This window comes from Metabacillus sp. 84 (genome assembly GCF_050107715.1).
Taxonomy (GTDB): Bacteria; Bacillota; Bacilli; order Bacillales; family Bacillaceae; genus Metabacillus_B.
On sequence record NZ_JBNILN010000003.1, the window covers coordinates 113,843 to 229,185 of the forward strand.

Annotated in this window: 119 protein-coding genes and 2 riboswitches (2 of these 121 running past the window's edge); of the genes, 111 read left to right on the forward strand and 8 right to left on the reverse strand. The window is 45.4% G+C overall.

Features of this window, described 5'->3' with window-relative positions:
- The 18 genes from ACQCV8_RS07315 to lysA form a co-directional block, all read left to right on the forward strand.
- Positions 1–371, forward strand: partial view of a Fur family transcriptional regulator gene (locus tag ACQCV8_RS07315; protein WP_426843919.1) — the 3' portion only. It extends 94 nt beyond the left edge of the window; 371 of the gene's 465 nt are visible here — the last part of the coding sequence; its start codon lies off the left edge, out of view; it ends in the stop codon at positions 369–371.
- A gap of 121 nt (positions 372–492) precedes the next feature.
- A complete protein-coding gene (locus ACQCV8_RS07320; RefSeq protein WP_426843920.1) occupies positions 493–720 on the forward strand; it encodes a YqzK family protein in 228 nt (75 codons plus the stop codon).
- Positions 721–726: 6 nt separating this feature from the next.
- Complete coding sequence (xerD, locus tag ACQCV8_RS07325) at positions 727–1,617, forward strand: site-specific tyrosine recombinase XerD (protein WP_426843921.1); 891 nt, start codon at positions 727–729, stop codon at positions 1,615–1,617.
- 470 nt (positions 1,618–2,087) lie between these two features.
- Positions 2,088–3,263 carry a phosphopentomutase gene (gene deoB / locus ACQCV8_RS07330; protein ID WP_426844246.1) on the forward strand — a complete coding sequence of 392 codons (1,176 nt, stop codon included), beginning with the start codon at positions 2,088–2,090 and terminating at the stop codon, positions 3,261–3,263.
- Positions 3,260–4,096 carry a purine-nucleoside phosphorylase gene (locus ACQCV8_RS07335; protein ID WP_426843922.1) on the forward strand — a complete coding sequence of 279 codons (837 nt, stop codon included), beginning with the start codon at positions 3,260–3,262 and terminating at the stop codon, positions 4,094–4,096. Before deoB ends, ACQCV8_RS07335 begins: the two co-directional genes overlap by 4 nt.
- Complete coding sequence (locus ACQCV8_RS07340) at positions 4,093–5,397, forward strand: pyrimidine-nucleoside phosphorylase (RefSeq protein ID WP_426843923.1); 1,305 nt, start codon at positions 4,093–4,095, stop codon at positions 5,395–5,397. Before ACQCV8_RS07335 ends, ACQCV8_RS07340 begins: the two co-directional genes overlap by 4 nt.
- Before the next feature lie 346 nt (positions 5,398–5,743).
- On the forward strand, positions 5,744–6,904 hold the full coding sequence (locus tag ACQCV8_RS07345; protein WP_426843924.1) for a D-alanyl-D-alanine carboxypeptidase family protein: 1,161 nt from the start codon (positions 5,744–5,746) through the stop codon (positions 6,902–6,904).
- A gap of 95 nt (positions 6,905–6,999) precedes the next feature.
- Positions 7,000–7,353, forward strand: a complete 354-nt coding sequence (gene spoIIAA, locus ACQCV8_RS07350) for an anti-sigma F factor antagonist (RefSeq protein ID WP_426843925.1) — start codon at positions 7,000–7,002, stop codon at positions 7,351–7,353.
- The gene (gene spoIIAB / locus ACQCV8_RS07355; RefSeq protein WP_426843926.1) at positions 7,353–7,793 is read left to right on the forward strand and encodes an anti-sigma F factor; all 441 of its coding nucleotides are present in this window, start codon (positions 7,353–7,355) and stop codon (positions 7,791–7,793) included. Before spoIIAA ends, spoIIAB begins: the two co-directional genes overlap by 1 nt.
- 11 nt (positions 7,794–7,804) lie before the next feature.
- A complete protein-coding gene (sigF, locus tag ACQCV8_RS07360; RefSeq protein WP_426843927.1) occupies positions 7,805–8,563 on the forward strand; it encodes an RNA polymerase sporulation sigma factor SigF in 759 nt (252 codons plus the stop codon).
- Between the two features lie 205 nt (positions 8,564–8,768).
- Positions 8,769–9,386, forward strand: a complete 618-nt coding sequence (locus ACQCV8_RS07365; protein ID WP_426843929.1) for a stage V sporulation protein AA — start codon at positions 8,769–8,771, stop codon at positions 9,384–9,386.
- The gene (locus tag ACQCV8_RS07370) at positions 9,376–9,798 is read left to right on the forward strand and encodes a stage V sporulation protein AB (RefSeq protein ID WP_426843930.1); all 423 of its coding nucleotides are present in this window, start codon (positions 9,376–9,378) and stop codon (positions 9,796–9,798) included. Before ACQCV8_RS07365 ends, ACQCV8_RS07370 begins: the two co-directional genes overlap by 11 nt.
- A gap of 15 nt (positions 9,799–9,813) precedes the next feature.
- Entirely contained in the window at positions 9,814–10,269 is a 456-nt protein-coding gene (gene spoVAC / locus ACQCV8_RS07375) for a stage V sporulation protein AC (RefSeq protein ID WP_426843931.1), read from the forward strand.
- Between the two features lie 12 nt (positions 10,270–10,281).
- Positions 10,282–11,298 (forward strand): stage V sporulation protein AD, encoded by a 1,017-nt coding sequence (gene spoVAD / locus ACQCV8_RS07380; protein ID WP_426843932.1) that lies wholly within the window; start codon positions 10,282–10,284, stop codon positions 11,296–11,298.
- Positions 11,298–11,648: a stage V sporulation protein AE gene (spoVAE, locus tag ACQCV8_RS07385; RefSeq protein WP_426843933.1), complete on the forward strand. Its 351-nt coding sequence runs from the start codon at positions 11,298–11,300 to the stop codon at positions 11,646–11,648. The genes spoVAD and spoVAE overlap by 1 nt, the downstream gene beginning before the upstream one ends.
- Positions 11,649–11,658: 10 nt before the next feature.
- Entirely contained in the window at positions 11,659–12,237 is a 579-nt protein-coding gene (locus ACQCV8_RS07390) for a stage V sporulation protein AE (RefSeq protein WP_426843934.1), read from the forward strand.
- Complete coding sequence (locus ACQCV8_RS07395; RefSeq protein WP_426843935.1) at positions 12,215–13,693, forward strand: spore germination protein; 1,479 nt, start codon at positions 12,215–12,217, stop codon at positions 13,691–13,693. Before ACQCV8_RS07390 ends, ACQCV8_RS07395 begins: the two co-directional genes overlap by 23 nt.
- 289 nt (positions 13,694–13,982) lie before the next feature.
- Positions 13,983–15,305 carry a diaminopimelate decarboxylase gene (gene lysA, locus ACQCV8_RS07400; protein ID WP_426843936.1) on the forward strand — a complete coding sequence of 441 codons (1,323 nt, stop codon included), beginning with the start codon at positions 13,983–13,985 and terminating at the stop codon, positions 15,303–15,305.
- Between the two features lie 55 nt (positions 15,306–15,360).
- On the opposite strand, the gene ACQCV8_RS07405 is transcribed toward lysA, so the two are convergent.
- A complete protein-coding gene (locus tag ACQCV8_RS07405; protein ID WP_426843937.1) occupies positions 15,361–16,266 on the reverse strand; it encodes a DUF1002 domain-containing protein in 906 nt (301 codons plus the stop codon).
- A gap of 242 nt (positions 16,267–16,508) precedes the next feature.
- On the opposite strand from ACQCV8_RS07405, the gene ACQCV8_RS07410 reads away from it, so the two are divergent.
- A complete protein-coding gene (locus tag ACQCV8_RS07410) occupies positions 16,509–16,946 on the forward strand; it encodes a peptidylprolyl isomerase (protein ID WP_426843938.1) in 438 nt (145 codons plus the stop codon).
- Positions 16,947–16,989: 43 nt separating this feature from the next.
- On the opposite strand, the gene ACQCV8_RS07415 is transcribed toward ACQCV8_RS07410, so the two are convergent.
- Positions 16,990–17,562 (reverse strand): DUF6434 domain-containing protein, encoded by a 573-nt coding sequence (locus tag ACQCV8_RS07415; RefSeq protein ID WP_426843939.1) that lies wholly within the window; start codon positions 17,560–17,562, stop codon positions 16,990–16,992.
- Positions 17,563–17,962: 400 nt separating this feature from the next.
- Between ACQCV8_RS07415 and ACQCV8_RS07420 the strand changes: the two genes are divergently transcribed.
- The 6 genes from ACQCV8_RS07420 to ACQCV8_RS07445 all read left to right on the forward strand — a co-directional run bounded on the left by ACQCV8_RS07420 (position 17,963) and on the right by ACQCV8_RS07445 (position 23,335).
- Positions 17,963–18,514 (forward strand): CAP domain-containing protein, encoded by a 552-nt coding sequence (locus ACQCV8_RS07420; protein ID WP_426844247.1) that lies wholly within the window; start codon positions 17,963–17,965, stop codon positions 18,512–18,514.
- A 293-nt stretch (positions 18,515–18,807) separates the two neighbouring features.
- A riboswitch (FMN riboswitch) is annotated at positions 18,808–18,953 on the forward strand.
- A gap of 158 nt (positions 18,954–19,111) precedes the next feature.
- Positions 19,112–20,188 (forward strand): bifunctional diaminohydroxyphosphoribosylaminopyrimidine deaminase/5-amino-6-(5-phosphoribosylamino)uracil reductase RibD, encoded by a 1,077-nt coding sequence (ribD, locus tag ACQCV8_RS07425; RefSeq protein ID WP_426843940.1) that lies wholly within the window; start codon positions 19,112–19,114, stop codon positions 20,186–20,188.
- Positions 20,189–20,839, forward strand: coding sequence for a riboflavin synthase (gene ribE, locus ACQCV8_RS07430; RefSeq protein ID WP_426843941.1), 651 nt, complete (start codon positions 20,189–20,191; stop codon positions 20,837–20,839). It begins immediately after the preceding gene.
- A 25-nt stretch (positions 20,840–20,864) separates the two neighbouring features.
- Positions 20,865–22,058: a bifunctional 3,4-dihydroxy-2-butanone-4-phosphate synthase/GTP cyclohydrolase II gene (locus tag ACQCV8_RS07435; RefSeq protein ID WP_426843942.1), complete on the forward strand. Its 1,194-nt coding sequence runs from the start codon at positions 20,865–20,867 to the stop codon at positions 22,056–22,058.
- Positions 22,059–22,078: 20 nt separating this feature from the next.
- Positions 22,079–22,546 carry a 6,7-dimethyl-8-ribityllumazine synthase gene (ribH, locus tag ACQCV8_RS07440; RefSeq protein WP_426843943.1) on the forward strand — a complete coding sequence of 156 codons (468 nt, stop codon included), beginning with the start codon at positions 22,079–22,081 and terminating at the stop codon, positions 22,544–22,546.
- 423 nt (positions 22,547–22,969) lie between these two features.
- A complete protein-coding gene (locus ACQCV8_RS07445) occupies positions 22,970–23,335 on the forward strand; it encodes a GNAT family N-acetyltransferase (protein WP_426843944.1) in 366 nt (121 codons plus the stop codon).
- A 1,017-nt stretch (positions 23,336–24,352) separates the two neighbouring features.
- On the opposite strand, the gene ACQCV8_RS07450 is transcribed toward ACQCV8_RS07445, so the two are convergent.
- Together ACQCV8_RS07450 and ACQCV8_RS07455 are read right to left on the reverse strand one after the other, a co-directional pair.
- Positions 24,353–24,916 carry a DUF309 domain-containing protein gene (locus ACQCV8_RS07450; protein ID WP_426843945.1) on the reverse strand — a complete coding sequence of 188 codons (564 nt, stop codon included), beginning with the start codon at positions 24,914–24,916 and terminating at the stop codon, positions 24,353–24,355.
- Positions 24,917–24,995: 79 nt separating this feature from the next.
- Complete coding sequence (locus ACQCV8_RS07455) at positions 24,996–25,091, reverse strand: YjcZ family sporulation protein (RefSeq protein WP_211558873.1); 96 nt, start codon at positions 25,089–25,091, stop codon at positions 24,996–24,998.
- Between the two features lie 189 nt (positions 25,092–25,280).
- On the opposite strand from ACQCV8_RS07455, the gene ACQCV8_RS07460 reads away from it, so the two are divergent.
- The 17 genes from ACQCV8_RS07460 (at position 25,281) to ACQCV8_RS07540 (ending at position 41,390) form a co-directional block, all read left to right on the forward strand.
- Positions 25,281–26,036, forward strand: a complete 756-nt coding sequence (locus ACQCV8_RS07460; protein ID WP_426844248.1) for a segregation/condensation protein A — start codon at positions 25,281–25,283, stop codon at positions 26,034–26,036.
- Positions 26,033–26,623 (forward strand): SMC-Scp complex subunit ScpB, encoded by a 591-nt coding sequence (scpB, locus tag ACQCV8_RS07465; RefSeq protein ID WP_426843946.1) that lies wholly within the window; start codon positions 26,033–26,035, stop codon positions 26,621–26,623. The genes ACQCV8_RS07460 and scpB overlap by 4 nt, the downstream gene beginning before the upstream one ends.
- Before the next feature lie 289 nt (positions 26,624–26,912).
- Positions 26,913–27,401 carry a YpuI family protein gene (locus ACQCV8_RS07470; RefSeq protein WP_426843948.1) on the forward strand — a complete coding sequence of 163 codons (489 nt, stop codon included), beginning with the start codon at positions 26,913–26,915 and terminating at the stop codon, positions 27,399–27,401.
- Positions 27,402–27,610: 209 nt separating this feature from the next.
- Positions 27,611–28,768, forward strand: coding sequence for a serine hydrolase (locus tag ACQCV8_RS07475; protein ID WP_426843949.1), 1,158 nt, complete (start codon positions 27,611–27,613; stop codon positions 28,766–28,768).
- Complete coding sequence (locus ACQCV8_RS07480) at positions 28,761–29,354, forward strand: nucleoside recognition domain-containing protein (protein WP_426843950.1); 594 nt, start codon at positions 28,761–28,763, stop codon at positions 29,352–29,354. The genes ACQCV8_RS07475 and ACQCV8_RS07480 overlap by 8 nt, the downstream gene beginning before the upstream one ends.
- The gene (locus ACQCV8_RS07485) at positions 29,354–29,881 is read left to right on the forward strand and encodes a spore maturation protein (protein ID WP_426843951.1); all 528 of its coding nucleotides are present in this window, start codon (positions 29,354–29,356) and stop codon (positions 29,879–29,881) included. Before ACQCV8_RS07480 ends, ACQCV8_RS07485 begins: the two co-directional genes overlap by 1 nt.
- A gap of 161 nt (positions 29,882–30,042) precedes the next feature.
- On the forward strand, positions 30,043–30,777 hold the full coding sequence (gene rluB, locus ACQCV8_RS07490; RefSeq protein WP_426843952.1) for a 23S rRNA pseudouridine(2605) synthase RluB: 735 nt from the start codon (positions 30,043–30,045) through the stop codon (positions 30,775–30,777).
- Between the two features lie 441 nt (positions 30,778–31,218).
- Entirely contained in the window at positions 31,219–31,740 is a 522-nt protein-coding gene (resA, locus tag ACQCV8_RS07495; RefSeq protein WP_426843953.1) for a thiol-disulfide oxidoreductase ResA, read from the forward strand.
- Between the two features lie 18 nt (positions 31,741–31,758).
- A complete protein-coding gene (gene resB / locus ACQCV8_RS07500) occupies positions 31,759–33,423 on the forward strand; it encodes a cytochrome c biogenesis protein ResB (RefSeq protein ID WP_426843954.1) in 1,665 nt (554 codons plus the stop codon).
- Positions 33,410–34,585, forward strand: coding sequence for a c-type cytochrome biogenesis protein CcsB (ccsB, locus tag ACQCV8_RS07505; protein WP_426843955.1), 1,176 nt, complete (start codon positions 33,410–33,412; stop codon positions 34,583–34,585). The genes resB and ccsB overlap by 14 nt, the downstream gene beginning before the upstream one ends.
- A gap of 153 nt (positions 34,586–34,738) precedes the next feature.
- The gene (locus tag ACQCV8_RS07510) at positions 34,739–35,452 is read left to right on the forward strand and encodes a response regulator transcription factor (protein WP_426844249.1); all 714 of its coding nucleotides are present in this window, start codon (positions 34,739–34,741) and stop codon (positions 35,450–35,452) included.
- Positions 35,449–37,269, forward strand: a complete 1,821-nt coding sequence (locus tag ACQCV8_RS07515; RefSeq protein ID WP_426843956.1) for an ATP-binding protein — start codon at positions 35,449–35,451, stop codon at positions 37,267–37,269. The genes ACQCV8_RS07510 and ACQCV8_RS07515 overlap by 4 nt, the downstream gene beginning before the upstream one ends.
- The gene (locus ACQCV8_RS07520; protein WP_426844250.1) at positions 37,269–37,850 is read left to right on the forward strand and encodes a cob(I)yrinic acid a,c-diamide adenosyltransferase; all 582 of its coding nucleotides are present in this window, start codon (positions 37,269–37,271) and stop codon (positions 37,848–37,850) included. The genes ACQCV8_RS07515 and ACQCV8_RS07520 overlap by 1 nt, the downstream gene beginning before the upstream one ends.
- 162 nt (positions 37,851–38,012) lie before the next feature.
- Complete coding sequence (gene sigX, locus ACQCV8_RS07525) at positions 38,013–38,558, forward strand: RNA polymerase sigma factor SigX (protein ID WP_426843957.1); 546 nt, start codon at positions 38,013–38,015, stop codon at positions 38,556–38,558.
- Complete coding sequence (locus tag ACQCV8_RS07530; RefSeq protein WP_426843958.1) at positions 38,539–39,804, forward strand: hypothetical protein; 1,266 nt, start codon at positions 38,539–38,541, stop codon at positions 39,802–39,804. The genes sigX and ACQCV8_RS07530 overlap by 20 nt, the downstream gene beginning before the upstream one ends.
- A gap of 105 nt (positions 39,805–39,909) precedes the next feature.
- On the forward strand, positions 39,910–40,722 hold the full coding sequence (locus ACQCV8_RS07535; protein WP_426843960.1) for a histidinol-phosphatase: 813 nt from the start codon (positions 39,910–39,912) through the stop codon (positions 40,720–40,722).
- Between the two features lie 404 nt (positions 40,723–41,126).
- Entirely contained in the window at positions 41,127–41,390 is a 264-nt protein-coding gene (locus ACQCV8_RS07540; RefSeq protein ID WP_426843961.1) for a DUF3986 family protein, read from the forward strand.
- An 82-nt stretch (positions 41,391–41,472) separates the two neighbouring features.
- Here ACQCV8_RS07540 and serA read toward each other — a convergent pair whose 3' ends face one another.
- A complete protein-coding gene (gene serA, locus ACQCV8_RS07545; RefSeq protein ID WP_426843962.1) occupies positions 41,473–43,044 on the reverse strand; it encodes a phosphoglycerate dehydrogenase in 1,572 nt (523 codons plus the stop codon).
- 197 nt (positions 43,045–43,241) lie between these two features.
- Positions 43,242–43,375, forward strand: a riboswitch (FMN riboswitch).
- Between the two features lie 140 nt (positions 43,376–43,515).
- Between serA and ACQCV8_RS07550 the strand changes: the two genes are divergently transcribed.
- Positions 43,516–44,100 (forward strand): ECF transporter S component, encoded by a 585-nt coding sequence (locus ACQCV8_RS07550; RefSeq protein WP_426843963.1) that lies wholly within the window; start codon positions 43,516–43,518, stop codon positions 44,098–44,100.
- 103 nt (positions 44,101–44,203) lie between these two features.
- Here the strand turns inward: ACQCV8_RS07550 and ACQCV8_RS07555 are convergent, their stop codons facing one another.
- On the reverse strand, positions 44,204–44,452 hold the full coding sequence (locus ACQCV8_RS07555; RefSeq protein ID WP_123917349.1) for a ferredoxin: 249 nt from the start codon (positions 44,450–44,452) through the stop codon (positions 44,204–44,206).
- A 270-nt stretch (positions 44,453–44,722) separates the two neighbouring features.
- Between ACQCV8_RS07555 and ACQCV8_RS07560 the strand changes: the two genes are divergently transcribed.
- The 20 genes from ACQCV8_RS07560 (at position 44,723) to fni (ending at position 63,333) form a co-directional block, all read left to right on the forward strand.
- Positions 44,723–45,760 carry a helix-turn-helix domain-containing protein gene (locus ACQCV8_RS07560; protein ID WP_426843964.1) on the forward strand — a complete coding sequence of 346 codons (1,038 nt, stop codon included), beginning with the start codon at positions 44,723–44,725 and terminating at the stop codon, positions 45,758–45,760.
- A gap of 6 nt (positions 45,761–45,766) precedes the next feature.
- A complete protein-coding gene (locus ACQCV8_RS07565) occupies positions 45,767–47,251 on the forward strand; it encodes a RecQ family ATP-dependent DNA helicase (protein ID WP_426843965.1) in 1,485 nt (494 codons plus the stop codon).
- A complete protein-coding gene (locus ACQCV8_RS07570; RefSeq protein ID WP_426843966.1) occupies positions 47,232–47,819 on the forward strand; it encodes a CPBP family intramembrane glutamic endopeptidase in 588 nt (195 codons plus the stop codon). The genes ACQCV8_RS07565 and ACQCV8_RS07570 overlap by 20 nt, the downstream gene beginning before the upstream one ends.
- A 4-nt stretch (positions 47,820–47,823) precedes the next feature.
- On the forward strand, positions 47,824–48,552 hold the full coding sequence (locus ACQCV8_RS07575) for a LysM peptidoglycan-binding domain-containing protein (RefSeq protein WP_426843967.1): 729 nt from the start codon (positions 47,824–47,826) through the stop codon (positions 48,550–48,552).
- Positions 48,553–48,652: 100 nt separating this feature from the next.
- A complete protein-coding gene (locus ACQCV8_RS07580) occupies positions 48,653–49,111 on the forward strand; it encodes a YpbF family protein (protein ID WP_426843968.1) in 459 nt (152 codons plus the stop codon).
- A 19-nt stretch (positions 49,112–49,130) separates the two neighbouring features.
- Entirely contained in the window at positions 49,131–49,904 is a 774-nt protein-coding gene (locus ACQCV8_RS07585) for a metallophosphoesterase (protein WP_426843969.1), read from the forward strand.
- Between the two features lie 106 nt (positions 49,905–50,010).
- Positions 50,011–50,928 carry a MerR family transcriptional regulator gene (locus tag ACQCV8_RS07590; protein ID WP_426843970.1) on the forward strand — a complete coding sequence of 306 codons (918 nt, stop codon included), beginning with the start codon at positions 50,011–50,013 and terminating at the stop codon, positions 50,926–50,928.
- A gap of 122 nt (positions 50,929–51,050) precedes the next feature.
- The gene (locus ACQCV8_RS07595; protein WP_426843971.1) at positions 51,051–51,638 is read left to right on the forward strand and encodes a genetic competence negative regulator; all 588 of its coding nucleotides are present in this window, start codon (positions 51,051–51,053) and stop codon (positions 51,636–51,638) included.
- 436 nt (positions 51,639–52,074) lie between these two features.
- Complete coding sequence (locus tag ACQCV8_RS07600; protein WP_426843972.1) at positions 52,075–53,346, forward strand: Glu/Leu/Phe/Val family dehydrogenase; 1,272 nt, start codon at positions 52,075–52,077, stop codon at positions 53,344–53,346.
- A gap of 208 nt (positions 53,347–53,554) precedes the next feature.
- Positions 53,555–54,526, forward strand: coding sequence for a YpdA family putative bacillithiol disulfide reductase (locus tag ACQCV8_RS07605; protein WP_426843973.1), 972 nt, complete (start codon positions 53,555–53,557; stop codon positions 54,524–54,526).
- Entirely contained in the window at positions 54,523–55,494 is a 972-nt protein-coding gene (locus ACQCV8_RS07610; RefSeq protein WP_426843974.1) for an asparaginase, read from the forward strand. Before ACQCV8_RS07605 ends, ACQCV8_RS07610 begins: the two co-directional genes overlap by 4 nt.
- Before the next feature lie 84 nt (positions 55,495–55,578).
- The gene (gene prsW, locus ACQCV8_RS07615; RefSeq protein ID WP_426843975.1) at positions 55,579–56,238 is read left to right on the forward strand and encodes a glutamic-type intramembrane protease PrsW; all 660 of its coding nucleotides are present in this window, start codon (positions 55,579–55,581) and stop codon (positions 56,236–56,238) included.
- Positions 56,239–56,353: 115 nt separating this feature from the next.
- Positions 56,354–57,277 (forward strand): spore cortex-lytic enzyme, encoded by a 924-nt coding sequence (gene sleB / locus ACQCV8_RS07620; RefSeq protein WP_426843976.1) that lies wholly within the window; start codon positions 56,354–56,356, stop codon positions 57,275–57,277.
- A 15-nt stretch (positions 57,278–57,292) separates the two neighbouring features.
- Positions 57,293–58,642, forward strand: a complete 1,350-nt coding sequence (gene ypeB, locus ACQCV8_RS07625; protein WP_426843977.1) for a germination protein YpeB — start codon at positions 57,293–57,295, stop codon at positions 58,640–58,642.
- A 104-nt stretch (positions 58,643–58,746) separates the two neighbouring features.
- Complete coding sequence (locus ACQCV8_RS07630) at positions 58,747–59,403, forward strand: flagellar brake protein (RefSeq protein WP_426843978.1); 657 nt, start codon at positions 58,747–58,749, stop codon at positions 59,401–59,403.
- Positions 59,404–59,457: 54 nt separating this feature from the next.
- Complete coding sequence (locus ACQCV8_RS07635; RefSeq protein WP_426843979.1) at positions 59,458–59,631, forward strand: DUF5359 family protein; 174 nt, start codon at positions 59,458–59,460, stop codon at positions 59,629–59,631.
- Positions 59,632–59,711: 80 nt separating this feature from the next.
- Entirely contained in the window at positions 59,712–60,383 is a 672-nt protein-coding gene (gene cmk, locus ACQCV8_RS07640; protein WP_426843980.1) for a (d)CMP kinase, read from the forward strand.
- A 5-nt stretch (positions 60,384–60,388) separates the two neighbouring features.
- Entirely contained in the window at positions 60,389–60,970 is a 582-nt protein-coding gene (locus ACQCV8_RS07645) for a lysophospholipid acyltransferase family protein (RefSeq protein ID WP_426843981.1), read from the forward strand.
- A 164-nt stretch (positions 60,971–61,134) separates the two neighbouring features.
- Positions 61,135–62,268, forward strand: coding sequence for a 30S ribosomal protein S1 (gene rpsA, locus ACQCV8_RS07650; protein WP_426844251.1), 1,134 nt, complete (start codon positions 61,135–61,137; stop codon positions 62,266–62,268).
- Between the two features lie 12 nt (positions 62,269–62,280).
- A complete protein-coding gene (gene fni, locus ACQCV8_RS07655) occupies positions 62,281–63,333 on the forward strand; it encodes a type 2 isopentenyl-diphosphate Delta-isomerase (RefSeq protein WP_426843982.1) in 1,053 nt (350 codons plus the stop codon).
- A 44-nt stretch (positions 63,334–63,377) separates the two neighbouring features.
- On the opposite strand, the gene ACQCV8_RS07660 is transcribed toward fni, so the two are convergent.
- Positions 63,378–63,509, reverse strand: a complete 132-nt coding sequence (locus tag ACQCV8_RS07660) for a YpzI family protein (RefSeq protein WP_426843983.1) — start codon at positions 63,507–63,509, stop codon at positions 63,378–63,380.
- A gap of 427 nt (positions 63,510–63,936) precedes the next feature.
- Here ACQCV8_RS07660 and ACQCV8_RS07665 point away from each other — a divergent pair, with 427 nt between their 5' ends.
- From ACQCV8_RS07665 to cydC, 41 genes are all read left to right on the forward strand, one after another.
- Entirely contained in the window at positions 63,937–64,542 is a 606-nt protein-coding gene (locus tag ACQCV8_RS07665; RefSeq protein WP_426843984.1) for a YphA family membrane protein, read from the forward strand.
- Positions 64,543–64,768: 226 nt separating this feature from the next.
- A complete protein-coding gene (der, locus tag ACQCV8_RS07670; RefSeq protein WP_426843985.1) occupies positions 64,769–66,079 on the forward strand; it encodes a ribosome biogenesis GTPase Der in 1,311 nt (436 codons plus the stop codon).
- Between the two features lie 30 nt (positions 66,080–66,109).
- The gene (locus ACQCV8_RS07675) at positions 66,110–67,147 is read left to right on the forward strand and encodes an NAD(P)H-dependent glycerol-3-phosphate dehydrogenase (protein WP_426843986.1); all 1,038 of its coding nucleotides are present in this window, start codon (positions 66,110–66,112) and stop codon (positions 67,145–67,147) included.
- Positions 67,148–67,463: 316 nt separating this feature from the next.
- Complete coding sequence (locus ACQCV8_RS07680) at positions 67,464–67,667, forward strand: DUF2768 domain-containing protein (RefSeq protein ID WP_426843987.1); 204 nt, start codon at positions 67,464–67,466, stop codon at positions 67,665–67,667.
- Positions 67,668–67,682: 15 nt separating this feature from the next.
- Complete coding sequence (locus ACQCV8_RS07685; protein WP_426843988.1) at positions 67,683–68,399, forward strand: hypothetical protein; 717 nt, start codon at positions 67,683–67,685, stop codon at positions 68,397–68,399.
- A gap of 185 nt (positions 68,400–68,584) precedes the next feature.
- Complete coding sequence (gene spoIVA, locus ACQCV8_RS07690) at positions 68,585–70,063, forward strand: stage IV sporulation protein A (RefSeq protein WP_426843989.1); 1,479 nt, start codon at positions 68,585–68,587, stop codon at positions 70,061–70,063.
- Between the two features lie 459 nt (positions 70,064–70,522).
- Complete coding sequence (gene hbs / locus ACQCV8_RS07695; RefSeq protein ID WP_426843990.1) at positions 70,523–70,801, forward strand: non-specific DNA-binding protein Hbs; 279 nt, start codon at positions 70,523–70,525, stop codon at positions 70,799–70,801.
- A gap of 227 nt (positions 70,802–71,028) precedes the next feature.
- On the forward strand, positions 71,029–71,595 hold the full coding sequence (gene folE / locus ACQCV8_RS07700; RefSeq protein WP_426843991.1) for a GTP cyclohydrolase I FolE: 567 nt from the start codon (positions 71,029–71,031) through the stop codon (positions 71,593–71,595).
- A 33-nt stretch (positions 71,596–71,628) separates the two neighbouring features.
- The gene (mtrB, locus tag ACQCV8_RS07705; RefSeq protein WP_426843992.1) at positions 71,629–71,856 is read left to right on the forward strand and encodes a trp RNA-binding attenuation protein MtrB; all 228 of its coding nucleotides are present in this window, start codon (positions 71,629–71,631) and stop codon (positions 71,854–71,856) included.
- Positions 71,857–72,033: 177 nt separating this feature from the next.
- Entirely contained in the window at positions 72,034–72,840 is an 807-nt protein-coding gene (locus ACQCV8_RS07710; protein ID WP_426843993.1) for a heptaprenyl diphosphate synthase component 1, read from the forward strand.
- Between the two features lie 2 nt (positions 72,841–72,842).
- Positions 72,843–73,553 carry a demethylmenaquinone methyltransferase gene (locus tag ACQCV8_RS07715; RefSeq protein WP_426843994.1) on the forward strand — a complete coding sequence of 237 codons (711 nt, stop codon included), beginning with the start codon at positions 72,843–72,845 and terminating at the stop codon, positions 73,551–73,553.
- A gap of 24 nt (positions 73,554–73,577) precedes the next feature.
- On the forward strand, positions 73,578–74,540 hold the full coding sequence (gene hepT, locus ACQCV8_RS07720) for a heptaprenyl diphosphate synthase component II (RefSeq protein WP_426843995.1): 963 nt from the start codon (positions 73,578–73,580) through the stop codon (positions 74,538–74,540).
- A gap of 101 nt (positions 74,541–74,641) precedes the next feature.
- A complete protein-coding gene (gene ndk, locus ACQCV8_RS07725) occupies positions 74,642–75,088 on the forward strand; it encodes a nucleoside-diphosphate kinase (RefSeq protein WP_426843996.1) in 447 nt (148 codons plus the stop codon).
- Positions 75,089–75,484: 396 nt separating this feature from the next.
- Positions 75,485–76,252: a CheR family methyltransferase gene (locus ACQCV8_RS07730; RefSeq protein ID WP_426843997.1), complete on the forward strand. Its 768-nt coding sequence runs from the start codon at positions 75,485–75,487 to the stop codon at positions 76,250–76,252.
- Positions 76,253–76,348: 96 nt separating this feature from the next.
- On the forward strand, positions 76,349–77,521 hold the full coding sequence (gene aroC, locus ACQCV8_RS07735) for a chorismate synthase (protein WP_426843998.1): 1,173 nt from the start codon (positions 76,349–76,351) through the stop codon (positions 77,519–77,521).
- Positions 77,522–78,613: a 3-dehydroquinate synthase gene (gene aroB, locus ACQCV8_RS07740; RefSeq protein WP_426843999.1), complete on the forward strand. Its 1,092-nt coding sequence runs from the start codon at positions 77,522–77,524 to the stop codon at positions 78,611–78,613.
- Positions 78,610–78,975 carry a chorismate mutase gene (gene aroH / locus ACQCV8_RS07745; protein ID WP_426844000.1) on the forward strand — a complete coding sequence of 122 codons (366 nt, stop codon included), beginning with the start codon at positions 78,610–78,612 and terminating at the stop codon, positions 78,973–78,975. Before aroB ends, aroH begins: the two co-directional genes overlap by 4 nt.
- A 301-nt stretch (positions 78,976–79,276) precedes the next feature.
- Positions 79,277–80,815 carry an anthranilate synthase component I gene (trpE, locus tag ACQCV8_RS07750; protein WP_426844001.1) on the forward strand — a complete coding sequence of 513 codons (1,539 nt, stop codon included), beginning with the start codon at positions 79,277–79,279 and terminating at the stop codon, positions 80,813–80,815.
- Positions 80,784–81,803: an anthranilate phosphoribosyltransferase gene (gene trpD / locus ACQCV8_RS07755; protein ID WP_426844252.1), complete on the forward strand. Its 1,020-nt coding sequence runs from the start codon at positions 80,784–80,786 to the stop codon at positions 81,801–81,803. Before trpE ends, trpD begins: the two co-directional genes overlap by 32 nt.
- Positions 81,796–82,554: an indole-3-glycerol phosphate synthase TrpC gene (trpC, locus tag ACQCV8_RS07760; RefSeq protein WP_426844002.1), complete on the forward strand. Its 759-nt coding sequence runs from the start codon at positions 81,796–81,798 to the stop codon at positions 82,552–82,554. Before trpD ends, trpC begins: the two co-directional genes overlap by 8 nt.
- Positions 82,551–83,204 (forward strand): phosphoribosylanthranilate isomerase, encoded by a 654-nt coding sequence (locus ACQCV8_RS07765; protein WP_426844003.1) that lies wholly within the window; start codon positions 82,551–82,553, stop codon positions 83,202–83,204. Before trpC ends, ACQCV8_RS07765 begins: the two co-directional genes overlap by 4 nt.
- A complete protein-coding gene (gene trpB / locus ACQCV8_RS07770) occupies positions 83,182–84,411 on the forward strand; it encodes a tryptophan synthase subunit beta (RefSeq protein WP_426844004.1) in 1,230 nt (409 codons plus the stop codon). Before ACQCV8_RS07765 ends, trpB begins: the two co-directional genes overlap by 23 nt.
- The gene (gene trpA, locus ACQCV8_RS07775) at positions 84,377–85,177 is read left to right on the forward strand and encodes a tryptophan synthase subunit alpha (RefSeq protein ID WP_426844005.1); all 801 of its coding nucleotides are present in this window, start codon (positions 84,377–84,379) and stop codon (positions 85,175–85,177) included. Before trpB ends, trpA begins: the two co-directional genes overlap by 35 nt.
- A gap of 15 nt (positions 85,178–85,192) precedes the next feature.
- A complete protein-coding gene (gene hisC / locus ACQCV8_RS07780) occupies positions 85,193–86,275 on the forward strand; it encodes a histidinol-phosphate transaminase (RefSeq protein WP_426844006.1) in 1,083 nt (360 codons plus the stop codon).
- Positions 86,276–86,339: 64 nt separating this feature from the next.
- Positions 86,340–87,443: a prephenate dehydrogenase gene (locus ACQCV8_RS07785; RefSeq protein WP_426844007.1), complete on the forward strand. Its 1,104-nt coding sequence runs from the start codon at positions 86,340–86,342 to the stop codon at positions 87,441–87,443.
- Between the two features lie 11 nt (positions 87,444–87,454).
- A complete protein-coding gene (aroA, locus tag ACQCV8_RS07790; RefSeq protein ID WP_426844008.1) occupies positions 87,455–88,738 on the forward strand; it encodes a 3-phosphoshikimate 1-carboxyvinyltransferase in 1,284 nt (427 codons plus the stop codon).
- Between the two features lie 307 nt (positions 88,739–89,045).
- On the forward strand, positions 89,046–89,954 hold the full coding sequence (locus tag ACQCV8_RS07795; RefSeq protein WP_426844009.1) for a hypothetical protein: 909 nt from the start codon (positions 89,046–89,048) through the stop codon (positions 89,952–89,954).
- Between the two features lie 15 nt (positions 89,955–89,969).
- Positions 89,970–91,241 (forward strand): tetratricopeptide repeat protein, encoded by a 1,272-nt coding sequence (locus ACQCV8_RS07800; protein ID WP_426844010.1) that lies wholly within the window; start codon positions 89,970–89,972, stop codon positions 91,239–91,241.
- A 72-nt stretch (positions 91,242–91,313) separates the two neighbouring features.
- Positions 91,314–91,853: a ReoY family proteolytic degradation factor gene (locus ACQCV8_RS07805; protein ID WP_426844011.1), complete on the forward strand. Its 540-nt coding sequence runs from the start codon at positions 91,314–91,316 to the stop codon at positions 91,851–91,853.
- A 169-nt stretch (positions 91,854–92,022) separates the two neighbouring features.
- On the forward strand, positions 92,023–97,662 hold the full coding sequence (pulA, locus tag ACQCV8_RS07810) for a type I pullulanase (protein WP_426844013.1): 5,640 nt from the start codon (positions 92,023–92,025) through the stop codon (positions 97,660–97,662).
- A gap of 105 nt (positions 97,663–97,767) precedes the next feature.
- Positions 97,768–98,217, forward strand: coding sequence for a DUF2487 family protein (locus tag ACQCV8_RS07815; RefSeq protein WP_426844014.1), 450 nt, complete (start codon positions 97,768–97,770; stop codon positions 98,215–98,217).
- A 145-nt stretch (positions 98,218–98,362) separates the two neighbouring features.
- A complete protein-coding gene (locus ACQCV8_RS07820; protein ID WP_426844015.1) occupies positions 98,363–98,869 on the forward strand; it encodes a ubiquinol-cytochrome c reductase iron-sulfur subunit in 507 nt (168 codons plus the stop codon).
- Positions 98,870–98,872: 3 nt separating this feature from the next.
- Entirely contained in the window at positions 98,873–99,547 is a 675-nt protein-coding gene (qcrB, locus tag ACQCV8_RS07825) for a menaquinol-cytochrome c reductase cytochrome b subunit (RefSeq protein WP_426844016.1), read from the forward strand.
- Between the two features lie 44 nt (positions 99,548–99,591).
- Complete coding sequence (locus ACQCV8_RS07830; RefSeq protein ID WP_426844017.1) at positions 99,592–100,359, forward strand: c-type cytochrome; 768 nt, start codon at positions 99,592–99,594, stop codon at positions 100,357–100,359.
- A 117-nt stretch (positions 100,360–100,476) separates the two neighbouring features.
- Positions 100,477–101,070: a DUF1405 domain-containing protein gene (locus ACQCV8_RS07835; RefSeq protein WP_426844018.1), complete on the forward strand. Its 594-nt coding sequence runs from the start codon at positions 100,477–100,479 to the stop codon at positions 101,068–101,070.
- A 71-nt stretch (positions 101,071–101,141) separates the two neighbouring features.
- Entirely contained in the window at positions 101,142–101,930 is a 789-nt protein-coding gene (ypjB, locus tag ACQCV8_RS07840) for a sporulation protein YpjB (protein ID WP_426844019.1), read from the forward strand.
- Positions 101,931–102,268: 338 nt separating this feature from the next.
- Positions 102,269–103,600: a cytochrome ubiquinol oxidase subunit I gene (locus tag ACQCV8_RS07845; protein WP_426844020.1), complete on the forward strand. Its 1,332-nt coding sequence runs from the start codon at positions 102,269–102,271 to the stop codon at positions 103,598–103,600.
- Between the two features lie 10 nt (positions 103,601–103,610).
- Entirely contained in the window at positions 103,611–104,624 is a 1,014-nt protein-coding gene (locus ACQCV8_RS07850) for a cytochrome d ubiquinol oxidase subunit II (RefSeq protein WP_426844021.1), read from the forward strand.
- A gap of 14 nt (positions 104,625–104,638) precedes the next feature.
- Positions 104,639–104,737 (forward strand): cytochrome bd oxidase small subunit CydS, encoded by a 99-nt coding sequence (cydS, locus tag ACQCV8_RS07855; protein ID WP_426844022.1) that lies wholly within the window; start codon positions 104,639–104,641, stop codon positions 104,735–104,737.
- A gap of 131 nt (positions 104,738–104,868) precedes the next feature.
- Positions 104,869–106,599, forward strand: a complete 1,731-nt coding sequence (cydD, locus tag ACQCV8_RS07860) for a thiol reductant ABC exporter subunit CydD (RefSeq protein WP_426844023.1) — start codon at positions 104,869–104,871, stop codon at positions 106,597–106,599.
- Positions 106,596–108,317: a thiol reductant ABC exporter subunit CydC gene (cydC, locus tag ACQCV8_RS07865; RefSeq protein WP_426844024.1), complete on the forward strand. Its 1,722-nt coding sequence runs from the start codon at positions 106,596–106,598 to the stop codon at positions 108,315–108,317. Before cydD ends, cydC begins: the two co-directional genes overlap by 4 nt.
- 168 nt (positions 108,318–108,485) lie before the next feature.
- Here the strand turns inward: cydC and ACQCV8_RS07870 are convergent, their stop codons facing one another.
- Positions 108,486–109,355 (reverse strand): YitT family protein, encoded by an 870-nt coding sequence (locus ACQCV8_RS07870; protein ID WP_426844025.1) that lies wholly within the window; start codon positions 109,353–109,355, stop codon positions 108,486–108,488.
- Positions 109,356–109,493: 138 nt separating this feature from the next.
- On the opposite strand from ACQCV8_RS07870, the gene ACQCV8_RS07875 reads away from it, so the two are divergent.
- From ACQCV8_RS07875 to panB, 7 genes are all read left to right on the forward strand, one after another.
- Positions 109,494–109,826 carry a nucleotide pyrophosphohydrolase gene (locus tag ACQCV8_RS07875; protein WP_426844026.1) on the forward strand — a complete coding sequence of 111 codons (333 nt, stop codon included), beginning with the start codon at positions 109,494–109,496 and terminating at the stop codon, positions 109,824–109,826.
- Positions 109,823–110,629 (forward strand): 4-hydroxy-tetrahydrodipicolinate reductase, encoded by an 807-nt coding sequence (gene dapB / locus ACQCV8_RS07880; protein WP_426844027.1) that lies wholly within the window; start codon positions 109,823–109,825, stop codon positions 110,627–110,629. Before ACQCV8_RS07875 ends, dapB begins: the two co-directional genes overlap by 4 nt.
- Positions 110,630–110,641: 12 nt before the next feature.
- On the forward strand, positions 110,642–111,064 hold the full coding sequence (gene mgsA, locus ACQCV8_RS07885; RefSeq protein ID WP_426844028.1) for a methylglyoxal synthase: 423 nt from the start codon (positions 110,642–110,644) through the stop codon (positions 111,062–111,064).
- Between the two features lie 222 nt (positions 111,065–111,286).
- The gene (bshA, locus tag ACQCV8_RS07890) at positions 111,287–112,426 is read left to right on the forward strand and encodes an N-acetyl-alpha-D-glucosaminyl L-malate synthase BshA (RefSeq protein ID WP_426844029.1); all 1,140 of its coding nucleotides are present in this window, start codon (positions 111,287–111,289) and stop codon (positions 112,424–112,426) included.
- Positions 112,427–112,430: 4 nt separating this feature from the next.
- On the forward strand, positions 112,431–113,636 hold the full coding sequence (locus ACQCV8_RS07895; RefSeq protein ID WP_426844030.1) for a CCA tRNA nucleotidyltransferase: 1,206 nt from the start codon (positions 112,431–112,433) through the stop codon (positions 113,634–113,636).
- Positions 113,612–114,601, forward strand: coding sequence for a biotin--[acetyl-CoA-carboxylase] ligase (locus ACQCV8_RS07900; protein WP_426844031.1), 990 nt, complete (start codon positions 113,612–113,614; stop codon positions 114,599–114,601). Before ACQCV8_RS07895 ends, ACQCV8_RS07900 begins: the two co-directional genes overlap by 25 nt.
- A 249-nt stretch (positions 114,602–114,850) precedes the next feature.
- Positions 114,851–115,343, forward strand: partial view of a 3-methyl-2-oxobutanoate hydroxymethyltransferase gene (gene panB / locus ACQCV8_RS07905; RefSeq protein WP_426844032.1) — the 5' portion only. It continues 347 nt past the right edge of the window; 493 of the gene's 840 nt are visible here — the first part of the coding sequence; it begins with the start codon at positions 114,851–114,853; its stop codon lies off the right edge, out of view.

The following is a 115,343-nucleotide window of genomic DNA, read 5'->3' on the forward strand; positions in this document are numbered from 1 at the left end:
AAAATGAAGCAGACCATCTGAGTGCCGAAGATGTTTACCTCCTCGTTAAGGAAAAATCTCCGGAAATTGGCTTGGCAACGGTCTATCGAACGCTTGAATTACTTACTGAACTTAAAATTATTGATAAAATAAACTTTGGGGACGGCGTGTCCCGCTATGACCTGCGCAAAGAGGGAGCGGCTCATTTTCATCATCACCTTGTATGCATAGAATGCGGGGCCGTGGCTGAAATTGAAGAAGATTTGCTTGAAGACGTTGAAGAGATCGTAGAGAGAGACTGGAAGTTTAAGATAAAAGACCACAGGCTGACGTTTCACGGCATCTGTACAAAATGCCAGAAGAAAAATGCTGAAGCGGAAAACGGCGAATAGAATGAATGCATAAGGCTTTTCTGCTCCGCAGAGGGTCTTTTTTTCTTGTCCTTTTTTTCGTATAAAGGTTCATCCTTTGGGCATATAATGAAGTATTCAAAACAGGACACCGGAGGATGCCATGAAACGATATTTTCGAGCGGGATTCGATATGATGAAAGTATTCATTGTGTTTACTGGATTTACGATTCTCTTCTACTATGCTATTATTTGGATTAACTTAGAGTACCAGGACTATCATCGGTATGACCAGCCGGAGGGATCGGCACTGAGGGTTACAAAGATGGCAGAAAATGAGCCGGATGAATGGCTGAACCGTCTTATCTTCTTTTATACGGATGGGGAGTAGAAGAATGTGAATGATCAATTAAAGGACTTCATTCATTACATGGTAGTAGAACGGGCACTTTCTCAAAACACAGTGGTTTCCTATGAAAGAGATTTGAAAAATTACCTTCTTTTCCTTAAGGGGCAGGATCTGGATAACGTGAATAAAATTGCACGGATCCACATCATTCAATTCCTGAAGTCGTTGAAGGAAAGCGGAAAATCAAGCAAAACAATTGCCCGGCATGTCGCTTCGCTCAGGGCTTTTCACCAATTTCTCCTTCGGGAACGGGCAGCTGATCAAGATCCGTCCGTTCACATTGAATCACCTCAGATTGAACGGACTTTGCCCAAAGTGCTTTCCTTGCCTGAAGTGGAAAAATTAATGGACACTCCTTTAATGAATTCACCTTACGGATACCGGGACCGGGCGATGCTTGAACTGCTCTACGCGACGGGAATCCGGGTCAGTGAAATGACTGAATTGAACTTAGCGGATGTCCATTTAGAAATGGGTTTTATCCGATGCTTTGGAAAAGGAAGCAAAGAACGGATTGTGCCGATCGGACGGACTGCTTCAAGTGCTATACGGGAATACCTGGAGAAGGGCCGCGTCAAACTCGCCGGCAGGAAAGAGACAAGCGATGCCCTGTTTTTAAATCATCACGGCAAACGCATCACAAGGCAGGGTTTTTGGAAAAACCTGAAAAAGATTGCGCTTGAAGCAGGAATCCAGAAAGAACTAACGCCCCACACATTAAGGCATTCCTTTGCTACACATCTTCTTGAAAATGGAGCGGATTTACGTGCGGTTCAGGAAATGCTTGGCCACGCAGATATTTCAACTACTCAAATCTACACACATGTAACGAAAACACGGCTAAAAGATGTCTACCAGCAATTTCATCCGCGGGCGTAGGAGTGCTTTTCCTGCAGCTCTGCTATAAGAACGCTAAGACTTGCAGAGCAAAAATTAATAGCGGAATGCTCATTAAGGATTTAAGTTTCTGAATATACCTATATTAAAGGATAGCCCTCCGGACATGTTGAAGATTCGCATTTTCCTGGAGCTGCTGTCTTTTTTTGATTTCACATGGAGGCGGCAGAGTTCGGTTTTAAAAAGCGGTGCCATAGCTATAGCTCTTTATCAGGCTTGGAGCCGGATCATACCGCCAGTATGGGAATTCTTTGCACGAGATTAGCGGAGCTTCTATAACAAAAGCACTCATTGAAATCCGATTCGGAGGAATACTTGAATCATCTGCGTCAATTAGATTGTCAGTTTGTTTGTAACCGGTTTATAATGAGGTTGTCAGACTTCTGACAGGCTGGCTCCTTACAGCAAATCCCATCTTAGGAGGGTTTACATTGGATTATACATATAAAAGAATGTTCATCATCGTCCTTGATTCAGTAGGCATCGGAGAAGCTCCGGATGCGAAGGAATTCAATGACGAAGGGGCAGACACCCTTGGACACATCGCCGAGAAGATGAATGGGCTCACCATGCCGAATATGGCTAAGCTCGGGCTTAGCAGCATTCGGGAAATCAAAGGCATTCCTGTTCAAGAACGGCCAATGGCTTATTATACGAAAATGCAGGAGGCTTCGAGCGGAAAAGATACGATGACAGGTCATTGGGAATTAATGGGACTAAACATTCGTGAGCCGTTTCAAGTTTTCCCTGAAGGCTTTCCCCGGGAGCTGATGAATCTGCTCGAAAAAGAGACTGGAAGAAAAGTGATTGGGAACAAGCCGGCATCGGGCACTGAAATACTGGAAGAGTTAGCGGAAGAGCACATCCGAACAGGAAGCCTGATCGTTTACACCTCAGCAGATTCTGTCCTGCAGATTGCAGCGCATGAGGAGATTGTGCCAATCGATGAGCTCTATGATATTTGCAAAAAGGCAAGGGAAATGACGATGACAGAGCCGTTTAAACTCGGCCGGGTGATTGCAAGACCGTTCATCGGGGAACCGGGCAGCTGGAAGAGAACCGCGAACCGCCATGATTATGCATTAAAGCCATTTGGCAGAACGGTCATGGACGAATTGAAGGATGATGGTCTCGACGTCATAGCCATTGGGAAAATAGCTGATATCTTTGATGGGGAAGGCATTACTGATTCCATCAGGACCAAATCAAACATGGATGGAATGGATCAGTTTATCCAAGTAATGGACCGCCCATTTCAAGGCATCAGCTTCCTGAATTTGGTTGATTTTGATGCGCTTTTTGGCCATAGAAGGGATCCTGAAGGCTATGGGAAAGCGCTGGAGGAGTTTGATGCACGGCTTCCGGAGGTTTTTGAAAAGCTCACAGAAGAGGATCTGCTCCTGATTACGGCTGATCACGGGAACGATCCAATTCACCATGGAACCGATCATACGAGAGAATTTGTTCCACTGCTTGCATACAGTCCTCGTTTCAAAGCTGGAAAAGAGCTTCCGGTACGGGAAACATTTGCTGACGTAGGGGCAACAGTTGCGGAAAATTACCGGGTCAGCATGCCTGAATTTGGAACCAGCTTCTTAAATGAACTGGGAGAGGAGAACGGAAAATGAATAGGAACGATATTAACCAGGCTGCTGAGTATATTCAGTCAAAAATCGGCGAAGCTCCCGTAATCGGATTAATATTAGGATCAGGACTCGGGGTTCTGGCAGATGAAATTGAAGATGCGGTTAAGATGCCTTACGAAACCATTCCGGGCTTCCCTGTTTCTACCGTGGAAGGGCATGCCGGACAGCTCGTGTATGGAAAACTGAATGGAGCCACTGTCATCGCGATGCAGGGGCGTTTTCATTTTTATGAAGGATACAGTATGCAGAAAGTCGTCATGCCTGTCCGGGTTCTAAGGAAAATCGGAATCAAAACCCTGATTGTGACGAATGCAGCCGGAGGCATCAATGAAGAATTCGAGCCAGGCGACCTGATGCTGATCCGTGACCATATTAACAACATGGGGACCAATCCTCTAATCGGTCCGAATGATAAAGAATTTGGAGTGCGTTTTCCGGATCTCTCCGAAGCATACAGCAAAAGGCTCCTGTCGATTGCGAAGGAAACAGCAGCGAGCTTGGGTTTAAGAGTGAGAGAAGGGGTTTATGTCGCCAATACCGGTCCTGTCTACGAGACACCTGCAGAGGTGAAAATGCTTCGTATTCTAGGCGGGGACGCAGTCGGCATGTCGACTGTTCCTGAAGTTATCGCAGCGAGACATGCTGGTCTGGAAGTGCTCGGGATCTCCTGCATTTCGAATATGGCAGCGGGGATTTTGAATCAGCCATTATCCCATGATGAAGTGATTGAAACGACAGAAAAGGTGAAATCCAGCTTCCTCGGCCTTGTAAAAGGTGCAGTGGAGCAAATCGGGAAAGCAGGTGCAGCAGAATGAGAATGGTCGACATTATTCAAAAAAAGCGCGATGGCAAGCCGCTGACAAAGGAAGAAATTGAATTTGCCGTAAATGGCTATAAAAATGACCGCATTCCTGACTATCAAATGAGCTCTTTCCTCATGTCTGTTTATTTTAAGGGGATGACGAAGGAAGAAGTGTCCTGGCTTACAGATGCGATGGTCCATTCTGGAGAAACCGTTGATTTATCCGGAATTAACGGCATAAAAGTGGATAAGCATTCTACAGGTGGAGTCGGAGATAAAATCAGCCTGATTGTTGCTCCGCTTGTCGCTTCCGTAGGGGTGCCGGTAGCAAAAATGTCCGGAAGAGGACTTGGCCATACAGGCGGAACCATTGACAAACTGGAGGCTGTCGAAGGCTTCAGTGTCGAACTTACCGGCAATCAGTTTATTGAAAATGTCAACAAACACGGCATTTCCATTATCGGCCAATCAGGAGATTTAGTTCCGGCGGATAAAAAAATATATGCACTCAGGGATGTTACAGCAACTGTTGATTCCATTCCGCTTATCGCAAGCAGCATCATGAGCAAGAAAATTGCGATGGGGGCAGATGCTATTGTTTTAGATGTTAAGACGGGATCCGGAGCGTTCATGAAAACGCTGGAAACCGCTAAGGATCTGGCGGGCACGATGGTCGACATCGGCAGCCATCTGAACAGAAATACAGTTGCTGTCATCACCGACATGAACCAGCCTCTTGGCTATGAAGTCGGGAACGCAAATGAAATAAGGGAAGTCATTGAAGTCCTGAATGGCAGCGGTTCTGATGACCTTATTGAAATTTCAATGGCCATCGCTGTTCAAATGTCGATGCTCGGAGGTATTTACCAAACAGAAGAAAAAGCCAGAAAAGGATTGCAGGAAGCCATCCAATCCGGCAAGGCGCTTGAGAAATTTAAAGAGTTTATCACCACTCAAAATGGAAGCGCACAGCAGATTGAATCCCCTGATCTCCTGCCGCAGGCAAAAAACCATTTTGAAGCGAAGGCGAAGCAGTCTGGCTACATAAGTGATATCGAGGCCGAAGCAATCGGTGTAGCGGCTCTTCTTCTTGGTGCCGGAAGACAGACAAAGGAAGACCAAATCGATTACGCAGCAGGCGTTTCATTGAAAAAGAAAGCCGGCGACGAGGTGAAGGAAGGCGATGTCATCGCTGTTCTTCATACTAACAAAGACGATTGCGAACAGGCAATGGACACGCTTCATGCTGCATATTCATACTCAGGCGATAAACCTGAGAAACGTCCATATGTTTACGAAATTATTTCAAAATAAAACAGGCCCGGGTTTAAGGACCGCCACCAGAAGGAAAGCAAGAATCCTTCAGGTGGCGGCTCTTTTTTTATGCCTTGAAATGATGACCAGCCGCGTGGAGGTGGTGTTGCGCAAGGCTTGGCAAGAATTCCAGGCATTGCTCGGATAGAGGGGATAGCCGGGCTGGAATGCCGGCAGCGCTGGATACGGATGCCGGGAAAAAATGTTTTGCCAGAGGCGGCAAACCGGTGCCTGGAAACAGCGAGGCACCGGTTTAACGTGCAGATCCCTGGCTGGCGATTGTCATATGTATATTTCCGCCCTAATTGGAGAAAATGGAGTGTATCTTAATTGGGAGGGTTTGGAAATGAAAAAAGGTTTTTCCATGCTATTCATGGTTTGCTTCCTTTGCTCGATTGCACAGGGGGCTTTTGCAAAAGAAAACAGTCCGGATCTCGCACCGCAAGCCAAATCGGCAGTATTAATAGAACGGGATACAGGCAAAATCCTCTATGAAAAAAACAGTGATGAACAGCTTCCGCCTGCAAGCATGACGAAAATCATGACGATGATCCTCATTATGGAAGCATTGGACGAAGGGAAATTGAAGCTCTCCGATAAAGTCCGTACGAGCGAATATGCTGCATCGATGGGCGGTTCTCAGATTTTCCTTGAACCGGGTGAGGAAATGACAGCGGATGAAATGCTGAGAGGAATTGCCATCGGATCAGGGAATGACGCATCTGTTGCAATGGCAGAGCACCTTGGCGGATCAGAGGAAGGCTTTGTTGATTTAATGAATAAAAAAGCCGGGGAACTGGGCCTTAAAAACACCCATTTTGAAAATACAACCGGACTTCCTGAGAAAGGTCATTACAGTACGGCTCATGACATGGCGATTATGGGGAAAGAGCTGCTGAAATATGAAAGTATTACAAGCTATACGGGCAAATACGAGGATTATTTAAGGACGGACACGGATAAAAAATTCTGGCTTGTGAATACGAACCGGCTGGTGAAATTTTATCCCGGAGTCGATGGGGTAAAAACCGGGTTTACAAATGAAGCGAAATACTGCCTGACGGCTACGGCGAAAAAAGGAAACATGAGAGTCATTGCAGTCGTCATGGGAGCGGAAACACCTAAAGACCGGAACAGTCAAGTCACGAAGATGCTCGATTACGCGTTCAGCCAGTATCAGACCCATCCTCTTTATGAAAGAAATGAAGTGATCGGGGTTGAAAAGGTAAGCAAGGGAAGTGATCAATCCGTCAATCTTGTAACATCCGAGCCGATCTCTTTGCTTACTAAGAAGGGAGAGTCTACAAAGAACGTTACCAAGGAAGTCATTCCTAAAAAGAACCTGGCTGCTCCGCTTAAAAAAGGAGATGTACTGGGTATGCTTGTTCTAAAAAAGGATGGCGATATCGTCGCAAAAAGTCCGCTTACCGCTGAAAAGGATATCGAACCTGCAGGCTGGTGGTCTTTATTTAAACGGGTGATGTCGGACTTTACAAAGGCTGGCTGAATGTGGCGAATCTCCACTAGTTTTGTCACGCGGCAGGAAAACGCATAAGGAAAAACGAAAGACTCATACAAGCACAGATCGAGGAGGAATGACAGATGAGTCTAGCGGTTGAACTTAGCGTTCGGGAGTCCGTGCTGTGCATCCGGCTTTCAGGTGAACTGGATCACCACAGTACAGACGAACTGCGGTCAAAAGTAAATGAAATATTGGAAGAGGGCCAGGTTAAACATATTATATTAAACCTCGGCAATCTGATGTTTATGGACAGCTCAGGACTTGGGGTCATTTTGGGCCGCTACAAGCAAATCAAACAGCTGGGCGGAGAAATGGTTGTATGTTCGATATCACCTTCTATTCAGCGGCTCTTTGATATGTCAGGTTTATTTAAAATCGTCCGCTTAGAAGAGAACGAAGAGGCAGCCTTGCAAACATTGGGGGTGGCTTCCTGATGAAAAACGCAATGGAACTGCAGTTTTCTGCGCTAAGCCAGAATGAATCCTTTGCGAGGGTTACAGTAGCGGCCTTTATTGCGCAGCTGGATCCGACGATGGATGAATTAACAGAAATAAAAACCGTTGTATCCGAAGCCGTTACGAACGCGATCATCCATGGATATGACAATGATCCGAATGGAATTGTGTATATTACAGCGTCACTTGAAGATGAGGTGGTTCATTTGACAATCCGGGATGAAGGGAAAGGAATTCATGATCTTGATGAGGCGAGAACCCCTTTATTCACGACTAAGCCTGAGCTTGAGCGTTCCGGCATGGGCTTTACGATCATGGAAAACTTTATGGATGATATTCATGTAGAATCAGCCCCTTCCCTAGGGACATCGATAAAATTGACAAAGCATTTATCGAAAAGTAAAGCTTTGGTTAATTAAGGAGACGAGCTATGGATGTGGAGGTTAAGAACGGCCAGAAGAGCGTTCAGTTAAAAGACCATGAGGTGAAAGAGCTGATTTTAAGAAGTCAGCAGGGAGATCAGCAGGCGAGGGATATCATCGTTCAGCGTAACATGAGGCTTGTCTGGTCTGTTGTTCAAAGATTTTTAAACCGGGGCTACGAGCCGGATGACCTTTTTCAGATTGGATGCATCGGTCTGCTGAAATCAGTGGATAAATTCGATTTATCCTACGATGTTCGCTTTTCGACCTATGCTGTTCCGATGATCATTGGAGAAATCCAGCGGTTTATCAGAGACGATGGCACCGTAAAGGTCAGCAGGTCTTTAAAAGAACTTGGCAATAAAATCAGACGTGCAAAAGATGAACTGTCCAAGACGTTAGGCAAGGTGCCGACCGTTGCTGAGATTGCCGCTCACCTTGAGATTTCACCCGAAGAGGTTGTTTTAGCACAGGAGGCTGTCAGGGCTCCTTCCTCCATCCACGAAACCGTCTATGAGAATGATGGAGACCCCATCACCCTGCTTGATCAAATAGCGGACAGCTCAGAATCGAAGTGGTTTGATAAAATTGTGCTCAAAGAGGCGCTTGAGGGCCTTGATGAGAGAGAAAAACTAATTGTTTATCTGCGGTACTATAAAGACCAGACCCAATCTGAAGTAGCGGAGAGGCTTGGAATTTCTCAAGTACAGGTTTCAAGGCTTGAGAAAAAAATATTGAGTCAGATGAAAAATCTGATGGGCGGTTAGCCCGGATAAAGCGAATCCAATATGGGTTTGCTTTTTTTTGTGCGCCTGGAATGGGTGCAACCTACAGCCAAGTGGAACAGAGCGTTTTGGTAAAGTGTATTGGCATTAAATTGGTAATTAGTGTATATCCTTATGTTTTGCATGATTATAAGCTATCCTTTGCATACTACTTATACACTGCACTGCGTTATGGGATGTGAAGGAAATGGCAAAAACGATTTACATTAGGCTCAGGCACAGAATCCAATCGGCTCCCGAAGGATGGATCAGGCTTGGGGATCTTGCTCAAATCATTGACTCTGAAGAAGAATCGTCTCTTTCGCGGCTTAATGTTTATCATGTAACACCAAATGACCGGAGTATGGCGGTAGTGGATGTGATGCACATCATTAAATTGCTGAGAGCTGCAGAACCAGATGCGGAGATTCAGACAATTGGCCCTTCCCAAACAGTAGTAGAAATCGTAAGCAGGAAAAAGAAACGAAAATTGGTGTATTTTATAGCCGTCTGGCTGCTGCTTTTTGTAGGAGCGGCTATGGCCATAATAAACTTTCATGAGGATGTCAGTATGCAGGCAGTTCATCAAAAGCTTTATTTTATGCTGACCGGCAAGGAAGCTGAAAAGCCGCTTCTGCTGCAGATTCCTTATTCAATCGGGCTGGGCCTTGGAATGATTCTTTTTTTCAATCACGTGTTCAAGAAGAGGATCAATGAAGAGCCAAGCCCGCTGGAGGTAGAGATGTTTAAATACCAAATGGATCTTGACCAATATGTAGCCATGAATGAGAACAAGGAGAGTGTGAAAAAGCTGCATGAACATTAGCGTTCTGCTTATTATCTTTCTCGGTCTTTCATGGGGATTTGCGGTTGGGGCCGGTTTTGTAGCCTTTCTTGCCGTACTCGGAATTATCCCCCGCCTGAGCCAGCTGACGAAAACAATGTCAAACATTCAGGCATATGAATGGAGCGTCGTGAGCGGGGCGGCTGCGGGAGGATGGATGAGCTTAAGGACGACTGTATTGCATGCTCCGATCTTTTTTGCCGTACCGATTGGCTTGATGGATGGAATGTTTATTGGGCTTTTAGCGGCGGCCCTGACCGAGGTTTTGAATGTCCTGCCAATCCTTGCTAAGCGGATTGGAATCGCTGAACAAATTTTAATTATTTTAATGGCAATCGTATTGGGAAAAGTTAGCGGATCGCTCTTTCATTGGATCGTCTTTGTGGATTTATAAAAAGGAGGAAGCGGGATGTCAAAAATAAAAGACCATTATTCAGATAACATTAAAGCCTATCAGCCGAAACCAAATTATTTCCTTAATTGTTTAAAGGCATTTGCGGTAGGAGGACTGATTTGTGTAATTGGACAGGCAATCAGTAATTTTTATATGGCTTTCTTTAACTTTAATGAGGATACGGTCGGGAATCCCACGGTAGCGACATTAATCTTGATTTCTGCGATCCTTACAGGCATTGGAGTCTATGATCGTATCGGTCAATTTGCAGGAGCGGGATCGGCTGTCCCCGTAACCGGATTTGCAAACTCGATGACGAGTGCTGCCCTGGAACATAAAAGCGAGGGGCTCGTTCTTGGCGTTGCGACAAATATGTTTAAGCTTGCGGGAAGTGTCATCGTGTTTGGGACCGTGGCGGCATATATCGTCGGAATCATCCGGTTCTTTTTCAATATGATGACAGGATCCTGAGGAGGGTATGAAATGAAATTGACTGGAAAACAAACGTGGGTATTCCAAAATAGCGTATATGTTACCTCTGCAGGGACGGCAGTCGGCCCGAAAGAAGCGAAAGGGCCACTTGGAAGCTTATTCGATACAACCTACGATGACCTCCATTGCGGAGCGGATAATTGGGAGCTTGCCGAGCGGAAATTAATGGAGGATGCGATTGGCTACACTTTAAGCAAAGCAGGTTTGCAGGAGGATGACATCGATTTCCTGCTTGCAGGGGACCTGCTGAACCAGAACGTTACATCTAATTATACCGCACGTCATCTCGGAATCCCTTTCATATGTATGTTTGGAGCATGCTCAACCTCAATGGAAACCGCAGCCCTTGGATCCCTGCTGGTAGACGGCGGGTATGCAAGCAAGGTGATTGCTGCCACAAGCAGCCATAACGCTACGGCAGAGCGGCAATTCAGGAACCCTACCGAATATGGCGGACAAAAGCCGGACACTTCTACGGCTACGGTTACAGGCTCAGGAGCAATGCTGATTACGAATGAACCTTCGGACATTCGTATAACCGCTGCCACCATAGGAAAGGTACAGGATTATGGAATAAAGGATGCAAATGATATGGGCTCAGCCATGGCTCCGGCTGCTGCAGATACGATTCAGCGTCATCTCGAGGATATGAACCGGACTCCTGAGGACTATGATCTGATCATTACCGGTGACTTATCCGGGGTAGGCAGTCCGATATTAATTGACCTTTTAAAAGAGGAAGGCATTCAGATTTCTTCGAAACACCAGGATTGCGGGCTTTTAATTTACCGTCCTGATCAAGGGGTGTTTGCGGGGGGGAGCGGCTGCGGCTGTTCAGCGGTCGTAACATATGGTCACATTTTCAATGAAATGAAGGCCGGGAATCTTAACCGTGTCCTTGTCGTCGCTACCGGGGCTCTTTTAAGTCCGACGATGATCCAGCAAAAGGAATCCATCCCAACCATTGCTCACGGAGTGGTGTTTGAGAGGGCAGGAGGGACGCCTTAATGGAATATTTACTCGCCTTTGTATGCGGAGGCCTTATCTGTGTAGTCGGCCAAATTCTTTTAGATAAATTTAAGCTTACTCCGGCTCATGTTATGAGTTCGTTTGTTGTTATAGGTGCCATTCTCGACGGCTTTGGGATTTATGATAATTTTATTGACTTTGCCGGTGCAGGAGCGACAGTGCCAATTACATCCTTCGGCCATTCCCTGCTGCATGGAGCGATGGAGCAGTCCCGGGAGCATGGATTTATCGGAATTGCAATGGGGATTTTTGAGCTGACATCTGCAGGTATCTCCTCTGCAATTTTATTCGCCTTTATCGTTGCCGTCATTTTTAAGCCGAGAGGGTAGGGGGGGATAAATGAAGCGGAAGGTCATAATGGTTACAGATGGAGATGTGTATGCAGCAAAAGCCATTGCGTATACTGCTGCTCACTTAGGGGGCCGCTGGATTTCCCAGTCTCAGGGCAATCCCTCTGCTTTGACAGGTCAGGAGCTTGTTGCTCTCATTTTGCAAACACCGTATGACCCTGTTTTTGTCCTATTCGATGATTGCGGCATGCCGGGCGAGGGTCCGGGCGAAAAAGCGATGGTGTACGTAGCAGGGCACCCCTCTATAGAGGTTCTGGGTGTAATAGCGGTTGCAGCGAAAACCAGGCAGTCAGATTGGTCAAGAGTCGACGTCTGCATTGACCGGGATGGAGAACTTACCGGTCATGGAGTGGATAAAAGCGGAGTTCAGGAGTTTGAGGACGGGCGAATCAACGGGGATACCGTTTACAGTCTGGATCAGCTCAATATCCCGATTATCGTCGGGATTGGGGATATTGGGAAAATGGCAAGAAGAGATGACGTTGAAAAAGGTGCACCAATTACAATGAAAGCTGCGGAATTAATTTTAGAAAGGAATGGAATCAATGCCCGTAAACACAAAGAGTGAGTCCCCGGTTTCACCTAAGCTTTATGAAAACGAAAATTATTTCAAAGATTACGTTGGGATGGGTACGAGCTTTGACCTGGGGGTAAGGAAGTTTACCATCATGGGAAAAGGGGTCAACCTCTACTATGTGACGGGCCTTTGTGATTCCCAATACCTGATTTTAATTTTAACCGCATTAGCGGACATCAACAATACAGAGCAGAAGGATCCCGATAAATTTAAGGAAATTGTTGAAAACCGTCTGGCCCACCAGCAGGTGTTTAAAGTGGAAACGATCCAGCGCGCGGTAACGGAAGTTTTATCCGGACTGGTTGCCATTATGCTTGAAGGGGCCGATTATGCTCTGGTCGTGGATGTAAGAAGTTATCCCGGACGAACCCCTGAAGAGCCGGATACGGAAAAAGTAGTACGAGGCGCCAGAGACGGATTTGTTGAAAACATTATCGTCAACACTGCCTTAATTAGAAGAAGAGTCCGGGACGAACGGCTGCGTTATGAAATCATGAGAATTGGCGAGCGTTCTAAAACCGACGTATGTGTCGCTTATATTGAAGACATTGCGAGCAAGGATTTAGTCGATCTGCTAAAAAAAGAGTTAAAGGAAATTCAGGTGGACGGCATCACAATGGGAGATAAAACGGTAGAAGAATTCCTTGTGAAACAAGGCTTCAATCCATTTCCGATGGTTAGATACACTGAGCGTGCGGACGTGGCGGCCAACCATCTCGTAGAAGGGCATGTCATCATCATCGTTGATACTTCTCCAAGTGTCATTATTACACCGACAACCTTTTTCCATCATGTTCAGCATGCAGAAGAATACCGCCAGGCTCCTGCCATTGGAACCTTTCTCCGCTGGGTTCGTTTTCTTGGAATTCTTTCCTCCACATTTTTATTGCCGCTTTGGTTCCTGTTTATTTTAGAGCCTTCTCTGCTCCCGAAAAGTCTCTCGTTTATCGGACCAAACGAGCAGACAAACATCCCGCTTGTCGCGCAAATTTTTCTGGCGGACTTTGGAATTGAATTCTTAAGGATGGCTGCCATTCATACCCCAACAGCTCTTTCAACCGCTATGGGGCTTATCGCTGCCGTTTTGATTGGCCAGATTGCCATTGATGTCGGGCTTTTCGTGCCGGAAGTCATCCTGTATGTGTCTGTTGCCGCTATTGGCAGCTTTACAACTCCGAGCTACGAGCTTAGCGTAGCGAACAAAATCGTCAGACTTCTGCTTCTTGCCGTCACTGCGATCTTCCACGTGAAGGGACTGGTCATTGGGGTTACCGTATTCATCATTTATCTAGCCTCAACCAGAACGCTGAATACCCCCTACTTATGGCCGTTTCTTCCATTCAACGCTGCGGCCTTTAAGCAAATTGCTGTGCGGACCTCGGTGCCCGGCGCGAAGCTGCGGCCGAGCATTGTTCACCCTCAGGATATCTACCGGCAGCGAAAGTAATATGAGGATTGAAACATGCCAATAATTGTGATAATGTATGTTTAATCTTTTGGCAATGGAACCCACTGCTGAGGCAGCAGTCTCAGGATTAGGCGAGAGCGGGAAAGGGATACATTCAGCCTGAACCAGCCTCATAAAAGTCACTGAAAAAAAGCAGTTAATAACCGTATGTTGTTAGCTGCTTTTTCTTTACCCCGTGTGAACGAAAATTCTGAAGAATCGCCGGGAGGCTTGGCCTGATCAAGACGAACATTGTCACTTTAATGCAGACAGAAAGAGGGAATGAACGGTGTATTTACATGGTACGAGCAAAATCAATCATCAAGGCCATCTTGAAATAGGCGGGGTAGACACAACAGATATCGTAAAGCAATACGGTACTCCTGTATATGTATATGATGTCGAACTGATCCGTAAAAGAGCAAGGCAGTTTAAACAGGCCTTTGAGAACGAAAATGTAAAAGCTCAGGTAGCCTATGCGAGTAAAGCATTCTCATCGGTAGCGATGTTTCAGCTTGTACAGGAGGAAGGGCTCTCTCTAGATGTTGTTTCGGCAGGTGAGTTATATACAGCTCTAAAAGCAGGATTTGCACCGGAAAAAATTCATTTTCACGGCAACAATAAAAGTGAAGAAGAACTGCTTATGGCGATGGAAGCTGGAATCGGCTGCATTGTCGTCGACAACTTTTTTGAAATCCATCTCATCTCAAGGCTTGCGAAAGAGCAGAAGCAAACCGTTTCTGTCCTGCTTCGTGTGACACCTGGAGTAGAAGCTCATACCCACGATTACATAACAACCGGTCAGGAGGATTCCAAATTCGGTTTTGACCTTCAAAATGGCCAAATAGAACGGGCTATGGAGCTGGTTCTTGCAGATAGCTCGTTCAATGTCCTTGGTGTGCACTGCCATATTGGTTCGCAAATATTTGATGGAACGGGGTTTGTGCTTGCTGCCGAGAAAATTTTCAAAAAAATTAAAGAGTGGAGGGACACCTTCAGCTATACTCCGGCGGTTGTTAACCTTGGGGGAGGTTTCGGAATCCGCTACACAGCAGAAGACCAGCCGCTTCATCCGGCATCCTACGTAGAGCAAATGATTCAAGCAGTCAAAGCGCAATCAGAGCTGCTCGGCATGGAGATTCCTGAAATTTGGATCGAACCGGGCCGATCTCTTGCCGGCGATGCAGGCACAACCCTTTATACCATCGGCTCACATAAAGAGGTTCCGAACATTCGGGATTATATCGCTGTGGATGGCGGGATGAGCGATAACATCCGGCCGGCTCTCTACCAGGCCAAGTATGAAGCGGCACTCGCCAACCGCATGAACGATGCCTGCAGCAAAGAGGTCTCCATTGCAGGAAAATGCTGTGAAAGCGGAGATATGCTGCTATGGGACATCGAGCTTCCGGAAACATCTGCAGGTGACATACTAGCAGTATTCTGCACAGGCGCTTACGGCTACTCAATGGCCAACAACTACAACCGGATTGCGCGGCCCCCTGTTGTTTTTGCAGAAAAAGGGGAAGCCCAGCTTGTTATTAAAAGAGAAACCTACGAAGACTTACTGAAACTGGATCTTCCACTGTCCGCCAAGGTGAAAAGCTTTTAAGGCGGGGTGAACAATCTAAAAAAAGCTGCCGATTCAGATCGGCAGCTTTTTTTGATTAATAGAAACGCCCTGCGGCATTTTGCCCGCTGCCTCCGCCATTAAATAGCGAAACAATGGCATTCCAGATTGCCACAAAGAACTGAATGACCTGATCTAAAAAGTTCTGTCCTTCCTCAGATTCAAGGAACTTCGTAATCTTTTCTTTCGCCTGATCGAGCTGCTGCCCCACCTGGTTCCAGTCAATGTTGGCATCCTTCATTCTATTGAAGAGAGCAATTAAATTGTTAATCTCCTCATCTGTTAACGTTATCCCCAAGTCTTTTGCCGCATTTTCAATCATCGTTCGAAGCTCTTCGTCATTGGCAGGAACACCGTTTTTGGCAACTTCCTCTTTAATTTTAGCCATCAGAGCGGAAGCATTTTCCTCCCCGTGCTTTTGGCCGAGCTCAGAAGTTGTGACCAGCTCTTCGTTTGCTACTTGCTTAACATCCTCTGGAATCGCCTCATCAGAGCTTACTTCATATGCTTTAATCAGTCCTGTGAGTGCAGCCGTTCCGGAAACCTCAATCGGTGCTGTAACCTGAACTGTCGCGTCTTTAACCCCTGCAGTCATAAGGGCATTTAAATACATTTCATCTGTAATGACATTGATGTTTTTCGTATTCACTTCGAGGCCTGAGCCTTCTTTTTCAATGGTTATGGAAGAAGAGGAAAGCGCCTTTGTGCCAATCTGGCTTTTCGGGATATACTTTCCGAGATACTTATGTTCTTCTTCATTCGAAACAGTAACCGTCTGTGCATTTTCAGGTGCGTTCAAATCCCCCAAAACGGTTTGTTTCTGCTGCGGAGTTAAATTTTCTCCGAGTGTTACAATGACATCCCCGACGGCTGCATCAGCCAGGCCGATCTGGGGAACGGCGATCATGCACGCGGCAAGCATCGCTGCAAATACTTTCTTCAAGTAAATACCCTCCTTTAAAGGTGAAAAGATCTTGCGGGTCACCACCCCATTATAGCCGCAATTAATGGACTGTCATAGCATAATTTTTGCCAGAGGCAGCTCCAGGGCTCATTGGGGCGCTTCAGATAGGTTAGACGAAAGGCAGGGGAAGAAAGTTTCACTGTCCGCCAATCCGCCGCTTTTATGTCTAGGGCGCTTTTATGCTATAATTATGGCTGATTAACTCTAAAGGAGAGATTACAATGGCAAAAAAAGGATACATATTGATGGAAAACGGAGAGAAGATCGAGTTTGATCTATTCCCGGCAGAAGCTCCGAATACAGTAGCTAATTTTGAAAAATTGGCTAAAGAAGGCTTTTACAATGGAGTGACCTTCCACCGTGTAATTCCCGGGTTCGTATCACAGGGCGGGGATCCTACAGGAACTGGAGCAGGCGGACCAGGCTACAGCATCGATTGCGAAACAGAAGGCAATCCGCATAAGCATGAAGAAGGAAGTCTTTCCATGGCACATGCTGGAAAAAACACAGGCGGAAGCCAATTCTTTATCGTCCATGAGCCGCAGCCTCATCTAAATGGCGTTCATACCGTTTTCGGTAAAGTAACCTCTAACGTTGCTGCTGCAAAAGCAATGAAAAACGGCGATAAAATGGAAAAAGTAGAAGTGTTCGAAGCGTAAGGAAAAAGGGAGGCCTTGAAGCCTCCCTTTTTAATATGGCAAGTCACAGTCTAACACCGGGTTTATACTTGTTGCTTCCTGACTGGGTTTTGACAGAATTCCATGCTTCAATCGCTTCTGAACGGCTTTTGCCCGCATTATCCGGATCTGCGAAAAAGTCACGGGTGAATTGATTGTACTCAAATTGAGGCGGGATTTCTTTTCTGTAACCCGGGTCCTTCTTGCGTGTTTCTTCTTCAAGCCAGGCATCTGCTGCCTCCCGATAAGTCTTTCCGATATTTTCTTTAAAGTAGCTTTGAATAAACGTTGAAAAATGAAAAGATGGGATGACAGTTTTGAAAAATGCTCTCACATGTTGACTGCAGCGGTGATTTTCCAGTATGACTGTTTCTAAAGACAGCTCCTGCTGCTTTGCATTGGTGCTCCATCTTGCTTTTTTTGCGGGTTTTATTATTTCTCCATTTACAAGAAAACGTTTAATCCTTTCGGTAAGTTCAGCCTTGGGGCCTGAAGCACTTAACCCGTTTTCTCTGCAAAAACATTGCAATTCTGCTTTTAACCAGTAAAAATCCTCTAAATCCTGTACTCTCGTATTTTTCGTCAGGTCAGGCCTCACGTGAAGCACCTCCTCTATTTCGTTTCTCGCCGCTTGTAATTAACACTAGAATCTCAACTTTCAATTGGTATTATATTACAATAACCTCTTGTAAACAAGATCGCATTAGAAGAGGGGAGCCAATTGCAGGAAAGGGACCTTCTCGCTGCTTCCCATCGTGAATGGGTATTAGCCTTGCTTTTGCGGAATTTTTTTAAGGCTGAACGGATGTTAACCCTTTTGGAGAGCCCACTGCTGGCCCGTGATCATTACCACATTTTTGTTATTGCCGCTCGAGTCCAAAAGTATATAAAATAATAGAGCATCCAATAGATTGATTGCGCAAAATTTATCTTACATATCGGAGGAGATTAAACTGTACAAGAAAGTGATTTCTTCAGCACTGGCCTTATCCTTACTTATGCCTGCAGCGGCATCCGCAGCTGGAACCTACACGGTTGCAAAAGGAGATACAATGTGGAAAATTGCTGTTAAAACCAAGACAGGTGTCTCCGAGCTCATAAACGCTAACCCTCAGGTGAAAAATCCCGACCGAATATTAATCGGACAAAAGTTAAACGTTCCTGCCAATGCAGAGGCTTCTGCTGAAGCCCAGGTTGTTTCTCTTGTCAATCAAGAGAGGGCAAAAGCAGGCCTAAAGCCGCTTATTGCTGATTGGGAGTTAGCGAGAGTTGCAAAATACAAATCTCAGGATATGTATCAAAACAGGTACTTTTCCCATACAAGCCCTGTTTACGGATCCCCCTTTCAAATGATGAAGGACTTCGGGATCTCATATAGAGCAGCCGGTGAAAACATCGCCAAAGGACAAACTTCCCCACAGGCAGTTATGAAAGCATGGATGAACAGTTCAGGCCACCGTGCCAATATACTGAATAAATCCTTCACTCATATTGGCGTCGGATACGTTAAAGAAGGAAATCATTGGACGCAGCAGTTTATCAGTAAATAAATAGAAAGAAAAATAGACTCCTTGCTTACGGGCTAAGGAGTTTTTATTTTCTAATAAATTTCCGCGGCAGCCATTCCTTTCGCGAACGTTATCACTCTGTCATGCTTGCGTCTTACATATCGTTTCTCCGTTGAGTCAAGCAGTGTGCCATCCATGTTAAAGCAACCCGGCTTTGATGAAAATTTCACTCTCTCACTTTCTTATTTTTTGTCAAATCACCTCAACCCTTTTTCATTTGAATTGCAAAAATCCTTTCAAACGGCTAAAATAGCTTCAAGACAATTAAATAGTTGTATATCCTTCGGGGCAGGGTGAAATTCCCTACCGGCGGTGATGAAGTCATGTGCTTCAAAGTCCGTGACCCGGCGGCCGCAGGCCGGCGGTGGATCCAGTGAAATTCTGGAGCCGACAGTTAGAGTCTGGATGGGAGAAGGATCGCACGTGCTTATTGCAAACACGGGTATGAAAAATTCTGAAAAGATGAATATAGCATACTCTTATTTGATATGCCTTCGTGATCACTCCAGCTCCGGATTCCATTCCGGGGCTTTTTGTCTTTTTAGAAAGGGGGATTAGGTGTTGCGTGAGGAATCGTTTATGAAAACTGCGATTGAGCTCGCCCGGCAAGGGATCGGGCAAACCTCCCCAAATCCAGCTGTAGGGGCTGTCGTCGTTAAAGACGGGAAGGTTGCAGGAGTCGGTGCCCACCTTAGGGCTGGAGAACACCATGCGGAAGTGCATGCGATTCGTATGGCCGGTGAAAAAGCGAAGGGTGCGGATATCTATGTCACTCTTGAGCCTTGCAGCCATCACGGGAAGACCCCGCCCTGTGCAGAGCTGATAATAGAATCCGGAATAAAACGGGTGATTATCGCAAGCCTCGATCCGAATCCTCTCGTTGGAGGCGGGGGCTTGGCAAGACTTAGAGACGCAGGCATAGCTGTAGAGACCGGGGTTCTGGAAAAGGAAGCGGCAGAGCTGAACCGCTTTTTCTTCCACTATATCAAAACCGGATTGCCTTTTATTACACTTAAGGCTGCTTCGACATTAGATGGAAAAACAGCTGCTGAAAACGGCGACAGTAAATGGATTACAGGAGAAGCTGCAAGAGAAGATGTTCACAAATACCGGGAAGTCCATGATGCTATTTTAGTGGGTGTGAACACAGTCATCCACGATAATCCCAGTTTGACATGCCGGCTGAAAAATCCAAAAAAGCAGCCAATCCGCATCGTACTTGACAGGAACCTGCGAACACCGCTCCATGCAAAGGTAGCTGCAGACAAAGAAGCTGAGACCTGGATCGTTGCATCCCAGACAGCAGATAAAGTACGGGCTGCTGCATTTGTCGAAAGAGGGGTAAAGATTATTTTTACAGACCCTGAAGCCTCGTTAAAGGATACGCTTATAGAGCTTGGGAAAAGAGGCATTACCTCTGTTTTTGCAGAGGGCGGATCAGAGGTTCATGGTTCATTCATTAAGGAGGGGCTGCTTAATGAAATGATTTTGTATTTGGCTCCTAAGCTGCTGGGCGGCCTTAAAAGTTTGCCGATATCCGGAGGACCGGGCTTTAACTGGATGCGGGAAGCAAAGGAGCTTGAATTTAAAGAAACGTCTGTGATTGGAAACGATTTGAAAATCACGGCAGTTTTAAGGGGAAAGGAGGGAACTTAAATGTTTACAGGTATAGTGGAAGAACTGGGAACAGTAGAACGGGTAACATCAGGCGGCAGAATGATGTCCTACACCATAAAAGCTTCCAAAGTGCTGACAGATGTCAGCCTTGGTGACAGCATTTCCGTTAACGGAGTCTGCTTGACGGTAACAAATTTCACTGCCAGTGAGTTTACGGTAGATGTGATGCCGGAAACCGTTAAAGCCTCGACGATCCGCGGCTGGAAAAGAGGCACAAAAGTGAACCTTGAGCGAGCTATGGCAGCGGACGGCCGTTTTGGCGGACATATGGTGAGCGGTCATATAGACGGAACCGGCTTAATCCAATCCAAGAAAAAGGATCAAAATGCTGTTTACTATGACATTAGTACTTCTAAAGAAATTACTGATACCCTTGTGATGAAAGGCTCGATTGCAATAGATGGCATCAGTTTAACCCTTTTCGGACTGCAGGATGGTCTCGTTCAGGTATCCATCATTCCCCATACGATAAGTGAAACGGTACTGGGCATGAAGGAAGCGGGGGACCTGGTAAATGTAGAATGTGACATCATCGGCAAATATGTCCGCAAATTTATGTCCCCCCCTGCACCCGATGCTAAAAAAGATCCTATCTCTGCAGATTTTCTTGCTATGCATGGATTTAAATAACGATACACGACTGGAGGCGCAATGGATGTTCCATACAATTGAAGAGGCGATTAAAGATTTGAAGAACGGAAAGCCAGTCATTGTCGTAGATGATGAGGACCGGGAGAATGAAGGGGATTTTGTTGCTTTGGGTGAAATGGCAAGTCCTGATGTCATCAACTTTATGGCTACCTATGGAAGGGGATTGATCTGCACGCCCATGACTGAGGATCGCGCTGCGGAACTTAATTTAAAGCCGATGGTTGATGAAAACACAGACCCGCACGGTACAGCGTTCACCGTCAGTGTTGACTACAAAACCGCGTCAACGGGAATCAGCGCTTTCGAACGTTCAGAAACCATTCAGGCGCTGATCAGCCGTGAATCGAGGGCGCAGGACTTTAAACGGCCCGGCCATGTTTTCCCGCTCGTTGCGAAACCGGGCGGAGTGTTAAGAAGAGCCGGCCATACAGAAGCGTCGGTGGATTTGGCTAAGCTCTGCGGAGCCGAACCGGTAGCGGTCATATGCGAAATTATGAGTGAAGATGGCACCATGGCCCGCCTTCCTGAACTGCTGGAGCTGGCAGAAAAAATGGACCTGAAAATTATTTCCATCGAAGATCTTATTCTCTATCGAAATCTGACAGATAATCTTGTCAAAAAAGAAGTGGATATTCAGCTTCCAACTGAATACGGAAACTTCAGGGCTATCGGGTACTCAAATATACTGGATGGAAAAGAGCATGTCGCTCTTGTGAAAGGGACGCTGGATCCTGATAAGCCCACACTTGTCAGAGTTCACTCAGAGTGCCTGACCGGGGATGTATTTGGATCTTACCGATGCGACTGCGGACCACAGCTCCACGCGGCTCTCGCCCAAATTGAAGCGGAAGGCAGCGGGGTCCTCCTCTATATGAGACAGGAAGGCAGAGGGATAGGCCTTTTAAACAAAATGAGGGCCTATAAGCTTCAAGAAGAGGGATATGACACAGTTGAGGCCAATGAAAAGCTCGGGTTTGGAGCCGACCTTCGGGACTATGGCATCGGAGCCCAGATATTAAAGGATCTTGGACTCGCTGAACTCCGCCTATTGACGAATAATCCAAAAAAGATCAAAGGTCTGGAAGGCTACGGACTGAAAATTGCCGGGCGGGTTCCCATCCAAATGCCGCACCGGAAAGAAAATGAAAGCTATTTAAAAACAAAACACCAAAAATTGGGGCACTTACTTAACTTTTAATAAAACCAGGAGGAGAAACCATGACTAAAATTTATGAAGGCCATTTAGTAGCAGCAGGATTAAAAGTTGGAATAGTAGTCGGAAGGTTTAATGAATTTATAACAAGCAAATTGCTGGGTGGAGCTCAGGATGCCCTGAAACGCCATGGAGCGGAAGAAGAAAATGTCGAAATTGCCTGGGTTCCGGGAGCATTTGAACTTCCGCTTGTGGCGAAGAAAATGGCTGAATCCGGAAAATATGATGCCGTTATCACGCTCGGAACTGTCATCCGCGGTTCCACCACCCATTACGATTATGTGTGCAGCGAGGCAGCTAAAGGTGTAGCGAACGCCTCAGCTTCCAGCGGAATTCCGGTAATTTTTGGCGTCCTCACGACAGAAACCATTGAGCAGGCGATTGAACGGGCAGGCACAAAAGCTGGAAATAAAGGCTGGGAAGCTGCTGTTTCAGCAATCGAAATGGCGAATCTTTTAAAATCATTCGAATAAATTTACAATGAAGGGGGTATTCCCAAGTAGAATCCCCTTACCGAGAAGGACATTTTTCCTTTGAAAGCACAGAACCCATTTAGGTGATGCAGCAATTTGGCGCATCCTTAACAAGCTAATGCTCCATTCAAAAAAGCAGGAAATCCTTAGAGGGATTAAGGAAAGGGGCTGGGCTAAAGGATAAATTGTTCAAAAAGTGTTTAAAATAGCTGGAAGTCTGTTTATAATATTAATTGGAGTAGTTTTATCATTAATATTTCATTATAAGATTTCTTAAATTGCTATCGCTCTTTTGTTTAGGCAATGTTAAAACTTTATGCTGCTTTGGCGCATGCCGGAATCGAAACCGGGATTCAGAAATCAGCGAGCCAGGCTTAACAAAGCTTTTACGAATGGGGCCATTTCGCTAATCGAGGGGTACTTATGCTAATTCGCTTTAAGAAAAGCTTTGAAAAGATTGCAATGGGACTTTTATCTTTCATGCCTGCAGAAAAAGAATTAAAAACCTTGCAGCAAACCATTAAAACATATGAAACTGAAAAAGACTGGCAGCTGTTTTTATGGAAGGAAGAAGAGGATATCATCGGTGCACTGGGTGTCCTTCTAAAAGAAAATGATGTAGTTCAAATTCAGCATGTAAGTGTAAATCCTTCTCATCGTCAGCAGGGAATCGGCAAGAAAATGGTCTTTGCACTAAAAGACATTTATAAGAATAAAACGTTGGTCCCGAATGAACAAACGGTTTCTTTTTTTGAAAAATGCCGTGAATCGGGACAGGAAGAACAGTAAAAGGCAGGCTGAAAAGTCTTGCTAAGAGTCAACCATGCAATGGAAAACCCCCGGTAACGGGGGTTTTCTTTATGCCGTTGAAGTGAAGCGAAACGAGGCCCATCCCCTGATTCGCAATTGCTGGGACTCCTGGAGCGCAACCGGTTTTTTGGGTTTTATGAGCGAAGGGTTGGGGCGCCAAATCTTATTGATGTCAGACAAGGATGGCAGACAATGTACCGAATCTCCTCCATGTCAGACAAGGATGTCAGTCAATGCATCAAATCTCCTCCATGTCAGACAAGGATGTCAGACAAACATCCGAATTTTCTCGATGTCAGACAAGGATGTCAGACAATGCACCAAATCACCTCGATGTCAGACAAGAATGTCAGACAAAGCAGCAAATCTCCACCATGTCAGACAAGGATGTCAGACAAAGCAGCAAATCTCCTCGATGTCAGACAAGGATGTCAGACAAAGCACCGAATCTCCTCGATGTCAGACAAGGATGTCAGACAAACATCCGAATTTTCTCGATGTCAGACAAGGATGTCAGACAATGCACCAAATCACCTCGATGTCAGACAAGAATGTCAGACAAAGCAGCAAATCTCCTCGATGTCAGACAAGGATGTCAGACAAAGCAGCAAATCTCCTCGATGTCAGACAAGGATGTCAGACAAGGATGTCAGACAATGCATCAATGTCAGACAAGGATGTCAGACAATGCATCAAATCTCCTCGATGTCAGACAAGGATGTCAGACAAAGCACCAAATTCCCTACATGTCAGACAAAACGTCAGACAAACCCCGAACCCCCACTTACCCAACAGCTATCGCATCCCGGGCTATCAGCATAAAAAAACCAGCCAGTCAGCTTCCTAAAATGGAAAGCTGACTGGCTGGATGTTCGTGCATCCAATTATCTCACTCTTTGTCTCTTCGCCTATTTCTTCTGGTATTGTATCCTTTTAACCCCTCTCGCAAAGGCGGGTTTCCATTAACCTTCCAGTCTGGGGTCCTGGCTATCGCTCTCACTCGTTTTTGTCAAAGAGTCTTCGGGACTCGACGTTTTTTTGGCCGGCTTCTTTTTTTAGCATCAGCTGATTCAGCCGTTCCTCAATTACTTCACTCCGGTCCCTTGTCCTATGCCGGTGAATAATGTCATCATTGTTCAAATCACTCAGAGATTGCCATTTCATTCCTTTGGAGGCGGCGCGGTGCCTGCATGCCTTTTCGAGCTCTGTGTCACCAATAGGCAGATGAAGGCTGCCGTATGGGTGTCTGCTTTGAATATCCAAAAGCCGGGTTTCAAGCAGGCTTTTTACTTCATTTTCAATCAGACCAAGCTTTAATAGCTTTCCAGGGCTGTCATTAAGGAAACGCAGTGAATTCTTTATCAGCCGCTCCGCCCCCTTAAAATTCCCGCGCCGATGATGGTACAATGCTACGGCAATCTGAATGAGGCTCACCCAGACGGGATCTCTTTCTGCTGGCGGTTTTTCCTTCCAGTATTCTTCTAAAATTTCATGGCACTCAAAATAGTCCCTGTCCCCGTGAAAATGAACAAGATAATCTATGTAGGCTTCAGGATACATTCCGATCACTCCAATTTTCTGTTAGGGAGATTGTATCATAAATGAAAAGAAAGCGCCTTTTCCAGGCGCTTTCCAGCAATTAGTACAACCAAGCTGCTCCTACAATAATCAATAAAATGAAAAGCACAACGATTAGTGCAAAGCCGCCGCCGTATCCGAATCCTTTATCACCCATTTTATATTTCCTCCTTCAAAATCATGCTGTTTTCATTCGTATCATATGTAAGGGCCCTGTAATTGTATGGGCATTCGCCCGGTTTAAAAGGAAAAATTGAAAATACTCTTCTGATTTTTATTGGACTATAAGGATGATTGTTCTATACTAAGGGATAGCGCAGTTTATAGAAGGATGTTGGTGAGTTTCATTTTGGAATATCAAGTAAAGACAGATGCGTTTGAAGGACCTTTGGACCTTCTTTTGCACTTAATTAACCGGCTGGAAATCGACATATACGATATTCCGGTTTCACAAATAACAGAGCAGTACTTGCTTTATGTTCATGCAATGAAAGAGCTGGAGCTGGATGTCGCGTCTGAATATCTCGTCATGGCAGCAACCCTTCTTTCCATAAAAAGCAAAATGCTTCTCCCGAAACAGGAGGAGGAGCTTTTCGACGAGGAGTTTGGGCTGGAGCCTGAAGAAGACCCGAGGGACGAGCTTATGAGAAGACTCATAGATTACCGGAAATATAAAGAAGCTGCGTCTGAGCTGAAAAGCCTTGAAGAGGAGAGAGCGCTCGTCTACACTAAAGCGCCAAGCGATTTAAGCGCATTTGCCCAGGAAGCTTCCCCCGAGAAGGCGCCTTTAGATATCTCGGTGTATGATATGCTGAGTGCTTTTCAGAAAGTACTGAGAAGAAAAAAACTTCAAAAACCGCTCCAGACCAGAATATCCAGGCAGGATATACCCATTGAAAAACGAATGAGCGAAATTTTGGAAGATCTCCGCATGAGGCCGGGAAGGCGCCATTTTATGGATTTGTTTCCTCTGGAGTCGAAGGAATACCTTGTCGTTACTTTTTTGGCTGTCTTGGAGTTAATGAAAACAAAATCCATTCAAATTGAGCAAGAAGGAAATTTTTCAGATTTGTATATAACAGGGAGTGGAAAAAGCCAGTGACAGGCATCATCGAGTGGAAATCAATTGCAGAAGCACTGCTTTTCGCAGCCGGAGACGAAGGACTGTCATTAAAGCAGCTTATGAATGTCCTGGAGATAGACGAGCCAGCAGTAAAAGACATTATGAGTGATCTTGCAGCCGATTATAAAAAGGCTGAACGAGGGATTGAAATGGCAGAGGTAGCGAATGTTTATCAGCTGACAACCAAGAAAGAACATGCTCCATACCTTAAGAAGCTTGTAGAAGCGCCGGGCAGCCAGTCCCTTTCGCAGGCAGCCTTGGAAACACTGGCTATCGTGGCTTATAAACAGCCGCTGACGCGCATTGAAATAGAAGAGGTGCGGGGCGTGAAAACGGAGCGCCCGCTTCAAACTCTGGTAGCTAAAGCCTTAATAAAAGAAGTAGGCAGAGCCGAAGGAACCGGGAGAGCCATCCTCTATGGCACAACAAGCGAGTTTCTGGAGTATTTTGGCATGAAGTCTCTTCAGGATCTCCCCCCACTGCCGGAGGGAGGAGAAGAACCTCTTCAGGAAGAAGCGGATTTGTTTTTTGAAAAGTTCAGTCAAACAATGGATGAAATAAAATAACCGGTAAACAATTCAGAAAATATGATACTATAAAATAGACATCAGCAGCACCTGACAAGCGTATCTCCTCTCAAACCGGGTATACATAATGAGAGGCTTGGTCCTGGAATAAGCCTGCCGGTTAGAAAACCATCATAAGGGTGACGGGAGAATGCCTTTCTCTTACCCGCTATAGTTCAAGTTAACGGTCCAGTAAAAAAGTTTAAAAGCATGAATGGATAAAGTGAAGGATAAGCCGGGAACACCAGTAGTCTGCCGAAACGAATGCTTTGAGAGGACGTGGGAAAACTTGGGTAACTCAATGGTAAAAGCGCAAACCGATGAAACGGCCGAATTTCTTAAATCAGTGGCAGGAAAATTATCTGCTCATTTAAATTCGGTAACCATTCAATCTATGCTTGAAGAAGAGCCTGGAAACCGTCAATTTTACGAAGAGCTGCTGAGTAACTTCCGAAGGCTGACCGTTTTTTGTGAGGAAGGTCTCGAAGCGTGCAGCATCATTACGCAGACCGAGCCGTTCAGAAAAGCAGCAGCTGAAAAAATCCTATACCGCGTGTATCACCAGTGCATCGAAGAATTTTTTCAGCCAAAGCATGACATTTGGTTCGAAGACAGCCGCTCCGCCTATACAGGCAAAAATTCGATCAAATTCAGACAGGAGGCTCCGCTGTCTGTCAAGCAGCTTGTTGCAGAGCTGGAAAGTCAGTTTCAGCAAATGCGTGAAGAGCTTGAGTATTACGAGACCGATTACCGCACAAAGATCATACAGTCCAGATAATGCTAAAGCAGCCTTTCACAAGGCTGCTTTTTTTCATGCCGGAGAACAAAACTCAATCGAACGAGCTGACCGGTTCCATTAAAGGCAACGTTAGGGGAATAGACCATTTCCTTAGCATAAACCAGAGCCGGCCTCCTTCGTTTCATCTGTCATAACTAATCCTCCACTGCATAAACTTGTACAAATATGGACAAGGGACGTGGAGGCGGATGAAAAGGATAAAAAAAATCGTGGCGGCTGTACTTATTTCAGCACTCATCATACCTGGATTTGCACGAGCTGAAGTGTCTAAAGAAGCGAATGTAAGCGCCAAAAGCGCGATACTGATAGAGCAGGAAACGGGCAGAATCCTGCTTTCAAAAAATGAACATGAAAAATTAAGGATAGCGAGCATTACCAAAATCATGACGGCCATCCTGGCGATAGAGTCCGGGCAATTGGATGATGAGGTGACGGTCAGTTCAAGAGCGGTTTATACGGAAGGTTCTTCCGTTTATTTACAGCCCGGCGAAAAGATTAAGCTGCGCGAACTTGTATACGGACTCATGCTGCGATCGGGAAATGATGCGGCTGTTGCGATTGCCGAGCATGTAGGGGGAAGTCTGGAAGGCTTTGTTTATAAAATGAATCAAAAGGCAGAGGAAATCGGAATGATCCATTCTGAATTTGCAAACCCCCATGGACTAGATGATCATGAAAATCATTATTCGACAGCGTATGATATGGCTTTGCTTATGAAGTATGCGATGAAAAGGCCTGAGTTTGCGGAGATTTCAGGAACGGAAGTCCATAAATCACCTAATCCTTCCGAAAAGTGGGACCGGGTTTGGAAAAACAAGAATAAACTTCTGACAAGTCTGTACGAATATTGTACGGGCGGGAAAACCGGATACACGAAACGCGCCAAAAGAACGCTTGTCACGACCGCTTCCAAAGACGGACTCAATCTCATCGCTGTTACAATTAACGCTGGAGATGACTGGAACGACCACATCAGCATGTACGAGCACGGCTTTAATGAATATGATCTTTATAAAATAAAAGGGAAGGGAGTGATCAAATCTCTTGATCATCCCTATTACCAGAACAAAGCATTTATCCAGAGGGATGTTTTTTATCCGCTAACAGAGGAAGAAAAGAAGTCGCTTCGCACAGAGGTCAATTTGCTGAAGCCGGAAAAAAGCTGGAAAGATCCCGAAAAAGCTCCCTCTCTGGTAGGGCGGATGAAAGTCATGGTTGGGGAGGAGCCAGTTTTGAATATTCCTATTTATTATGAAAACGGCCAAATGGAAAAACCCGAAGTATCCCTTTGGGAATCAGTGAAACGCCTCTTCTTCGCTTTGGCAGGGGCTGGAACGGATGGTTAACTATATATGGGTGGGCATGATTATCATTGGCATTGTGTTTGCCCTGTTTAACGGCACGATGGAACAGGTCAATGCCGCAATATTCAAGGGAGCAAGAGATGCGGTTACCATTTCGTTTGGGCTGATCAGTGTCTTAGTGTTTTGGCTCGGTCTCATGAAAATAGCAGAAAAAGCGGGGCTTCTGGAGGCTTTGGGAAGAATCTGCCGGCCTGCAGCTAAAAGGGTCTTTCCAGAAGTGCCTCCGGACCATCCGGCTATGGGTTATATCCTTTCCAACACAATGGCTAACATGTTTGGGCTTGGCAATGCCGCTACTCCGCTGGGAATCAAAGCAATGGAAGAACTGAAAAAATTAAATGGAGGAAAGGATTCTGCCAGCCGCTCGATGATCACATTCCTTGCGGTGAACACATCGAGTATTACATTAATTCCGACAACCGTTATAGCCGTAAGAATTTCCTATGGATCCGCTAATCCGGCGGATATCGTCATGCCGACTTTGCTGGCAACGATTATCTCAGCTGTTGGTGCATTGCTGATTGACCGCTATTTTTACCATAGGAGAAAGCGGAAGGGGGAAGATTGATGGAGTGGATCAGCCTTTTGTCTTTATGGCTCATCCCGCTGATCATCGCCTTTATTCTTTTATACGGAACCTTTAAAAAGGTTCAGACATACGAAGCGTTCGTCGAAGGCGGTAAAGAGGGGATTGAAATTTCTTTTTCTATTATTCCTTATTTGGTCGGCATGCTGGCTGCGATTACAATTTTCCGGGCTTCAGGAGCGATGGGGTATTTGCTTGATCTGATTAAACCTGCATTGGCGATGATTGGCGTTCCTCCGGATATTGTTCCTCTTGCTTTTATTCGTCCTATCTCCGGCACTGCAGCTCTTGGACTGACGACTGATCTGATCGCTACTAACGGGCCCGATTCCTTTATTGGCAGGCTTGCAGCTGTTATGCAGGGAAGCACCGATACAACCCTCTATATTTTAACGGTGTATTTTGGGGCTGTAGGGATAAAAAAAATGGGAGACGCGCTAAAGGTCGGACTTTTTGCAGATTTAATCGGTGTGATTGCATCCATCGTTATTGTCTCTCTGTTATTTTAGGCCTATTGCCTGCTGCAGCCGTTCATTGCTATGGAAAGAAGACCGGGATGCGGGCAGGCCGCATAAAAGCTTTAGTTAAGAAAACCCGTACATCAGGGTTTTTTTTAATGTGCTTGTTTAATGGAAAGGAAACAAGTAAGATGTACAAAGAGGTGAAAAGCATGGAACGATTGCAGAAGTTAATTGCTCACGCTGGTATTGCATCAAGACGTAATGCGGAGCAGCTGATAGTAGAAGGAAAAGTAACGGTTAATGGAAAAACCGTAAAGGAACTGGGTGTTAAAGTTTCAGGTAACGACCGGGTTGAAGTTAATGGAGTTCCTCTGGAGAAAGAGGTTCCCGTCTATCTTCTTTTATATAAGCCAAGAGGTGTCATTTCAGCAGCGCAGGATGATAAGGGAAGAAAAATTGTGACGGACTTTTTCCCTGAAATTAAAGAACGGATCTATCCGGTAGGCCGGCTGGATTACGATACTTCAGGGTTGATTTTGCTCACAAACGATGGAGAATTTGCGAACGTGCTTATGCACCCTCGCTATGAAATCGATAAAACCTATGTAGCAAAAGTAAAGGGGATCCCTCCAAAGGGGATTTTGAGAACGATGGAAAAAGGCATTAAACTCGAGGATGGCATGACTGCACCGGCAAAGGCGAAATTGCTTTCGCTTGATAAAAAGAAAAACACGAGCATCGTGGAACTGACGATTCATGAAGGCAAAAACCATCAAGTCCGGCGCATGTTCGAAGCAATGGGTCACCCTGTGTTAAAGCTAAAACGGGAAACGTATGCTTTTCTTGATTTGCGGGGGTTAAGCACCGGGGATTCAAGAGAACTTTCCCCGCATGAAGTAAAGCAGCTGCGTGCGCTGGCAGAAACAGGAAAAATAGGGTTTTAATACGACACAAACTGAAGGCTTATTGAAACGGGCAGCCTTCAAAACGGGGGAAGCGAGCGGGCAGTTCTCTTTCCTGTCCAGTACTCTTCCGGGAATTGGAGCAAAGAGGATTGGTGAAGAGTGTTCAGGGCTATTGCTCTGGGCATTTTTTTCAATATAGAGGGACAAAAGAGATGGAGTCTTCCTGTATCTGCTAGACCATGCCATCATCTTGGACTTGCTATTGCTATTGCAGCAGAAAATAACCTGAAGAGCTGGGTTCATGCAGCCAAAAGCATACAGGGTTCCATGTTTAACCTTCTGGCTTCTGTTTAGCGTATTCATACCCCAGTCACCCCCTTAAGGAATAGGATTTTTCACATAACCTTCAAACAAAAGATTTTGAGAGCGTTTTCGTAATGATATAATAATAGGAAATGGTTACATATTAGGGGAGTTAGGATGAAAAGAAGGCGTCTTTTTATGAGGGGGGCAATACTATTTCTGCTTCTTACGGCTTTGGCTTATACCCTTTATTCGAATTTTTTTGCGGATAAAGAGAGGGTGAAGGTTGGGAGCGAGGCTCCGGATTTTGTCGTGACGGACTTGAGCGGAGATCGGCGCCAGCTTTCTGATTACCGGGGCAAAGGAGTTTTGCTGAATTTTTGGGGAACGTGGTGTGAGCCATGCAAAAAAGAAATGCCGTATATGGACAATCAGTACCGTCATTACAAGGACCTCGGGGTAGAAATTCTGGCCGTCAATATTGCAGAATCTGATCTGGCCGTCAACAGCTTCGCAAAGCAGCATGGATTAAGCTTTCCGATTGGAATTGATAAGGACCGGCAAATACTCGATCAATATGGGGTTAAGCCGCTCCCTACTACGTTTTTAATTAACCAGGATGGAAAAGTGACCAGGATTGTCAAAGGGGAGCTGACGGAACGGAATATCAGAGACATGATGGAATCAATTAAACCATAGAGACAGGGAGTCATGCACATGAAAGAATTAAAGTGCGAGTGCGGACACGTCAATCCCCCCGGAACGCTGCTTTGTGAATCGTGCGGGAAGCAGCAGGCAGATTACAAGAATCCGGTTACGGACTCAGGGCCTCTCCTGGATATGCGGTATGACGGAAGTGCACGCCGTTCTCAAACTTACAGGAAAACAGTCATTGATAAAGTGTGGAACTTCTTTTCCTCAGTTAAGGTCGGGATATGGCTGATTGTTCTGGTATTGGCTGCCTCAGCGGTTGGAACGATTTTCACGCAGCTGGAGTATATCCCTTCGAATATTCTCCCAGAAGATTATTATAGGGAAGAGTTCGGGTTGCCTGGAGAAATCTATTATAATCTCGGACTTCACGACCTTTATGGTTCATGGTGGTATATTACGCTTGTGGCATGCCTCGGCATCTCACTTGTAATAGCCAGTCTGGACAGGGTCATCCCCCTTTACAGAACTCTAAACGTACAGGGTGTGACAAAAAATACGGCGTTTATGAAGAGACAGCGTTTGTATGGGGACCGGGTGCTTGATAAAGACAGTGATTTTGAAGCGTTTAAATCAAGACTTGAGAAAAAAAGGTATAAAGTGCGGACCGAGAACGGGAACTTGATGGCTGAGAAGGGGCGCTTCTCAAGATGGGGGCCTTACGTAAATCACGTCGGCCTTATCATCGTTTTAATCGGTGCCATGCTGAGGTTTGTTCCGGGGATGTATGTGGATGAAAACCTTTGGCTGAGAGAGGGACAGGTTGCGGCCATCCCGGGTACAGATGGCAGGTATTTTCTGAAAAACGAGAGGTTCATCATAGAAACCTATGAATCAAGTAAAGAAAAAGAGGTATTTAAAGAAGCCATTTCTGAAGCGGGAGAGGGAAGTGTGGCTAAAAATTTTCAAACTGACATCATTCTTTACGAACGAAGCGGAAATTCACTGCCTGGTGAAAAACCTGAGCTAAAAGAAGTAAAACAGGATTCAATCAGGGTAAATCAGCCACTGCAGTTTGATTCATTCGGGCTGTATCAAAACAGCTATTCCACAGGAGCGCTTAAAGAATTAACGTTTAACCTGGTTAATAAAGAAACAGAAAAATCCTTTGGCCCCATTACAGTGAACCTGGATGAACCAAAGCCGGAATATAATCTCGGGGAAGGCCATAGAGTGGAAATTCTAAGCTATCTGCCGGATTTTTTCATGAATGATGAAGGACGGCCGGATACAAAATCAAGGGCCCCGAATAACCCTGCCTTTGTATTTAATATGATTTCACCGGATAAGCCGGATGGGGAGGTAAGCTTTGTCGGCATTCAGATGAATTTGGAGCCGAACGGGGAAAACCTGATGTCCATGAAGTTTGCAGGTGTTGAGACCGTTAACCAATCGCTCCTGACTGTACGCAAAGATTTGACATTGTGGGTCATCGCATTGGGAGGTCTTATATTCATGATCGGGGTCTGTCAAGGCATGTACTGGAATCACCGGCGAATTTGGCTGAAGCGGGAAGGCGGTATGATCCTTATCGCAGCCCATACGAATAAAAACTGGTTTTCTCTCAAAAAGGAAATTGAGGATGCAGCTGAAGGAACTTCCATCCCGGCAGCATGGGATCAAAAAAACATTGAGGGTCGAAGTGGAGGGGTAGAGGTTGGCGGAAATTAGCAGCGGGCTGCTGTTTGCAGCATTCATATTATATCTTGTCGCAACGTTCCTGTTCGGAGGCTCAATCAGGGACAAAAGCAAGAACTCATCAGCACCTGACCGTTGGGCAAAAGCAGCGGTAATTGTAACAATTACTGGATTTTTGGCACAGCTTGGCTATTTTATAACGAGGTGGATCGCTTCAGGTCATGCACCTGTGAGCAATATGTACGAGTTCACGACCTTCTTTGGGATGATGCTCGTTCTCGCCTATATTATTATCTATTTTTTGTACAAAGTATCGATTTTGGGACTGTTCACACTTCCGATTGCCTTGCTGATTATCGCTTACGGAAGCATGTTTCCGGATAATGTCACTCCACTGATCCCCGCTTTGCAAAGTGAATGGCTTCACATTCATGTTACGACAGCCGCACTCGGACAGGCGATTCTTGCCTTAAGTTTTGTTGCAGGTCTCATTTATCTTTTAAAACACGTGGACCAATCGAAGCCTTCCAAAAAAACATTCTGGCTTGAAGCAATTATGTTTATCCTGATCTTAACTGTTGGCTATATTCTTGTGACGAGCGGATTCAGGGCTGCAAACTATGAAACAGAGTTTTCCTGGGTTGATAAAAGGGGAAAAGCGGATACAATGGTCTACAATCTTCCGGCTGTAGCCGGCCCGAATGAGTGGGAGCTCAAGACGGATGGTGCGATGGAGCCATTTTTCTCATTGCCTGCTATCATACACGGGAGCAAGTTTAATACGGTTATCTGGTCTTTGATGGCGGGAATCGTACTATATGGATCGTTCAGGCTGATTGCCAGAAAAAGAGTCTCAGCCGTCCTGCATCCTTTGACGAAAAGAGTCAGCCTGGATCTAACCGATGAAATCGGCTACCGGGCCGTTACGATCGGCTTTCCTGTTTTTACACTGGGAGCCTTGATTTTCGCCATGATTTGGGCACAGCTTGCCTGGAACAGATGGTGGGGATGGGACCCAAAAGAGGTTTGGGCTTTGATCACCTGGCTTTTCTATGCCGCTTATTTGCATTTAAGGCTCTCCAGAGGCTGGCACGGAGAGAGATCTGCCTGGCTTGCGGTTATCGGATTTGCCATCATTATGTTTAATCTCATTTTTGTTAACATGGTCATTGCCGGGCTTCATTCATACGCGTGATCAAACAAGGGGCCGGTTTGCTGGAAAACCAGTCCCCTTTATCTTTATCGGGTCAAAACAGCCTTTGCATTGCAGTTGCTGCCCTTTTATTTGTATGATAAGTGCATACATAAACGAACAGACCTATTAAGGAGGAAACGGATCATGGAAGAAATGGATAACGGAAAAATACTAATTGTGGATGATGAAGACCGAATCAGAAGGCTGTTGAAGATGTACCTTGAGAGAGAGGGCTATACGACCGAAGAGGCGGAAAACGGGGACGAAGCACTTGAGCTTGCACTTGCAAATGATTATGATCTGATTTTGCTCGATCTGATGATGCCCGGAATCGACGGGGTAGAAGTGTGCCGCCAGCTAAGGGAAAAGAAGGCGACACCTGTCATTATGCTGACAGCAAAAGGAGAAGAAGCCAACAGGGTACAGGGATTTGAAGTTGGCACAGACGATTACATCATTAAACCATTCAGTCCAAGGGAAGTTGTCCTGCGGGTAAAAGCCCTGCTTCGAAGGTCCTCATCCACAAGCTTCCTGAAAACTGAAACGAAAGCAAAAAACGTCATAGTTTTCCCGCATCTGACCATCGATCATGACGCACACCGGGTAACAGCCGATGGAAAAGAAGTAAGCTTGACCCCGAAAGAGTACGAGCTGCTCTATTTCCTGGCAAAAACTCCTGATAAAGTGTACGACCGGGAGCAGCTGCTTAAGGAAGTATGGCAATATGAGTTTTTCGGAGATCTCCGTACTGTCGATACTCATGTGAAGCGGCTGAGGGAAAAACTGAATAAAGTTTCGCAGGATGCAGCAAAAATGATTGTCACCGTATGGGGAGTAGGCTACAAGTTTGAGGTTGGCAATGAATGAGGCTTTGGCGGAGTGTAGTAGGCAAGCTTTGGGGCACCATTCTCCTGCTGGTAGCATTCGTTCTTCTTGTTCTCACCATTCTATGGTTTGAATTTATTGAGAACTACCAGACGAATCAGGCAGAGAGTGAGCTTTCTCAGCTTGCAGGAAAAATCTCAAGCATCCTTGAAAACCACGATGATATTCACGACTCTCCTGCACTAGCCCGTTCAATTGCATTAGAGCTTTCAGATGAGAAAACCGGAATTATGATTGTTGATGAAAACGGAAAGCCCTGGTATTCTTCCGAAGGAGCCAGCAGCAGCCAGCCGTATATCAGCCTTCAGACCATTAAGAATGACAGAGAACTGGCAGCTGTTTTAAATGGCAAGCAAGAGAGCATGAAAACCATAACAGCTGATGATAAGAACGGTCCGAAAAAAGAGAAGGTTCTCCTTCAGGGAGTGCCCTATCAATTATCGAATGGTAAACATGGAGCTGTGTTTGTTTCTCAGTCCCTGGCTGCAATCAGAGAAGCGGCAAGCAGTACGACCCGGTATACGTTTATCGGCGCTGCGGTCGGGCTGATCCTTACAACAATCTTTGCTTTTTTTCTCTCTACAAGGATCACGTATCCGCTCAGAAAAATGAGAGAAGCTGCCCTCGAATTGACAAAAGGCAAGTTTGATAAAAAAGTTCCGATTCTAACCGGAGATGAAATAGGGGAGCTTGCCGCTGCGTTCAATCAGATGGGAAGACAGCTCAAATATCATATCAATGCTTTAAATCAGGAAAAGGAACATTTGACCAGTATTTTGAGCAGTATGGCTGACGGTGTAATTACGCTTAATATTGATGGAACCATTCTCGTAACCAATCCTCCTGCTGAGCGATTTCTGCAAGCCTGGTATTATGAGCAGGAAATGAATATTAAGAGCGGGGAAGAACTTCCGCCGGCAGCGAAGGAGCTTTTTCAGAGGGTGGTTCACACTGAGAAAGAACAGGTAATTGAGATGACGCTGCAGGGCCGTTTCTGGGTTATGGTAATGGGCCCGCTTTATGATCAGGATTATGTTCGGGGAGCGGTAGCCGTTTTAAGAGATATGACAGAAGAACGGCGGCTTGATAAACTCAGAAAGGATTTTATCGCCAATGTAAGCCATGAACTGAGGACGCCGATTGCCCTGCTGCAGGGCTACAGTGAAGCGATTGTCGATGATATTGCAAGCTCGGATGAGGAGAAAAAGGAAATTTCCAAAGTCATATACGAAGAATCTCTCCGAATGGGGAGACTCGTCAATGAATTGCTAGACCTTGCAAGAATGGAAGCGGGCCATGTGACTCTCCGTTATGAGAGAGTTCAGGTTTCTGAACTGATTGCCAAGATATCACGTAAGTTCCAGGGAATGGCAAGGGAGAAATCCATCATTCTATCCTCTGCCGTCCATGTGGAGAACGACTGGTTCATTATGGACTCGGACAAGATCGAGCAAGTCCTGACCAACCTTGTCGACAATGCCATACGCCATACCGATGAAGGCGGAACGGTCACTTTTACGGTCCGTACAGCAGATAATGGGCTGAAAGTCGATGTGACAGACACTGGAACAGGCATTCCGGAGGAAGACCTTCCATTTGTATTTGAGCGGTTTTATAAAGCAGATAAAGCAAGGACAAGAGGCAGATCCGGCACCGGACTCGGTCTTGCTATAGCAAAGAATATTATAGAAGCTCATCACGGGACGATCACTGTCCACAGCAAAATTCATGAGGGAACCACGTTTACGTTTTATTTATCTAAGATTGACGAAAAGCTTATGGAAGGGAGTAAAGAATGATGAATTTATATACAAGAACCGGTGACAAAGGACAGACCAGTCTTATCGGAGGCCGGGTAGATAAGGATGACATCAGGGTGGAGGCATATGGAACGCTTGATGAATTGAATGCAATCACAGGTCAGGCGATGTCGCTGCTGGAAGATGATAAATACAGGGACATTTATCAGGAACTCGAAAAGATTCAGCATGAGCTGTTCGATTGTGGGGGAGACCTCGCCTCTGTGCTGAGTCCGGAAAAACGCAAAGATAAAGCATCTCCGGAAATGACCGGTTTTTTAGAAAAAAGAATTGATGAATATGTGAAGGAAGCTCCGGAGCTCGAGCGGTTTATCCTTCCGGGAGGGACTCAGGCAGCAGCCGTTATCCATCTCGCAAGAACGGTGGCCAGAAGAGCTGAACGGAGGATCGTCACGCTTCAGAAGCATTCTGAAGTGAATGAAAATATCCTTCAATATGTAAACAGGCTGTCCGACTACTTTTTTGCCGTAGCCAGAGTCATTAATTACCGCTCTGGAACGAAAGATGTAGAATATGAGAGAAGTGCCATCGTGTTTGGAAGAAAAAATAAAGAATCGTAAATTTTTGTGAAAAAGGAAGGAATCACCTTCCTTTTTTTTTGTGTTCGAAGGTATAATTTCTATTAAGCCTGCAGTTTGCTTAAGGCAGGTCAGAAAAAAAGGACTGTATCTGTAACCTTTGAAAAGTCTGATACGACTAAGCAGATGAACGGAGGGGTTTCCATGGAAGAAGCCTTCCAGACTTTATATGAAAACTATCATCAGGATCTATTTCAATTCCTGTTTTATATGGTGAAAGACCGCGAACAGGCAGAAGACCTTGTTCAAGAGGTTTATATACGCGTACTGAAATCCTATGAAAAATTCGAAGGCAGAAGCTCTGAAAAGACGTGGCTGTTTTCAATCGCCAGGCACGTGGCCATCGACTGGTTTCGAAAGCAGAAAACGATTAAGCAGCGCCTGATTGAGAAATTTGACTGGGATCAGAATCAAGTGAGGGACGAGTCTCCGCTGCCGGATGAGATTGCTCTCCAAAACGAGCAAGTTCAGTGGATTTATCAGTCTCTGGATGCATGTACAATCGATCAGAAAAGTGTAGTGATTATGAGATACATACAAGGCTATTCCATTCAGGAAACAGCCCGGGCACTGAAATGGTCGGAAAGCAAAGTGAAAACAACTCAGCACAGAGCGATAAAAGCTTTGAAGAAAAGCATGGCTCATCTCAGCGGGAAGGAGGGAGCAGAGCATGAAAAGGTCCGAGTATAATGATGAACAGCTGCAGGAACTGCTGTCACAGCTTCCCACTCTAAAAGATAAGCGGTCCCGTGAGGAAATTTACAGAGGATTAGCCAGAAGCCGTTCGGCAAGACATAAAAAAATATGGATCGGGCCTCTATTGGCGAGCTTCGCCGCACTATTGATCCTTACACTGATTTCCCCGTTCTGGCTGGAAGAATTGGGCACCACGCCAGAGGGGAACAGTGTGAAAGAAAACATAGCACTGGATCTGCCTGAACCGGATCAGGCACCTGCGGAATCTGCAGAAGAACGGCCGGCTGCACAGCCGGAGGAGGAGTCACAGGCACCTGCTCCAAGAGAAAAGATGACCGATCAAACAGAATCCCCGGACACACCTCCCGAGGAAAAAAACCAGACAGAAGCAGCAAAGGAAGAAGCAGTGCCTGAAGACGATGCTCCCGAAAATGACGGGGAGACGGTGACCTATTTAGCGGAAGAAAGCAAGCAGGAGCAATCATTGGTAATGGCTTACTCGGATCCTAATGTAAGGTATACGATTCCTGTAACCCTTGTCTCTGAAAATGGACCGGTTTCAGCCGGTCAGTACGGCGGGATGGTGACCGCCTTTCAAGAGGATAAACTTGGATTAACCAACTACTTTGAAAATATTGAAATCAGAGAATCAGAAAGTCCCGAAATAATTGAAATTCATATGGATGAATCACGAGAGCTCGAAAGCTCATCAGAAGCGCATTTTGCTGAAATGATTAAAGAATCCTTCAGCGGCAAGGGATTTGAAAAAGCCAGGCTTTTTACCGGAAAAAAACCGGGAATCGAGATGGGGCCGCTTGGCCTTGTTGAAGAACTGGATCTCAAGAAGAGGGAAAAAAAAGCTTTTTATAAATATGTATCAAAAAACAGCCAGCCTCTTTTTGTTTATTCAGAAGAATCCTATTCCACGGTTAGTGAAGCTTTCCAAAATATGTACCGTGACCAGGACGAAACCCTTCTTTCTATTATTCCCGAGGGGGTATCTATTGAATCCGTTAAAGAAAAAGGAAAAGAACTTATTCTTACATTTAAACCTGCTGATATGAAAAATGATGAAGAATTTATTTTTATGCTGGAAGGCCTGCTTCTCACAGCGAAAGAATTTGGTTTTGAAACCGTAACATTCCGGGATGCGAAAGCAGAAAAAATTGGGAAAATTGAGATGAATAAACCGGTAAAGGTCCCTTTTGGACCTAACCCGGTCCCTGTTGAAAATAAATAAGGGCAGAAAATGCCCTTCCTTGTAAATTGTCGAAAAATTTCATCGTTTCCCTTAACTCTCTTGCTTTAATATGATAAAGTTTAACTAGATAAGGGAGGGATATTTATGCTTACCGACTACCATAATCATCTAGAACGCGGGACGCTTTCGCTGGAATATTTGAAGGAATTTACAGATGAAGCGAAGCGTAAAAACATTGACCATTTTGGAATTTCCGAGCATGCCTATCACTTTTATCAGACAGCAGATATCCTGAGCAATTCATGGGTGGAAGAGAGACGGTATTATGATATGAAGGATTACACGGCTCTTTTCAGTCAGGCTGAAAAAGCAGGCATCGATGTTAAAATGTCGATTGAAATGGATTACACCCCCGGTAAGCACAAAGAAATGGAGCGGTTTATCCGGCAGTATGACTTTGATTATGTGATTGGTTCAATTCACTGGATCGGCGGCTTTGGCATTGACCTGAAGGAATTTATCCATGAATGGGATAAAAGAGACGTCTATGATACATATAAAAAGTATTTTGATCAGGTAGTGACGCTGGCGGAATCCAATCTGTTCGATATTGTCGGGCACCTGGACCTGGTAAAGATCTTTAACTACATTCCTGAAAACGAAGAATTCCTGCTGGAGCAATATGAAAGAGCAGCGGAGGCTCTGTCCAAAAGCAAGACTTGCGTGGAAATTAGTACGGCCGGTTTAAGAAAACCAACCGGGGAGCTGTATCCAGATGAGAGGCTGCTGAAAATGTGCTATCAGAAAGGGGTTCCGATCGTCCTGTCTTCAGATGCCCATATTCCAGGGGATGTGGGTGCAGACTATGGTCAAGCTGTTTCTTTGGCCAGAAAAACAGGGTATGAAACCATTATGACTTTTTCGAAGGGAGAAAGAAAAGCAGTTCCCCTTGGATAATAGAGAGGTTTCCTTAAAAAGGCTATGTAAAAACCGGCCTTAGATCAACCCACAAGATAAACTTATTGATAGAAGTATGGAAAATCATGCTGAGAGAAAATATTGGAATGGAAACCCTCGGGATGCTCAAGGCATTCCGGGGATTTTCGTTGTGAATGTCGTTTATGCTGCTTCACCCCAAGCTTTTGAGCCGAAAGAAGACTCCCAGCCCCGCCGGCTGCTGAACAGCCCGGAAAGAAAATCAGCCAGAACAAACCAAAAAAAAAAAGCATTAAAACGGACTTTCTTATGGTTTAATAATGCAAGGTGCTGAAGGGGCAAAGCCTGCAGCGGTAGTAGCGCTTGAAAATAGCAGCGAGCCCTTCAAACGCACACTGCAGTAACAATGAGATGAGGGGTTAGATGTGTTATATGATGACCGGTACCATCTGCACGTAGGTTATTATGAAAACGGGGAGGATTTTGAGGCAATTGCTTATAAACGTCAATCACAAGAAACGTGGGACATTTTCTTTGATTTCGAGCAGTACGGTTTGAGTAAGCCGATTCTAAGGACCCGGCTTAAAGACGGTGCCATGTGGATCTTCTCCATTGATAAGGACGAGCTTAATAGTCACTATGGAGCTGAAAAATTTAAACAGTGGCTCTCGGCTCAAAGATTGATTTAAAAAACAGGGAAGCCTCTCATGAACAGGCTTCCCTAAAAGAATTATAGGTTAATTGTGGAACAAATCCATCCGCACGATTGATTCAGAGCTCAATGGCATGGATAAACACAATTTCCTCAAGCTCAGAAAGCGCACCTAAAATGGCTTGGTCGAGCGGCCTGTCAAACGAAAGCATCATGATCGCTTCGCCGCCTTTTTCTTTTCGCCCCACCTGCATGGTTGCAATGTTTACAGCGTGATTCCCTAATATTCTTCCAACATTTCCAATTACTCCGGGAACATCGGTATGCTGAATGTAGAGCAGGTGGCCTGATGGGTTAAAGTCGATGGAAAATCCGTTAACAGCTACGATCCGTTCTCCAAAATGCGGAATCACGGTTCCCTTTATTTCAGAAGTCCGCTGCTCCCCTTGAATGGAAACGGTGATGCTGTTGGAATATCCGGAGTTACGGCCGGATACTTTTTCAATAAACTGTATGCCTCTCTCCCTGGCAAGCACTCCGGCGTTCACCGTATTTATGTTGATATCCATTCGCTGTTTCAGAAAGGAAGCAATCATGCTTTTGGTTACATATGAAGATTCAATTTCAGCTGCTTTTCCTTCATATTCAATAGTGATGCTCTGAACCGGCTCTTTCATATACTGGGACATAAAAGACCCAATCTTTTGAGCAAGAGAATCAAAAGGCGCTACTTCCTGGTACTCTTCATCAGACATAGCGGGAAGATTGATGGAAGTCGTAACCTGTTTGCCCTGGATAAAAAGAAGAACCTCTTTAGATACTTGATAGGCGACATTCAGCTGCGCTTCTTTCGTTGATGCTCCAAGATGGGGAGTTGCGATCACCTGGTCAAATTCAAGAAGACGGGTGTGTTCAGGGGGCTCTACCTCAAAAACGTCGAGTGCTACTCCCCGGACATGCCCATTTTCAAGATGTGCACATAGCGCGCTCTCATCAATGATACCGCCGCGAGCGCAATTGATCAGATAGACCCCTTTCTTCGTCTTCGCAATCATTTCATCATTCAGCAGTCCTTTTGTCTCTTTCGTCAGCGGGGTATGTACCGTTATGATATCCGCGTTTGACAGGAGCTCTTCAAAATCATGCTTTTCTACTCCGATTTTCTCGGAACGCTCCTTTGTCAAAAACGGGTCGAATACAGCTACTCTCATTCCAAAAGCTTTCGCTCGTTTTGCAAGCTCAGTCCCGATCCTTCCAAGACCTACAATTCCAAGCATTTTGCCGTGCAGCTCACTTCCGACGAATGAAGAACGTTTCCATTCCCTGTTTTTCACTGACATATTGGCCTGGGGGATATGCCTGACAAGGGAGGCGATCATGGCAAAGGTGTGTTCTGCAGTAGAAATGGTATTCCCATCAGGTGCATTGATTACAATAATGCCTCTTCGGGTGGCCTGCTCGACATCAATATTATCTACCCCGACTCCGGCTCTGGCCACAATTTTCAAATTAGGCATAGTGTTCATCAATTCTTCCGTAACCTTCGTGGCGCTCCGGACAAAGAGAGCGTCATAGCTTGATAAGTCAGTCTCCTCTTGAACATTCTTCTGAACGATCTCAATATTTTCCGCTTCTAGCAGCGGTTCAAGCCCGTCTTTGCTGATTGGATCTGAAACAAGAACTCTGAACATCAAACATCCCTCCAGTCAATTTTGTTAGATAATTTATCATATTGAGAATAGTTTAACAATAGTATTCAGTGCGGTAAAGGGTGAAAGCGGTTACTTGACTAATAATTTTTTTAATGAGGTAAAAGGTGGATATAAATGCATTTTTCTATACAAAAAGCCAAATACCCTATATAATTACTTGGAATACAAAATAATAGATCATTCTTCGGGGCAGGGTGGAATTCCCTACCGGCGGTGATAGGGCAAATGTCCTTAAGCCCGCGAGCCTGTAAGGGCAGGATCTGGTGCGATTCCAGAGCCGACAGTATAGTCTGGATGGGAGAAGATGGTGGCTAAGCGCTGAAAAGATCCTTTTTCTGCGTTTCTTCGGAATGCACATCAACTCCTTCTGCCAGCATGGCAGAGGGTTTTTTGGCAGATCGGGACAGCCCTTCTTTTCAAGAGACCGATCATGAAAAGGAGAGAACAGCTATGCTACAAAGCAGCATTAGAAAAAGAGTTATTACAGCCGTATTGAGCAGCATCGCCTATTTGCTGATGATGCTCGAAATTCCCTATCCGGGAAGTGTTTTTTTGAAATTTGATTTCAGTGATCTTCCAGCGCTCGCGGCTCTTATTTTATTTGGACCGGGTTCGGCCCTGACTGTCGAAGCGCTTAAGAATGTGCTTCATTATTTAATCCAGGGAAGCGGTACAGGCGTGCCGATTGGCGAAGCAGCAAACTTTGTTTCAGCTGCCGTTCTAATTTTGCCATTGTGGTTAATATATAAAAGAAACCAAACGTTAAAAGGCCTCCTGCTTGGACTTGGTGCAGGTACGGCTGCAATGGCCCTGATCATGTCCATATTTAATTATTATGTGATTTTACCGGCCTACACATTTTTCCTTGGAATGGAACAAATGAACACAGAACAAATTTATCAATTTATTGTATTGGGAATTCTCCCGTTTAACCTGATTAAAGGGATTCTGATCTCGGTAATCTTTACAATGGTTTATATAAGAATGAAAGCATGGTTTGAGCAAAAATCGGTTCAAGCCGGCAGAAGCATTTAAATTACCACCACTTAATTTCCTTGCGAAAATTTGAAGTGGGGTCTGCTCGCCTGAACCCATAAAAAATACCCCCTGCCTGCAAGGCCGGGGGTATTTTTTTGGGCTATTCAAATTTCAATGCATCGCCTTCGAATGGCTCGTCTGCCACTTTGATGGAATCCGTCGGGCAGCCTTCATAGGCATCCATCATATCTTCTTCAAGCACTTCTGGAATCTCAACAATTCCCTGGTTTTCATCAAGGGTTACGAATGCAATCCCTTCATCATCATAATCGTAAATGTCGGGTGCAGCTGCACCGCATGCACCGCAGGCAATGCAAGTGTCTTTATCAACGATTGTATACTTAGCCATATAAAAAAACCTCCTGATCATTCTTAGGACTGAACGGATGAATGTACAAATTTAATCTTTCCCGCTTGGTGTAAAGTCCTTAACTTATACCTATTGTATAGATGTTGTTTGAACTTTTCAATAAAAAAATCCACTGAGAATGCTTATCATAACAACGTTTCTAGTTCTTACCGTACCCTTTTAGTGAGGCTTTAAACATCTGTCTCCTGTGAAAAATCTGTTAAAATAAAAACAGATGGATTAGCTTATGAAAAGTGCTGGTGATTCGTAATGACTGTATCAGGATATTCTTATCTTTCTCTCCTGTGCCTGGACCGTTTTAAAGGAGAACGTTCTTTCTCGGCGATTTTCCATCTTTTAAGAGGGAAAAAGACCTCCCAAACCCTTCAGGATATACAGCTCTTCAGCCTGTCCAATTTTTTCTCCCTATTTCCGCAGATCAGCAGAGAGACTGTTGAGGAGGCCTGTAAGCACCTCGAGTCTCAAAACTACATTGACCGGGAAGGAAAACTGACGGCGGAAGGTGGCAATGTGCTGAGCTCGTTAAAGAAAGATATGCCGATGCCATTGCATCTGGACAGCTGGAAGCATGGAAAGGAAGCAAGAAAAGCATGGGAGAAGCTTTCACTATTGGTACAAACAGCCACTCATTTTGCTGATGGAAAAAACCGTTTTCTGCCGGTTACCTCAAATGAAGAAGCACAGAAGTGGGTTAAAGGATGCTTAAAACAGGCGGAATGGAGCAGAAGCGGACTGGCTCAGAACGTGTTCCGGGATTTACATAAGTTTTTATCAGACCAGCCTGATTGGATGTCGGAGCTTTTTGTTTTTCGGCTAACCTCTCCAGGCCGTGCCGGTTTAACCTATCTTCAGCTGGAGGAGAGGCTTGACCGCGATGCGGTGTATCTGGAAGTATGCTTCTGGAGTATGATGCACCAGCTTTTAGAACAATCGGCCGAGTATGAATTTTCCGTTCTTTCAAATCTGAAAAACGGCAATACTGACTCTCTTCCTCTTACGCAATCGGCCCGGCAAACGTATCGTCTGCTCATGCAGGGTATGGACAGGGAGTCGGCAGGGAAGGTCAGGAATTTAAAGCAAAGCACCATTGAAGATCACATTGTAGAAATAGCGATGCATGATCATCGGTTTGATTTCAGCCCTTACTTTCTCCCGGAGGAAAAGGAGGAAATCATTCAGGCGATTCATGTGCTGCAAACAAGACAGCTGAAAAAAATTAAAGAGTATCTGGATCATAAATATACATATTTTCAAATACGGCTTGGAATGGCTGCGGCAAGGAGGTAACCGGATTTGGGAGAAGCAAAGGCTGCGCTGAAAAAGTATTTTGGCTTTGATTCCTTTCGTGAAGGACAATGTGAGATTATCGAAGATTTGCTGAAAGGACGGGACACCATCGCGATGCTGCCTACGGGTGGAGGAAAGTCTATGTGCTATCAGCTTCCCGGCTATATAAAAGATGGATCGGTCATCATTGTAACCCCTCTGCTTGCACTGATGGAGGACCAGGTGGCCCAGCTGAAAATGGCAGGTGAGAAAAAGGCTGTTGCCCTGAACAGCTTTTTAACCCTTCATGAGAGAAGTACAGTTCTTGATCATCTATCCGAATATCGTTTTATCTTCCTCTCACCTGAAAGTTTAAGAAACAGCAGGGTCATGTCTGCATTAAAATCCGTAAACGTTTCTCTGTTTGCTGTGGATGAAGCCCATTGTATCTCTCAGTGGGGTCATGATTTTCGCCCTGACTATTCGATGATCGGAAAAGCGAGGGCGCAATTGAACAAGGCACCCTGTCTTGCAATGACGGCCACGGCGACTATAGAGGTAATCCGCGACATCAAAGAATCTCTGCAAATGGAAAATGCGGAACATCATTTATACTCTGTTAACAGACCGAATATTTCATTGGCTGTAAAGAAGATGAGTGGACTAAACGAAAAGCTTGAAGAACTGGTGTCTCTCGCAGGCCATCTAAAAGGACCGGGCCTGATCTATTGCGCCGGGCGGCAATGGACTGAAAAGACAGCCGCTTATTTAAAGGATCATGGACTTACCAGAACCGCTTATTATCATGGGGGCATGGAAAATGAGCAGCGGATGCTGATCCAGCAGCAGTTTCTCAACGGACAGCTTGACTTGGTGTGCTGTACAAATGCTTTTGGAATGGGTGTAAACAAGAATGATATCCGGTTTGTCCTTCATTTCCATATGCCGGCCAGGATGGATTCATATATGCAGGAGATCGGAAGGGCCGGACGTGATGGCCTGCCCGCTATTGCGGTTACTCTATTTGATTCAGCGGATATTCAGCTCCCTTTATTTATGATAGAGAGAGAATTTCCAGAGCGGGAAGACATTCGCGCATATTTGAGATCTCTGGCGAAAGATAGCCCATACCGGCTCGAGCTGGAAGAGACGCATCAGCGGTTTATCGATCATTATGCCACAAGTCTGCATGGGGTTGACGCGGAAGAAAAAACAGAAGCTATATGGAAAAAGATCCAGCAGCGCCAGCAAATTAAGTCCGAAAAGCTGAAGGATATGGTAAAATGGTATTCGACAGATGGTTGCAGAAGAAGCGGAATTCTGGCACATTTCGGTGAAAAAAGTGATTCCCCTGCTTTCACACGCTATTGCTGTGACTACTGCGGGATGGAAGAAAGCAGCTATTACGGAAATACCGGTCATTCTCCAAGTATCAATGAAGCGATGGATTGGGAAAACGAACTTAAAACGATGTTTAAAGTGAGTGAACCTCTTGTTCAAAAATCAAATTGATCTGATCCATAGTCTGACCGACCGGCAAATGATCCAACAGCTTTATATGACACAAACCGTACTAGCCGCTGCAGGACTGGCAGGGTCCTGGCTGTTCTTGGGGGATGTTCTGGCTCCTGCAGAAAAGCTTTCTGTCACACTGCCGGCTCTATTATCAGGCATAGGTCTTGCTGGATTGGCTGTTGCTGCTGACTATGCGGTAACGAATAAGGTGCCTGCTGGATGGTACGATGATGGAGGCGTAAATGAAAAGCTGTTTAGAAGCTGTTCCATTCCTCACATCGCTCTTATGGCAGCTATTATCGCGTTCACGGAAGAGTGGCTGTTCAGAGGAGTGCTGCAGAATGAATTTGGTTTGCTCGCTGCCAGCCTCACCTTTTCTATTCTTCACTTGCGTTATTTGACTAAACCGCTGTTGTTTGCAATGGTAACTGCTGTAAGCCTGCTTATCGGTCTGCTATATGAAATGACAGATAATCTCTTTGCCGTCATGACAGCTCACTTTCTTATTGATTTCATTTTTGGCATTCAAATAAGAGTAAAGTATGTAAATCGAGGTGAAACCTGACCCCATGAGAAATCAAAAAAATCCGCCTGATCAGGCTGAGAATTTGAGAGACCAGATGATTCCGGATAAAGAACAGTATGGACAGTACCCATCGAGAAGCGAAGTTCATAAATCAAGATACCGGGCAAAGGATAAAAAGAAAAAAGTAAAGCTGAAATATCCGCTGATCAGTTTTCTGGCATTGTGCTTTATCTTGCTGCCGGTTTTGTTTCTTTTTGTGACTTATTACTATGATAAAGATGGCACCCCGCTGGACAACGGGCAAAATCTTAAAGATTATGAATCAATCATTATTGATAATAACCGGGAAGCGGAACCTGCAGAATCCGGAACAGGCAGTGATGCAGCGGAGGATATCCGTCCGGAAGAGCCGGAACAAAGTTCCCCTGATAAAAGCAGCTATGATTCTTCAGCAGAAGCGGCTGTGGAACAGCAGTCAGAAATAGGTACCCCTGCACCGGAAAAGAAAGATGAATCCCAGGCAGCGGCCAAGGAAGACTCACCCGGCAAAGAAGAAACGGAAGCCGGGCTTCAAAAGGATAAAAAGGCCAAACCTCCTAAGCAGTCTGTACAAGTAGTAAAGCATGTCGTAAAACCGAAAGAGAACTTATACCGTATATCTTTAAAGTATTTTAAAAGCAGAGTTGGAGAAGAAATCATCAAAGACCATAATCAGCTTTCAGCTAATGAGGTCTACGCCGGACAAGTACTTGAAATTCCATTAAAGCAGTGATAATCTTCGTTCAAGAGAACGGAGATTTTTTGTATCCTTTTACATACCCTGTCCTTTTTCAGAATATAAATGAATAAAGGGTTAAGGCAGGGTGATAAATTTGGAAAAAGCGATTGAGCATCTGGATTCGGCTACAGATGAACCAACGAAGAAAATGCTTCAGGGGCTGGTGGATAAAAAAAGAAAGTATGACCGGTTTAAGCGCAAGGTTTTGACTTTGCAGCTTGTATCCTTTGTCTGTATGCTGGCATTTATGCTTTATTTTTACAAATGGATTGTTCTTACCAGTGATAATAGCTTATCCATTGTACTGTCCCGTTTTGTTGATGTGTCGTTCCATTTATACTTCATTATTGCCATTGCAGGGACATATGCAACTGCTTTATATTACAAAAAGAAAGAGACAAAAGCGGAAACTGAATTTCATACATTGCGCTGCGAAGTCATCCGCAAAAGCGGTGAATTATGGCCACAGCCCTATCACTGGAAAAAAAGGATTTCAGTCTATCAAATGATGAAGGCTGAGTTTGATATTAATCTTTTTTATGAAAGCAAATGAACAGAAATAAGGTGATCCATTGACAATTTTCTTAATTGGAGCTGTTTTGGGAGCGCTATGCTTAGCGGCATACATGCTCTCCAGCGCGTTTCGCTCCAGAATTACCATTCAAAATCTTTCCTATTCCGATTTCCCCCCTGATCACGGGGAGCTCAAAATATTCTTTATATCGGATATTCATAGAAGAAAAATTTCCGATAACCTGCTGGATAACCTGCCGGCTGCCCCGGACATAATTTGCATCGGAGGGGACTTGACCGAAAAAGGGGTGCCCATTGAAAGAACAAGGGAGAATGTAAAAAGATTATGCGAAACAGCCCGGACTGTAATGGTTTTAGGCAATAACGACCCTGAAGCAGGCCTGTCTTCCCTTGAGCACCTGCTGGAGGAAGAAGGTGCAGCCCTTTTAAAAAATAAAACCTTTCCTATTCCCTCCCGTTCCGGCAAACAAATCAGCCTCCTTGGAGTTGATGAGATGAAATTTAGGTGGGACAGGCTGGATCTAGTCCTGCGGGAATCTCAAGAATCAGACTTCCGGATTCTATTGTGCCATAATCCTGAGATCGCGAAGAAGCTCACTCCTGAAACCGGAATACGACTTGTTTTGTCCGGGCACACTCACGGCGGACAAATACGCATGCTGGGTTTCGGATTGTATGAGAAAGGAAAAATTCATAAAAAACCATTTGGAGATTTGCTGATCAGCAACGGCTTTGGAACAACGCAGCTTCCATTAAGGCTTGGCGCACCTGCAGAAGCTCATTTTCTAACCATCACTTCTAGTAAAAAATGATTAACAATACTTATACAAAGTTTACACAAGGTGTTCAATTCGATATAATTTAAAAAAGAAGCTTTTTGCATGCAGGTTTAATGGCTTGCGATGGAGGATAAAGACAATGCCGAATGCTGAAGAAGGTAAATACAATATTAAGGCAGTTTCAAAAATGCTGGGAATCCAGCCCGGCACATTACGGGCATGGGAAAGACGATACCAGATGATTGCCCCTGTACGGAATGAATCAGGGCACAGATTATACACCGAGGATCATGTCCGGATCTTAAAGTGGCTGATAAACAAAGTAAATAAAGGATTCTCAATTAGTCAGGCAGTTCATTTGCTTGAAGATACAGGACTGAATGTGGATGATGGGCCGGTAGAAGCTGCTCAGACGGGAGACCGTTCTGCTGAATTAATGGACGATTTGCTGAAGGCGCTGCTTTCATTTGATGAGAATCTTGCTCATGAATTGATGAACCGGGCTTTTAGTCTGTATTCGATTGACAAAGTGATGATTGATATTCTAGGCCAGGTTCTTTCTAAAGTAGGGGATTTATGGGAACAAGGAAAAATTACAACGGCACATGAGCATTTCGCCACCTCGTTTTTAAGGTCAAGAATTGGAATGATTCTTCATACTTTGCCTGTCAACGGCCTTCTTCCCAAGGCTGTAGCCGTGTGCGGTCCAGGTGAATGGCATGAAATGGGTTTGCTGATCTTTACTCTTTTCCTGAGAAGAAGAGGCTTTGAAGTAATCTACCTTGGATCAAGCATAGCAGACAGCGATCTGCCGGTTGTGCTTGATGAGGTCCATCCCAAATTTTTGTTTATGTCATGTACGCTTCAGGATAATATTGATAAGACTCTCAAAGCGGTTGACGAGCTTAATGAAAGGTTCCCGGAGCTCCAGGTTGGCCTCGGAGGGGGAGCATTTATGGATATGGAAGAGGAGAGAAAGCGCTTATATCAAAATGCACTTCTTGGCGCGTCCAACCATGAATGGGAAATCTGGCTTAAGGAAAAGCTCGCCATGTAGCAGTGTAATAAGCTTGTCTATTTTCATCTGCCGTTGTAAACTGTTAACAAAATAACGAACCATCTTACTTGTAAATCATACAATAATTACATGGTAAGGGTTTTACGGCAGGAGGGAAAGAGATGCGTTTGGAGCGCCTTAATTATAATAAAATCAAGATATTTCTAACGATTGACGATCTTATGGATCGCGGTCTTACGAAAGAAGACCTCTGGAAAGATTCATTCAAGGTGCATCAGCTCTTCAAGGATATGATGAATGAAGCTAGCCTTGAACTAGGCTTTGAGGCTCACGGATCTCTTGCTGTGGAAGTGTTTTCTCTCCAGGCACAAGGGATGGTAGTTATTGTAACTAAAAGCAATGAAGAGATGGATGAAGAAGAAGAAGATTACACAGATGACTACATTGAAATGCAGGTCAAACTGGACGAAAGCATAGATGTTGTTTATGAATTTCAATCATTTGAAGATTTGATTCAATTATCTAAGGCCCTCAAGCAGATGGGACTGACCCAGGGATCGGTCTATTTCTTTAACCAGAAGTATTTTCTTCACATGGATGACTACTCTCCAGCGCAGATTGAGACGCTCATCGCAGTCCTGGCTGAGTTCGGCAGCTCTACAACCCTTACTCTTCACAGACTTCAGGAATATGGAAAACCAATTATGAAGGAAGATGCCATTCAGCAGCTTACTTCTTATTTTCATTAAGATTCTGCCGGGAAAATCCTAATAGGATTTTCCCGGTTTTACTTTATCGTACTGCTTGCTCTGCAGACAGGGGATTATATGGATTTGACAGATTGTTAAAGGGGTAAGCCTGAAAGCGCTCAAAACAAACCTTTGCAGCTGAGGGAGGTGCGGCAGAAAACAAGTTAACGCTGCGGCCCGCACAGTCGCTGGCAGCGCGGAAGATTTTCTTTTAAAAGTATAGACAGCCTTATCAGCGGCCACTCTCTCCGGCCGAATGAGATCCATACGATATCTTTTAAAAACGCAGCCTGATTTGTTGATTAAGGCCCATTTCACACTGTGTCAAATTTTACCCTTAAAACAGCCATTATGGCTTTGCATAACAACATTGAAGGTGTATACTATTGTCTGAAAGGCCGTCTATATCAATTGATTGACATTAGGAGGTTTACTAATGGTAGCCGAGAAAAACACCGAGAACAATCATGGGAAACATGATGTGTTAAAAGCGACCCAAACGGTGATACATAAAGCCCTTGAGAAACTGGGCTATCCTGAAGAAGTTTATGAACTGCTTAAAGAACCGATTCGAATGATGACTGTAAAAATTCCAGTACGCATGGACGACGGATCCGTCAAGATTTTCACCGGTTACCGGGCTCAGCATAATGATGCGGTTGGTCCGACAAAGGGCGGCATACGTTTTCACCCAAACGTAACAGAAACAGAAGTTAAAGCGCTTTCAATTTGGATGAGCCTTAAATGCGGAATTGTGGACCTTCCATACGGCGGAGGAAAAGGCGGCATTATCTGCGATCCGCGAGACATGTCATTCCGGGAGCTTGAGCGCCTGAGCAGAGGGTATGTAAGGGCAATCAGCCAGATAGTCGGGCCAACTAAGGATATTCCGGCACCGGATGTATTTACAAACTCGCAGATCATGGCTTGGATGATGGACGAGTACAGCCGTATTGATGAATTTAACTCACCCGGTTTCATTACAGGAAAACCTCTGGTTCTCGGAGGATCTCACGGACGGGAGTCTGCTACAGCAAAAGGGGTAACCATTTGTATACATGAAGCAGCAAAAAGGAAAGGCATTTCCCTGCAGGGAGCGCGTGTCGTTGTACAGGGGTTTGGAAACGCCGGAAGCTTCCTCTCTAAGTTCATGCATGACGCCGGAGCTGTCGTTGTGGGAATTTCCGATGCTTATGGCGGTCTGTATGATCCGGACGGGCTGGATATTGACTATTTGCTTGACCGCAGAGACAGCTTTGGGACAGTGACCAAATTATTCAACGATACCATCACGAACAAAGAATTGCTTGAGCTGGACTGCGATATTCTCGTTCCGGCAGCCATTGAAAACCAGATTACAGAAGAGAATGCCCATAATATCCGGGCCTCCATAGTGGTAGAAGCTGCAAACGGCCCGACTACACTGGAAGCAACGCAGATTTTAAATGACCGGGGAATTTTGCTCGTGCCCGATGTGCTGGCGAGCGCCGGAGGAGTGACCGTCTCCTATTTTGAGTGGGTGCAAAACAATCAGGGTTATTACTGGACAGAAGAAGAAGTAGAACAGAAGCTTGAGAAAGTAATGGTGAAATCATTTAATAATATTTATGAAACGTCTCAGAACAGGCGGGTGGACATGAGGCTGGCTGCTTATATGGTCGGGGTTCGTAAGACCGCTGAAGCGAGCAGATTCAGAGGCTGGATATAATCCGTTGCACACGGTTTAAAAATCTCCTATCATTAGATAGGAGATTTTTAAACGTCTGGCTGCAGATTTACATCTGAGGGGTTCCCCCAGCAAATAAGAATATGCCGGCGTCGAAATCAGGGAGGATTAAAAGGAAAACAGTAATGTTTTATGACAGCTGTTTTCAGCAATTACGTATCGCTAAAGGTATAGCACTGGAGTGAAAAGGATGAGAAATGAAGATGTGATTGTTGTCGGCGGCGGACCATGCGGCCTGGCAGCAGCAATCGCCATGCAAAATATCGGATTGGACCCGCTGGTCATTGAAAAAGGAAATATCGTAAATGCCATTTACCGCTATCCTACCCATCAGACATTTTTTAGTTCAAGTGAAAAGCTTGAGATAGGAGATGTCGCATTTATTACAGAGAACCGCAAGCCGGTCAGGAACCAGGCCCTTGCCTATTACAGATCTGTTGTCAAAAGAAAAGAGATTCGGATTCACCCTTTTGAAAAGGCAGAAGAGATTAAGAAGATGGAAAATGGCTCCTTTGTTATATCTACGTCCAAAGATAAATACAATGCCCAATCCGTCATTATAGCAACAGGCTACTATGACCACCCAAACTACATGAACATTCCAGGGGAAAATCTCCCGAAAGTTTTTCATTATTTTTCTGAAGGACATCCATATTTTGACCAGGATGTAGCGGTTATCGGAGGCAAAAATTCAAGTGTAGATGCGGCCCTGGAGCTAGTCAAAGCAGGGGCGAACGTAACGGTTCTGTACAGGGGGACCGAATATTCAAAAAGCGTAAAACCCTGGATCCTTCCAGAATTTGATGCGCTCGTACGAAATGGCACCATCCATATGGAATTTGGAGCCTGTGCCACAGAAATTACGGAATCCGAAATCGAATATGTGGCCGGCGGGAAAAAACTGCGCATTCCCAATGACTTCGTGTTTGCTATGACAGGGTATCATCCTGATCATCAATTTCTGAGGAACATGGGTGTGGAAGTCGATGCGGAATCAGGAAGGCCGGTTTTTGATCCGGATACAATGGAAACGAACGTGAAAGGGATCTTTATAGCGGGTGTACTTGCTGCCGGAAACAATGCAAATGAAATATTTATCGAAAACGGCCGGTTTCACGGCGGCTTAATAGCAGAATCATTAAGAGGGAGGATTAGGAAATGAAGAAAAAAGTACTTCTTCTGACAACGGGAGGAACCATTGCAAGCAAAGAGATTTCAGCAGGCCTGCTTTCTTCTGGTGAGCTCTCTGGTGAAGAACTGGCGGCGTTATGCAGGCTGCCCGAGGACATTGAAGTGAAAGTCATCGACGTCATGAGGCTTCCGAGCATGCATATCACGCTGGAAAAGATGATGGATTTAAAGGAAGTCATTGAAGATGAATTTGAAGATCCGGACGTATCAGGGATTGTTGTAACCCACGGTACTGACAGTCTGGAGGAAACTTCCTATTTCCTGGATTTAACGATCAAAGATCAGCGTCCGGTCGTTATAACCGGTTCTCAAAGAGCCCCCCATGATGTTGGAACAGACGTGTATTCTAATCTGCGCAACTCAATATATGCAGCTGCGAGTGATGCACTTTGTGATGCGGGGGCCGTAGTAGTTTTTAATGAGCGGATTTATTCCGCAAAATACGTAAAAAAAGTGCACGCTTCAAACCTGCAGGGATTTGAATCCTTCGGCTACGGCTATATGGGAATCATTGATAATGACAGGGTGTTTGTTTATCAAAAGCCAATCCGCAGAGATCAGCATGAACTGGCTCATCCATTGCCGAGGGTGGATATTATTAAATCGCATACCGGACAGGACGGTTTGTTTATTCATGCTGCCCTTCAAGCGGGGGCGAAAGGAATCGTAATTGAAGGGGTTGGGAGAGGGCAGGTCACACCCTTTATGATGCCTTCCATCGAACAGGCACTTGATAAAGGTGTCACCATTGTGGTCACGACAAGCGCAGAAGAAGGGAAGGTCCATCCGACTTACAGCTATGCAGGCAGTGCTGAAGATCTTCAAAGAAAAGGAGTCCTGCTTGGCGGTGATTATGACAGTAAAAAAGCAAGGATCAAGCTTAGTGTTCTGTTGGCAGGCAAGGGTGGTGCTGATCAGGAAGATTTTGAGAATTTCTAAAGGGCTAAGGCATGTTCAATTGTCCCTTTCCGTGGTAGGATATTAAAAGAGACAATTGACAAAAATTGAAAAGAGGCTTACTTTATGCTAGCGGCAATATCGGCAGGAATTGCCCCTGGATTGGCAATACTATGCTATTTTTACTTGAAGGATCAATACGAATCAGAGCCGGTATATATGGTGATTCGCGCGTTTGTTTTTGGAATGATCCTCGTATTTCCTCTAATGTTTATCCAATACATAATTGAGACGGAAAAGGTATTTGCGAACGACTTTAACCGGATCTTCTTTTCTTACGGCCTGCTTGAGGAATTTTTCAAGTGGTTTATTTTTATCGTGGCTATTTACCCCCATGTGCATTTTGATGAGCATTATGATGGGATTGTTTATGGAAGTGCTGTTTCACTGGGCTTTGCAACTCTCGAAAATATTCTTTTTTTGTTTTCAAACGGCTTGGAGTTTGCGATCGGAAGAGCTTTGCTCCCCGTATCCAGTCACGCGCTATTTGGAGTCATCATGGGCTATTATCTTGGAAAGACCAAGTTTACAAACCATTCAGGCTATAAAATGAAATGGCTTCTGTTAAGCATCATCCTGCCTGTCACGCTCCATGGATTTTACGATTATGTTTTATTTACCTATAAATTCTGGCCGGTCATTATGCTTCCTTTCATGCTCATCCTATGGTGGTTTGGTCTTCATAAAGCGAGACAGGCAAGGCTTGCGAGAAATATCGGGTCATAAATGAGAGTCCTAAAAAGGGCTCTTTTTTTGCGTTTTAAAAAGTTCCTGCATAAAATGCCAATCACTACAAAAAATACAAGTAACAAAAATCATCCATAACATAGGAGGCAGCAGCATGATCAGGTTACGTTTCGCATGGATGGTACTGCTCTCAGTTACCTTAATTTTAACGGCATCATACGGGTACGGAGATCATCCGAAAGCAAATGCTTTTACACAGCAAGTGATTCAGCGGGGAGCTGTAGGAGATGATGTCATTGAATTGCAGTCCAGACTCCAGTATATAGGGTATTACCACAGTAAAATTGACGGAGTATACGGGTGGAGCACCTATTGGGCTGTCAGGAACTTTCAGCATGACTACGGCTTAAAGGACATTGATGGTCTTGTCGGTCTGACAACCAAGCAGAAGCTTGCCGGCCAATCCAAGTTTTATGCACGTTTCGTTCATTTGCAGCTGGCTAATGGAAAAGACTTTACCCATTATGGCGGAATCCCGCTTGATAAGCAGACCGGGCCATCGAAAAAGCTTCGGACACAGATGAGGGCGAAAAACCAGGGCAAAAAGCTTGCGAAAGATCAGCAGGGCGGAGACCGGGATCAGCCTGCTCCGGAGGAGAACCGGAAGGGAACGGCAGAAAAGCAGAAAAATAAAAATACAGCGGTCAACATGCCGGCAGGCTATTCGCAAAATGATCTTCAATTAATGGCAAATGCAGTCTATGGCGAGGCTCGCGGAGAATCTTATGTAGGCCAGGTAGCCGTTGCCGCCGTTATTTTAAATAGAATTGAAAGTCCGACATTCCCGGATACGGCAGCAGGGGTGATTTTTGAACCTGGGGCATTTACTGCTGTCGCAGACGGACAAATATGGCTTGAACCGAACGAACAGGCAAAAAAAGCAGTGCTGGATGCGATTAACGGATGGGATCCAACCGAGAGTGCTATGTATTATTTCAATCCTGATACAGCGACGAGCGGATGGATTTGGGGCAGACCTCAAATCAAAAAAATCGGAAAACATATTTTCTGTAAATAAGAAGGGGGATTTCCTGTGATACGCGGAATAATCATTGCATTTCTCGCAATCGGCGTTATCGGGACTGGCTACTGGGGCTATAAAGAGCACCAGGAAAAAAATGCAGTTCTGATTCATGCTGAGAATAACTACCAGAGGGCATTTCACGATTTATCCTATCAAATGGACCAGCTGCACGACAAAATTGGTACGACACTGGCCATGAATTCAAGAGAATCACTATCTCCGGCTCTTGCGGAGGTCTGGAGAATAACATCTGAGGCACATAACGACGTCGGCCAGCTTCCCCTTACGCTGCTGCCATTTAATAAAACGGAAGAGTTTCTAGCGAGCATTGGGGACTTCAGCTATCGGGCTGCGATTCGAGATCTGGAGAACAAGCCGCTGTCAAAGGATGAATATGCTTCACTGCAAGCCCTCTATGGAAAATCGGCGGACATTCAGAAGGAATTGCGGAATGTCCAGCATATGGTTCTTGATAAAAACCTGCGCTGGATGGATGTAGAGCTCGCTTTAGCCTCAGGAGAAAAGCAGCAGGATAACACGATTATTGATGGATTTAAAACCGTAGAAAATAATGTCAGCGCCTACTCGGAAACGGATTTCGGTCCGGGCTTTACCTCTATGAAAACAGAGGAAAAAGGATTTGAGCAGTTAAAGGGCAAGGATATCACACCGGAACAAGCAAAGCAGCGGGCTAAAGAATTTGCTTCTACCGATGTTGAAAAACTGAAAGTCACTGAAAGCGGAAAAGGCGCCGGATTCGAATTTTACAGTGTATCGATGTATGACAAAAAGCATAAAGCGGACCTGTACATGGATATTACGAAAAAAGGAGGATATCCGATCTGGCTGATCCAAAGCAGAGATGTAAAAAAAGAAAACATCAGTCTAAATGATGCTTCAAATAACGCAGTCAGCTTTTTAAAGGAACACGGTTTCGAAACGGAGGATTTGGTCCTGAATGAGAGTGCCCAGTATGACAGCATTGGGGTGTTCTCTTATGTTCCGAATGAGAATGGCATTCTTCTGTATCCTGACACACTGAAAATCAAGGTGGCGCTTGATGATGGACAGGTCATTGGTTTCTCGGCTAAAGATTTCCTTGCCTCCCACAGGAAACGCGAAGTGCCTAAGCCCGGAATCAGCGAGGCTAAGGCAAAAGAAAAGCTCAACCAGAAAGTGATGGTTCAGGAAAGCAGACTTGCCATTATAACAAATGAACTGGGTGAAGAAGTGCTGTGCTATGAATTCCTTGGCACCATAGATGATGATACGTACAGGATGTTTATTAATGCAGGCAGCGGGATGGAAGAAAAAGTCGAAAAGCTTAAAAATGCAGAACCGATCTATAATGAAGTATAAGTTTGCATGAAAAAGGAAAAGTCGAGGCTTTTCCTTTTTCTTATTACATGATTTAATAAAGAATGAGATGATATAGAAAACACGATTTGAAAAGAGTGATGGGAATGCTTGAAATCGGCAGTGTAATGACGCTTGAACCGCTTGATCAGCCGGGTGATATGTATAGATGCAAGTTAGTGTCGATGGATGAAGCCACGATTTCCATTGATTATCCGGTTAGCGAAACAACTGGAAAAACCGGATTTCTTGTAAACGGGACCCTCCTTTCCTGCCTGGTTGTAGGATCTGACCAGAATCCTTACCGGTTTGAAACGGCTGTAATGGGCCGCAGAAAAGAGAATATCCCTGTCATCCTTCTGAAACTCCCCCAAAAAAATGATATTCTGAAAATCCAAAGACGGCAGTATGTCCGCATTGATACGGATGTAAACGTGGCTGTCCACTCACCTGATGGAGTTTTTCCCGCTTTTGTGAGCGTTACATCCGATTTAAGTGCAGGTGGAGCCGCCATTATCATCCCTGAAGACATAGAGATAGAAGAAAGACAGCCTTTAACCGTCTGGCTCTCTCTCCCGCTGCAGGATGGCACGATTAGCTATGTGAAAATGGACTCGGAATCCATTAGGGTTTATGAAGAATCCGGTGTGAAAAAAGCAACCATTCAATTTTTAAATATGAATGATTTATCGCTGCAAAAGATTATTCGGTTCTGCTTTGATCAGCAGATCTTAACAAGGAAAAAAGAAGCAGCTGCTGAATAAGAAACAGTTCCCAAACCGATACTCATTATAAAATGGGTGGAAGGATGGGGAGCTGTGAAGCGAGCAGAAAGAATGTTAATGAAATTAATTCTTTTTCATCTGGCTGCACTGATTGCTGCACAAGCAATCATGCAGCAGCCTGCAGTAAAACCATATGTTTCAAAAGCAATCCGGTATGAAGGGGTTAACAGGCAAACCGTGAGCGAGTGGCTGGAAACATTTAAATAATTCTGCATGCAGATGAACAGTCTGCATTCTTTTATGCTGCGAACAGCAACAAATCTATTACTCTTAAAAGGAGACTGAACATGAGAAAAAGACTATCTGTAGCAATAGATGGACCTGCCGCAGCAGGCAAGAGCACGGTAGCTAAACAAGTAGCAGAGCATTTTTCCTATATTTACATAGACACTGGGGCTATGTACAGAGCTTTGACTTTAAGAGCAATACAGGAAAAGGCCGACCCCGGCAGTGAATCGGCCCTGATGGACATCCTCCGGACTATGGAAATATCGCTTGTGCCGGAAGGCCCCAGCCAGCTTGTTTTCGTCAACGGGGAAAACGTAACGGATGACATCCGTACAGATGAAATCAGCAATCAGGTATCAGCCGTTTCGATGCACCGCATGGTCCGCGAAGAGATGGTAAAAAGACAGCAGAAAATGGCTGAAGCTGGCGGTGTGGTCATGGATGGGCGGGATATTGGAACGCACGTTCTTCCTGATGCAGATGTAAAAGTATTTTTGCTTGCTTCCGTAGAGGAACGAGCAAAACGGAGATATGAGGAAAACCTTCTCAGGGGCTATCACTCAAGCATCACAAAGCTTGAGGAAGAGATAGCAAGAAGGGATAAGCTGGATTCAGAGAGGGAAGTTTCACCTCTGAAAAAAGCGGATGGAGCAGTGGAAATCGATACAACCTCACTGAGCATTGACCAGGTTGTGGAACGAATTGAAGAATTGATGAAGGAAAGGCTCTGATTAACATGTCCTTATACCAGTTTGGCAAAAACCTTATATTAGTCCTTTTTAAACCGATTTACAGAATGGAAGTCCATGGCAAGGAAAACTTTCCTAAGAGTGGATCGGTTCTGCTCTGCTGCAATCATATTGATAATCTGGATCCCCCTATTGTTGGAGCGTGCACTCCGAGAATGGTTCATTTTATGGCAAAAGAAGAGCTGTTTAAAGTGCCTGTTCTGGGGAAAATCTTAAGCAGGGTCGGAGCATTTCCCGTCAAAAGAGGTCTTAGTGACCGTGAAGCATTGCGGAAAGGCCTTAAAGTTTTAAAGGATGGAGAGGTTTTAGGATTGTTTCCAGAGGGAACTAGAAGTAAAGACGGCAAGCTTGGCAAAGGGCTTGCAGGAGCAGGATTCTTTGCTCTCCGTTCAGACGCCTTGGTCATGCCTTGTGCTGTGGTTGGGCCCTATAAGCCTTTTAAAAAAGTGCGGATTTACTTCGGCGAGCCATTGGATGTCCGTGAATACAGAGAGAAAAAAGTCTCAGCAGATGAGATGACTCTGGTTATTATGAATCAAATTGGAGAACTGCTCGAAAAACATCGTTAAATGACAGTTATGACTTGACAAAAAGTAGCATTTATTAGAAGTTAGTACAAAGAGGGGTTTTCATTTCATTCGCTTGTTGAATGAAATACCATACATATATCAAAGTCGTGCAGGTTTTGACCAAGGAGGTAAATGGAATGGTAGATGAAATGAACAATGGGGAAATGGATAACGTAGAAGTGACAGTTCCAGAGGTTGGAGACATCGTTAAAGGAACTGTAGCGAAGGTGGAAGAGAAGCAGGTAGTTGTGGAAATTGAAAATTGCAAGCACACAGGAATCATCCCAATCAGTGAACTTTCAAGCCTTCACATTGAAAAAGCATCTGATGCGGTTAAAGAGAACGATGAGCTTGAGCTCAAAGTTTCAAAGGTGGAAGATGAAGCGATCATCCTTTCCAAACGTGCGGTTGATGCTGATAAAGCATGGGATGACCTTGAGAAAAAGTACGAAGAAAAAGGTATTTTTGAAGCAGAAATCAAGGATGTCGTTAAAGGCGGACTTGTTGTAGATTTAGGTGTACGGGGGTTCATCCCGGCTTCATTGGTGGAAACACATTTCGTTGAAGATTTCTCGGATTACAAAGGAAAATCATTATCGCTTATGGTTGTAGAGCTCGACCGTGAGAAAAACCGGGTTATCCTTTCACACCGCGCTGTTATTGAAAAAGAATCGTCTGACAAAAAACAGCAGCTGCTTGAGTCGCTGCAGGCGGACCAGGTTCTGGAGGGTACTGTGCAGCGTCTGACAGATTTCGGCGCCTTTGTTGACATCGGCGGAGTAGACGGCCTTGTTCATATCTCCCAGCTTTCCCATACTCATGTGGATAAGCCTTCAGATGTGGTAGAGGAAGGACAGAAGGTATCCGTGAAAGTTTTATCTGTCGACCGTGATAATGAAAGAATCTCTCTTTCAATTAAAGAAACTCTTCCAGGACCATGGTCCCGTATTTCCGAGAAGGTTAAAGCGGGCGATGTTAAAGAGGGAACGGTTAAGAGACTTGTCAGCTTCGGTGCCTTTGTTGAAATCCTTCCCGGTGTAGAAGGACTTGTACACATTTCCCAAATTTCCAGTAAGCACATCGGCACACCACAGGAAGTGCTTGAGGAAGGCCAGACCGCAGAGGTAAAGGTGTTGGATGTAAATGAAAATGAGCAGCGCATTTCTTTAAGCATGAAAGAGCTTCAAGAGCCTCAAAAAGCGGATGAATCCGATTATAAAAATTATCAGCAAAAGGAAGAATCCACTGGATTCTCTTTGGGCGATATGATTGGCGACCAATTAAAAAAACTTAAATAATGGTGATGATTCTTGAGCAGAGCGAAACGCAAACTAGATCATATTAATCATGCTTTGTCCACAGGCCAAAGCAGGGAAAACGGATTTGATGATATAACGTTTGTTCACCAAAGCCTGCCTGACTCATCCGTTGAAGATATCAATATATCGGGAAACATAGGCGGACTTATATCAAGTTCGCCTATTTTCATCAACGCGATGACGGGCGGCGGAGGCAAAAAAACGGAAGAGATTAACCGGATCCTGTCCGAGGCTGCCGCAGCACATGGCATGGCCATCGCAGTGGGATCTCAGATGGCGGCCATTCGGGATTCTTCGGAGAGACCTTCTTATGAGATTGTCCGCAAAGTCAATCCAAAAGGACTGGTCTTCGCCAATCTTGGAAGCGAGGCAACAGTTGAGCAGGCTTTGAGGGCCATTGATATGGTTGAAGCGGATGCGATTCAAATTCATCTTAATGTTATTCAGGAGCTGGTAATGCCTGAAGGTGACAGGGATTTTAAAGGTGCCCGAAGCCGGATTGAAAAAATTGTTCAGCATACCGGCACTCCGGTTATTGTAAAAGAAACCGGGTTTGGAATGAATTACGAAACGATTGCAAAATTAAGAGATTCCGGAGCGGCCGCTATTGATGTTGGAGGCTTCGGAGGTACGAATTTCTCCAGGATTGAAAATGCCAGAAGAGATCGTGCCCTTCAGTCATTTAACGGCTGGGGCATTCCTTCTGCTGTCTCCATTGCAGAGGGAGCTCATGCAGGAGAAGACAAAGTGAGCATCTTAGGCTCAGGAGGCATTCAAAACGCCCTCGATGCAGCTAAAGCAATCGCGCTGGGTGCGTCGGCTGCAGGAATGGCCGGCAGTTTGCTTGCTGTTTACGACGAGCTTGGAGAGAGCGGGCTTCATAAGGAATTGGAAATGCTTCACGAGGAGCTTAAATGGATTATGTGCGCCCTGGGTGCCGCCACGATTTCTGAACTTCAGCGTGCGCCCCTTGTTATAACGGGACCCACCCACCATTGGCTGAAAGAAAGAGGCTTTGAAACAGAGCGGTACAGCCGCAGATAGCAGAAAAACCCTTGCCTAATGCAAAAGCACCGGCAAGGGTTTTCCTATTGGTTTCTTTTTCTTGACTGTTCCGGACTTTCCATGCTGGCTGCCCCGTTATTCTCCAGTGACTGATCGCGATCGGACTCTACACGCTTGCTTTGCTTCAGTTTCTTTTCCTGACGGTCTTTACCCATCTTTTTGCCTCCCTTTATTTTTTTCTGTTAAACTTTGGCTGATGATTGCAGCTGCCAGGCGTTTGCTTATCCAGTGGCGGCCGGTGAGCCGCCTCCTGGCTTCGGTCTCACCTGGCCCGCAGCTGTTAGCCCTGAGTCTCACGCGTTCTGCTCCAATCAACAGATGTTAAGATCACAACTGTGCTTTAAAAAAGCCTGCTATTTACACTTCTATAAACCCTGGGTTCTCCTTATCCGAAGAGGAAGAGGCTGTGCTCGTGCCGGCCGCATTCTTTCGAGTAAAGTTTTTCTTCAGACCGCTTATTGGTTTCGTAAAGCAGTCTTTTGAATAGTGTGGCTGTTTCCACTTAAACTATCCCTTCTTTTCCGATTAACGATTAAAAATTTTCATTTCCTTCCATAATGAGAAAGTAAGGAGGGGCTTGAATTGGAAGGAATCTACTTTTATTGGATTGCTTGGTGTTTATGGATTGGGGTCACATTTATCATGCAAAAATCGAACAGACGCACGTTTTTATCCTATTTTCTCCTGCTATTGATTATATGGGCAGGGTTTGCTGTTAAACTTCCAATTGGAGAGCTGTCTCCTGCTTATCTGATGCTTTTACTGGCTGGATTCGGAATGGCAGCTCATTATAGAATGAACGGTCCTAAGCTAATGCTTTGTTCGATGGGATTGGGAGCAGGATATGCTGGTTTAAAACTGATGCAGTTATACGATCCGGTATGGTTTACAATCAGTCCTGCAGGCATTTTGTTAATTGTCTGCTTTTGCGCAGCCGGGGTTCTTGGGAAGCTGGTTTTCGAAAAGCTGCCGGTTTTTCTGATCGGATGCTGCACCGGAGAGCTATTATATGAAATCATTATTTATCCGATATCAGGCTCCGTTCAAATCGGCCAGCCGGCGTTCCTGGATTTCATCCTTTTTGGTGCAGCCGGTTTCACCTTTTGGGGCTTGCTGAAAGGTATTGGTTTATCGTTCAGTACATTTTTACAAAAGCCCGGCAAGGCAAAACAGAGCAATAATGCTTAAAAATCTCTGAACCTGTATAATTGGGTGTGATATTAAATTGTTTATTGCCCTGAAAGCTGATATGATAGGGTTGGTTACCCTTCTTAGAAATTGCAGGAAGGGTTTATTTAATGAAGAATGAAATGATATGATCGTATTAATAATAAATTCGTTTAATACAGGCAGAACCAGTCTTCTTTTATACAGGCTGACGTGCAGGATCGTGTTGGAAAGGATGTAAATTTAAATGGCAAAACCAGTAGTAGCAATTGTAGGAAGACCTAACGTGGGGAAATCCACTATATTCAACAGAATCGTCGGAGAGCGTGTGTCGATAGTGGAAGACCGACCAGGTGTAACGAGGGACAGGATTTACAATAAAGGAGAATGGCTGAACTATGAATTCAATATAATTGATACAGGCGGAATCGATATTGGAGATGAACCGTTTCTAGCCCAGATCAGACATCAGGCGGAAATTGCCATTGATGAAGCTGACGTTATTATTTTTATGACCAACGGCAGGGAGGGAGTCACGGCTGCTGATGAAGAAGTAGCTAAGATCCTTTACCGCACTAAAAAACCAGTTGTGCTTGCAGTTAATAAAATTGATAATCCTGACATGAGAGAATCGATGTATGACTTTTATGCGCTCGGATTCGGAGATCCGTTCCCGATTTCCGGTTCCCACGGCATCGGATTGGGAGACATGCTTGATGATGTCATAAAGCATTTTGCCGGCATCAGCCAGGCCGACTATGATGAGGAAATCATTAAGTTCAGTTTAATAGGAAGGCCGAACGTTGGTAAGTCCTCTCTAGTAAATGCAATGCTCGGTGAAGAACGTGTTATTGTCAGTGACATAGCAGGAACAACTAGAGATGCTGTAGATACGGTTTTTAAACATAACGGACAAGAGTATGTCATAATCGATACGGCGGGGATGAGAAAAAGAGGAAAGGTTTATGAATCGACTGAGAAGTACAGTGTACTCCGGGCATTGAAGGCAATTGACCGGTCTGATGTCGTTTTGGTCGTCATCAATGGTGAAGAAGGAATCATTGAACAGGATAAGAAAATCGCGGGGTATGCTCATGAAGCAGGGAAAGCGATTATCATTGTGGTCAATAAATGGGATGCGGTAGAGAAAGACGAAAAAACCATGAAAGCCTTCGAACAGAATATCCGGGAGCATTTCCTTTTCCTCAGCTATGCCCCTGTTGTGTTTCTTTCTGCTAAAACAAAGAAGAGAATTCACACACTTGTACCTGAAATTATTAAGGTCAGCGAAAACCACTCACTCAGAGTTCAAACGAATATCCTGAATGAAGTGATTATGGATTCAGTTGCGATGAACCCGACTCCATCCGATAAAGGGAAAAGGCTTAAAATTTATTATGCTACCCAGGTAGCAGTGAAGCCTCCGGCATTTGCTGTATTTGTTAACGAACCTGAGCTGATGCATTTTTCGTATGAACGGTTTTTAGAAAATCGAATCAGAGAAGCGTTCGGGTTTGAAGGAACTCCGATCAAGATTTTTGCTCGGGCTCGGAAATAGACCAAGTAAACAACGGCTGGGGGTATAAATATGGAGAAAATTGCAGTACTTGGCGCAGGAAGCTGGGGGACCGCCCTCGCTTTGGTTTTGGCTGACAACGGCCACGATGTAAGGCTTTGGAGCCATAGGGGCGAGCTTGCAGAAGAAATCAATACGACAAGGAAGAACAGCAAGTACCTTCCCGGGATCTCGCTTCCTGAGGGTATTAACGGGTATTCTAATCTGCAGGAGGCTTTAAATGATGCAGACATCATCGTCGCAGCAGTGCCGGCAAAGGCAATCAGGGAAGTGCTCGCTGAAGCAAAAAGAGTGTTCAGCCGCCCTGTGACAGTTGTTCATGTCTGCAAAGGAATTGAGCCGGATTCACTTAAAAGGATCTCGGAAATTATTTCAGAGGAGCTTCCACCGGAAATCCTGAAGAGTCTGGTGGTCCTATCGGGTCCAAGCCATGCGGAAGAGGTCAGCTTAAGACATCCGACAACCGTTACATCGTCTTCGGATGACATAAAAGCAGCAGAATATGTACAAGAGTTATTTATGAACCAGCATTTCCGGGTGTATACAAATCCGGATGTGATAGGTGTGGAAATCGGCGGAGCTCTAAAAAACGTGATTGCTCTTGCTGCCGGTATAACAGACGGGCTTGGCTACGGCGATAATGCCAAGGCTGCCCTCATCACAAGGGGACTTGCAGAGATTGCAAGGCTTGGAAGCGTTATGGGCGGGAATCCTCTAACCTTTTCAGGACTGACCGGAATTGGGGATTTAATAGTGACATGCACAAGTGTTCATTCACGCAACTGGCGGGCCGGGAATATGCTGGGCAAAGGCCATGCTTTAGAGGAAGTGCTGGACAGTATGGGAATGGTGGTTGAAGGAGTGCGGACTACAAAAGCCGCCCATCAGCTCGCTCAAAAGTTTCATGTTAAAATGCCGATAGCAGAAGCGTTATATGATGTGCTTTTTAATGATCAATCACCGAAGGAAGCGGTGGATTCATTAATGGGACGCGGGAGAACGCATGAGATGGAAGATCTTGTGAATATTATGGAAAATCGTTTGCAGTAGTCATGCCTCTTATTCGCCGTTCGTGCATACAATATGCTAAGATTCATCCTTCATTCGCTTCCTCTCGTTTGAGAACCGCCATTTGTAAAAAAAGCGGCAAAAACTCAGGAAAATGGGCATTAGAGGATGCAGCCAATCACTGAATCGCATAAAATAAACCGAAGCATTTGCAGAGTTGTTTTTCTTGGCTGGGATCATTAGTCAGTTTCCCCTTAAGCTGAAGTAAGGGAGCCCCCTCTTTACTTCAGTTTATATTTTTTGAAAATTTGGACAAGTATAGTTGTAACCGCTAACATTTCAGATTGGAGGAATTGGTTTGACACCAGGGCTTATAAAAATGTGGATTGCATTGTCTTCGATTGCGTTTATGTTTATGGCGGTTTTCTCTATTTATTTGGGCAGGTACAAAATGAAAAGCGGGTTTATGAAAATAACAGTGTCTGCTGTGGCGTACCTGTTTATGATATCAGCGGGCCTGCTCATGATTTTTGTCGTGTTCAGCGGACCTGTATCAAAATGAGCGGAGGTGGAGCAGATGAAAAAATCAGCGGCAGCGGGATTGCTTTTCACTTTCCTGCTTCTGAGCGGCTGTTTATATCCTCAGGCAGAGCTTGCTCAAAATCAAGTCCCTTACAAAGACCAGCTCGATTTTGTTCAAAAAGCCGTTGATCAGTATAAAGAAAAAACAGATGGACTTTTGCCGATTAAAAACAAAGATATGAATACTCCAGTCTATGAGAAATACCCAGTGGATTTCGCAAAGCTCGTACCGGATTTTTTGCCGGAAGCTCCAGGAACCGCCTATGAGAGCGGCGGAATATATCAATATGTCCTGATAAATGCAGAAACAAAGCCGGAGGTTAAACTGATTGATCTAAGGATGGCTGAAGAGATTAGGGATCTCCGCATCAGGATCAGCGCCTATATCCAATCAAACCGGTATCCGCCCTATAAAGAAGTGCTGGAGGGTGGAGTTTTTACGCTCGACTATCAAAAACTCGGGCTAAAAGAACCACCCGCAGTAACAAGCCCTTATTCGGAAAATCAGCTTCCGCTTTTAATTGGAAGCAAAGGAGAAATCTTTGCGGATTACCGAATAGATTTACATAAAGCGCTAAAAGAAACAAATAAGAAGCCGGATCAAAACGAGGATATCAGAGCCCTTCTCGTTGAAGACTCCGTTTTTGTCCCTGCATTTTCAAAACCATATACCGTAAATGAAAAGAACGAACCCATTTTTATGAAGAATTAAGGAATGAACCCTTCTGGAGACCCATACACTCCGATAGAAGGGTTTTTTACTTTGAATGATTCAAGGCAGAAAATTTTTCTTAAACAGGCATAAACAATTAGGACAACATCATACACATATAGTGTCCTTAACAAATGTGAAAAAAATCGGGGTATCCCAATATAGCTAAACCGGGAGGGGATCGCTTGGAAAAGGTAGATATTTTTAAAGATATTGCTGAACGCACCGGCGGCGACATTTATCTGGGCGTAGTCGGAGCTGTCAGAACGGGGAAGTCTACATTCATTAAGAAATTCATGGAATTAGTGGTGCTGCCAAACATCGGCAATGAGGCGGACAAAGCGAGAGCCCAGGACGAACTGCCTCAAAGTGCAGCCGGCAGAACCATCATGACAACGGAACCAAAATTTGTACCGAACCAGGCTGTTAGTGTCCATGTGGAAGAAGGCTTGGAAGTCAACATCAGGCTTGTAGACTGTGTAGGGTATACAGTGCCGGGTGCAAAAGGGTATGAAGACGAAAATGGCCCTCGTATGATCACAACTCCATGGTACGAGGAGCCGATTCCGTTCCATGAAGCGGCTGAGATCGGAACGAGGAAAGTAATTCAGGAGCACTCAACCATCGGTGTCGTCGTTACGACAGACGGAACCATTGGCGAAATTCCGAGAACAGATTACATTGAGGCAGAAGAGCGGGTAATCGACGAACTAAAGGAAGTCGGAAAGCCGTTCATTATGGTCATTAATACCGTTCAGCCTTATCACCCTGAAACGGATAGGCTGAAGCAGCAGCTAAATGAAAAATATGATATTCCTGTTCTGGCAATGAGCGTTGAGAGCATGAGGGACAGTGACGTCATGAACGTTTTAAGAGAAGCACTTTATGAATTCCCGGTACTCGAAGTGAACGTGAACCTCCCGAGCTGGGTCATGGTGCTCAGGGAAAATCACTGGCTGCGTGAAAGCTACCAGGAAGCGGTTAAGGACACGGTAAAAGATATTAAAAGGTTAAGGGACGTAGACAGAGTTGTAAATTTCTTCAGTGAATATGAGTTCATTGAGCGTGCAAGCCTTGCGGGAATTGAAATGGGGCAGGGAATCGCAGAAATTGATCTGTATGCTCCGGATTACTTATATGACGACATCCTCCGTGAGGTCGTAGGGGTTGAAATCCGCGGAAAGGATCACCTGCTTCAGCTAATGCAGGACTTTGCCTATGCGAAAGCAGAATATGACCAAGTGTCTGATGCCCTGCGTATGGTGAAGCAAACAGGCTACGGAGTCGCAGCTCCCGCCCTTTCAGATATGAGTCTGGATGAACCGGAAATTATCCGGCAGGGGTCAAGATTCGGTGTAAGGCTGAAAGCTGTCGCCCCTTCCATTCATATGATTAAAGTGGATGTTGAATCAGAGTTTTCCCCTATCATCGGCACGGAAAAGCAGAGCGAGGAATTAGTCCGCTATTTAATGCAGGACTTTGAGGACGATCCGCTATCGATCTGGAATTCCGACATCTTCGGACGTTCCCTGAGCTCAATTGTCAGAGAGGGGATTCAGGCTAAGCTCTCCCTTATGCCTGAAAATGCACGGTATAAGCTGAAAGAAACACTGGAGAGGATCATTAATGAAGGATCCGGCGGTTTGATCGCCATTATCTTATAAAAGCTTTCCCCGTCTAAACAGGCGGGTTTTTTTTGTTATAGTAAAACTTTGCGGAAGCCCGCACTTTCATCCAGCCGAAAAAATTTGCTGCAGCTGACAAACCCCGTAATGGCAGGGTTTCAAAGTAGTTAACATAATGTAATAACAAATGCAGTTCATTGCATTTTATTCCCCAAAACCCTTTTATATCAAGGAATGACAGCGGATTTTCTTGCGAAGGGCGGGCAATTATGATAATCTACTATCAGCATTTAAGAGAATAATTTCTCTTAGATGGTCAGATTTGCCTAAAATATGCGCGTTTTCAGCGGAAAATCATTGAATTCTTATTGTTTATCCGTTAAGATAAGCGTGTTAACAGTAAAAGCTTGATTTAACGTATATTTCAGGCAATTTCTGTGAAGAAATGTAATAACAGCTTAACTGTTATTCTACCCATCTTGGGAGGAGGTGAAAGGCATGAACAAAACTGAACTAATCAATGCAGTAGCTGAGGCTAGCGAATTATCTAAAAAAGACGCTACTAAAGCAGTTGAATCCGTTTTCGACACCATTCTCGACGCATTAAAAAGCGGCGATAAAGTACAGCTGATCGGTTTTGGTAACTTCGAAGTTCGCGAGCGCGCGGCCCGCAAAGGACGCAACCCGCAAACAGGTGAAGAAATCGAGATTCCGGCAAGCAAAGTGCCTGCTTTCAAACCAGGTAAAGCACTTAAAGACGCTGTTGCTGGAAAATAATCAGCATCAGTTGTGTATGGCATGACTAAATACATACACGTTTCTTCACAGACAGCCCCTTTTTAGGGGCTTTTCATTTGTATGTACATAATGGCAATTCTGATGGAAGAACTCCTTCGAAACGCATCGGCACGTGCTTTAGCTTTTGCTTTTAAACTCGTGGTTGTGCTAGAATCTGAATCAAATGAATGTTACTTACTATAGTAATTTGCGCAGGAGGCAGCTGAATGAACAAGATTAACCAAGGGCAGATTGAAGAAGCCGTTCGCTTGATCCTCGAAGCCGTCGGTGAAGACCCGAACCGTGAAGGACTGCTCGATACTCCTAAGAGAGTAGCCAGGATGTATGCAGAGATTTTCTCAGGTTTAAATGAAGACCCTTCCGAACATTTCAAAACGGTCTTCGGGGAAGACCACGAAGAACTTGTCCTTATAAAAGATATTCCTTTCTATTCTATGTGCGAACATCATCTCGTGCCATTCTTTGGGCATGCTCACGTAGCTTATATCCCCAAAGGCGGTAAAGTAACCGGATTAAGCAAGATGGCACGTGCTGTTGAAGCTGTAGCAAAACGCCCACAGCTGCAGGAAAGAATCACTTCAACAGTGGCTGACAGTATTGTAGATTCCCTTGAACCTCATGGTGTCATGGTAGTGGTAGAAGCTGAACATATGTGCATGACGATGCGCGGTGTGAAAAAGCCAGGATCTAAAACGATTACTTCAGCTGTCAGAGGCGTCCTGCAGCATGATCAGGCAGCCAGGGCGGAAGTGCTTTCTCTCATACGCGGTTAAGGTTTGAATTAAAACAAAAGGCGGTCGAATAAGATGAAAAATCCGGCTAATGATTACGTTGTTATAAAAGCAATTGAAGACGGAGTTCATGTAATCGGTCTGACCAGGGGGACAGACACTAGATTCCATCACTCTGAAAAACTTGATAAGGGCGAGGTCATGATTGCACAGTTCACAGAGCACACTTCAGCGATAAAAGTTCGGGGAAATGCAAAAATTATGACAAGCCATGGAGAAATGGAGAGCGACCCCAGAAGATAATAACCCGGACTCTTACCAGTGAAAACCGCCTGTTTTCACTGGTAAAGGCACTCTCCGGTTTATTACGGGAACAGACCGACAGATTATGATATAATTATATCTGCCGGTTTGGGCTTTTATGTCTTTGCTAGCAGGTCGAATTGACGATCAAATGAATAGTGGACAAGGGTGATTTCTTTGCAGAACATCTATGAAATATTGGCGGAATTAAAAGAGCGTTTAAATCTAAAATTGAGCCATCCTTATTTGGCGCGCTTTTTGGCTTCTCCAGTCCTGGATGAAGACAAATTGCTTCTGTTCTATGCAATTTTAGATGAAGCTCCTGTAACGGAAGAAGAAAAGAAAAATTACACGGTCACAGCTATGCTGGTCCAGATTGCCCTTGATACCCACGATAATGTTACAACTTCTGGCAATGTAGAGAAAGGGCAGTTGTTTAAACGGCAGCTTACTGTCCTGGCAGGGGACTACTATAGCGGCCTTTATTATTCTTTACTGGCAGAGATGAATGATGTCAAAATGGTTCGAACGTTAGCAACGGCAATAAAAGAAATTAATGAGCACAAAATCCGGCTTTACGAAGCATCTTCTTTGGAAATGGAGGATGCCGTCAAAAGCATGATTGTGATTGAAACAGCGTTATGCCAGCATTTATCCGACCATTTTGGCATTGATCTCTGGAAGGCTGTTTCCAATAAATTCCTTTCCTATAAGCGGCTCTCTGCTGAGAAAGCGAAAATGGTCTCGGGCAGCTCGCCGATGATTGAAAGGTTCTCCTCCGGCAAAACGGCTTTTCAGGATATGGACGCATTTAAAACAGATTTGGTGAACAGATGCAATTTTTATTTTGATGAGGCTGTTTCCCTCGTAGAAAGAAGCCTTGAAGGCTCTCACTCAATGAAGGGTGCGCTGCTGGGAAGACTGGAAAATCTAAGATTTCATGAACATATGCTAACTAACAAGCTTGCGGAAGAAGGGTTTTAAGAATGCAGCAGTCAAAAGAAGAGCGTGTACATGGTGTATTTGAAAAAATCTCGCCGCATTATGATAAGATGAATTCGTTAATCAGTTTTCAGCGGCATGTTGCATGGCGAAAAGAAACGATGAAAAGAATGGACGTAAAACCAGGAGCAAAGGCTCTGGATGTCTGCTGCGGAACAGCAGACTGGACTCTTGCTCTGGGAAGCGCTGTCGGCAGCAGCGGTGAGGCAATCGGACTGGATTTCAGTCAGAACATGCTTGCTGTCGGAGAAGAAAAGGTCAAGCAATCAGGAATGAAACACGTCTCCCTTATGCACGGCAATGCGATGGAGCTTCCTTTTGAGGATGATTCATTTGATTATGCCACAATCGGATTCGGGCTTCGCAATGTGCCTGATTATATGGCGGTTCTAAAAGAAATGCAGCGGGTCGTAAAGCCAGGTGGGCAGGTAGTGTGCCTTGAAACCTCACAGCCTGAGATGCCGGGTTTCAAGCAGCTCTATTATATGTATTTTCGTTTTATCATGCCGGTTTTCGGCAAAATTTTCGCAAAAAGCTTCAAGGAATATTCCTGGCTTCAGGAATCAGCACGGGATTTTCCCGGAATGAAGGAACTTGCAGCGATGTTCAGATCAGCCGGGCTGCAGGATGTGGAAGTAAAAGCTTTCACAGGAGGAGTAGCCGCAATGCATAAAGGCGTTAAACCTGTTAAATAACTCACTTGATTGTTGGTGGATGGAATGAAATTCAAAAATATATATACGTTCTTGAACAAAGACCTGGATTTAATAGAAAAAGAACTGGCATTAACCGTCCAATCCGATTATCCTATGCTCAGTGAAGCGGGTTTGGATATGCTTCAGGCAGGAGGAAAAAGGATTCGTCCGGTATTTGTTCTGCTTTCAGGCATGTTTGGCGATTACAGCATTGATCGAATTAAGCACACAGCAGTCGCCCTTGAGATTATCCATATGGCGACGCTTGTGCATGACGACGTAATCGATGACGCAGAATTGAGAAGAGGCAGGCCTACGGTTAAATCAAGATGGGACAACAGAATTGCGATGTATACAGGAGACTATCTTTTTGCAAAATCACTGGAACTCATGACGATGCTCGAAGATCCGCTGGCACACAAAATTTTATCCAAAACAATTGTTGATGTGGTCATTGGTGAAATCGAACAGCTGAAAGATAAGTACCGTTACGAGCAATCACTGAAAGACTATCTTAAACGAATCAAAAGAAAAACAGCCATTCTGATTGCTACAAGCTGCCAGCTTGGCGCCATATCAGCAGGAGTCAGTCCTGAACTGCATAAGAAGCTCTATCAGTACGGCTACAATGTAGGAATGTCCTTTCAGATTATCGATGACATACTCGACTTTACCTCCTCTGAAAAAGAGCTGGGGAAACCGGTAGGAAGCGACCTGCTTCAGGGAAATATCACTTTGCCCGTCCTCATTGCCATGGAGGATCCCTCATTAAGGAATCAGATTATAAAGGTTGGCCCTGATACAAAACCGGAAGAGATTAATCCTCTTATCGAGCACATACTGAAGTCAGGCGCTATCGAAAAATCCTATGAAGTAAGCAACCGTTATTTGAGTAAAGCATTTGACCTGCTGAACGAGCTCCCTTCCAACAAGGCGCGCAGCACGCTGCACTCAATCGCTAAATATATCGGAAAACGAAAAATTTAGGATAATTCTCCACTTCTAATTGAATATTCCCTTTGGAAGTGGTACGCTTTTAAAGGGGAAATGAAAACCCATACATAATTTGACGGGGTGGAGAATTGTATATGGAAAAGACATTTTTGATGGTCAAGCCTGACGGTGTTCAGCGCCAGTTAATCGGTGAAATTTTGCAGAGGTTTGAAAGAAAAGGCTTTCAATTAGCGGGAGCTAAATTGATGCAAATTTCTCCCGAGCTTGCTGAACAGCATTATGGCGAACATAAGGGGAAAAGTTTTTATAGCGAGCTAGTCGAATTTATTACGTCAGGTCCGGTATTCGCTATGGTCTGGCAAGGGGAAAACGTGATTGAGACGTCCCGCCAAATGATGGGGAAAACCAATCCGAAAGAAGCTCTTCCAGGGACTATAAGAGGAGACTATGGTGTCATTGTCGGAAAGAACATTATTCATGGTTCTGACTCTCCCGAAAGTGCCGAAAGAGAAATCGGCCTCTTTTTCAAACAGGAAGAATTAGTGGGATATGAAAAATTAATGAACAGCTGCATTTATTAATTAGTACCGGCCAGCCGCCAAGGCTGGTCCTTTTTATTTGGCTTTGTAAATGTATGATGTTGATCTATTAACACCTGTTGATTGGAGTGGAAGGCATGAGACTCCTAGCTAAGAGCAGCGGGAAAGGTGAGACCACGCAGGCGCAAAGCGGTTAGGAGGCTCACCTTTCCCGCCCTTGGATATGCGAATGCCTGCTACCTGCCATCAACAGCCGAGTTTAACCGAGCTTTTTATTTAGACAGATGAAACCAGACTGCAGCTCGGCTGCTTTTTCACACTCTCTCACCTCAGTCCCTATTAAAGCAGACTTACTCTGTAAATACCGCCTGACTTTTCCGGGCCGTTTCTATATACTTATTTTGAAGCATCAGAATAGAAGGAACAGGGGAAATCAACATGAATGAATACGTTCAATTTGCGAAAGATATTTATAAGCTGACTGGAATAGATTTAACGAGCTATAAAGAGGCACAAATGAAAAGAAGATTAACCTCCTTGTATGAAAAAAAGGGGTTTGGTTCATTCTATGGCTATTTTCAGGAATTGAAGAGGAATGATCTGCTGCTGCTTGAATTTTTGGATCGAATGACGATTAACGTTTCTGAATTCTACCGCAACTGCAAGAGGTGGGAGGTTCTGGAGAAAAAGATTATGCCTGAGCTCGCATCAAAAAACCATAAGCTTAAAATATGGAGTGCTGCCTGTTCTACCGGGGAAGAGCCCTATACTCTCGCAATGATTACCAGAGAGCTCGGTCTTCTGCCTCCTCAGCTGATTGCAACCGATCTGGATTCGAACGTCATTGCCCGGGCCAGGCTCGGTCTGTATCCTGAGCGCTCCATCAAGGAAGTGCCGGAGCATGTTAAAAATCAATATTTTAAGATACAGGCGGACTCCTACGAAGTGAAGGAAGACATTAAAAAAATGGTCCAGTTTCAAAAGCACAATCTTTTATCTGATTCATATGGGAAAGAGTACGATTTAATTGTCTGCCGCAACGTTTTAATCTATTTTACAGAAGAAGCAAAAGAACGTATTTACCTCAAGTTCAGCCAGTCTCTAAAAAGCGGCGGGTACTTGTTCGTAGGAAGCACAGAACAAATCTTTCACCCGGACCGCTATGGGTTTGAATCAGCTGAGACTTTTTTCTACCGCAAAAACTAATTGATACCTACATTTTCTAAGAAAACTGTGATATAGTGTTTAATAATTAATTTATACATAAAAGCGTTAACGCGTTGAAGGGGGAGTCTGCAGAGTATGAGATATTTAACTTCCGGAGAGTCGCACGGGCCGCAGCTGACGGCTATTCTCGAAGGCGTTCCAGCCGGATTGCCGCTGACAGCCGAAGATATAAACCTGGATTTGGCCAGAAGACAAAAGGGATACGGCAGAGGCCGCAGAATGCAGATCGAAAAGGATCAGGTGTTGATAACCGGGGGAGTGAGGCATGGAAAAACGCTTGGTTCACCGATCGCCCTGACTGTAGAAAATAAAGACTGGAAGCATTGGACCAAAATAATGGGTTCAGAGCCTTTAGAGGAAAATGAGGAAGCCGAAGTGAAAAGGCAAATCAGCCGTCCGAGACCCGGGCACGCTGATTTAAACGGAGCCATAAAATACGGCCACCGCGACATGAGAAATGTTCTGGAGCGATCTTCTGCAAGAGAAACGACGGTCCGGGTTGCTGCCGGGGCAGTGGCTAAAAGAATTCTGGAAGAGTGCGGCATTCAAATAGCCGGACACGTTCTTGAAATTGGCGGCATCCGCTCTAAGCATGCTTCTATTTCTAATGTCGGGGAGCTGAAAGCTAAAACTGAGGATTCTCCTGTCCGCTGTGCGGATGAAGAGGCTGCTGCAGAGATGATGGCAGCTATTGACCGGGCTAAGGAAAATGGCGATTCCATCGGCGGAATCGTGGAAGTGGTGGCGGAAGGCATGCCTCCCGGAGTAGGAAGCTACGTGCATTATGACCGGAAGCTGGATGCGAAAATTGCAGCGGCCATCATGAGCATCAATGCGTTCAAAGGAGCGGAAATCGGAATTGGGTTTGAAGCTGGAAGAAGATTCGGCAGTGAAGTTCATGACGAAATTGCATGGGATAAAGAGCGGGGCTACTATCGGAAGACGAATCGGCTGGGCGGCTTGGAAGGCGGAATGACGACAGGGATGCCGATTATTGCCCGCGGAGTGATGAAGCCAATCCCGACATTGTATAAGCCTCTTCAAAGTGTTGACATTGAAACAAAAGAACCCTTTTCAGCAAGCATTGAGCGATCTGACAGCTGTGCTGTACCTGCAGCGAGCGTTGTCGCCGAGGCAGTTGTTGCCTGGGAGCTGGCAGCGGCTATTACAGAGCAATTCGGTCAGGATCGAATGGATCTCATACGGGAGAATGCAGAACTAATGCGGCAGCGCGCGAGGGAGTTTTAAATGGAAACAGTAACTGTACAAACAGGGACCGGCTCCTATCCTGTTTTCGTTGGCAGGGAAGCGTTGGCGCAAATGAAAGAAGTATTATCACCTGAATCAGCGGTTTCCAGGAAAATCCTTCTTATCTCAGATAAGACCGTCTTCAGGCTGTATGGTGAGCGTGTGACCGAGCAGCTTCAAGAGCTGGGGGAGGTAGTGGTGTTTACCGTTGACAGCGGTGAACAGGCTAAATCCTTCGAACAGTATCATTCCATCATAACTTTTGCGCTTGAAAAGGGTCTTAACCGTAAAAGCATGATTGCGGCACTTGGCGGAGGGGTGATCGGTGATCTTGCCGGATTTGCTGCAGCGACTTATATGCGCGGCATTCCCTTTATTCAAATTCCGACGACTTTGCTTGCCCATGACAGTGCGGTAGGGGGGAAGACGGGCATAAATCACCCGGAAGGCAAGAACATGATCGGTGCCTTCCATCAGCCGGCAGCGGTTTTTTTCAATCCTCAATTTCTCGCCACCCTGCCTAAAAGTGAATTACGTTCAGGAATGGCAGAGGTAATCAAGCATGCATTAATTGCGGATGCGTCCTTTCTTTCTTGGCTTGAGGAAAATCCTTCCGCTATCGAAAGCCCGACTGAAGATCAGCTGGTTAAGATCATAACAGCGGGAATCAGAATAAAGGCGAGTGTTGTGGCAGATGACGAAAAAGAAACCGGCATCCGGGCATATTTGAATTTTGGCCATACGCTGGGCCATGCAATCGAAGCAGCTCTGGGCTACGGGAAAATGACTCATGGAGATGCAGTCGCTGCAGGAATGCTTTTTGCCCTGTGGCTTAGCAAAAAGGAGCTCGGCCTCGGAATAAACTATGCGAAATATACAAGCTGGTTTCAGGCCATCGGCTTTCCTTCCAATATTCCCGGGGGGCTTTCTTCCGAACAGTTGCTTACTTTAATGGCAGCGGACAAGAAAGCGGATTCCGGTGCGATCCGGATGGTTTTGCTTAATGAAATCGGATCGCCAGTTATCAAGTCCTTTCTTCCTGAAAAACTAAAAAGTCTGCTGGAAGCGTTCCGAAAGGGGGAGGCTGCATGATACGAGGGATCAGGGGTGCTACCACAGCAGCGGATAATTCAGAGCAATCCATCTGGACCGCCGCTGAAATCCTATTTAAAAAGATGGCTGCCGAAAACAACATTGAAGCGGACCAAGTTTCCAGCGTCATCATTACGTCCACAAAGGATTTGAATGCCGCTTTCCCGGCTAAATCCCTTAGAGAATTAAAAGGGTGGAAGCATGTTCCGGTCATGTGCATGGCAGAAATTGATGTGCCCCATGCACTTGAAAAATGCATAAGAGTGATGATGCACGTTGAGACGGATGCCGAGCCTCAAAGCATTCACCACATATACCTTGAGGGGGCTGTTGTCTTAAGACCTGATTTACAGCATCCTTAGCTTCAGGCTCTTCGGATTGACATCAGAGAGGTAACATACTAAAATATTCAGTAAGATACAAGAAAGAGTTAGAGCAGAGAGAGCAAGACCAGAGCAGAGTTTAGGGTAGCAGAGAATGAGTGAGTATAGCTGAGGAATACTTTTTCTTGTCCAAGATACGGACTATGCTGCCCAAAGTCACACAAATGTGTGCCTTTGGGCTTATTTTGTTCTAGCATGTACCGCATCCTCCCCGGACAAATACGTTTTACCTTCTATATGCTCAACCCATTCTCCTCTGCAAAAAGAGGAGGAACCAGGAGTGAACCATACAGATTTACCCTCATTTTTACAAGATGCAGTGGACTACCGCACCATTCCGGTTGTCCAGTCCTACAAAATCGATACCTTAACCCCTATTCAAGTATTCAGCGCATTAAAGAAGCAGGCTGTTTATATTCTGGAGAGCAGTGACCGGGAATCCGACTGGTCAAACTACTCCTTTATCGGCTTGAATCCTCTCATGACGATCGAAGAGGAAAACAGCTTATTTGTCATCAAGGAGAAGGATGGAACAGTCAGATTCACTTCATCAGATCTCCCGGACATATTCCGGCATCTGGATCAATCCTTGCAGATTAAACTTCCTGAACTGCCTATTCCATTCAGGGGCGGGGCCGTTGGCTACATTGGATACGACTCGATCAGTTTATTTGAAAAAATCCCGAGGCATCCGGATTCTCGTCCTGCTGATCCAATGTGCAGGCTCGCTGTCTGCAGCACCTATATCGCAATGGATCATAAGAATAATCAGCTTTATTTTGTAGAATTCAGCTTTTTAAATGGCAAGGAGCAAAGACAGGAGCTCGAGGAAAGCTTTGAACGAGCGAAAAACAGTATAAGCGGCTTGCTCGCTCAGCTGGAACATTTTGACCCGGTTAAAGAGCTGTTCCTTGCCTTTGATCAACGGGGAGACGTCAGTTTCGAGCGAGTGAAAACGAATATGACGAAGAGTGAATTTATTGAAAAAACGAAAAAAATCAAAGGCTATATATCATCTGGAGATGTTTTTCAGGCTGTTTTATCCCAGCGCTTTGAAATCCCCTTGTATGCGGATGGCTTTGAACTTTACCGGATTTTGAGGAAGGTTAATCCTTCCCCGTACCTGTTTTACTTAAAGTTCGGAGAAACTGAAATCGTCGGCAGTTCTCCAGAAAGGCTGATCCATGTACAGAATGGCCATCTGGAAATTCATCCGATTGCCGGAACCCGAAAGAGGGGCAGGAACAGACAGGAGGATTTGGAGCTGGCTGAGAGCCTCCTCGCAGACGAAAAGGAAAAAGCCGAACACCTCATGCTCGTCGATCTCGCCAGAAACGATGTTGGCCGTGTGGCTGCCTATCATTCTGTTAAAACGGAAAATTATATGGAGCTGACTTACTTCTCACATGTGATGCATCTGCTTTCAAAAGTGACCGGGAATATCAGAGAAGGAATTCACCCAACCGAAGCCCTGCTCGCTTCCTTTCCTGCCGGCACTGTTTCAGGAGCTCCTAAAATCAGGGCGATGGAAATTCTGCAGGAGCTAGAGCCAACAGCGAGAAATCAGTATGCCGGCAGTATTGCTTATATCGGGTTTGATGGAAATATTGATTCATGCATTACAATCCGGACAGCCGTTGTAAAAAATCAAACAGCCTATGTTCAGGCCGGAGCAGGCATTGTGGCGGATTCAATCCCTGAAAATGAGTGGGAAGAAACACGCAGTAAAGCAAGCGCGCTGATTAAAGCAATCGAATTGGCTAACGAGCAATTCGGCAAGGAGGCAAATTATGAAAATCATCCTATCCAAAGCCGTTGAAGGCTCCCTCCTTTCAAGAGGGGAAGCGAAAGAAGCGATGCTTGAAATAATGGGCGGCCGCGCAACTCCGAGCCAGATTGCCAGCTTCTTATCTATTTTGAGGCTCCGCGGAGAGACGGCAGAGGAAATCGTCGGGTTTACAGAAGCGATGAAAGAAAAAATGATTGGAATAGAAGGACTTGAAAACGCAGTCGATACGTGCGGAACCGGTGGTGACCACGCCTCTACTTTTAATATCTCAACATCGGCAGCAATCGTTGCTTCCTCTTTTGGAGTGAAGGTGGCTAAACACGGGAATCGCTCATTTACGTCAAGCAGCGGGAGCGCTGACGTATTGGAAGCACTCGGAATCCGTGCAGCCGGGACAGCGCAGCAGGCGGCGGAGTCAATAAAGGAAAACCATATGGGCTTTCTGTTTGCCCCATTGTTCCACTCATCTATGAAGCATGCAGTAAATCCAAGAAAGGAAATCGGGTTCAGGACCGCATTCAATGTCCTTGGTCCGCTCGCGAATCCTGCAAATGCAAAAAAACAGGTAATAGGTGTTTTTTCTGAGAGGTATGCCGAGCTGATGGCAGAAGCCTTAACACACCTGGGAACAGACCATGCGCTGCTTGTGACCGGCTTGGATGGCCTTGATGAAATAACCGTTACGGGTGAAACAAAAGTAGTGGAAGTGAAAAACGGCTCGATCAGCCGCTACCGGATTCAGCCGGAGCAATTTGGTTTGAGCAGAGGCAACCCTTTGGAATTGAAAGCAGATAACCCGGCAGAAAGTGCCTCAATGATCCGGGAGGCGTTTCTTAACAGGGGTCCGCAGGCAGTAAAAGATATTATTTCACTAAACGCCGGAGCAGCTCTCTACACAGCCGGATATACAGGAACAATAGAGGAAGGTGTAAGCCTGTCCGGGCAAGCGCTTGTATCAGGCAGGGCATTTGCTCAGCTGGAGCGGCTGCAGATGAAAAAGGAGGAAAAGTATGCTTAGCAGGATTCTTGAACATAAAAAGACAGAAATACAAAACTATCAGAAACCTGATGACGAAAAGCTGCCGAAGCGTTCATTCTATGAGGCTCTCAAAAATCCGAACCGGAAATTGGGACTCATTGCCGAGGTGAAAAAGGCATCGCCTTCAAAGGGGATCATTAAAGAGGATTTCTTTCCCGCCGTTCACGCAAAGCAGTACGAAGCCGGAGGAGCTGACTGTTTATCCGTCCTGACAGACTCTGCGTTCTTTAAGGGAGCGAACCATTATCTATCCGAAGCGAAACGGGAAACAGCGCTCCCTGTTTTAAGAAAGGACTTTATCCTGGATCACCTTCAGGTTGAAGAGTCGGGCCTGATTGGTGCAGATGCGATTCTGCTGATCGGTGAAGCCCTGGATCCTGCCCTGCTTGCCGAGCTATTCGCACATGCAGCCGAACTTGGAATGGATGCATTGGTAGAGGTTCACTCCGTTCCTGTTCTGGAAAAAATTTTAAAGCAAATAACTCCTGATCTGATCGGGATTAACAATCGCGATCTAGCCACTTTCCAAACGGATATCAAGAAAGCGGGGGAGTTTAAAGGGTATATCCCGGATGGAGCGCTTCTCGTAAGTGAGAGCGGCATTCATTCGCCTTCTGACCTTGAACTGGTCCGCAGTCACGGCGCCGATGCTGTTCTTGTAGGCGAATCGCTTATGAGGCAAAGCAATCAGGAGGCTGCAGTGCGGGAATTATTTGGTGTTCAGGGATGAAGCGGCCGCTCCTGAAGTACTGCGGAAATAAAAGCAAAGCAGATTACAGACTTTCTCTTGGCTCCGGAGCAGATTATATTGGTTTTATTTTTGCTGAAAGCAAGAGGAGAACAGAGCCTGAAGAGGTCAGGAAATGGATCAGTGAATGTGGCCGCGGCGGAAAGAAGCTGGTCGGGGTGTTTGTGAATCCTTCCTTGGAGGAGACAATTCTAGCCTGTAAAACCCTTAACTTGGACACAGTTCAATTCCATGGCGAAGAATCTGCGGAATTTTTGGAAGCATTCAAGGGTTCAAGCCAAACAAAAGTTTGGAAGGCTATCCGCCATGATGCGGATGCATGTAAAAAAATGGAGCACTACGCCCCATATACAGACGGATTTTTAATAGACAGCAAAGTACAGGGGGCGTGGGGAGGAACAGGCATTGCGTTTGACTGGTCTGCTTGCGGAGATTACGTCCGGCAAGCTGAAAAATTGGGGAAATTCTGCTTTATTGCAGGAGGAATTCATGAGGCGAATGTAAAAGAGCTATTAGACAGGAAGCCAGGTGGCATAGATCTTGCCAGCGGTTTAGAACGGAACGGCAGCAAGGACGCTGAAATGATCAAAAATTTCGAGAAAAGGGTGGATGATTATGTATCCGGACAGTAGAGGCAGATACGGAGACTTTGGCGGAAAATTTGTTCCGGAAACGCTGATGGAACCGCTGGAAGAGCTGGAGACCGCATACAGGGAGGCGAAGCAGGATCCAGAATTCAGCCAGGAGTATGTAAGGTTATTAAAAGAATACTCCGGCAGGCCCACCGCACTCACTTACGCAGGGAATCTGACCAAGTCAGTAGGCGGAGCTGCCATTTATTTGAAAAGGGAAGATTTGAATCACACCGGTGCCCATAAGATCAATAATGCGATTGGTCAGGCGCTCCTTGCAAAACGAATGGGAAAAACCCGGCTGATTGCAGAAACCGGAGCCGGCCAGCACGGTGTTGCTGCAGCTACAGTAGCCGCCAAGTTTGGAATGGAGTGCAAAGTATTTATGGGGGCTGAGGATGTAGAACGGCAGCAGCTGAATGTCTTTAGAATGGAACTCCTCGGTGCAGAGGTGGTCCCGGTTCACTCCGGAAGCAAAACACTTAAAGATGCAACAAATGAGGCGATACGCTACTGGGTGCAGCATTGTGAGGATCATTTCTATATGATTGGTTCTGTCGTAGGTCCTCATCCTTATCCTTTGATGGTCCGGGATTTCCAGAAAGTAATCGGCGAGGAAGCTAAAAAGCAGTTTGCCGCGGTTACCGGCGGACTTCCGGATAAAGTGATTGCCTGTGTAGGAGGGGGGAGCAATGCGATTGGGATGTTCCATCCATTTCTTCATGATGAGGTCGAACTGATCGGTGTGGAAGCAGCCGGTAAAGGAATCGATACACCGCTTCACGCGGCCACGATTACGAAAGGGACGAGCGGGGTTATACACGGTTCCCTCACTTATTTAATTCAGGATGAATTCGGGCAAATCATTGAACCTTATTCCATATCAGCCGGACTGGATTATCCAGGGGTTGGACCCGAGCACGCTCATCTAGCCCAAACCGGCAGAGTGAAATACGTGTCTGCGACAGATCAGGAGGCACTCGATGCCCTTCATAAAACGGCGAAGGAAGAAGGTTTGCTGGCGGCCATCGAATCAGCCCATGCGCTGGCTCAAGCATTTACGGCAGCAGCGGAAATGAGTCCGGACGAATCCGTGCTTGTCTGTCTTTCAGGACGCGGGGATAAAGATGTTCACACGCTAATGAAAGCATTGAAAGGAGAAGTGGATCAGGATGAATTACTTTCAGACTCAATTGGAGCAAAATAACAAGCTTTTTATCCCATTTATCACAGCGGGAGATCCTTCACCTGAGGCGACAGTTGACATTGCGCTTGCCCTGCAGGAGGCGGGCGCAGCGGCAATTGAACTTGGCATCCCCTATTCAGATCCTTTAGCGGATGGACCTGTCATTCAGCGTGCTTCGGCGAGAGCCTTAAAGCAAGGAATGAACATTGTAAAAGCCATGGAGCTTGTCCCGGTCATGAGAGAAAATGGAGTGAAAATCCCAGTCATTCTATTCACATATTATAATCCTGTGTTACAATTGGGAAAAGAAAACTTTTTCGCTTTAATGCGCGAAAATAGCGTGGATGGACTGCTTGTCCCGGATCTCCCATATGAAGAAAATGAGCAGCTTAGAAGCCGCTGCAAAGAAGAAAATATCTATTTTATTTCTATGGTGGCACCGACTTCTTCATCGAGACTGAAGAAAATTGCTGAAGCTTCGGATGGGTTTCTTTACTGTGTATCCTCCCTTGGGGTCACGGGAGAGAGAAAAGAATTTGATGAAGAGGTCTTCCGTTTTATTAAAGAAGTAAAAGCCATTTCCCCGATTCCTGTAGCCGTCGGATTTGGAATTTCCTCCGGTGAGCAGGCGCTGAAGATGAATGAAATAGGGGACGGAGTCGTTGTAGGAAGTGCTCTGATCCGAAAGCTGGAGGAACTTCATGAAGACCTTCTGTCTGAACATGGACGAAAAACAGCACTTCAGCAGGTGAAGGAATTTGCGGGATTATTTGCACAAACTGTTTAGGGAAGGGTGTTTGCAATGGAAGTGAAAAGCCAGCTTCTTGATTTAAAACCATATCAGCCCGGTAAGCCGATTGATGAAGTGAAAAAAGAGTATGGACTGGAACGGATTATAAAACTGGCTTCAAATGAAAATCCCTACGGCTGCTCTCCCGATGCAAAAGCAGCGATTGAAAGAGAAATCAGCCAGCTTGCGCTTTATCCGGACGGATACAGCGCTGCATTAAGAGAAAAACTTTCAGAGAGCCTCGGCGTAGACAAAGACCAGCTCATTTTTGGGAATGGTTCAGATGAAGTGGTGCAGATTATTTGCAGATCATTGCTTGACCATCAATCCAACACGGTTATGGCCACTCCAACCTTCCCCCAATACAGGCACAATGCAGTGATTGAAAATGCTGAAATCCGGGAAGTCCCGCTAAAAGCGGGAGAGCATGACCTGGATGCCATGCTGGATGCCATCGACGAATACACAAAAGTAGTCTGGATTTGCAGTCCAAATAATCCGACAGGCAATTATGTGAACAAAACCAGACTGGAGAACTTTCTTAAGCAGATTCCCCCATCAATCCTTGTGGTTTTGGATGAAGCCTATTACGAGTATGTAACAGCGGAGGACTTCCCGGAATCTCTGCAGTATCTGGATACGCATGAGAACGTTATGATTCTTCGGACCTTTTCGAAAGCCTATGGGCTTGCGGCATTGAGAATCGGCTTCGGCATCGGAAGCAAAGCATTTATCCGAAAAATTGAACCGGCCAGAGAACCGTTCAACACCAGTAGAATTGCTCAGGCTGCTGCGCTTGCTGCGCTGGATGATCAGGAGTTCATCAAGGCGTGCAGGGAGCAGAATAAAGAAGGATTGCAGCAATACTATACATTTTGTAAAGAGATGAATCTTTCCTATTATCCGTCGGAAGGAAACTTTATTCTCATTGATTTCAGCATGGATGCCAACCACCTGTTCCAGCGGCTTTTGGAGCGCGGATATATTGTCAGATCAGGTGCAGCCCTTGGCTTTCCTACTTCTTTGCGCATAACGGTAGGGTCGAGGGAGCAGAATCAGGAAATTATTGATTTATTAAAAACGTTTCTTCAATAGGAAGCTGAGTTGTAGGAAACTCTTTTATATACACTTTTTTTACTTGATGATGGGAAGTGCCTTAATGAACAACCACATTTTCTTAATCGGGCTGGGACTGATAGGCGGCTCCTTAGGTTTGGCTGTTAAAAAGGAGCATCCCGCCTGTACAGTTACCGGCTATGACATCAATGACGAACAGGCAAGACTTGCCGTGACACTTGGAGTGATCGACCGCACTGTTCCCTCCATTCAGGAAGGAGCATCTGAAGCAGATGTTATTATCCTTTCAGCACCTGTTGAGCAAACTTTGCTGATTATGGATGAATTAAGCAGGCTCCCTCTGAAAAAGGGGGTCATTGTTACAGATTCAGGGAGCACAAAAGAGAAGATCGGGCGCCATGCCAGCCGGATTTTTCCGGAAAGCATCATTTTTATAGGAGGCCATCCGATGGCCGGATCTCATAAATCCGGAGTTGCTGCGGCAAAATCACATCTATTTGAAAATGCCTTTTATGTGCTTTGTCCGGTAAGTGATGGACAGCAGCCCTACATAGAACAACTGAAGCACTTATTAAATGGGACGAAAGCCAATTTTGTATTGATGAAGCCTGATGAGCATGATTTGGTAACGGGAGTGATCAGCCACTTTCCCCATATTATAGCGGCAGGCCTCGTCCATCAGGCTGTAAAACATGAAGAAGACCAGCCGATGACAAGGAGACTTGCTGCCGGCGGATTCAGGGACATCACAAGGATCGCATCAAGCAGTCCCGGTATGTGGAGGGATATTCTTCTTCAAAATAAAGAACACATGCTGACTCTCTTTGACAGCTGGCTTGCCGAAATGGAAGAGATCCGGAATTTCATAAGAGAAGAAGATAAAGGCGCCATCCATCAATATTTCCACAGAGCGAAGGAGTTCCGTGACGGTCTGCCGGTCAAACAGCAAGGCGCGATTCCTTCATTTTATGATTTATACATTGATGTTCCGGATTACCCAGGGGTCATTTCCGAAATTACAGGTTATCTTGCAAAGGAAAAAATCAGCATAACAAATATCCGGATCATTGAGACGAGGGAAGACATTAACGGCGTACTCCGGATCAGCTTTCAAAGAGAAGCGGACCGGGAGCGCGCCAAAGAATGCATGGAAAAATACACAACCTATGGGACGTTTTTCGGCTAGGAGGAAACGAGATGATACTTCAATCAGGCAGAGGCCTTCAAGGAGAAATATCTATACCCGGCGATAAATCCATATCTCATCGCGCTGTTATGTTCGGCTCGATTGCGGAGGGGAAAACAGAAATCAGCAACTTCTTAAACGGTGCCGACTGTTTGAGCACCATTTCCTGTTTCCGCAAAATGGGAGCGGACATCGAAATAAATGGTACGAACGTGTCTGTTTCAGGCAGCAGCATAAACGGGCTGAAAGAGCCAGAAAGCTTTTTGGATACGGGAAATTCCGGTACGACAACAAGGCTGATATTAGGCCTGCTGGCAGGCACTTCTTTTCATACTTGCCTTACGGGGGATGAATCGATTGCGAAGCGCCCGATGAAACGGGTGACAGAGCCGCTGAAACAAATGGGGGCTGCAATTGATGGCAGGGCAGGAGGGAACTTTACTCCGCTGTCTGTTAGAGGCGGAACGTTAAAAGGTATCGATTTTGAATCAAAAGTGGCGAGTGCCCAGGTGAAGTCAGCGATTCTTTTGGCAGGGCTGAGCACGGACGGGGAATGGACTAAAGTGACAGAGCCGCATAAATCAAGAGACCATACGGAACGCATGCTGAAGTCGTTTGGGGCAGAGGTGATAGAGGAAGGGCTTACTGTATCGGTCAAAGGCGGTCAAACCTTGAAAGGCGCAAACATCGAAGTACCCGGAGATATTTCATCTGCTGCATTTTTCCTCGCTGCGGGAGCGTCCGTACCTGACAGCAGGCTGCTCCTGAAGAGAGTCGGCACGAATCCTACAAGAGATGGAATCCTGGATGTGCTAAAAAATATGGGAGCGTCGTTGAAGGTAACAGAGCATAAAACGGACTCCTATGAACCAATTGCAGACTTAGAGATTGAAACGTCCAGGCTCAAAGGGACGGTTATTGAAGGAAACTTAATTCCAAAGCTGATAGATGAAATTCCAATCATTGCTCTGATGGCAACGCAAGCAGAAGGAAAAACGGTAATCAAGGATGCTGAGGAACTGAAAGTAAAAGAGACGAACCGGATTGATACAGTGGTAAACGAGCTGAAAAAGATCGGCGCAGATATAGAAGCAACGGATGACGGAATGATCATCCATGGGAAGACGAAGCTTAAAGGCGGAGTAAAGGTGTCAAGCCACGGCGACCACCGGATCGGGATGATGCTCGCCATCGCCTCCTGCTTGACTGAAAATCCTCTGGAGCTCGAAGGTTCTGAGGCAATAAATGTCTCTTATCCAGGCTTCTTCAGTGATTTGGATAGGGTCCAGCAGTAAGGACATCCCACAAATTAAAGAGGCGGATAGAAAAGGAACCGGAAAATAAATTTGCGGTGATGAGGACAGAAGGCGTTATAAAAGAATTGAAAGGCCTGGCTTGCAGAAAAAGCCGGGCCTTTCTCTTGCCGTGTGAATGGTCGGAAGAATTCCTGGCAAGCTCGCCAGAACGTCGGAATTCCCGGGAAGCAACCCGGAAAGATTTCATGTGGAGCTCTTTTAAAAAACGTTTAATGGCAGTGTTTGTCATTCATAATTTCTTCCGGATCCGCATAGCTTGTCTTAAAAGGGACCCCGGGAGGAAAAGATGGCATATATTCTGGATCATGTTTTGCTGTGGAGGGAAGGGAAAACCAAGCCGGCGTCCATTCTGATAGAAGCAGACCGCTTTAGAATGATTAGGAGTCAATTAGACCGCTTCCACTGTATGAAAGTCAATTTAGAAGATTATGTCATGACGGGAGGGCAGGTGATGCTGGATTCCTGTACAGAAGAGGATCAGTCATTTGCAAGTTTTAAGGAGCATATGAAAAACAATGTACTTGGAAGGGGGTGCACCTGCTTTATTTCCATCATCCCCGTCAACAGGTCAAAAGAAATAGCAGTCAAAACGGCAAAAAGAAGGCAGATTCTGATTAATGCCCCTGCAGACCATTACCTCGCTTTAAAATGTCCAATCAAATCATTGACCCCCTCCTTCATCTATGAAGCGAAAAAACAGCAGATTTCACTGATTTTTGCAGAGCTGAACAATGAATCAGACTATCAATCCTTCACATGGCCATGGCTTAGAGATGCTCTTTACCTGCATCCTGTCACCTTTATTCCTTTCTGGAATCATCGGGAACCTAATCCTAAGCTTGACAGGCAATGGAGCGCATTTATGGGCAGGACAGGCATTCCGGTGCTCCCGCACTCCATCCATCCACTCCAGCCTCTAAAGATAGCCGACCTCAGGATTCTCGGTATTGATCCTGAAAAAGGGAGGGTCCGGCTGAATGGGGACGCGGACTATAACCTCTTTACAAAAAACACCTTAAGCGATTCGGTTGAAACAAAGCCGCATCTCGATTATGATAATCATATTCCAACCATATCAATTCAAAGAGGCAGGGTGCTGAAGGCCGGACAGGCTGTATTTTTTAAGCCGGGATTCGGTGAGGAAAAGCATATTGTGATACGCTCCTCGTATTCAAGCCCCCTGTCCCTCATATAGAAAGGAACATGGACCTTGGCAGTAACTTTAACCGATGCAATTACCTTAGTTGAAAACGGAGATGCCGAAAAAGGGCTTGAACAGCTTACGATCCTTGAAGGTACGTTACATGATGAGGAAAAATTTCTGCTGGCAGATAAATATTATGAGTGGGGTTTGCCCGACAAAGCTCTGAATCTGCTTTCTGATCTTCATCTTCTTTATCCCCGGGAAACAGACATTTCTTTGCTCATGGCAGAAGCCTATATTGATCTGGAGCAGGAGGATGAAGCGATTGCCATTCTCGATCAAATCGATAAAGGAGACGATGCTTATCCTCAGGCGCTGCTGCTTCAAGCCGATCTTTATCAGCTGCAGGGCTTGCAGGAGGTCAGTGAGAGGAAGCTTAAGGAAGCCAAAAAACTGCTTCCTGATGAACCCCTGATTGATTTCGCACTTGGAGAATTCTATTTTCACAGCGGTGATGACCACTCTTCCGTTGCCTATTACAAGCAGGCTGCTTCTGCCGGAGACTCATTTGCCGGAGTGGACATTAACCAGCGGCTTGCCGATGCCCTGAGCGGGTCAGGTGAGTTTGAAGCCGCTTTGCCCCACTACGAAAAAGCGTTAGCTGATAAACTGGATTTGCATGCATTGTTTGGTTTCGGTATCGCCGCACTAAGGGCAGGGCAAGCAAAAACAGCCATTCATCAGCTGGAGAAGCTAAAAGAGCTTGACCCGGAATTTTCGTCCCTTTATTTGCCTCTAGCCAGAGCCTATGAAGAAGAGGAAATGGTGCAGGAAAGCCTTGAAGCAGCGCTTGAAGGAATCAGACAGGACGAAATGAACAAAGAGCTCTTTTTGTATGCAGGGAAAGCTGCTCTTAAGAACAACCAGCCGGATCAAGCGGCTTCTTTATTAAAGGAAGCAGCAGCCATAGATCCAGGCCATGCGGAAGCGGTTCTCACCCTGGCTAATCTTTATCAGCATCAGGAGCAGTATGAGGAAATCATCGACTTGCTTACAGAGGTTATGAAATTTGAAGAAGAAGATCCGCAGTATTTCTGGCTTCTTGGTAAAAGCTATAACGAAACGGAAAAATTTTCACAGGCATCAGACTATTATGAACGCGCATATAAATTTTTTAAGGACCAGACAGATTTCCTTGAAGAGTACGGCCGCTTCCTTATCGAGGAAGGGAATCGCCAAAAAGCGATTGATTTATTCAGAAGAATCCTCATGATTGATCCGGCTAATGTCGAAATCGAAGCATTATTGATGCAATTAGAAGACGAATTTAAGAGCTGATCAGGCAGGATTTTGAATTCATAATGTTGAAATTTTCATATAAAGAAATGTTTAGCAGAGGAGGGAACTACGATGATGACCCCTGTTTCTGTCCATGAGAAGAAGGATTTTATCAGATGGTTTTTAAATCACTATCAGCTGAAGCGGAGAGAGTGTGTCTGGATTCTGAATTACCTGATGAGCCATGATGCTCTGATGGAAAAGGTTCATTTTGTTGAACAGGCCCAATACTGCCCGCGCGGGATCATCATGTCTACCCATTGTGTAGAGGAGGTGCCGTTCAGGTTTTACAAAGAAAATGTCATGACTACGGATGCTGAGAAATCTTTCCATGACATCCGCCTGAACCGTGATGAAGAACTTTATATCCAGATAAATTTCCGGTCTTCCTATCAATCTCCGCAATATGCAGCCGTTATGGAAGCCAACCCCTTTATGCCGAAGCATTTAAACGGGAATGAGAAAGACCGGATCATTGCAGAACGCGTCCTTGAGAGTGCGATTCAAAATTACCAGAAGGATAAGCTTTTGCTCATGATAGATGAAGCGCTGGACCGTCATGACGAAGAAGCGTTTAAAGAACTGACCGGCAGGCTTAACGCGCTAAAATAGGGTGAAAGTCCTCGATTTTCGAGGGCTTTTTATCTTGCTTTTTTAAGTGGGCGGTAAAATATTCTCAATTTTCTGCTAGCGATTGCTTTTATCCCATTAACGTGTAAAAATGAAAATGAAAACGTTTGCAAGTGCAAGCGATTTCACAAACGATCTTAGGGGGAAGAGTATGAAGGGGAAAATAAGGGGATTGTTCTCATCTTTTGCTGCTGTCCTATTAGTGCTCAGTACATTGGCAGGTATTCCTGCAGCATCGGCATCAGCTGATTTGCAAACGGTTGCATCAAAAGGGTTAAATGCGGAGAAGGCTGAACAGAAATACAGCTACACCATCAATTATTACCGGTATGACGGAAAAGCAAAGGACTGGGACCTGTGGATTTGGGAGGATGGGAAAGACGGCCGTGAGGTGGATTTCGCAGAAGAATCTGAAGGGTTCGCAAAAGCAGTATTTGAAGCTTCTTCCAGTAAAGTCAATGTCATTGCGAGGCCTGGAAACTGGACGACCCAAGAAATGACCCGTACAATGGTCATCCCGGATGGAGAAACGAGCGGGGAAGGATGGATTGTTGAAGGTGATTCATCGGTTTATGCAAGCAAAGACGAAACGGATGTTGGAGAACAAATTTCCTCTGCTATGATGGACTCGCTGGAACGGGTCAGCATCACCTCTTCGCACTCTTTAAAGAATGAGGATATAAACGGCTTTAAACTAATGGACAAAGCAGCAAATAAAGAAATAGATGCTTCCGTTAAAAAAGTAAAAGATAATCAAGTGATGCTTCTGGTTGAAGATTCAGGGTCCATTGACGTTAGAAATACGTATATCGTGAAAAGCGACCGTTTTGGAGAAAAGAAGGTGACGGTCAGGAAAGCCCTTGATGATAAGAAATTTTTTTATGGAGGTGACGATCTCGGTGCAGTCTACAAGCCAGGACAGACAGATTTTAAGGTTTGGGCGCCGACAGCCGAAAAAGTGAGCCTCGTTCTTTACGACAGCGCCGGTACATATACGGAGCAAGGTACGGTAAATGACCATGCAGATGGTACGGAACAGGTGATGAGAAGAGAAGATAATGGGGTTTGGTCAGGATCAGGTAAAGGAGATTTGAACGGAAAATTCTATATGTATAAAATAGAGTTTTCTGACGGCAAGGTGAATTACGCAGTCGATCCGTACGCAAAGGCAGTAAGCGCAAACGGTCAAAGATCCGCTATTGTAAGTCTGGAGGCCACAGATCCATCCGGCTGGAATCCAATGGACAAGCCTTCTGTAGCTTCTGCTGCAGATGCTTCTCTTTATGAACTTCATGTAAGAGACTTCTCACAGGATCCGGATTCCGGAATGAAATACCGGGGGAAATTTAAAGCGTTTACAGAAACGGGAACAAAAAACAGCAGTGGAACGTCTACCGGAATTGATCACCTTGCGGATTTAGGAATCAATTATGTCCATTTGCTGCCCTCCTATGATTTCAAAACCGTCAACGAATTAAAGGCAGATGATCCGGCCTCATCTGATCCGAAATTTAACTGGGGCTATGATCCGCAGAATTTTAATGTTCCCGAAGGGTCCTATTCAACAGACCCGGCAGATCCGGATGTGCGGATTAAAGAATTTAAAGAAATGGTCCAGGCAATGCACAATAAAGGAATCCGGGTTGTAATGGATGTGGTATACAACCATACATTCGAAACGGAGAACGGACCGTTTAATAAAATTGTTCCCGGCTACTTCTACCGAACGAATGACAGTGGAACGTATACCAATGGAAGCGGAACAGGGAATGAGGTCGCCACTGAAAGACCGATGGTGCGCAAATACATTAAAGACTCTGTGAAATACTGGGCTGAAGAGTATGGGGTGGATGGCTTCAGGTTTGATCTTATGGGTTTGATTGACGTGCACACGATGGAACAGCTGACAAAGGAACTGAAAGAGCAAGTCGATCCGACCCTGCTAATATATGGTGAGCCATGGCAAGCTGGAGGGTCACCTCTCGCAGAAAGTCTTCAGACGACTAAAGGCGCACAAAAAGATAAAGGTTTTGCCGTTTTCAATGATAACATCCGCGGGGCAATCAAAGGCGGGAGCGATGATGCGTCAAAGGGTTTTGCCACTGGGGAGAATGACCGGGAAGAAGCGATTGTGACCGGAGTAAAAGGATCCATCACTGATTTTACAAATTCCCCTCTCGAATCAATCAATTACGTGACGGCTCACGACAATTTAAACATGTGGGATAAAATCATTAAAACTCAGGGCCTCGAGGAAAAAGAGGGGTTTGTTCAGATTAAAGACGGCAAGCTGCAGGGAGAAGATGCAGCAGCCTATAAAACGGTGGAAGAAGCTGTAGCGGCTGCGACGCCCCATCACGCTGTCAGCTCAGAAGATGAGCTTTCCAATGAAACAGTCAAACGCTCACTGCTTGCAAATGGAATTGCCATAACTTCTCAAGGAATCCCGTTTATTCATGCCGGAGATGAAATGCTCCGCACCAAATACGGAGACCATAACAGCTATAAAAGTCCGGATGCCATCAATCAATTGGATTGGAGCGATTTAACGGATTTTGACCTCGTGAATAAGTATTATCAGGGGCTGTATAAGCTTCGGAGTGCACATCCAGCATTTAAAATGACAGAAAAACAGCAGGTAGAAGCACACGTGGAAGTTCTGCAGCAGCAAAACAATGTCGTCGCTTATCAGTTTAAAAATCACGCGAACGGGGATAAATGGAAAAACGCTATCGTTATCTATAACGCTGATTCCTCGGTACAAAAGGTCAGCCTGCCAGCTTCCGAAAACGAATGGAAGATTGTGGTGAATGATCGTCAGGCAGGTACTTCTGTATTGGGGAAAGCCAAGGGAGCAGCTGAGGTTCAGCCGCTATCCATGATGGTCTTATATGATGAAGAAAGAACAGAGGAGTCCGTGCCGGCCTCTATCTCTCTTCCAGCTGCTCAGCTTTATATGGAACCTGGAGCCTCAAGGATGATTCAGGCTTCTGTAAAAGATCAATTTGGAGCAAGCATGAAAAATCAGCCACTCCAATGGTCCAGTGCAGACGAAAAGATCGTCCAGACCGATTCCAGAGGAAAACTGAGGGCAAAACAAACGGGAAAAACAACCGTTACGGTATCAAGCGGTGCAGTTAAACAATCTGTTTCCGTTACAGTGGCTGATCGCAATCCTGCTTCAATAACTTTGCAAGGAAAAGAGGCCGTCTATGAATCCAGCTCCATCCAGCTGCAAAGCACTGTGAAGGATCAATTCGGACAGGTTATGGAAGAAGCTTCTGTAGAATGGACGTCCTCTAATCCAAAAGCGGCGTCTGTTTCCTCCTCGGGTGAAGTAACCGGGCTGGCTCCGGGAAAAACAGTCATTACTGCCAGGAGCGGTTCAGTCACTGCGCAAAAGCAGGTTGAGGTTAAAAAATATGTTCAAAGATACGTAGAATTCACTTATAAAAGACCTTCAGGAGACTATGAAGGGTGGAATATCTGGACATGGCAAACGGGAGCAGAGGATGGAGAAAAGCGCTTTTCCAAAGTAACGGAAAACGGAGCGGTAGCGAAGTTTCCTATCGGCCCGGATACAACGAAAATAGGGTTTGTCCTAAGAAAAGGTACAGATTGGGCTGAAAAGGATGCTTACGGTCAAGACCGGTACATTGAAGCAGATCTATCTCAGCCGGTAACGAAAGTAATGGTAACGAGCGGTGTTGGACCTTTTGAAACCGTTCCGCCTGTTAAGGGTCCAATTCTTGGAGACGGAAAGCTGACGTTTATTTACCGGGATCAGGAGCTGTATGAAACGGGTTCTCAGGAGCAGATAGATAAGGTCCAGGTGAAAATTAACGGCAATACGGAAGAGATGCAATACGATCAGAAAAATCAGTACTTTGCTTTCACTCTGGAGAATTTAAAGGAAGGCACCTATGAATATACATTTCTTGTAACGAAAAACGGACAAACAACAGAAATGAGTGATCCGTATAATACGGATGAAAACGGCAAATCTGTCATGACCTATTCCGTACCGGAAATTAATGTGACGGCTTCTGCTTACCCAAAGGAAATCTCATCCAGAGAAAATGCAGTCATAACGGTGAATACGGATTCAGAGGCTGAAGCGGAGCTATCCGACATGCACATAGATTTGCGGCCGCTCGGTGGGATGGAACACACGAGGGTAGATCCCGCTCTGAATGAAATAAGTGTTTCCGTGAAGGACACGGTAGCCGCAGGTGTAAAAAAGCTGCCAATTACGGTAAAGGACCAGTATGGAAACACCCATAAAGGAATGGCAAAGCTTGAAATCAAATCCGTTCCGTCAGCAGGCTCAGCCAAGGATGAGTTTGACTGGGATGAAGCCAGAATCTATTTTATGCTTACGGACCGGTTCTATGACGGGGATCCGGCCAACAATGATCCGAACGGTGAAAATTACGATAAGAAGCATCCGGAAAGCTACCACGGCGGTGATTTCGCGGGAATTCTCAAGAAGCTGGATTACCTGGAAGATATGGGCATCAATACTATATGGATAACCCCCATTGTCGATAATGTTGACTGGAATATCCGGAGCGGAAAGAAAGGCGCTCAATATGGGTACCACGGATATTGGGCCAAGGACTTTACGAAGCTGGATGAGCATCTGGGCGATTTAAAGACCTTCCAGAAACTGATAGACAAAGCGCATGATAAAGGCATGAAAATCATGGTTGATGTCGTCTTGAATCATGGCGGCTACGGCCTGAAGGACGGCGGACAGCAAGATATTCCGAATTATCCGGCCATTGAAGATTCCCTTCGTTTCAAAGGTATGTTCCGCGATGGGGGGACGGATGTGATCAAGGGTGAGCTTGCTGGTCTGCCAGACTTTAAGACGGAAGAACCGGAAGTGCGCAATCAGATTATCAAGTGGCAGACAGACTGGCTGAAAAAAGCAAAAACAAAGCGCGGTGACACCATCGACTATTTCCGTGTAGATACCGTTAAGCACGTGGACTCTACTGCGTGGAATGCATTTAAAAACGAGCTGACTAAAATAAAGCCTGATTTTAAGCTGATAGGCGAAAATTATGGAGCCAGTCCGGAGAATACAGGCGGCTATCTTAATAGCGGGCAGATGGATTCCCTGCTTGATTTTGGATTTAAGCAAGAGGCTGCGGCGTTCATAAACGGCAGCATTGAACAAACCGAGGCGAATCTTGAAAAACGGAATGCCCAGCTAAACAACACGGCGATGCTCGGGCAATTTTTAAGCAGCCACGATGAAGATGGTTTTCTTACTGCTTTTGCTGATGGGGACCTTTCTAAGCAAATGATCGCTGCAAGCCTCCAGGTTACAGCAAAAGGACAGCCGGTCATATACTATGGGGAAGAAATTGGCCTGTCAGGCAAACACGGGGGAGACTTCGATAAAGGTGAGTTCAATGAGAACCGTTATGATATGGCATGGGATCAGATTAGCGGCAATAAGATGGCTGCCCACTATGCCCGTTTGCTGCAAACGAGAAAGCACTATTCCGAAGTCTTCTCAAAAGGGGATAGAAAGCTCGTTGCCGGAAGCAACAAGGACGGCTATCTTGTATTCTCAAGAAAATATGAAGGACAAGAGCTGCTGATCGGGATAAATACGACCGATGAAGCTAAGGAGGCCGTCATTCCTGCAGGTAAAGGGTCGTCTGCAAAGGATCTCTATTCCGGCAAGGATTATAAGATTCAAAAAGACGGCAAGGCAGCAGTTACCATACCTGGCCGCTCTGAAGGAGGCACTGTTATCATAAAAAGATGGAAGTAATAAAAATCTTCTGAAAATAATTCAATAATCATGTAAAATATAGACAATGGAGCTTAATCTTCATTGTCTTCTTTTTCAATTTACCGCTTAGGAGGTGTATTCAGCATGAAATGGGCTGCGGCAGATGCAATCGCGTTAGAGAAAGAAAAAGAATACATAGATACGATCGTTGTCCCGCTGATTCCTGCAGGTGCTGATCCTTCCATTCTTCAAAATGTGTATAACGGAGAATTTATCACCCTGCTGTCTGAGGAACTGGAAAGGCAATTTAGGGGCAGGCTGGTTTTGAGTCCTCCATTCACGTATCTGCCGGGGGAAAAAAATGCGGCGGAGAGAATTTTAGAATGGAAAGAATCGTTAAGCAGGTTTCCATATATTCTCTTGCTTACTTCAGATCCAAATTGGAAAACAACATCCGGTGTGCTCGGGAACGAACTAATATGGATCCCATCAATCCCGATGGAGAATATTGACCGCAATGCCGCAGGACAGGTGCTCGATAGTCATTTGCAGCAAATTATGAACATTCTATTACAATTTTGGAAATGTAAATGAAAACCCTGTCATTATACTTTTTTCCATAAAAGGATGATATTGACCCGTTTATGAGATTGATATATCATTAGAATGTCCTAGTACTATAAATTTTTTTACGCGTTGCATCCAGACTTCATCTATAGGGGATAGAAGGGGGAGAAAGATGAGCGAGAGAAAGCATGGGGTATCCAGAAGGCAATTCCTTAATTACACGCTTACCGGCGTTGGCGGCTTTATGGCCGCAGGGATGATAATGCCGATGGTCCGCTTTGCCCTTGACCCTGTTCTGCGTCCCGTAGCAGGCCAGGATTTAGTCCAGGTGGTTAAGGTGGACGAAATTACAGCTGAACCAAAGCGGTTCAATTTTAAGATTAAACAGGTGGATGCATGGTATGAATCCGATGAGCCCCGTTCAGCCTGGGTATTTAAGGATGAAAAGGGCGAAATCGTCGCCCTGTCTCCTGTATGCAAGCACTTGGGATGCACGGTCAGCTGGAACGGAGATCCGGAGAATCAGAACCAGTTTTTCTGTCCATGCCATTACGGCCGTTACGAGAAAAACGGTGATAATATTCCAGGTACACCGCCGCTTGCTCCGCTTGACGTATTCGAACAGCAGGTGAAGGACGGCTACCTGTATCTCGGAAAAGCCAAGAAGAAGGGAGCATAGCCGATGCTGAATAAAATTTACGACTGGGTGGATGAGCGTCTGGATATTACTCCTTTGTGGCGGGATATAGCGGATCACGAAGTACCGGAGCATGTGAATCCGGCCCATCATTTTTCTGCATTCGTCTACTGCTTTGGGGGACTCACTTTTTTCGTCACAGTCATTCAGGTGTTATCCGGTATGTTTTTGACGATGTACTATGTGCCTGACATTAAAAATGCCTGGGAATCTGTTTATTATTTGCAGAATGAAGTGGCATTCGGCCAAATCGTCAGAGGGATGCATCACTGGGGAGCGAGTCTTGTCATTGTCATGATGTTTCTTCATACCCTTCGAGTCTTTTTCCAGGGAGCGTATAAGAAACCGCGTGAATTAAACTGGATTGTCGGTGTGCTGATTTTCTTTGTCATGCTCGGCCTTGGCTTTACAGGTTATTTGCTGCCATGGGATATGAAAGCGCTTTTCGCCACGAAAGTCGGGCTTCAGATTGCAGAGGCTACACCATTTATAGGCACACAGGTCAAAACCCTCCTTTCCGGACATCCGGAAATCGTCGGTGCCCAGACTCTTACACGCTTCTTCGCCATCCATGTATTCTTCCTTCCGGCCGCTTTATTCGGTCTGATGGCGGCTCATTTCCTGATGATTCGGAAACAGGGAATTTCCGGGCCTTTGTAAAATCGACCATTTTATACAGCACCATCTAAAAAGGAGGGGGAATCATGCATCGCGGAAAAGGCATGAAATTTGTCGGGGATTCTCGTGTCCCTGCAGAAAGAAAACCGAACATTCCGAAAGATTATTCAGAGTTTCCTGGCAAAACCGAAGCATTCTGGCCAAATTTTCTGCTAAGGGAATGGATGGTTGGAGCGGTATTCCTGATAGGGTTTTTGTGTCTGACAGTCGCTCATCCATCTCCGCTCGAAAGGGTTGCAGACCCTACGGACACGGGATACATTCCGCTGCCTGACTGGTACTTTCTGTTTTTGTATCAGCTCTTAAAATATTCATACGCTGCCGGACCATATACGGTTATCGGAGCAATGATTATGCCGGGCATTGCAGCGGGAGCTCTGCTGCTTGTCCCTTTTCTTGACCAGGGACCTGAACGCAGACCGGCTAAACGGCCAGTGACTGTCGGTATGATGCTTCTTGCGACAGCGGCCATCATCTTTCTTACATGGGAATCTGTAGCTACTACAGACTGGAAGAAAATCGGGGAGCAGGGAAAAATTACGGCAGAGGCTGAAATTGATACAAGTTCTGAAGGATATAAAGTGTTTCAGGAGCAAACGTGTGTCTCTTGTCATGGGGATAATCTTCAGGGCGGCGCAGCAGGGCCTTCGCTTGTCGACAGCGGATTAAAGCCTGAAGAAATCGCCAAGATTGCGAAAGAAGGACAGGGCACAATGCCTGCCGGTGTGTTTAAAGGGACGGATGAAGAGCTTAAGGTGCTTTCTGAATTTGTATCGACCGTTTCGTCCAAGTAAAAGCTGACATTTTGTCAGCTTTTTTATATGATTAAAAGGATGCAGATCCGAGGGCTGTTTTATCCAGTCCCTTTTCTGCTGAGCTGGAAGAAATTTTAAAAGAAATGAGAGCGGTATATGAAGACGATCTATTTGATTTTAGCCGGGAAACCTTTTTTGTTTGTGCTGTTTGCCGTTAATCTGCTGGGCACTCTGTACGGATATTATTGGTATACAGGCCAGCTGGCGGTGACCGAACCGCATTTCCTGATTTTTGTTCCCGACAGCCCGACGGCCAGCCTGTTTTTTACAATTGTCATTCTGCTCTTCTTATTTGGAAGAAGGTCAAAGCTGATGGAAGCACTTGCTGTCGTGACGCTGTTTAAATACGGGATTTGGGCAACGGTCATGAATATGCTTGTTTTGATCACAACCGGGGATCTCGCTCCGGCAGGGTATATGCTGATGGCCTCCCATCTTGCCATGGCTGTCCAGGGGCTCCTTTACATTCCTTTTTACCGTTTCAGGGCTGTCCATCTGCTTATAGCTGCAGGATGGACCCTGCACAACGATGTGATTGACTATGTGTTTGGACAGATGCCGATTTACTATTCGCTGATGGATTACTTGCCGAATATCGGTTATTTTACGTTCTGGCTTAGTGTCCTCTCGATTGGGATTGGCTACTGGTTCGTCATTAAAGAAAAAAGAATGAAGCTTGAAATTCTCTAAAGGTTCTTCAGGATGGTCTAAACTTGTCCCCCTTCACATATTTTTTACTAGAAGATTTGGGGGGGACAATCATGGGGAGATGGATCATTTGCTTTACAGTCCTGTTTCTTCTTTTCGCAAGTACGGAAGCAAAGGGAGATGAGAATGATAGATGGAACAGCCTTTCGAAAACTTCTTACAGCGCTTTCCAGCTGGCAAAGCAGGGAAGAACAGCTGATTGCCTTCAAATGCTCAACTATTTTTCAAGGCAATTTGAAAAACATCCGGTCTCTGGGCAATCCGTTTCCAGCCGGACGATCAGGACCATATCGGCTGTTCACAGCAAGGCAGTCGAAACGCTTAGTGAACAGACCAGGGATCCTGATGCGAAAATGCGTGCTGTCACCCAGTTTCATATGGTGGTAGATGCGGCGTTTACAGAAAATGAGCCTCTCTGGAGCTCGATGGAGGATACCATGATGGCTTCCTTTCAGCATTTGAAGGAGGACGCAGCAGGAGGGAATACCACTTCCTTCGAACAGGACTGGAATGAATTTTTAAGCTTGTATGAAACGATTTACCCCTCCGTTTCCGTTGATGTCACGCCCGGCCAGATTCGTAAGGTGCAAGCGCTGATATCATCTGTAGAAGATGATTTGTCGGAAAATGTTTCACAGGAAGCCCGAATCAGCCAGCTGACTTCAATGGAAACAGAATTTAAAAACCTCTTTAAAGGGGTAAAAGAAGATGAAGCAGACCCCTCGCTGATTTGGGTCATTATTTCGACAGGCGGGATGATTATTCTGACTTTAACGTATGCCGCCTGGAGAAAATTTAAAGGCGAAAAGGAAAAACAGGTGGAACGGGAACGGGAATGGTAAAAGGAAAAGTGGCCTGCACGGCTGCTTTTTTTATGCCGGGTTCCTTTCATTCATTCAGCCAGGAGGGGAGACAGAGATCTTCCCTTGCACAATACTCAATGTTCCCCTATTTTAAGCAAGCGCCTTAGGGTTTTTTTCTGTCCAGAAGGTATTAAAGCTCCCCCTATCCTAAAATAAATAAAGCCATTCTTAAATGTGTCCAAAAAAAGATTGTGAAAATGTGAACAATGTGTGGAGATATCGTGAATGGTATAGAAATAGGTTAAAAGAAATTATAGACTGTGGGTATATATTCAATGGAAGAGACGCGTCTCTTCCCCAAAAAGGAGGAGCCGACATTGTTTGAGTATGATCCGGTTTTGTACAGCCGCATCCTGACAGGACTTACGCTTGCGGTGCATACCATTTTTTCTACTTTGGGAGTGGGGGTACCCCTTTTAATTGCACTTGCCGAGTGGATGGGAATTAAAAAAAATGATGAACATTATCACTTGCTTGCAAGAAGATGGGCCCGCGGCTACATCATCACAGTAGCAGTCGGAGTCGTTACAGGCACCGCGATTGCTTTGCAGCTGAGTTTATTATGGCCCAAATTTATGCAGGTGGCTGGTCAGACAATCAGTTTTCCGCTTTTCCTTGAAACCTTTGCATTCTTCTTTGAAGCAATCTTTCTTGGTATTTATTTATATACATGGGACCGCTTTAAAAACAAAATGTATCATTTAATGCTGTTAATCCCAGCAGCGCTTGGCGCAACAGCATCCGGCTTTTTTATCACGACAGTCAATTCGTTTATGAATGCACCTCTGGGATTTACTTATGAGAACGGGGTTCTTTCCAACATTAATCCATTTGCAGCTATGTTTAATCCGGCAACACCGACAAAAGTATCCCATGTGCTATCATCTGCTTACTTAACAGCAGCATTCATCCTTGCAGCTATTTCAGCTGTTGCCATATTACGTGGGAAACATCATATTTACCATAAAAAGGCGCTTCATCTGTCTATGATGACGGCATTTGTTTTCGCCATTACAACCGCGCTGATTGGCGATTTATCCGGAAAATATTTAGCAAACTATCAGCCTGAGAAACTTGCAGCTGCCGAATGGCATTTTGAAACGGTCGAGGAAGCTTCCTTGGTATTGGGAGGGATTCTGGATGAAGATCGTGAGGTTAAATATGCGCTGGAGATTCCATACGCGCTCAGTATCTTAGCACATGGGACACCTGATGCTGAAGTTACCGGCCTTGAAGAATTCCCAGAGGAGGATTGGCCGCCATTAATGGTTCATTACATGTTTGACCTGATGGTTGGGATCGGGATGAGTCTTGCTGCAATCTCCTTTCTGTATGTCGTTTTTAAAAAGAAAAAGAATTGGAATCCTTATAACAAGCCGCTGCTTATACTGATTGCTGCAGGTGGACCGCTCGCAATGCTTGCGATTGAAGCCGGCTGGTTTTTTGCAGAGGAAGGCAGGCAGCCGTGGATCATCAGAGGAGTGATGCGGACGGCAGACGGGGCAACCTCCTCACAGCATGTAGACATTATGCTGTATTTATTTGCCGCACTTTATGCCGTATTAATCGTATCTGCAGCGACTGTGCTGTTCAGGACGTTTAAAGCAAATCCAGTTGAAAAAGAATTAAAAAAACGCGGAATGGAATAGGGGGGAGATTATGAGCTATGAAGTACTCGGCGTAACGGTGCTATGGACCTTTTTATATGGCTATCTCATTGTAGCTTCCATAGATTTCGGAGCCGGTTTTTTCAACTATTATGCTTCTGCAACGGGAAAAGGACACGTTGTCCAGAAGGTCATCAACCGGTACCTATCACCTGTGTGGGAAGTGACAAATGTATTTCTGATTTTCTTTTACGTAGGGCTGATCGGCTTTTTTCCAAATGTGTCGTATTACTATGGAACAGCTCTGCTCGTCCCCGGGAGCATTGCTGTGATCCTGATCGCCATCCGCGGGTCCTATTATGCCTTTCATCACTATGGACATAAAGAGCGCCATCGGTATCAGCTTCTCTATGGAGCAACCGGTCTTTTAATCCCTGCATCCCTTTCAACGGTTTTAACGATTTCTGAGGGAGGCTACATCGAGATAAATGGGTCAGAGCTTTCATTGAACTATGGCACATTGTTTACAAGCTCCTATTCATGGGCTGTTGTCTTTCTTGCAATTGTAAGCGTGCTGTATATTTCAGCTTGTTTCCTTACCTTTTATGCACATAAAGCAGGGGATAACGGGGCGTATACCGTTTTAAGAAAGTATGCCCTGTTTTGGAGCGGCCCTACGATTCTTGCAAGCTTTCTCGTATTTTGGGCGATGTATGTCCATAACAGGGTTCACTTTGAGAAAATGCTGGACGCAGGCTGGCTCTTCGGCCTTTCAATTTTGTTCTTTTTAGGAGCTGTGTATTTAATTTGGAAGAAAAAACGTCCGGGAATATCATTTATTCTCGTCATGCTGCAGTTTGCAGCAGCATTTTACGGGTATGGATCAGCGCATTTACCGTACCTGCTGTACCCTCATTTAACAATCTATGACAGTTTTACGAATGAAACGATGGCACTTACGCTGATTGGTTCCTTTATAGCAGGTTTTTGCCTGCTCGTTCCATCGCTCTATTTATTAATGAAACTGTTTTTATTCAATAACGAATACGTACAGGGAAAAAAATAGGGGAGGGAAGGACTATGAATACATTCCTGATCATGATTGCGCCGGTATTGCTTGTTGCCGGAGCCATTGTCTTCTTGTTTATATGGGGGGCTAAAGGCAAGGATCTTTCTTAAGGCAAAAGCTTAATAGCTGACTGCTTGGCAAAGTATGCAAGCTTAGTATTCTTTCCGGCAGCACATGACTCTGACGCAGTGCAAAAGCCCTTTAAAAAAGACCAAACAGAAAGTGAGGAGATCCACAGCTTATGGAACAGCTGAGAAAAAGAGCACTGGCCCACAAAAAATGGATGATCCCTCTTTTCCTCTCATCGGTTATGAATGGGGTCTTGCTGGTCGGACAGGCATATGGATTCGTCTATATCGTTGATCAGGTCTTTCTTAAGGAGGCGGCATTACAGGACGTTTTTCCGGCCTTTATACTATTGCTGCTAACACTCACTGCCCGCGTATGGTTTATTTTTCTATCAAGAAAATTAGGCATCAGGATTGGAACAAAGGTCAAGGGGGAAATCCGCAGGGAATTGATCCGCAAATACGCCGGCAATCCCCTTCAGTCTTCGCTGAGCGGCCAGACAGGGAAGAAAGCTGGGGTGGTCATGGATGCAGTGGATGAAATTGACCCTTACTTCAGTTTTTATATCCCGCAGCTGATTCAGACGAGCATCCTTCCGCTGATTATTTTGATTGCCGTTTTCACCGAGCACCTCTATTCAGGCCTGCTGATGCTTGTTACGGCCCCGTTTTTTCCGATTTATATGATTGTCATCGGATTAAAAACGCAAAAAAAAGCCGATAGGCAAATGGAGAAAATGACTGCTTTCTCAGGACATTTCCTGGATGTGCTGCAAGGTTTGCCCACTCTCAAACTGCTGGGTAAATCCAAGGAGCAAAAGCAGTTAATCCGCCAAAAGAGCTTTGAGTTCCGGGATGCAACGATGGACGTTCTAAAAACGGCCTTCTCATCCTCTTTGGCCCTTGAATTTATCGCGATGCTAAGCGTAGGGCTGATTGCGTTTGAACTCGGTCTGCAGCTGGTCGTCTTTGAAAATATGACATTCTTTGGAGCGTTTTTTATTCTTATACTGGCCCCCGATTTTTATTTAGCCTTGCGGGATCTGGGGAGCGCGTTTCACGCCGGGCGCGGAAGCATGGGAGCAGCTGGAAAAATAGCTGAGGAACTGGAAGACACCGGAAAAGACGTGGAGTGGGGAAGCTCAGAGTGGACATTTGAAGCACCACCTGAAATTTCCTTTGATCACGTTCACTTCTCGTACACGGACGGCTCATTTTCATTACGTGATGTCACAATTGCAATCAAACCGTTCCAAAAGGCGGCTATTATCGGTCCGAATGGTTCCGGGAAAACGACAATGCTGCGATTGCTATCAGGCCTTGTGGATCCTTCAGATGGAACCATTTTTGTAAACGGCCGCCCCCGGGGTGAATTTAGTGAGCAGGGATGGTTTCGAAAAATGACCTATATTTCCCAGCATCCTTACCTATTCTCAGGAACGATCAAAGAAAACATCTGCCTCGGAGCAACGGATGAGGTGGACGAGCAGGAATTGATAGCTGCTGTTGAAAAATCCGGTTTGATCAAACTGATTGAGTCGCTCGATCAAGGAATCGACACCCGGATCGGTGAGGGCGGGCGCGGTCTGTCAGGCGGAGAGAAGCAGAGGATCGCTCTGGCGAGAGCGTTTGTTAAAAAGCCGTCTCTCATCCTTTTTGATGAACCGACGACAGGACTCGATTTGTATACAGAACGAATATTGCAATCCTCCATACGTGAGCTGAGTGAAAGGGCGAGCATGATTACGGTGGCCCATCGGCTCTATACGATCAGAGAGGCGGATCTGCTAATTTATATGAGCGGGGGAAAGGTGCTTGCCTCTGGAACTCATGAACAGCTTTTAAAGGCTGTGCCAGCCTATCAAAATATGGTGCAAGAGCAGCGGGGAGCGGTTAAACTATGAAAAGTTTGTTTGCCATCAGCCAGATTGCAATGAGAGAAAAAAAAGACATTATGCTCACAGCTTTATTAGGAGTGTCAGCGGCACTGATCGGGACCGCGCTATTTGGTGCCAGCGGATATGTCATCTCAAAAGCAGCGCTTATCCCTCCGCTTTATACACTGACCGTCATGCTTGCCCTTTTAAAATTATTCGGCATTGCACGTGCGGTCAGCCGTTATGGAGAACGGTATTTTTCCCATAAAGCAACCTTTACCATTCTAGGGAATATGAGGGCTGCCTTTTTTGAGAGGCTGGAGCCCATGTCACCTGCCCTCCTGCAGCGCTGGCGGAGCGGAGACCTGCTCGCGCGAATTGTGGGAGATGTAGAGAGTCTGCAAAACTTTTTTTTGAGGGTTTTCTATCCTCCGGTCGTTTTCTTTTTTGTGTTTTTGAGTACGTTCTTTTTCAGTTCGTTTTATTCCATTTGGATCTGTATAATCATTGCAGCGGGTATGATTCTTACCGGAATCGCTGTACCTGCCTTTTTTGCATGGCAGCAGCAGCGCAGGAAAAATACCGTTCAAATGCTCAGGAGGGAGCTTTCTGCAGAAGCAGCCGAGTTTCTGTATGGATTCCGTGAACTGAAAATTCACCAGAAGGCAGATGAAAAAGAGGCAGCGCTCCTGGAAAAGTCAGAGCGTTATCTCAAGGAACAGGAGGGGAGGCTTGCTGATGAAAACAGAAGTCAATCCTTGAATCTGCTCCTCTCAATGATTGTCTGCTGGGGCATTGCCATAGCGGGTGTCTACGAAGTGACGCATGGCAGTATGGACGGGATTTATCTGGCTATGCTGATCATGATCGGGTTAAACGTGTTTGAATATGCGATTCCTATGGCTGTTTTTCCATCTTATTACGCAGACAGCAAGCAATCGTCCGAGCAGCTTTTTTCAGCCGTCTCCGGAAATTTTGGTGTGCAGGAGAAAGAGGAGCCGCTGGAGTTATCAAAGCATGGTTCAATTGAAGTGAAGGTGAGGGATTTAACCTTTGCCTTCCCGGATGAAGGGAGGGACACTCTTCACAGCATCTCTGTCACCTTTCCTAAAGGATCAAAAACAGCCATCGTGGGGCCTTCCGGTTCCGGAAAATCAACCCTTGTTCAGCTGATTTTAAAGATGGCAGAGGCCAAGAGCGGGGAGCTGTATGTGAACGGTGCGCCCATCCACAGGCTCCGGAAGGAAGATATATGGCAGGCGGCTAATGCGGTTCTTCAGGAAAATCATTTTTTCTACGGCACCATCAGGGAAAATTTACTGCTTGCTGACGGGCATGCCACTGAGGAGGAGCTGGAGCGCGCTTTGCGAGAAGCTGAACTCGATACGCATCGATTAGATGACCGTGTACTGGAAAAAGGAGAAAACCTGTCAGGAGGAGAGCGCCAAAAACTGGCACTGGCCCGCGCCTTTTTGAAAAAAGGCTGGATCTGGCTGCTTGACGAGCCTTTTTCTTCCATGGACCTGCTGACGGAAAAAAATATGGTGCAGCGGATTTTTAATAAAACGCAGGAAGCGACTGTCATTTTTATAAGCCATCGTCTGTCAGGACTGGAAAACATGGATCAGATTCTTGTAATGGATGAAGGGACAGTAGTAGAGGCGGGCTCTTTTTCAGATCTCATGGAGAGAAAAGGATATTTTTATGAGTTAAAGAAAGTCGAAGCCGATATCCTGTCCCAATAGATGAAGCCTTAGTCCCAGGACCAGCAAATGCAGGCTTTAAAACCTGAACAGCCGGATGATAAACAGGCGCAGCTGCCGGAAAACTTGATATGGAAAAGCAATAAGAGACCCCGGATGGCTGCGAGCCATCCGGGGTTTTAGCTGAAATAGGCAAAAGGACTCGCCATTTTACCTTGCGATCGGATTTTTCTCACTGTCGAGTGTAAAGCCTTCCCCCAGAACATCATGCACATCAGTGACCGCAACAAACGCATGGGGATCCACGGATGTAATGACTTGCTTGAGCCGGACAATTTCATTCTTATCGACAACGCAGTATAATACATTCATAGCATTGCCGGAGTATGAACCCTGCCCTTTTAGAATAGTCACCCCCCGATCCATTTCTTCCAGGATTTTTCTGGATATTTTATCATGATGGGAAGAAATAATGGTCGCTCCTTTTGCGCCATATGCACCGTCCTGCATAAAATCAATGACCCGGGCACCTACAAAGACTGCGACGAGCGTGTACATCGCTTCCCTTAATTCAAGATAGGTAAGCAAAGATAGGCCTATGACGCCAGCGTCAAAGAGAAACATCGTTTTCCCCATGCTGATGCCTTTGTATTTTTGGATAAGCCTGGCGATAATATCCACCCCTCCGGTTGTACCGCCGTACCGGAAAATAATGCCCAGCCCCACTCCGATAAAGACACCGGCAAACAGGGCAACAAGCAGCAGATCGCCCGACAGATTCAAAGCCACCTGATACCTCTGGAAAATCCACAAAAACACGGAAAGGCTGATCGTGCCGATCATCGTGTAAATAAACGAGATTCTCCCGAGAAGCTTCCACCCGATGATAAACAGCGGAATATTCAGGACGAGATTAGAGATGGATGGATCAATGGTAAAAATAAAATAGAGGAGCAGAGTAATGCCGGTAAAACCGCCTTCAGCCAGCTTATTTTGCATGTTAAAATGAACAAGACCGAAAGCAAAGATGGAAGAGCCAAGCAGGATAAATAGAATATTGCGTATTTTTAATCCGTTCAATGAAAATCAACTCCGTATCAGCTAATCACAGCGATAATAGTATAGTTCAACCGGGGCAAAACGGCAAATCAGCGCGCAGGAGCCCATCAGATGCTATAATTAAAAACAGACGAATACATAACGAAAGCAGGGAACACAATGAGCGGAAAATCCATGAAGGATATTCAAATAGAAGTGGACGAGTACATAGGACAATTTAAAGAAGGGTATTTCAGCCCGCTTGCCATGACGGCACGGCTGACGGAGGAGCTAGGGGAGCTTGCCAGGGAAATCAACCACAGATACGGAGAAAAACCCAAAAAAGAAACAGAAGCAGAAAAGGCGATCGAAGAAGAGCTAGGCGACGTGCTGTTTGTGCTTGTCTGCATGGCCAACTCTTTGCAGATTGATCTGACTGATGCTCATGATGCTGTTATGAAAAAATTTGCTGTCCGCGACCAACACCGCTGGACGAAGAAAGAGGAGAAGTGAATATGGAATCCATCAAAATCGCAATAGCTGGACCGCGCGGCAGAATGGGAAAGGAAGCGGTTGCCCTTGTTGAGGAAACCCCTCACTTTGAATTAGCGGGTGTGCTGGACCGGATCAACGGGGGGAAAAGACTGAACGAAACAGGAGATGGCTTTACGAGCGATGCCATGATTTATACAGACGTTCAAACATGCCTGTTCGAAAGCAATCCCGATGTGCTTATCGACTTGACCGTTCCGGAAACAGGCATGCTTCATGCCAGGACCGCTCTTGAAATGGGCGTGCGCCCTGTCGTGGGAACAACGGGGTTTACAGAAGCCAACCTGGCGGAATTAAAAGAGCTTGCAGAAACGAAGCATCTTGGCATCATCATTGCTCCTAATTTTGCCGTCGGCGCCGTGCTGATGATGAAATTTTCGCAAATGGCAGCCAGGTATTTCCCGGATATTGAGATTATTGAGCAGCATCACGATCAAAAACTTGATGCCCCGTCCGGGACCGGGATAAAAACCGCGGAGATGATATCCGCTGTAAGAGAAGATAAAAGTCAGGGTCATCCTTCTGAAAAAGAAGTGCTGGATGGTGCAAGAGGGGCTTCCTATAACGGCATCAGGATCCACAGCGTCAGGCTGCCCGGATTGGTTGCCCATCAGGAGGTGCTGTTCGGCGGAGAAGGGCAGACGCTGAAAATCCGCCATGATTCCTATGACCGCAAATCGTTCATGTCCGGTGTCAGGCTCTGTGCAGAACAGGTGATGAAGCTCGATACGCTTGTTTACGGTCTTGAAAATATCATTGAATAAGGGGGAAAGGTCATGAAGATTGCACTCATTGCCCATGATAAAAAGAAAAATGATATTGTTCAATTTTCAACGGCATACAAAAGCATTTTAGAGGACCATGAACTTTATGCAACCGGCACGACCGGCCTCCGGATTACGGAAGCGACCGGGCTGAAGATTACCAGATGCCAATCCGGGCCCCTCGGAGGGGACCAGGAAATAGGAGCGATGATTGCCAGGAATGAAATGGATGCGGTTATCTTCTTCCGCGATCCTCTCACCGCCCAGCCGCATGAACCAGACGTTTCCGCTCTGATTCGGCTGTGTGATGTCTATGCCATCCCTTTGGCAACGAATATGGGAACAGCGGAGATTTTGATTCATGGGCTGAACAGGGGAGATCTTACATGGAGAAAGGTCATTCACAAACAGCGGGGAGATTCTCATGAATCCTGAGCGGAAGCCCGGCTGCAGTATAACGGGGACCGATACAGGCTGTTCCCGCATAAACCGGCTTGTTTCAAATATTTTCCCTTTTAAGCCAATAGGCAGCCTTCACACCCTCTGCAATGAGGGCCCTTACATAAAATCCGCATCTCCGACTGCTGAAGAACCCTTTTTAAAAGGCCGTATTTTCGGGAGACAAATCGTATTGAAAGAAATGCCAGGTGATTATTAATGAAAAAGAAATTAAAAATAGGAATTACGTGCTACCCGTCTGTAGGCGGTTCAGGAGTTGTCGCAACGGAACTTGGAAAGCTTTTAGCTGAAAAAGGCCATGAGATTCACTTCATCACATCAAGTATCCCGTTTAGGCTGAACAAGGTCTACAGCAATATTTATTTTCATGGGGTGGAGGTCAATCAGTACTCTGTGTTTAAAAACCCCCCCTATGACCTTGCCCTCTCAAGTAAAATGGCAGAGGTTGCCCAGCGTGAGGATTTGGATCTTCTTCACGTACACTATGCGATTCCTCACGCCATCTGCGCGTTTTTGGCTAAACAGATGACAGGGGACAATCTCAAAATCGTCACCACACTTCATGGGACCGATATTACGGTACTCGGATTCGATCCATCTATGGCTCAGCTGATCCGGTTCGGGATTGAAGCTTCAGACCGTGTGACGGCTGTTTCCAACGCACTCGTCAGGCAGACATATGACTTAATAGCCCCCGACAAGCATATCGAAACCGTTTACAATTTCATTGATGAGCGGGTTTATTTTAAGAAAGATGCCGCTCAGCTGAAAAAGGCGTACAAAATTGAGGAGCATGAAAAGGTATTGATTCATGTATCGAACTTCAGAAAGGTCAAACGGGTGCAAGATGTTGTCCAAACCTTCGCACGCGTTGCCGGGAGAGCATCCGCCAAACTGCTTCTCGTAGGGGACGGACCTGAGATGTCGGGTATATGCAGCCTTGTTCAGGAGCTTGGGCTGAAGGATAAGGTCCTGTTCTTAGGAAAGCAGGAAAATCTGGACGAACTTTATTCAATTAGTGATATTAAGCTGCTCATGTCTGAAAAAGAAAGCTTTGGCCTTGTTTTGCTCGAAGCGATGGCATGCGGTGTTCCTTGTATCGGCACAAATATCGGAGGAATTCCCGAAGTCATTTCGAATGGGGAGAACGGATTTATTGTCAGCGTAGGCGATACGGAGGCCGCTGCTTCCCATATCATCAGAATGCTTGAAGACGGGGGCTTGCATACCCGCCTTTCTGAACAAGCAGTGATAACAGCAAGAACAGCCTTTAAAACAGATCAGATTGTTGAACAATATGAGCAAATTTATTACGGACTGATCCGCGATGGAGAATAAACCATTGAAGAGTGAATTTCTGCGGGCCCTTCCAGTAATTGAGGAACTTGAGAAAAATGGATATGAGGCGTATTTTGTTGGAGGTTCAGTAAGGGATTTGCTCCTCGGACGGGAGATCCGGGATGTGGATATCGCAACTTCCGCGCCACCGGAAGAAATAGAACGGATATTTCCGAAGACGGCAGACGTCGGAGCTGCGCACGGAACGATTCTTGTTTTGATGGAGGGGGAACCCTTTGAAGTGACGACATTCAGAACGGAATCTGCATATGAAAATTTCCGAAGACCCGAAAATGTTCAGTTTGTTACATCTCTTACAGAGGATTTAAAACGAAGAGATTTTACAATAAACGCAATCGCTATGGATAAAAACGGAAACCTATACGATTATTTTCATGGCCGTGAAGCGCTTTCATTAAAATTGATACAAACGGTTGGGAGTCCCGAAGAGCGGTTTTCAGAGGACGCTTTGAGGATGCTCAGAGCCCTGCGTTTTTCCAGTCAGCTCCAATTTTCTCTATCTGAAGACACATTGGAGGCTATTTGTAAGCTTTCAGGATTATTGAAGCATATTTCCGTAGAACGAAAGCTCTCAGAATTTGATAAACTGCTTTCAGGAAAATCCGCAGTGCCCGCCCTCCATTTGCTTCGCGATACCGGCCTGATCGATTATATGCCGGGGTTAGCCATGCCATCAAACAGGATGGATCAATTTTTGGCCCGAACACTCCCTGCCTCCTTCGGAACGGCACAAAGATGGGCACTCCTGCTTTTTGATTTGCACCCCGAAGAACCTGAAAAATTTCTAAAACAATGGAAAAAGCCGGGCAAAACCATGAAAGAAATCCTAAACATCCTGTTTTTTTTAAACGAAAGATTGAAAAAGAGCTGGAATGAGGAGCTCCTTTATAAAGCTGATGAGAAAACAGTATTCTATACAGAGAGTATTTGCTCCTCACAGCCGGACTGGAAATCTTCTATTGGACCGGAAGAAGCCGTCCGTCGTTACCGGGATTTGAACATTCATTCAAGAAATGACCTTAGGATCAATGGGGATGATCTTGTCTGTCTTGCCAAAAAAGATCCTGGTCCCTGGATCGCCAGTGCACTGACCAAAATCGAAGAGGAAGTGCTTGCAGGAAGGCTTGCCAATTCAGCAAAAGACATTGAGAGGTGGTTTCTCCAATGGAGCAATCGAGCAGAAATGTAAAGCGAAAACTTTTAGAAGCTTTTGCCCGTTCAAGCGAGGAATACGTATCCGGGCAAAAGATCAGTGAAATGCTCGGATGTTCACGTACGGCTGTATGGAAGCACATTGAGCTGCTCCGAAAAGAAGGATATGAAGTGGAGGCCGTCCGCAGATTGGGGTACCGGCTGACAAAAAAGCCTGACACGTTAAGTGCAGCCGAAATCCAATCAGGCCTAGCCACTTCTTTTATGGGACAATCTATTTATCACGAAAAATCAGTGCCCTCCACCCAGAAAATTGCCCACACGCTTGCTTCAGAGGGAGCATCGGAAGGAACGGTCGTTATTGCGGATGAGCAGACAGAGGGAAGAGGCAGACTGGCACGGGTGTGGCATTCGCCGATCAATACGGGTATCTGGATGAGCTGCATTCTAAAGCCGAAAATACCTCTTAGCCAGACCCCCCAGCTAACTTTGCTTACAGCGGTGGCTGTCGTTCAAGCCATTGAAGAAACAGCAGGAGTGCATCCGTCTATAAAGTGGCCGAATGATATTTTAATCAACGGGAAAAAAGCAGTAGGAATTTTAACCGAATTGCAGGCTGAAGCGGATTCTGTTCATTCTGTAATCATAGGGACCGGCATTAATGTCAACCAGGAGGGAGCCGACTTTCCGGATGAATTAAAACCGATTGCCACTTCACTTAAATTGGAGGCCGGCAGGGAAGTTTCCAGAGCCGCACTCATCCAAGCCATCCTTCAAAAACTGGAGCAGCTTTACACAACGTATCTGGCTTCGGGCTTCCATCCTGTTAAGCTTCTCTGGGAATCCTATTCCATTAGCCTCGGCAGAGAAATTAAAGCCAGGACCCTACAGGGAACCTTATCAGGAAAAGCCCTCGGGATTAATGATGAGGGTGTGCTTTTGCTTGAAACCGCGGAAGGAAAGATTGAAAAAATTTATTCTGCTGACATTGAACTGTCCTAGAAGCGAAATAAATTGATAATTAGCCGGTATTTGATATACTTGAATCGGGTAGTATCCGTTTTCACGGAACTGCACCGCGAAATTTTAAAACCAAATGCTGCGCAATGAAAAAGTCTGCCTTGATCCAAAGGACTGGGACAGAGGAATGATCCTTCGGTATTGCTATGCCCATTCCTTCTTCCTGTTTATGAAGAAGGAATTTTTATATTGTGGATCCCTTTGTTCCTCAAATAATGAGGAGGGAAGAAAATGAAAAGCAGAACGGATTTTCAGAAAATGAAAAGCGAAGCCCAGCCGATTGTGATGCTTACTGCCTATGATTATCCATCAGCTAAGCAAGCCGAAAAGACCGGAGCGGATATCATTCTTGTAGGAGATTCTTTAGGGATGGTCGTTCTGGGCTATGATTCCACCATTCCAGTCACAATGGAGGATATGATCCATCACACAAAAGCGGTGAGGCGCGGAGCTCCAAACACATTTATCGTCACGGATATGCCGTTCATGAGCTATCACCTGTCAAAAGAAGAAACACTCCGCAATGGTGCAAGACTTATGCAGGAAGCGGGCAGTGACGCATTAAAGGTAGAAGGTGCGGATGAAGTGGCTGTGATGATTGAGGCGTTGTCGAACAGCGGAATTCCGGTAGTAGCCCATCTGGGGCTGACACCCCAATCAGTTGGAATTCTTGGCGGCTACAAGGTGCAGGGAAAAACGGCCGAAGCAGCGTCAAAGCTGATAG

What these genes read in the sequence shown, in the direction of transcription:
- ACQCV8_RS07835 (WP_426844018.1), top strand. Translation starts at nt 100,477, where the DNA reads ATGAAGACGATCTATTTGATTTTAGCCGGGAAACCTTTTTTGTTTGTG.
- ACQCV8_RS07370 (WP_426843930.1), top strand. Translation starts at nt 9,376, where the DNA reads ATGAACATTAGCGTTCTGCTTATTATCTTTCTCGGTCTTTCATGGGGA.
- spoIIAB (WP_426843926.1), top strand. Translation starts at nt 7,353, where the DNA reads ATGAAAAACGCAATGGAACTGCAGTTTTCTGCGCTAAGCCAGAATGAA.
- ACQCV8_RS07820 (WP_426844015.1), top strand. Translation starts at nt 98,363, where the DNA reads ATGAGCGAGAGAAAGCATGGGGTATCCAGAAGGCAATTCCTTAATTAC.
- ACQCV8_RS07445 (WP_426843944.1), top strand. Translation starts at nt 22,970, where the DNA reads ATGCTAATTCGCTTTAAGAAAAGCTTTGAAAAGATTGCAATGGGACTT.
- trpB (WP_426844004.1), top strand. Translation starts at nt 83,182, where the DNA reads ATGATTATGTATCCGGACAGTAGAGGCAGATACGGAGACTTTGGCGGA.
- cmk (WP_426843980.1), top strand. Translation starts at nt 59,712, where the DNA reads ATGAGAAAAAGACTATCTGTAGCAATAGATGGACCTGCCGCAGCAGGC.
- ACQCV8_RS07795 (WP_426844009.1), top strand. Translation starts at nt 89,046, where the DNA reads ATGGCATATATTCTGGATCATGTTTTGCTGTGGAGGGAAGGGAAAACC.
- ACQCV8_RS07365 (WP_426843929.1), top strand. Translation starts at nt 8,769, where the DNA reads ATGGCAAAAACGATTTACATTAGGCTCAGGCACAGAATCCAATCGGCT.
- aroB (WP_426843999.1), top strand. Translation starts at nt 77,522, where the DNA reads ATGGAAACAGTAACTGTACAAACAGGGACCGGCTCCTATCCTGTTTTC.
- ACQCV8_RS07520 (WP_426844250.1), top strand. Translation starts at nt 37,269, where the DNA reads ATGAATTTATATACAAGAACCGGTGACAAAGGACAGACCAGTCTTATC.
- ACQCV8_RS07875 (WP_426844026.1), top strand. Translation starts at nt 109,494, where the DNA reads ATGAGCGGAAAATCCATGAAGGATATTCAAATAGAAGTGGACGAGTAC.
- deoB (WP_426844246.1), top strand. Translation starts at nt 2,088, where the DNA reads ATGTTCATCATCGTCCTTGATTCAGTAGGCATCGGAGAAGCTCCGGAT.
- ACQCV8_RS07685 (WP_426843988.1), top strand. Translation starts at nt 67,683, where the DNA reads ATGAAAAAATCAGCGGCAGCGGGATTGCTTTTCACTTTCCTGCTTCTG.
- rpsA (WP_426844251.1), top strand. Translation starts at nt 61,135, where the DNA reads ATGGATAACGTAGAAGTGACAGTTCCAGAGGTTGGAGACATCGTTAAA.
- ACQCV8_RS07320 (WP_426843920.1), top strand. Translation starts at nt 493, where the DNA reads ATGAAACGATATTTTCGAGCGGGATTCGATATGATGAAAGTATTCATT.
- qcrB (WP_426844016.1), top strand. Translation starts at nt 98,873, where the DNA reads ATGCTGAATAAAATTTACGACTGGGTGGATGAGCGTCTGGATATTACT.
- der (WP_426843985.1), top strand. Translation starts at nt 64,769, where the DNA reads ATGGCAAAACCAGTAGTAGCAATTGTAGGAAGACCTAACGTGGGGAAA.
- ACQCV8_RS07335 (WP_426843922.1), top strand. Translation starts at nt 3,260, where the DNA reads ATGAATAGGAACGATATTAACCAGGCTGCTGAGTATATTCAGTCAAAA.
- spoVAE (WP_426843933.1), top strand. Translation starts at nt 11,298, where the DNA reads ATGGAATATTTACTCGCCTTTGTATGCGGAGGCCTTATCTGTGTAGTC.
- resA (WP_426843953.1), top strand. Translation starts at nt 31,219, where the DNA reads ATGAAAAGAAGGCGTCTTTTTATGAGGGGGGCAATACTATTTCTGCTT.
- ACQCV8_RS07900 (WP_426844031.1), top strand. Translation starts at nt 113,612, where the DNA reads ATGGAGCAATCGAGCAGAAATGTAAAGCGAAAACTTTTAGAAGCTTTT.
- cydC (WP_426844024.1), top strand. Translation starts at nt 106,596, where the DNA reads ATGAAAAGTTTGTTTGCCATCAGCCAGATTGCAATGAGAGAAAAAAAA.
- bshA (WP_426844029.1), top strand. Translation starts at nt 111,287, where the DNA reads ATGAAAAAGAAATTAAAAATAGGAATTACGTGCTACCCGTCTGTAGGC.
- ACQCV8_RS07390 (WP_426843934.1), top strand. Translation starts at nt 11,659, where the DNA reads ATGAAGCGGAAGGTCATAATGGTTACAGATGGAGATGTGTATGCAGCA.
- ACQCV8_RS07420 (WP_426844247.1), top strand. Translation starts at nt 17,963, where the DNA reads ATGCCTGCAGCGGCATCCGCAGCTGGAACCTACACGGTTGCAAAAGGA.
- trpA (WP_426844005.1), top strand. Translation starts at nt 84,377, where the DNA reads ATGAATTACTTTCAGACTCAATTGGAGCAAAATAACAAGCTTTTTATC.
- ACQCV8_RS07605 (WP_426843973.1), top strand. Translation starts at nt 53,555, where the DNA reads ATGAGAAATGAAGATGTGATTGTTGTCGGCGGCGGACCATGCGGCCTG.
- folE (WP_426843991.1), top strand. Translation starts at nt 71,029, where the DNA reads ATGAACAAGATTAACCAAGGGCAGATTGAAGAAGCCGTTCGCTTGATC.
- ACQCV8_RS07850 (WP_426844021.1), top strand. Translation starts at nt 103,611, where the DNA reads ATGAGCTATGAAGTACTCGGCGTAACGGTGCTATGGACCTTTTTATAT.
- ribH (WP_426843943.1), top strand. Translation starts at nt 22,079, where the DNA reads ATGACTAAAATTTATGAAGGCCATTTAGTAGCAGCAGGATTAAAAGTT.
- ACQCV8_RS07530 (WP_426843958.1), top strand. Translation starts at nt 38,539, where the DNA reads ATGAAAAGGTCCGAGTATAATGATGAACAGCTGCAGGAACTGCTGTCA.
- ACQCV8_RS07815 (WP_426844014.1), top strand. Translation starts at nt 97,768, where the DNA reads ATGAAATGGGCTGCGGCAGATGCAATCGCGTTAGAGAAAGAAAAAGAA.
- hepT (WP_426843995.1), top strand. Translation starts at nt 73,578, where the DNA reads ATGAAATTCAAAAATATATATACGTTCTTGAACAAAGACCTGGATTTA.
- aroC (WP_426843998.1), top strand. Translation starts at nt 76,349, where the DNA reads ATGAGATATTTAACTTCCGGAGAGTCGCACGGGCCGCAGCTGACGGCT.
- prsW (WP_426843975.1), top strand. Translation starts at nt 55,579, where the DNA reads ATGCTAGCGGCAATATCGGCAGGAATTGCCCCTGGATTGGCAATACTA.
- ACQCV8_RS07595 (WP_426843971.1), top strand. Translation starts at nt 51,051, where the DNA reads ATGCGTTTGGAGCGCCTTAATTATAATAAAATCAAGATATTTCTAACG.
- ACQCV8_RS07830 (WP_426844017.1), top strand. Translation starts at nt 99,592, where the DNA reads ATGCATCGCGGAAAAGGCATGAAATTTGTCGGGGATTCTCGTGTCCCT.
- ACQCV8_RS07600 (WP_426843972.1), top strand. Translation starts at nt 52,075, where the DNA reads ATGGTAGCCGAGAAAAACACCGAGAACAATCATGGGAAACATGATGTG.
- ACQCV8_RS07455 (WP_211558873.1), bottom strand. Translation starts at nt 25,091, where the DNA reads ATGGGTGATAAAGGATTCGGATACGGCGGCGGCTTTGCACTAATCGTT.
- ACQCV8_RS07715 (WP_426843994.1), top strand. Translation starts at nt 72,843, where the DNA reads ATGCAGCAGTCAAAAGAAGAGCGTGTACATGGTGTATTTGAAAAAATC.
- hbs (WP_426843990.1), top strand. Translation starts at nt 70,523, where the DNA reads ATGAACAAAACTGAACTAATCAATGCAGTAGCTGAGGCTAGCGAATTA.
- ACQCV8_RS07575 (WP_426843967.1), top strand. Translation starts at nt 47,824, where the DNA reads ATGAGAAATCAAAAAAATCCGCCTGATCAGGCTGAGAATTTGAGAGAC.
- ACQCV8_RS07675 (WP_426843986.1), top strand. Translation starts at nt 66,110, where the DNA reads ATGGAGAAAATTGCAGTACTTGGCGCAGGAAGCTGGGGGACCGCCCTC.
- ACQCV8_RS07630 (WP_426843978.1), top strand. Translation starts at nt 58,747, where the DNA reads ATGCTTGAAATCGGCAGTGTAATGACGCTTGAACCGCTTGATCAGCCG.
- ACQCV8_RS07610 (WP_426843974.1), top strand. Translation starts at nt 54,523, where the DNA reads ATGAAGAAAAAAGTACTTCTTCTGACAACGGGAGGAACCATTGCAAGC.
- ACQCV8_RS07765 (WP_426844003.1), top strand. Translation starts at nt 82,551, where the DNA reads ATGAAGCGGCCGCTCCTGAAGTACTGCGGAAATAAAAGCAAAGCAGAT.
- serA (WP_426843962.1), bottom strand. Translation starts at nt 43,044, where the DNA reads ATGTTCAGAGTTCTTGTTTCAGATCCAATCAGCAAAGACGGGCTTGAA.
- ACQCV8_RS07395 (WP_426843935.1), top strand. Translation starts at nt 12,215, where the DNA reads ATGCCCGTAAACACAAAGAGTGAGTCCCCGGTTTCACCTAAGCTTTAT.
- pulA (WP_426844013.1), top strand. Translation starts at nt 92,023, where the DNA reads ATGAAGGGGAAAATAAGGGGATTGTTCTCATCTTTTGCTGCTGTCCTA.
- sleB (WP_426843976.1), top strand. Translation starts at nt 56,354, where the DNA reads ATGATCAGGTTACGTTTCGCATGGATGGTACTGCTCTCAGTTACCTTA.
- aroA (WP_426844008.1), top strand. Translation starts at nt 87,455, where the DNA reads ATGATACTTCAATCAGGCAGAGGCCTTCAAGGAGAAATATCTATACCC.
- ACQCV8_RS07475 (WP_426843949.1), top strand. Translation starts at nt 27,611, where the DNA reads ATGAAAAGGATAAAAAAAATCGTGGCGGCTGTACTTATTTCAGCACTC.
- ypjB (WP_426844019.1), top strand. Translation starts at nt 101,142, where the DNA reads ATGGGGAGATGGATCATTTGCTTTACAGTCCTGTTTCTTCTTTTCGCA.
- ACQCV8_RS07485 (WP_426843951.1), top strand. Translation starts at nt 29,354, where the DNA reads ATGGAGTGGATCAGCCTTTTGTCTTTATGGCTCATCCCGCTGATCATC.
- ACQCV8_RS07660 (WP_426843983.1), bottom strand. Translation starts at nt 63,509, where the DNA reads ATGGGTAAAGACCGTCAGGAAAAGAAACTGAAGCAAAGCAAGCGTGTA.
- ndk (WP_426843996.1), top strand. Translation starts at nt 74,642, where the DNA reads ATGGAAAAGACATTTTTGATGGTCAAGCCTGACGGTGTTCAGCGCCAG.
- sigX (WP_426843957.1), top strand. Translation starts at nt 38,013, where the DNA reads ATGGAAGAAGCCTTCCAGACTTTATATGAAAACTATCATCAGGATCTA.
- ribE (WP_426843941.1), top strand. Translation starts at nt 20,189, where the DNA reads ATGTTTACAGGTATAGTGGAAGAACTGGGAACAGTAGAACGGGTAACA.
- resB (WP_426843954.1), top strand. Translation starts at nt 31,759, where the DNA reads ATGAAAGAATTAAAGTGCGAGTGCGGACACGTCAATCCCCCCGGAACG.
- ACQCV8_RS07510 (WP_426844249.1), top strand. Translation starts at nt 34,739, where the DNA reads ATGGATAACGGAAAAATACTAATTGTGGATGATGAAGACCGAATCAGA.
- ACQCV8_RS07435 (WP_426843942.1), top strand. Translation starts at nt 20,865, where the DNA reads ATGTTCCATACAATTGAAGAGGCGATTAAAGATTTGAAGAACGGAAAG.
- hisC (WP_426844006.1), top strand. Translation starts at nt 85,193, where the DNA reads ATGGAAGTGAAAAGCCAGCTTCTTGATTTAAAACCATATCAGCCCGGT.
- ribD (WP_426843940.1), top strand. Translation starts at nt 19,112, where the DNA reads ATGAAAACTGCGATTGAGCTCGCCCGGCAAGGGATCGGGCAAACCTCC.
- spoVAC (WP_426843931.1), top strand. Translation starts at nt 9,814, where the DNA reads ATGTCAAAAATAAAAGACCATTATTCAGATAACATTAAAGCCTATCAG.
- ACQCV8_RS07535 (WP_426843960.1), top strand. Translation starts at nt 39,910, where the DNA reads ATGCTTACCGACTACCATAATCATCTAGAACGCGGGACGCTTTCGCTG.
- ACQCV8_RS07555 (WP_123917349.1), bottom strand. Translation starts at nt 44,452, where the DNA reads ATGGCTAAGTATACAATCGTTGATAAAGACACTTGCATTGCCTGCGGT.
- ACQCV8_RS07345 (WP_426843924.1), top strand. Translation starts at nt 5,744, where the DNA reads ATGAAAAAAGGTTTTTCCATGCTATTCATGGTTTGCTTCCTTTGCTCG.
- rluB (WP_426843952.1), top strand. Translation starts at nt 30,043, where the DNA reads ATGGAACGATTGCAGAAGTTAATTGCTCACGCTGGTATTGCATCAAGA.
- ACQCV8_RS07480 (WP_426843950.1), top strand. Translation starts at nt 28,761, where the DNA reads ATGGTTAACTATATATGGGTGGGCATGATTATCATTGGCATTGTGTTT.
- aroH (WP_426844000.1), top strand. Translation starts at nt 78,610, where the DNA reads ATGATACGAGGGATCAGGGGTGCTACCACAGCAGCGGATAATTCAGAG.
- ACQCV8_RS07550 (WP_426843963.1), top strand. Translation starts at nt 43,516, where the DNA reads ATGCTACAAAGCAGCATTAGAAAAAGAGTTATTACAGCCGTATTGAGC.
- ACQCV8_RS07785 (WP_426844007.1), top strand. Translation starts at nt 86,340, where the DNA reads ATGAACAACCACATTTTCTTAATCGGGCTGGGACTGATAGGCGGCTCC.
- cydD (WP_426844023.1), top strand. Translation starts at nt 104,869, where the DNA reads ATGGAACAGCTGAGAAAAAGAGCACTGGCCCACAAAAAATGGATGATC.
- spoVAD (WP_426843932.1), top strand. Translation starts at nt 10,282, where the DNA reads ATGAAATTGACTGGAAAACAAACGTGGGTATTCCAAAATAGCGTATAT.
- ACQCV8_RS07515 (WP_426843956.1), top strand. Translation starts at nt 35,449, where the DNA reads ATGAGGCTTTGGCGGAGTGTAGTAGGCAAGCTTTGGGGCACCATTCTC.
- ACQCV8_RS07340 (WP_426843923.1), top strand. Translation starts at nt 4,093, where the DNA reads ATGAGAATGGTCGACATTATTCAAAAAAAGCGCGATGGCAAGCCGCTG.
- sigF (WP_426843927.1), top strand. Translation starts at nt 7,805, where the DNA reads ATGGATGTGGAGGTTAAGAACGGCCAGAAGAGCGTTCAGTTAAAAGAC.
- ACQCV8_RS07805 (WP_426844011.1), top strand. Translation starts at nt 91,314, where the DNA reads ATGATGACCCCTGTTTCTGTCCATGAGAAGAAGGATTTTATCAGATGG.
- ACQCV8_RS07560 (WP_426843964.1), top strand. Translation starts at nt 44,723, where the DNA reads ATGACTGTATCAGGATATTCTTATCTTTCTCTCCTGTGCCTGGACCGT.
- cydS (WP_426844022.1), top strand. Translation starts at nt 104,639, where the DNA reads ATGAATACATTCCTGATCATGATTGCGCCGGTATTGCTTGTTGCCGGA.
- spoIIAA (WP_426843925.1), top strand. Translation starts at nt 7,000, where the DNA reads ATGAGTCTAGCGGTTGAACTTAGCGTTCGGGAGTCCGTGCTGTGCATC.
- trpC (WP_426844002.1), top strand. Translation starts at nt 81,796, where the DNA reads ATGCTTAGCAGGATTCTTGAACATAAAAAGACAGAAATACAAAACTAT.
- ACQCV8_RS07645 (WP_426843981.1), top strand. Translation starts at nt 60,389, where the DNA reads ATGTCCTTATACCAGTTTGGCAAAAACCTTATATTAGTCCTTTTTAAA.
- ACQCV8_RS07590 (WP_426843970.1), top strand. Translation starts at nt 50,011, where the DNA reads ATGCCGAATGCTGAAGAAGGTAAATACAATATTAAGGCAGTTTCAAAA.
- ACQCV8_RS07410 (WP_426843938.1), top strand. Translation starts at nt 16,509, where the DNA reads ATGGCAAAAAAAGGATACATATTGATGGAAAACGGAGAGAAGATCGAG.
- ACQCV8_RS07730 (WP_426843997.1), top strand. Translation starts at nt 75,485, where the DNA reads ATGAATGAATACGTTCAATTTGCGAAAGATATTTATAAGCTGACTGGA.
- ACQCV8_RS07450 (WP_426843945.1), bottom strand. Translation starts at nt 24,916, where the DNA reads ATGTATCCTGAAGCCTACATAGATTATCTTGTTCATTTTCACGGGGAC.
- mgsA (WP_426844028.1), top strand. Translation starts at nt 110,642, where the DNA reads ATGAAGATTGCACTCATTGCCCATGATAAAAAGAAAAATGATATTGTT.
- mtrB (WP_426843992.1), top strand. Translation starts at nt 71,629, where the DNA reads ATGAAAAATCCGGCTAATGATTACGTTGTTATAAAAGCAATTGAAGAC.